General features: G+C 63.8%; 78 protein-coding genes and 1 pseudogene (2 of these 79 cut by a window edge). 33 read left to right on the top strand and 46 right to left on the bottom strand.

The genetic code is table 11. The features are described 5' to 3' along the window. From BLR26_RS17920 to BLR26_RS17905, 4 genes are all read right to left on the bottom strand, one after another. Positions 1-1,245: the start of an NfrA family protein gene (locus BLR26_RS17920; protein ID WP_093383420.1), read on the bottom strand. Its footprint begins 1,731 nt before the window's first position; the window shows 1,245 of its 2,976 coding nt (coding positions 1-1,245); it begins with the start codon at positions 1,243-1,245; its stop codon lies beyond the left edge, outside the window. After that, positions 1,242-3,416: a cyclic di-3',5'-guanylate-activated glycosyltransferase NfrB gene (gene nrfB / locus BLR26_RS17915; protein ID WP_093383415.1), complete on the bottom strand. Its 2,175-nt coding sequence runs from the start codon at positions 3,414-3,416 to the stop codon at positions 1,242-1,244. The genes BLR26_RS17920 and nrfB overlap by 4 nt, the downstream gene beginning before the upstream one ends. Further along, entirely contained in the window at positions 3,413-4,567 is a 1,155-nt protein-coding gene (gene wecB / locus BLR26_RS17910; protein WP_093383410.1) for a non-hydrolyzing UDP-N-acetylglucosamine 2-epimerase, read from the bottom strand. The genes nrfB and wecB overlap by 4 nt, the downstream gene beginning before the upstream one ends. Before the next feature lie 113 nt (positions 4,568-4,680). Further along, positions 4,681-5,565, bottom strand: a complete 885-nt coding sequence (locus tag BLR26_RS17905) for a LysR substrate-binding domain-containing protein (RefSeq protein WP_176794263.1) — start codon at positions 5,563-5,565, stop codon at positions 4,681-4,683. A gap of 98 nt (positions 5,566-5,663) precedes the next feature. Here BLR26_RS17905 and BLR26_RS17900 point away from each other — a divergent pair, with 98 nt between their 5' ends. From BLR26_RS17900 to yiaY, 3 genes are all read left to right on the top strand, one after another. Then, positions 5,664-6,092, top strand: a complete 429-nt coding sequence (locus BLR26_RS17900; RefSeq protein ID WP_045198705.1) for a PACE efflux transporter — start codon at positions 5,664-5,666, stop codon at positions 6,090-6,092. A 179-nt stretch (positions 6,093-6,271) separates the two neighbouring features. Next, on the top strand, positions 6,272-7,834 hold the full coding sequence (gene ilvA, locus BLR26_RS17895) for a threonine ammonia-lyase, biosynthetic (RefSeq protein WP_093383399.1): 1,563 nt from the start codon (positions 6,272-6,274) through the stop codon (positions 7,832-7,834). Between the two features lie 71 nt (positions 7,835-7,905). After that, on the top strand, positions 7,906-9,054 hold the full coding sequence (yiaY, locus tag BLR26_RS17890; RefSeq protein ID WP_093383396.1) for an L-threonine dehydrogenase: 1,149 nt from the start codon (positions 7,906-7,908) through the stop codon (positions 9,052-9,054). A gap of 62 nt (positions 9,055-9,116) precedes the next feature. Here the strand turns inward: yiaY and BLR26_RS17885 are convergent, their stop codons facing one another. Beyond that, positions 9,117-10,469: a GntP family permease gene (locus tag BLR26_RS17885; protein WP_045198708.1), complete on the bottom strand. Its 1,353-nt coding sequence runs from the start codon at positions 10,467-10,469 to the stop codon at positions 9,117-9,119. A 99-nt stretch (positions 10,470-10,568) separates the two neighbouring features. After that, the gene (locus tag BLR26_RS17880; protein WP_093383393.1) at positions 10,569-11,108 is read right to left on the bottom strand and encodes a gluconokinase; all 540 of its coding nucleotides are present in this window, start codon (positions 11,106-11,108) and stop codon (positions 10,569-10,571) included. A gap of 206 nt (positions 11,109-11,314) precedes the next feature. Here BLR26_RS17880 and BLR26_RS17875 point away from each other — a divergent pair, with 206 nt between their 5' ends. The 3 genes and pseudogenes from BLR26_RS17875 to BLR26_RS27765 all read left to right on the top strand — a co-directional run bounded on the left by BLR26_RS17875 (position 11,315) and on the right by BLR26_RS27765 (position 13,753). Further along, positions 11,315-12,334, top strand: a complete 1,020-nt coding sequence (locus BLR26_RS17875) for an HTH-type transcriptional regulator GntR (protein ID WP_093383390.1) — start codon at positions 11,315-11,317, stop codon at positions 12,332-12,334. A gap of 84 nt (positions 12,335-12,418) precedes the next feature. Further along, positions 12,419-13,216, top strand: a pseudogene (locus tag BLR26_RS27770) (PAS domain-containing protein); the annotation flags it as partial. A 42-nt stretch (positions 13,217-13,258) separates the two neighbouring features. After that, complete coding sequence (locus BLR26_RS27765; RefSeq protein WP_371128680.1) at positions 13,259-13,753, top strand: methyl-accepting chemotaxis protein; 495 nt, start codon at positions 13,259-13,261, stop codon at positions 13,751-13,753. Here BLR26_RS27765 and BLR26_RS17865 read toward each other — a convergent pair. The 10 genes from BLR26_RS17865 to BLR26_RS17820 all read right to left on the bottom strand — a co-directional run bounded on the left by BLR26_RS17865 (position 13,728) and on the right by BLR26_RS17820 (position 30,538). Beyond that, positions 13,728-17,039 (bottom strand): transporter substrate-binding domain-containing protein, encoded by a 3,312-nt coding sequence (locus BLR26_RS17865; protein ID WP_093383383.1) that lies wholly within the window; start codon positions 17,037-17,039, stop codon positions 13,728-13,730. The two genes, BLR26_RS27765 and BLR26_RS17865, sit on opposite strands and share 26 nt — an antisense overlap. A gap of 7 nt (positions 17,040-17,046) precedes the next feature. After that, a complete protein-coding gene (locus BLR26_RS17860; protein ID WP_093383378.1) occupies positions 17,047-17,661 on the bottom strand; it encodes a response regulator transcription factor in 615 nt (204 codons plus the stop codon). A gap of 244 nt (positions 17,662-17,905) precedes the next feature. Then, entirely contained in the window at positions 17,906-20,152 is a 2,247-nt protein-coding gene (locus BLR26_RS17855; protein ID WP_093383373.1) for a FepA family TonB-dependent siderophore receptor, read from the bottom strand. A 183-nt stretch (positions 20,153-20,335) separates the two neighbouring features. After that, a complete protein-coding gene (locus tag BLR26_RS17850; RefSeq protein WP_093383367.1) occupies positions 20,336-23,260 on the bottom strand; it encodes a TonB-dependent receptor in 2,925 nt (974 codons plus the stop codon). Positions 23,261-23,375: 115 nt separating this feature from the next. Next, positions 23,376-24,320, bottom strand: a complete 945-nt coding sequence (locus tag BLR26_RS17845) for a FecR domain-containing protein (protein WP_093383362.1) — start codon at positions 24,318-24,320, stop codon at positions 23,376-23,378. Beyond that, positions 24,317-24,829 carry a sigma-70 family RNA polymerase sigma factor gene (locus BLR26_RS17840; RefSeq protein ID WP_249744355.1) on the bottom strand — a complete coding sequence of 171 codons (513 nt, stop codon included), beginning with the start codon at positions 24,827-24,829 and terminating at the stop codon, positions 24,317-24,319. The genes BLR26_RS17845 and BLR26_RS17840 overlap by 4 nt, the downstream gene beginning before the upstream one ends. A 149-nt stretch (positions 24,830-24,978) precedes the next feature. Continuing rightward, positions 24,979-26,424: a curlin gene (locus tag BLR26_RS17835; protein WP_093383358.1), complete on the bottom strand. Its 1,446-nt coding sequence runs from the start codon at positions 26,422-26,424 to the stop codon at positions 24,979-24,981. Positions 26,425-26,440: 16 nt separating this feature from the next. Continuing rightward, positions 26,441-26,911, bottom strand: coding sequence for a curlin (locus BLR26_RS17830; protein WP_093383355.1), 471 nt, complete (start codon positions 26,909-26,911; stop codon positions 26,441-26,443). Between the two features lie 16 nt (positions 26,912-26,927). After that, positions 26,928-29,156: an Ig-like domain-containing protein gene (locus BLR26_RS17825; protein ID WP_093383352.1), complete on the bottom strand. Its 2,229-nt coding sequence runs from the start codon at positions 29,154-29,156 to the stop codon at positions 26,928-26,930. 35 nt (positions 29,157-29,191) lie between these two features. Then, on the bottom strand, positions 29,192-30,538 hold the full coding sequence (locus BLR26_RS17820; RefSeq protein ID WP_093383349.1) for a hypothetical protein: 1,347 nt from the start codon (positions 30,536-30,538) through the stop codon (positions 29,192-29,194). Positions 30,539-30,787: 249 nt separating this feature from the next. Between BLR26_RS17820 and BLR26_RS17815 the strand changes: the two genes are divergently transcribed. From BLR26_RS17815 to BLR26_RS17795, 5 genes are all read left to right on the top strand, one after another. Next, entirely contained in the window at positions 30,788-32,245 is a 1,458-nt protein-coding gene (locus BLR26_RS17815) for a sensor histidine kinase (RefSeq protein ID WP_093383346.1), read from the top strand. 235 nt (positions 32,246-32,480) lie between these two features. Next, positions 32,481-35,261: a multicopper oxidase domain-containing protein gene (locus tag BLR26_RS17810; RefSeq protein ID WP_256326741.1), complete on the top strand. Its 2,781-nt coding sequence runs from the start codon at positions 32,481-32,483 to the stop codon at positions 35,259-35,261. Between the two features lie 15 nt (positions 35,262-35,276). After that, positions 35,277-36,212, top strand: a complete 936-nt coding sequence (locus tag BLR26_RS17805; protein WP_093383339.1) for an SCO family protein — start codon at positions 35,277-35,279, stop codon at positions 36,210-36,212. Positions 36,213-36,324: 112 nt separating this feature from the next. Then, on the top strand, positions 36,325-37,812 hold the full coding sequence (locus BLR26_RS17800) for a sensor histidine kinase (RefSeq protein ID WP_093383336.1): 1,488 nt from the start codon (positions 36,325-36,327) through the stop codon (positions 37,810-37,812). Then, positions 37,787-39,214, top strand: coding sequence for a sigma-54-dependent transcriptional regulator (locus BLR26_RS17795; RefSeq protein WP_093383333.1), 1,428 nt, complete (start codon positions 37,787-37,789; stop codon positions 39,212-39,214). The genes BLR26_RS17800 and BLR26_RS17795 overlap by 26 nt, the downstream gene beginning before the upstream one ends. A gap of 232 nt (positions 39,215-39,446) precedes the next feature. Here BLR26_RS17795 and BLR26_RS17790 read toward each other — a convergent pair whose 3' ends face one another. The 4 genes from BLR26_RS17790 to BLR26_RS17775 form a co-directional block, all read right to left on the bottom strand. Continuing rightward, entirely contained in the window at positions 39,447-39,752 is a 306-nt protein-coding gene (locus BLR26_RS17790; RefSeq protein ID WP_045198739.1) for a hypothetical protein, read from the bottom strand. 80 nt (positions 39,753-39,832) lie between these two features. Next, complete coding sequence (locus tag BLR26_RS17785; RefSeq protein WP_093383330.1) at positions 39,833-41,026, bottom strand: hypothetical protein; 1,194 nt, start codon at positions 41,024-41,026, stop codon at positions 39,833-39,835. Between the two features lie 83 nt (positions 41,027-41,109). After that, the gene (locus BLR26_RS17780) at positions 41,110-41,577 is read right to left on the bottom strand and encodes a VOC family protein (protein ID WP_093383327.1); all 468 of its coding nucleotides are present in this window, start codon (positions 41,575-41,577) and stop codon (positions 41,110-41,112) included. Between the two features lie 109 nt (positions 41,578-41,686). Then, on the bottom strand, positions 41,687-43,306 hold the full coding sequence (locus BLR26_RS17775) for an NADP-dependent glyceraldehyde-3-phosphate dehydrogenase (RefSeq protein WP_093383323.1): 1,620 nt from the start codon (positions 43,304-43,306) through the stop codon (positions 41,687-41,689). Positions 43,307-43,445: 139 nt separating this feature from the next. Here BLR26_RS17775 and BLR26_RS17770 point away from each other — a divergent pair, with 139 nt between their 5' ends. Then, a complete protein-coding gene (locus tag BLR26_RS17770) occupies positions 43,446-45,701 on the top strand; it encodes a putative bifunctional diguanylate cyclase/phosphodiesterase (protein WP_093383320.1) in 2,256 nt (751 codons plus the stop codon). Here the strand turns inward: BLR26_RS17770 and BLR26_RS17765 are convergent. Together BLR26_RS17765 and BLR26_RS17760 are read right to left on the bottom strand one after the other, a co-directional pair. Next, the gene (locus tag BLR26_RS17765) at positions 45,677-50,008 is read right to left on the bottom strand and encodes a dermonecrotic toxin domain-containing protein (protein WP_093383317.1); all 4,332 of its coding nucleotides are present in this window, start codon (positions 50,006-50,008) and stop codon (positions 45,677-45,679) included. The two genes, BLR26_RS17770 and BLR26_RS17765, sit on opposite strands and share 25 nt — an antisense overlap. 66 nt (positions 50,009-50,074) lie before the next feature. Next, positions 50,075-54,253 (bottom strand): dermonecrotic toxin domain-containing protein, encoded by a 4,179-nt coding sequence (locus tag BLR26_RS17760; protein ID WP_093383313.1) that lies wholly within the window; start codon positions 54,251-54,253, stop codon positions 50,075-50,077. Positions 54,254-54,590: 337 nt separating this feature from the next. On the opposite strand from BLR26_RS17760, the gene BLR26_RS27190 reads away from it, so the two are divergent. The 3 genes from BLR26_RS27190 to BLR26_RS17755 all read left to right on the top strand — a co-directional run bounded on the left by BLR26_RS27190 (position 54,591) and on the right by BLR26_RS17755 (position 61,000). Then, complete coding sequence (locus tag BLR26_RS27190) at positions 54,591-54,788, top strand: hypothetical protein (RefSeq protein WP_143013290.1); 198 nt, start codon at positions 54,591-54,593, stop codon at positions 54,786-54,788. 286 nt (positions 54,789-55,074) lie between these two features. Continuing rightward, positions 55,075-55,428 carry a hypothetical protein gene (locus BLR26_RS27185; protein ID WP_143013289.1) on the top strand — a complete coding sequence of 118 codons (354 nt, stop codon included), beginning with the start codon at positions 55,075-55,077 and terminating at the stop codon, positions 55,426-55,428. Between the two features lie 175 nt (positions 55,429-55,603). Further along, the gene (locus tag BLR26_RS17755) at positions 55,604-61,000 is read left to right on the top strand and encodes an RHS repeat domain-containing protein (protein WP_093383311.1); all 5,397 of its coding nucleotides are present in this window, start codon (positions 55,604-55,606) and stop codon (positions 60,998-61,000) included. 215 nt (positions 61,001-61,215) lie between these two features. On the opposite strand, the gene BLR26_RS17750 is transcribed toward BLR26_RS17755, so the two are convergent. Genes BLR26_RS17750 through BLR26_RS17675 form a run of 16 tightly spaced genes read right to left on the bottom strand, consistent with a single transcriptional unit; the run spans position 61,216 to position 79,122 of the window. Beyond that, positions 61,216-62,004 (bottom strand): carbohydrate deacetylase, encoded by a 789-nt coding sequence (locus BLR26_RS17750; protein ID WP_093387564.1) that lies wholly within the window; start codon positions 62,002-62,004, stop codon positions 61,216-61,218. Further along, the gene (locus BLR26_RS17745; RefSeq protein WP_093383309.1) at positions 61,976-63,148 is read right to left on the bottom strand and encodes a GNAT family N-acetyltransferase; all 1,173 of its coding nucleotides are present in this window, start codon (positions 63,146-63,148) and stop codon (positions 61,976-61,978) included. The genes BLR26_RS17750 and BLR26_RS17745 overlap by 29 nt, the downstream gene beginning before the upstream one ends. Positions 63,149-63,152: 4 nt before the next feature. Next, positions 63,153-63,842: an N-acetyltransferase gene (locus tag BLR26_RS17740; protein WP_093383306.1), complete on the bottom strand. Its 690-nt coding sequence runs from the start codon at positions 63,840-63,842 to the stop codon at positions 63,153-63,155. Between the two features lie 34 nt (positions 63,843-63,876). Then, positions 63,877-65,796, bottom strand: a complete 1,920-nt coding sequence (locus tag BLR26_RS17735; protein ID WP_093383303.1) for a hypothetical protein — start codon at positions 65,794-65,796, stop codon at positions 63,877-63,879. After that, complete coding sequence (locus tag BLR26_RS17730; protein WP_045198756.1) at positions 65,793-67,097, bottom strand: oligosaccharide flippase family protein; 1,305 nt, start codon at positions 67,095-67,097, stop codon at positions 65,793-65,795. Before BLR26_RS17730 ends, BLR26_RS17735 begins: the two co-directional genes overlap by 4 nt. After that, positions 67,094-68,104 carry a polysaccharide deacetylase family protein gene (locus BLR26_RS17725; protein WP_093383300.1) on the bottom strand — a complete coding sequence of 337 codons (1,011 nt, stop codon included), beginning with the start codon at positions 68,102-68,104 and terminating at the stop codon, positions 67,094-67,096. Before BLR26_RS17725 ends, BLR26_RS17730 begins: the two co-directional genes overlap by 4 nt. A 9-nt stretch (positions 68,105-68,113) precedes the next feature. Beyond that, positions 68,114-69,250 carry a glycosyltransferase family 2 protein gene (locus BLR26_RS17720; RefSeq protein ID WP_093383297.1) on the bottom strand — a complete coding sequence of 379 codons (1,137 nt, stop codon included), beginning with the start codon at positions 69,248-69,250 and terminating at the stop codon, positions 68,114-68,116. Beyond that, positions 69,243-70,208, bottom strand: a complete 966-nt coding sequence (locus BLR26_RS17715; RefSeq protein WP_093383294.1) for a glycosyltransferase family 2 protein — start codon at positions 70,206-70,208, stop codon at positions 69,243-69,245. The genes BLR26_RS17720 and BLR26_RS17715 overlap by 8 nt, the downstream gene beginning before the upstream one ends. Beyond that, positions 70,205-71,575, bottom strand: a complete 1,371-nt coding sequence (locus BLR26_RS17710; RefSeq protein ID WP_093383291.1) for an O-antigen ligase family protein — start codon at positions 71,573-71,575, stop codon at positions 70,205-70,207. The genes BLR26_RS17715 and BLR26_RS17710 overlap by 4 nt, the downstream gene beginning before the upstream one ends. Next, the gene (locus BLR26_RS17705; RefSeq protein WP_176794262.1) at positions 71,572-72,660 is read right to left on the bottom strand and encodes a glycosyltransferase family 4 protein; all 1,089 of its coding nucleotides are present in this window, start codon (positions 72,658-72,660) and stop codon (positions 71,572-71,574) included. The genes BLR26_RS17710 and BLR26_RS17705 overlap by 4 nt, the downstream gene beginning before the upstream one ends. Beyond that, positions 72,657-74,246: a GumC family protein gene (locus tag BLR26_RS17700; protein ID WP_045198768.1), complete on the bottom strand. Its 1,590-nt coding sequence runs from the start codon at positions 74,244-74,246 to the stop codon at positions 72,657-72,659. The genes BLR26_RS17705 and BLR26_RS17700 overlap by 4 nt, the downstream gene beginning before the upstream one ends. Positions 74,247-74,266: 20 nt before the next feature. Next, on the bottom strand, positions 74,267-75,289 hold the full coding sequence (locus tag BLR26_RS17695) for a polysaccharide biosynthesis/export family protein (RefSeq protein WP_045198770.1): 1,023 nt from the start codon (positions 75,287-75,289) through the stop codon (positions 74,267-74,269). 22 nt (positions 75,290-75,311) lie between these two features. Further along, positions 75,312-75,959 (bottom strand): CpsD/CapB family tyrosine-protein kinase, encoded by a 648-nt coding sequence (locus tag BLR26_RS17690; protein WP_045198772.1) that lies wholly within the window; start codon positions 75,957-75,959, stop codon positions 75,312-75,314. Continuing rightward, entirely contained in the window at positions 75,960-76,706 is a 747-nt protein-coding gene (locus BLR26_RS17685) for a sugar transferase (RefSeq protein ID WP_045198774.1), read from the bottom strand. Continuing rightward, positions 76,703-77,773: an NAD-dependent epimerase gene (locus tag BLR26_RS17680; protein WP_093383288.1), complete on the bottom strand. Its 1,071-nt coding sequence runs from the start codon at positions 77,771-77,773 to the stop codon at positions 76,703-76,705. Before BLR26_RS17680 ends, BLR26_RS17685 begins: the two co-directional genes overlap by 4 nt. After that, on the bottom strand, positions 77,770-79,122 hold the full coding sequence (locus BLR26_RS17675; RefSeq protein ID WP_093383285.1) for a UDP-glucose dehydrogenase family protein: 1,353 nt from the start codon (positions 79,120-79,122) through the stop codon (positions 77,770-77,772). Before BLR26_RS17675 ends, BLR26_RS17680 begins: the two co-directional genes overlap by 4 nt. Positions 79,123-79,527: 405 nt before the next feature. On the opposite strand from BLR26_RS17675, the gene BLR26_RS17670 reads away from it, so the two are divergent. After that, positions 79,528-81,237 carry a sulfatase-like hydrolase/transferase gene (locus BLR26_RS17670; RefSeq protein WP_093383282.1) on the top strand — a complete coding sequence of 570 codons (1,710 nt, stop codon included), beginning with the start codon at positions 79,528-79,530 and terminating at the stop codon, positions 81,235-81,237. Between the two features lie 85 nt (positions 81,238-81,322). Then, the gene (locus BLR26_RS17665; RefSeq protein WP_093383279.1) at positions 81,323-86,413 is read left to right on the top strand and encodes a dermonecrotic toxin domain-containing protein; all 5,091 of its coding nucleotides are present in this window, start codon (positions 81,323-81,325) and stop codon (positions 86,411-86,413) included. A 33-nt stretch (positions 86,414-86,446) separates the two neighbouring features. Here the strand turns inward: BLR26_RS17665 and BLR26_RS17660 are convergent, their stop codons facing one another. After that, positions 86,447-87,406 carry a LysR substrate-binding domain-containing protein gene (locus BLR26_RS17660; RefSeq protein WP_093383275.1) on the bottom strand — a complete coding sequence of 320 codons (960 nt, stop codon included), beginning with the start codon at positions 87,404-87,406 and terminating at the stop codon, positions 86,447-86,449. A 146-nt stretch (positions 87,407-87,552) separates the two neighbouring features. Between BLR26_RS17660 and BLR26_RS17655 the strand changes: the two genes are divergently transcribed. Further along, positions 87,553-88,929, top strand: a complete 1,377-nt coding sequence (locus BLR26_RS17655) for an L-serine ammonia-lyase (protein WP_093383272.1) — start codon at positions 87,553-87,555, stop codon at positions 88,927-88,929. A gap of 114 nt (positions 88,930-89,043) precedes the next feature. Then, the gene (locus BLR26_RS17650; RefSeq protein WP_176794261.1) at positions 89,044-90,342 is read left to right on the top strand and encodes a serine/threonine transporter; all 1,299 of its coding nucleotides are present in this window, start codon (positions 89,044-89,046) and stop codon (positions 90,340-90,342) included. Here BLR26_RS17650 and BLR26_RS17645 read toward each other — a convergent pair. From BLR26_RS17645 to BLR26_RS17630, 4 genes are all read right to left on the bottom strand, one after another. Then, entirely contained in the window at positions 90,339-91,103 is a 765-nt protein-coding gene (locus BLR26_RS17645; RefSeq protein WP_143013288.1) for a hypothetical protein, read from the bottom strand. The two genes, BLR26_RS17650 and BLR26_RS17645, sit on opposite strands and share 4 nt — an antisense overlap. Before the next feature lie 76 nt (positions 91,104-91,179). Next, positions 91,180-92,268 (bottom strand): HNH endonuclease, encoded by a 1,089-nt coding sequence (locus BLR26_RS17640; RefSeq protein WP_093383266.1) that lies wholly within the window; start codon positions 92,266-92,268, stop codon positions 91,180-91,182. Between the two features lie 44 nt (positions 92,269-92,312). After that, complete coding sequence (locus BLR26_RS17635; protein WP_093383263.1) at positions 92,313-93,971, bottom strand: alkaline phosphatase D family protein; 1,659 nt, start codon at positions 93,969-93,971, stop codon at positions 92,313-92,315. Between the two features lie 91 nt (positions 93,972-94,062). Then, a complete protein-coding gene (locus BLR26_RS17630) occupies positions 94,063-94,740 on the bottom strand; it encodes a DUF3313 domain-containing protein (protein ID WP_093383260.1) in 678 nt (225 codons plus the stop codon). 165 nt (positions 94,741-94,905) lie between these two features. On the opposite strand from BLR26_RS17630, the gene BLR26_RS17625 reads away from it, so the two are divergent. Both BLR26_RS17625 and BLR26_RS17620 read left to right on the top strand, forming a co-directional pair. Continuing rightward, positions 94,906-95,979, top strand: coding sequence for an NAD(P)-dependent alcohol dehydrogenase (locus BLR26_RS17625; RefSeq protein ID WP_093383257.1), 1,074 nt, complete (start codon positions 94,906-94,908; stop codon positions 95,977-95,979). Between the two features lie 78 nt (positions 95,980-96,057). Continuing rightward, entirely contained in the window at positions 96,058-96,558 is a 501-nt protein-coding gene (locus tag BLR26_RS17620; RefSeq protein WP_093383254.1) for a GNAT family N-acetyltransferase, read from the top strand. 111 nt (positions 96,559-96,669) lie between these two features. Here the strand turns inward: BLR26_RS17620 and BLR26_RS17615 are convergent, their stop codons facing one another. The 3 genes from BLR26_RS17615 to BLR26_RS17605 are packed head-to-tail and all read right to left on the bottom strand — an operon-like array spanning position 96,670 to position 100,042. Continuing rightward, positions 96,670-97,416 (bottom strand): enoyl-CoA hydratase-related protein, encoded by a 747-nt coding sequence (locus tag BLR26_RS17615; protein ID WP_093383250.1) that lies wholly within the window; start codon positions 97,414-97,416, stop codon positions 96,670-96,672. Between the two features lie 24 nt (positions 97,417-97,440). Further along, a complete protein-coding gene (locus BLR26_RS17610; protein ID WP_045198793.1) occupies positions 97,441-98,046 on the bottom strand; it encodes a helix-turn-helix domain-containing protein in 606 nt (201 codons plus the stop codon). A gap of 46 nt (positions 98,047-98,092) precedes the next feature. Further along, a complete protein-coding gene (locus BLR26_RS17605; protein ID WP_093383245.1) occupies positions 98,093-100,042 on the bottom strand; it encodes an oxidoreductase in 1,950 nt (649 codons plus the stop codon). Between the two features lie 184 nt (positions 100,043-100,226). Here BLR26_RS17605 and BLR26_RS17600 point away from each other — a divergent pair, with 184 nt between their 5' ends. From BLR26_RS17600 to BLR26_RS17545, 12 genes are all read left to right on the top strand, one after another. Then, entirely contained in the window at positions 100,227-101,264 is a 1,038-nt protein-coding gene (locus tag BLR26_RS17600; protein ID WP_045198796.1) for an ABC transporter substrate-binding protein, read from the top strand. A gap of 71 nt (positions 101,265-101,335) precedes the next feature. After that, the gene (locus BLR26_RS17595; protein WP_045198799.1) at positions 101,336-102,091 is read left to right on the top strand and encodes a class II aldolase/adducin family protein; all 756 of its coding nucleotides are present in this window, start codon (positions 101,336-101,338) and stop codon (positions 102,089-102,091) included. Between the two features lie 206 nt (positions 102,092-102,297). Continuing rightward, positions 102,298-102,942: a TetR family transcriptional regulator C-terminal domain-containing protein gene (locus tag BLR26_RS17590; protein WP_093383240.1), complete on the top strand. Its 645-nt coding sequence runs from the start codon at positions 102,298-102,300 to the stop codon at positions 102,940-102,942. 69 nt (positions 102,943-103,011) lie between these two features. Continuing rightward, on the top strand, positions 103,012-103,728 hold the full coding sequence (locus BLR26_RS17585; protein WP_045198803.1) for a response regulator: 717 nt from the start codon (positions 103,012-103,014) through the stop codon (positions 103,726-103,728). A 4-nt stretch (positions 103,729-103,732) separates the two neighbouring features. After that, positions 103,733-104,506 carry a substrate-binding periplasmic protein gene (locus BLR26_RS17580; protein ID WP_093383237.1) on the top strand — a complete coding sequence of 258 codons (774 nt, stop codon included), beginning with the start codon at positions 103,733-103,735 and terminating at the stop codon, positions 104,504-104,506. Then, positions 104,503-106,758 (top strand): ATP-binding protein, encoded by a 2,256-nt coding sequence (locus BLR26_RS17575; protein ID WP_093383234.1) that lies wholly within the window; start codon positions 104,503-104,505, stop codon positions 106,756-106,758. The genes BLR26_RS17580 and BLR26_RS17575 overlap by 4 nt, the downstream gene beginning before the upstream one ends. Positions 106,759-106,960: 202 nt before the next feature. Then, a complete protein-coding gene (locus BLR26_RS17570) occupies positions 106,961-108,364 on the top strand; it encodes an amino acid permease (protein WP_045198808.1) in 1,404 nt (467 codons plus the stop codon). Positions 108,365-108,619: 255 nt separating this feature from the next. Further along, on the top strand, positions 108,620-109,411 hold the full coding sequence (locus tag BLR26_RS17565) for an enoyl-CoA hydratase/isomerase family protein (RefSeq protein WP_093383231.1): 792 nt from the start codon (positions 108,620-108,622) through the stop codon (positions 109,409-109,411). A gap of 31 nt (positions 109,412-109,442) precedes the next feature. Beyond that, entirely contained in the window at positions 109,443-110,603 is a 1,161-nt protein-coding gene (locus BLR26_RS17560; protein WP_093383228.1) for an acyl-CoA dehydrogenase family protein, read from the top strand. Positions 110,604-110,617: 14 nt separating this feature from the next. Beyond that, complete coding sequence (locus tag BLR26_RS17555) at positions 110,618-112,708, top strand: acetate--CoA ligase family protein (protein ID WP_093383225.1); 2,091 nt, start codon at positions 110,618-110,620, stop codon at positions 112,706-112,708. A 10-nt stretch (positions 112,709-112,718) separates the two neighbouring features. Next, entirely contained in the window at positions 112,719-114,326 is a 1,608-nt protein-coding gene (locus BLR26_RS17550) for a 5-guanidino-2-oxopentanoate decarboxylase (RefSeq protein WP_093383222.1), read from the top strand. 28 nt (positions 114,327-114,354) lie between these two features. Further along, positions 114,355-115,343 carry the 5' portion of a pyridoxal phosphate-dependent aminotransferase gene (locus tag BLR26_RS17545; RefSeq protein ID WP_093383219.1) on the top strand. It continues 202 nt past the right edge of the window, so only the first 989 of its 1,191 coding nucleotides appear in the window; its start codon is at positions 114,355-114,357; its stop codon lies off the right edge, out of view.

The following is a 115,343-nucleotide window of genomic DNA, read 5'->3' as shown; positions in this document are numbered from 1 at the left end:
TCGCCGGCTGTCGAGCGGCGCATCGTCGGCACTGTAAAGCCCGGCCAGGCGCTGCAGCAAGGGTTGTGGCAAGCGGCCCTGGCGGCGGTCGTAGGCCTGTTCGAGCAGTTGGCGCACATGCTCCTTGCGGCCCTCCTTGAGCTGCAGGAAGCTCGCTTGTTCGAGGGCCTGCAGGTCGCCGCTCTGGCGGTACAGGCGCTCCCACATCTGTGCGGAACGCGCCTCGCCACCCGGGCCCTGCAGGCGCTGGTTGAGTACCAGCCAGGCTTTGGGGTTGTCATCGGCGCGGCAGCCTTTGAGCTGCTCGCGGGCGGCCTGCGGATCGTGGCGCGACAGCCATTCGGTGGTTTCCAGGCATGGCCGGTTCAGCTCGTTGCTGAGCCGCCGTACCAGCGCGGCATCATCGCCCTGGCGCGCCAGTTCCCACAGCTGCCGACGATTGGCCGGGTCGTGCAGGTCTTGCTCGGGCAGCGACTGCAGCCAGCGCTGGGCCAGCTCGGTGTGGCCCATGGCAATTGCCCGGTTGGCCATGGCCAGGCGGGTCTGGCGGGCGATCTCGGGGGTGGGCGCCTGCTTGAGCAGTTGTTGCAGTGGCGCCTCGTCCAGGCGCTGTACGTAGGCGTTGGCCAGGCGTTGCCAGTCTTGCGCCGGCAGCTCGCCGCGCTCGGCCAGCGGCGCCAGGGCGGCGATGGTCTGGCTCCAGTTGCGCAGTTGCTCGGCCCAGTTGGCCCGGGCCAGGCGCAGGATGTTGTCGTCGCCATGGGCCGGCAGGTGGTTGAGCCACTCCAGGGCCTTGGCCGCGCCACCGAACTTGGCCAGGCTCAGGCTGTAGGCCTGCCACAGGCGGATACGCTGGTTGAGGCTGCTCGTGGCGATCCAGCCCTCGACCCGGCTTGCGGCGGGTGGGTCCTGCTCGATCCAGGTCAGGCGCAGCTCCAGCAGGGCGTCGGCGTCGCTGCTGCTGGCGGCTTCGGCCAGTTGCTCGGCTTCGCGGTAGCGGCGCTGATGGGCCAGGGCCTGGATCAGCAAGGCGCGGGCTTCGCTGTTGTTGGGTACCCGCTCGAGCAGGTGGCGGGTCAGGCGTTCGACTTCTTTCCAGTTGTCGGCCTTGGCCTCGCGGTAGCTGCGTTCAAGGAAGGGGTAGCTGCGAAAGCGTTCGAAGTCGCTAAGCGGCGCGGCCAGGCCGTGCACGGTGTAGAACGACAACAACAAACTGGCCAGCGTCAGCGGCGGGCGCACACTCATGCCACCTCCCGGGTCAGGTCATAAGCGGCTTGCTGTTCTTCGAGCTGCTCGGCGAGGGCGTCTTGCAGTACCGCTTCGCTGATGATGCCGCGGGCAATCAGGTGCTCGCCCAGGGACATGTGCTCCGGGTTGAAATCGATCAAGGCCTGGTTGAACAACGTGGGGGGGACCATGCCGCGCACCTGCAACAGGGTGCCGAGCATGATTTGGTGGTGACTGACCCGCTCAAGCAACGCGGCATCGTCCTGATGCTTTTCGAGAACCGCGAGCATGTGCCGGGTCTCCTCCTTCTGCCAGGGGCTGGGGTAGTGGTAACGCAGGCCGAGGGTGACCCGGCCCTGGGGCGCCAGGCGATATTGCACCGGGCGCTTGAGTTGACGGCTGATGACCCCGAGGGACACCTGGCTGACCGGGCCTTCGCTGGCCAGGATCAATGTATCGCCGTCTTGCGCTACCGGCAGCACCCCGTAGTGCACTGCCAGGCGGCGGGGCAGCAGGGTAATCAATTTGCGCTCAAGTTTGAATGGATTTAATGGCGCCCAGGGTAAATCCAGTTGTTCGGCCAGGGTTTGCACCAGTTGCTCGCTGGTCAACAGCCCGCGCAGCAGCAGTTCGCGGCCCAGGCGCCGGCGCACGGGACTGGTGATCAGCACTTGCAATTGCGCCTCGCTGATCAGCCCCTTGGCCACCAGGCGCTGACCCAGAGGCGTGCGTGCCGGCGCGCCGAGGGCCGGGAACTCGTGGGTGGTCTTGTCCCACGCCACCCGGCGCGAGTCGCCCATTTCCATGACCTGGCGCAGCGCCCGCAGGTTGGCGAAGAAGTTGACGAAGTTGCTCCACATCATCCGCGGCGCCGACAGCAGCCCCTCGAAGATGCCGTAGTAACGGGTGACGAAAAATCCGCGCTGGAACAGGCGGTTGATCAACAACAGGCCGTTGAGCCAGAGCAGGGTCATCAGCAGCGGGCTGTCGCTGAGAATTGACTGGAAGCGCCAGGCGTTGGGCGCCAGCATCGTCACCAGCCACATGGCGATCAGCACCAGGAACAGCAGGTTGACCAGAAAGCTCAGCAGGTAGGCGAACAAGCCGCGGCGGTCGCGCCAGAGAAAATAGTTGAGCGCGCCGGTGCGGCTCCAGCCCAGGTTGCTGGTGCCCTGGAAGACAATGCCGACAATCCACCGCGACTTTTGCCGGATCGCATGCTGCCAGTCGCGCGGGAAGTGCTCGCGCACGCAGATGACCTGGGCGAACTCTCGGCTCATGCCCCAGCGCCAGTCGCGCTTGAGGGCCAGTTGCGGGTCGCTCATCGAGTAGCGGGCGAAGATACACTTCATGCCCTTTTGCTTGAGGCGAAAACCGATGTCGTAGTCTTCGGTCAGGCTCTGCACGTCGAAGGCAATGCCGTCGCCGTCTTCGAGCAGGGCGCTGATCGCCTTGCGGCTGAAGCAGGTGCCGACCCCGGCGCTGGGCACCTGGCCGGTCAACGCTTCGCGCACGATCACGTCCTTGCCGTGGTTTTCGGCGAACTCGTCGACGTAGTGCCCGGCAGTAAAACCGCGCCACTCGGGGGCGAAGGGGTAGACCGGGATCTGGATCATGTCCTTGTTCGGCAGCAGGTAGTTGTACAGCCGCAGCTCCATGGGCGAGATGACGTCTTCGGCGTCGTGCAGGATGAAGCCGGCGAACTCGATGCGCGCGTCCTGCTCAAAACGCAGGATCGCATCGATGATGTTGTTCAGGCAGTCGGCCTTGCTGGTCGGCCCGGGCCGCGCGCACACCACCTTGTGCACGTTGGGGTAGTGCAGGCACACGGCGTCGACGTCGGCCTGGGTCTGCGGGTCGTTGGGGTAGGTGCCGACGAAGATCTGGTAGTTTTCGTAGTCGATGGTCGAGGCCGCCAGGCGCGCCATCTCGCCGACCACACCGACCTCGTTCCAGGCCGGGACCATGATTGCCAGGGGTTTTTCCGGCACTTCGAAAAGGCGTTTTTCGTCGGCCTTCTCGTACTTGTCGTAGATGCGAAAGCGGCGAATCAGCTTGCGGCCCCAATAGACGATGTCGATGAACAGGTCATCCAGGCCGAGCAGGAACATCAAACTGGCAAGGACGATGGCCAGCAGCTTGAGGCCGAACAATACATAGGTGAAGAAATCGACCCAGGCCAGGCTCATGCCTCGTCTCGCTCAGCGGCGTTTTCCTCGAGCCAGCGGCTCAGGCGTTCGGCGATGCGTTCGCTGGCATGGCCGTCGCCGTAAGGGCTGAACACCCGGCTCATGCGTTGGTAGGCCTCGCTGTCATCGAGCAGGCGGCTGGTTTCCTTGACGATGCGTTCGGTCTGGGTGCCCACCAGCATCACCGTGCCGCCTTCGAGCACTGACGGCCGCTCGGTGACCTTGCGCAGCACCAGCAGGGGCTTGCCGAGTGCCGGCGCTTCTTCCTGGACGCCGCCCGAATCGGTGAGGATCAGGTAGGCACGGTCCATCAGCCAGACGAAATGCTGATAGTCCTGGGGCGCCACCAGGAGGATGTTCGGCTGATGCGAGAGCAGCGCGTACACGGCTTTTTGCACCTGCGGGTTGAGGTGCACCGGGTAGACGAACTGCACGTGCGGGTAACGCAAGGCAAGTTCGGCCAGGGCCAGGCAGATGCGTTCGAAACCCTGGCCGAAGTTTTCCCGGCGATGGCCGGTAATCAGTACCAGGCGCTGGTCGTCGCGCAGTTGCGCCAGCGGCGACTCGGGCGCAGGTTTCCACTGGCTCTTGTTCAGGTGCTCGCGCATCCACAGCAGCGCGTCAATCACGGTGTTGCCGGTGACTTCGATGTGCTCGAGCACCACGCCTTCGCGCAGCAGGTTGTCGCGGGCCTTGGTGGTGGGCGGGAAATGCAGGTCGGCGATCACCCCGGTCAGGCGCCGGTTGGCTTCCTCGGGCCACGGCGCCTTGAGGTTGCCGGTGCGCAGCCCTGCCTCGACGTGGCCGATGGGGATCTGCCGGTTGAACGCCGCCAGCGCGGCGATGAAACTGGTGGTGGTGTCGCCGTGCACCAGGACGATGTCGGGCTGGATGCGTGCGTAGGTGTCGTCGAGCTGTTTGAGCAATTGCTGGGACAGGCCGTTGAGGGTCTGGTTCTGGGTCATCACCTTGAGGTCTTCATCGACGCTCAGGCCAAAATCGTGCAGCACTTGCTGGAGCATTTCCCGGTGCTGGCCGGTGGAGCAGATGTTCAGCTCGATATCCGGCCACTGGCGCAACACCTGGGCCAGCGGGGCCATTTTGATCGCTTCCGGGCGTGTGCCAAACACCATCATGACTGTGTACGCCATTATCCCGCTCCTCGTCCGTCCTTTTCTGAGAAGTTGTACGTTCTGCCGCTCTTGTAAGGTTTAGATACAAGCAGTAGAAGGCGGGGTTGTCCAATGGGCGGGTCAGCGATTGCTCAAGGCCCCAGGGAGAGTGCCAGCCAGTCGAGAAACGCCCGCAGCGCAGGTTCGCGCTCGCGCCCCGGCAACCACACGGCGCTGTACTGCGCGGCCGGCAAGCGCACCTCAGGGTGCCACGGCTGCAGCACACCCTGGCGCACACTGTCGGCCACCAGCACGTTGCTGGCCAGCACCAGCCCATAGCCGGCAGCGGCCGCCTGCAGGGCATGGTGCTCATCGTCATAGTGATGAAAACGCGCCCGTTGCAGCCAGTCTTCACACCCGGCCAGGGCGCACCAGCGGGCCCAGTCGATGACCACGCCACTGACCGAAGCCCACGGCACTTCAAGCATCGACAGCGGCAGATTGGCAGGCGGCGGCTGCCAACCGGGCGGGGTGTATACCGCGAAATGCTCGGCCAGCAATGGCAACCGCTGCAACGCCGGATCAGGATTGAATTCGGCACGCAAGGCCAGGTCGAAACGGTGCTCGCGCTGCAGGTCGACCACCTCGTTGCCGGTCAGCACCCGCACCTGGATGTCGGCATGGCGGCGATGGAAATCGCCCAGCCGCGGGATCAGCCATGCACTGGCGAAGGCCGCGGTGGTGGTCAGGGTCAGTTGCTGGCGATCACAGGGCGGTTGCAGGTCGTCAAGACTTTGCTGCAGGTTGGCCAGGCCCTGGTGCACCTGCAGGTACAGGCGCTCGCCGGCGTCGCTGAGCCTGACACCCTGGCGGCTGCGCTCGAACAGCAGCAGGCCCAGCTGCGATTCCAGGCGTTTGATCTGGTGCGAAACCGCCGCAGGCGTGACTGCCAGTTCGTCGCTGGCAGCCTTGAAGCCGCCCAGGCGGGCCGCCGATTCGAAGGTGCGCAGGGCAGTCAGGGGCAGTTTGCCGAACACGGTGCTCAAGCCAATTGAGGGAGGCTCAATTTAGCTCAATTGAAGCATCGCCTCAACGCCGCTAGGGTGGGGCTTCATTGACGTTCAGGGAGGCAGATATGCAAGGCAAGTCGCGCAAGGTCGTCCAGGCCATTCTCTACGAAACCATCGCCGTGCTGTGCGTGGCGCCGGCGCTGTCCTGGGCCTTCGATGCCGGCATGGCCCACTCCACGGTGCTGTCGCTGATTCTGTCGGCGGTGGCCCTGGCCTGGAACATGTTCTACAACTGGGCGTTCGAGCATTGGGAAGCCCGCCAGGCCCAGCGCCAGCGCACCCTGTGGCGGCGGTTTCTCCACGCCCTGGGCTTTGAAGGCGGGCTGGTGCTGATCCTCTTGCCGGTGGTCGCCGGCTGGCTGCAGATCAGCCTGTGGCAGGCGCTGCTGACCAACCTTGCGCTGTTCGCATTCTTCTTTGTCTATGCCTTCGTGTTCCAGTGGGCCTTCGACCGGGTGTTCGATGTGCCCGATTCTGCCCGCGAGCCTGCTTGACTTTGCCTGGGCGGCTGCGCTAGTTTCGCTGGCATGAACACATTCCTGCAGTCGCCTCAGTGCAGCATTATTACCGCCATTATCGTTTTGGCGGGCTAGCTGGCACTTGCACCGAACCCGCCCTGGAGGCGGGTTCTTTCTCTCTCTCCTGGGCACTTTAAAAAAACCAGGAGTCACCGATGACCAGCCTTGCCGTTAGCCCCCGCACACCTGCCGCGCCGCTGAACCTGCTGTCTGACTACGTGCGGCGCATTCTTGCGGCGCCGGTGTACGACCTGGCGATCGAAACGCCCCTGCAAGCGGCGCCGGCGCTGTCGCGCAGCCTTGGCAACCAGGTGTTGCTCAAGCGCGAAGACCTGCAGCCGACCTTTTCCTTCAAGATCCGCGGCGCCTACACCCGTCTCAGCCGCCTGAGCCCGGCCCAGCGCCAGCGCGGGGTGATCACCGCGTCCGCCGGCAACCACGCCCAGGGCGTGGCCTTGGCCGCCCGCGAACTGGGCATGCGCGCCACTATCGTGATGCCGACCACCACCCCGGAACTCAAGGTCGAAGGCGTGCGTTCGCGCGGCGGCCAGGTGGTGCTGCACGGCGAAAGCTTCCCCCACGCCCTGGCCCATGCGCTGAAATTGGCCGATAGCGAAGGCGCGACCTTCGTGCCGCCGTTCGACGACCCCGACGTGATCGCCGGTCAAGGCACGGTGGCCATGGAGATCCTCCGTCAGCAACCCGGCGCGCTGGATGCGATCTTCGTTCCGGTCGGTGGCGGCGGCCTGATCGCCGGCATCGCCGCCTACGTCAAGTACCTGCGCCCCGAGGTCAAGGTGATCGGCGTCGAGCCGCAGGACTCGAACTGCCTGCAAGCGGCCATGGCCGCCGGCGAGCGGGTGGTGCTGGCCCAGGTCGGCAGCTTTGCCGAAGGCGTGGCGGTGGCGCAGATCGGCGCCCATTGCTTCGAGTTGTGCCGCCACTATGTCGATGAGGTCATCACCGTCAGCAGCGACGAGCTGTGCGCGGCGATCAAGGACATCTACGACGACACCCGCTCGATCACCGAACCTTCCGGCGCCCTGGCTGTGGCCGGGATCAAGAAGTACGTGGCCCGCGAAGGCGCCCAGGGTCAGACCCTGGTGGCGATCGACTCCGGTGCCAACGTCAATTTCGACCGCCTGCGCCATGTTGCCGAGCGCGCCGAACTGGGCGAGCAGCGCGAAGCGATCATCGCCGTGACCATCCCCGAGCAGCCGGGCAGTTTCCGCGCCTTTTGCCAGGCCCTGGGCAAGCGCCAGATCACCGAGTTCAACTACCGCTACTACCCCGGCAAGGAGGCGCGACTGTTCGTTGGCGTGCAGACCCATCCGCAGACCGACCCGCGCGACCAGTTGCTGGCCAGCCTGCGCGATCAGGGTTACAGCGTGCTCGACCTGACCGACAACGAACTGGCCAAGGCCCACGTGCGCCACACCGTGGGCGGGCATGCCGGGCCTGGGGCGGACGAGCGCGTGCTGCGCTTTGAATTCCCCGAGCGTCCGGGGGCCTTGCTGGGCTTTCTCGAGCGCCTGGGCAAGCGCTGGAACATCAGCCTGTTCCACTACCGCAACCACGGCGCCGCCGAAGCGCGGGTGTTTGCCGCCCTGGAAGTGCCCCAGGATGAACAGCCCGGCCTGCCCGCAGCGCTGGACGCCATGGGCTACCGCTACTGGGACGAAAGCGACAACCCGGCCTACCGGCTGTTCCTCGGCTGACTCAGATCAACACGGGGCAGGGCAGACAGGCGGATCCTCATGGCAAAGGAACATTGCATGAGGATTTCGCCATGAGCAGCACGTTTTTCATCCCCGCCGTCAACATCATGGGCATCGATTGCCTCGAAGAGGCGATGGCTGCCATTGCCGGATACGGCCTGCGCAAGGCCCTGATCGTCACCGACGCGGGCCTGGCCAAGGCCGGGATCGCCGAGCGCATTGCCGAAATGCTGGCGATGCGCGACATCGACTCGGCGATCTTCGATGGCGCCAAGCCCAACCCGAGCATTGCCAACGTCGAGCAGGGCCTGGCGCTGTTGCAGCGCGAGCGTTGCGACTGCGTGATTTCCCTGGGCGGCGGCTCGCCCCATGACTGCGCCAAGGGCATTGCCCTGTGCGCCACCAACGGCGGGCATATCCGTGATTACGAAGGGGTGGACCAGTCGGCCAAGCCGCAACTGCCGCTGATTGCCATCAACACCACCGCCGGCACCGCCAGTGAGATGACCCGCTTCTGCATCATCACCGACGAAGCGCGCCACGTGAAAATGGCCATTGTCGACCGCAACGTCACGCCGCTGCTGTCGGTCAACGACCCGGCGCTGATGGTCGGCATGCCCAAGGGCTTGACCGCGGCCACCGGCATGGATGCCCTGACCCACGCCATCGAGGCCTACGTTTCCACTGCCGCCACGCCGATCACCGACGCCTGCGCGATCAAGGCCATCGAGCTGATCAGCGACAACCTGCGCCAGGCCGTGGCCGACGGCAGCGACCTCAAGGCCCGGGAAAACATGGCCTACGCCCAGTTCCTCGCTGGCATGGCGTTCAACAATGCCTCGCTGGGTTATGTGCATGCCATGGCCCACCAGCTCGGCGGTTTTTATGACTTGCCCCATGGCGTGTGCAACGCGGTGCTGCTGCCCCATGTGCAGCGCTTCAACGCCAGCGTCAGCGCCGCGCGCCTGCGCGATGTGGCCAAGGCCATGGGCGTGGATGTCAGCGCCATGAGTGCCGAGCAGGGCAGCGATGCCGCCCTGGCGGCGATCGAGCAGCTGTCGCGGGCCATTGATATTGCGCCGGGGCTGGCGGTGCTGGGGGCCAAGGAGGCCGATATTCCGACCCTGGCGGCCAATGCCCTGAAGGATGCCTGCGGTCTGACCAACCCGCGGGTGGCCAGCCAGGCAGAGATCGAGGCGATCTTTAAAGCAGCCTTTTAACAGCCTCGCGGGGCAAGCCCGCTCCTACAGTGTAGGAGCGGGCTTGCCCCGCGATGAGGCCCTCAAACCACCAACGACAGCAGCATGATAAAGATGATGCCGACCACCGAGAGGATGGTCTCCATCATGCTCCAGGTCTTGAAGGTCTCGGCCACGGTCATGTTGAAGTACTGTTTCACCAGCCAGAAGCCGGCATCGTTGACGTGCGACAAAATCAACGAGCCGGCGCCGGTCGCCAGTACCAGCAGTTCACGGTTGACCCCCGGCATCATGCCGATCACTGGCGCAACGATGCCCGCGCCGGTAATGGTCGCCACCGTCGCGGAACCGGTGGCGATACGAATCACCGCCGCCACCAGCCAGGCCAGCATGATCGGCGAAATCTGTGCCTGCACGGCCATCTGCCCGATCACATTACCCACCCCGGTATCGACCAGCATCTGCTTGAAGCCACCGCCGGCACCGACGATCAGGATGATCGCCGCCGTCGGCGCCAGGCTCTGGTCAAGCAGCTTCATGATCTGCTGGCGGGAGAACCCGCGCGCCGCGCCAAAGGTGTAGAACGCCAGCAGCAAGGCGGCAAGCAGGGCGCTGATCGGGTGGCCGATCAGGTCCATCCATTGGCGCACGATGTGCTCGGCCGGTAGCACCACGTCGGCGAAGGTTTTCAGCAGCATCAGGAACACCGGCAGCAGCACGGTGATCAGGGTGATGCTGAAGCTGGGCAGGTTCTGCTGGTCGGACTCGCGGGCGATCTGCTCCATCAGCTCCTTGTTGGGGTTGCCCGGGATGTATTTGGAGATGAAGTTGCCGTACAGGGGGCCGGCAATGATCGCCGTGGGCAGGGCGACGATCAGCCCGTAGAAAATGGTCTTGCCGATGTCGGCATTGAAGATGCCGATTGCCAGCAGCGGCCCCGGGTGCGGCGGCACCAGGCCGTGGACCACCGACAAGCCGGCCAGCAGCGGAATGCCGATCTTGATCAACGACACCCCGGAGCGCCGGGCGACGATGAACACCAGCGGGATCAACAGCACGAAGCCGATCTCGAAGAACAGCGGAATGCCCACCAGGAAAGCGGCGAACATCATCGCCCAGTGCACCTTCTGCTTGCCGAAGGCGCGGATCAGGGTCTGGGCGATCTGGTCGGCGCCGCCGGAGTCGGCCATCAGCTTGCCGAGCATGGTGCCCAGGGCCAGGACGATGCCGACAAAACCCAGCACGCCACCGAAGCCGTCCTGGAATGATTTCATCACCTTGGCCACCGGCATCCCCGAGGTCAGGCCGAGAAAACCGGCCGCCAGGGTCAGGGCGACAAAAGGGTGGACCTTGAAGTGGGTGATCAGCAGCACCAGGCCGATGATGGTGACCACCGCATCGAGCAGCAGGTAGGTATCAGTTGCCAAACCAAACATGGTTCAGTGCCTCGTATTGTCATTGTTGTGGGCGGAACTATTACAGCGTTTACGGGTCGAGACAGCGCTATCTTGGGTGAGCCGAAAAAACAGCCAGGGTCAGGCCGTTCGCGCCAGCAGCGGTTCACCGCAGGGCTTTAGCCACTGGTCTACCTCGATGGCCAGCTTGTCCACCGCCAGGGTGGCGTCCAGCGCCAGGGTCAGCGGCTCGCTGTTGGGCCGTTCGAGGGCGGCGAACTGGCTGTCGATCAGGCTGGCGGGCATGAAGTGGCCGGGGCGGGCGAGCACGCGGCGGCTGGCTTCAGCGGGGGTGAGATCGAGAAACACAAAGCCAAGGTCCGGCACGGCATGGCGCAGGGCATCGCGGTAGCGCTTCTTCAGCGCCGAGCAGGTGAGGATCGGACGCTCGCCGGCCTTCAGGCACGCTTGCAGTTCCTCGCCCAGGCGAATCAGCCAACCGGCACGGTCGTCGTCGTCCAGGGGGATGCCGGCACTCATTTTCTGGATATTGGCAGCGGGGTGGAAGTCGTCGCCTTCGATCAGGCGACCGCCGCTCAGGCCTGCAATGGCGGCACCGACGTAGCTCTTGCCACAGCCAGCGACGCCCATGACCACAATCGCGGAGAGGGGTGGGTTCATCGGTACCTCCTGCAGGGCAAGATAGCGCTATCTTGAAGCGAGACGGCTAACGTCTCGGGCGCTTCCCACCCAGATGTTATTGATTTTGTAAAAGCAGTCTGGATGCTCATTCCTGGCCTCATGCAGTTTTGCATTGCCTGTGGTCTGAGACAGCGCTACCTTAGTGCCCGTTCCCCATTCTTTGCAAGTCGAAAATAAAACCCCTCATGACCCGCATTGGCTCTCGTACTACCGGTCGTCCCACCCTGGCGGAAGTTGCCAGGCTTTCCGGGGTTTCCCCGATCACCGCTTCGCGGGCACTGCGCGGGGTCAGCACGGTTGCCCCTGAGCTCGTGGAAAAGGTCCAGGTCGCCGCCGCCAGCCTCGGCTATGTGGCCAACCCGGCTGCGCGGGCACTGGCCTCCAAGCAGAGCCAGTCGATCGTGGTGTTGATCCCGTCGCTGTCCAACCACCTGTTCATCGACACCCTCGAAGCCATTCACGAGGTCATGCGTCCCCGTGGCCTTGAAGTGCTGATCGGCAACTATCACTACGATATCGCCGAAGAAGAAAACCTGATCCGCAACTACCTGGCTTATCAGCCGCGCGGCATCCTGCTCACCGGTTTTGACCGCAGCGACGCCGCCAAGCAGATGCTCGCCGCCAGCGGCGTGCCGTGCGTACACATGATGGAGCTGGGCGGCGAAGGCCAGGCCATGTCGGTAGGGTTTTCCCAACAGGAAGCGGGAAGGGCGGCGGCGCGCCATCTGCTCGAGCGCGGTTGCAAGCGCCCGGGCTTTATTGCCGCGCAACTTGACCCACGGGTGATGCAGCGCGCCGAAGGCTTTCGCCTGGCCCTGGCCGAAGCCGGCCTGGATGCCCACGGCCGCGAGCTGCTGGCACCACAACCTTCATCGATCGGCCTGGGCGGCGAGCTGTTTGCCCAGCTGCTGCAGCGCCATGCCGATGTCGATGGCATTTTCTTCTGCAACGACGACCTGGCCCAGGGGGCGATTCTTGAAGCCTTGCGCCAGGGCATCAAGGTGCCGCAGCAGGTGGCCATGGTCGGTTTCAACGACCTGCCGGCTTCGGCGCACATGGTGCCGCGCCTGACCTCGATCCGCACCCCGCGCGCGGACATTGGCCGTTGCGCCGCGCAGGCGCTGTTGGGCCTGCTTGATGGCAAGCGCAGTCAGTTGCAGTGCCAGGATCTGGGCTTCGAACTGATGGTTCGCGAAAGCAGCTGAAACCGCCAGTCGGCGGGCGCTGCAAGGTGATGTCAGAGTGCTTGCACGGTGCCAATCGCCATCTATGCTCAGCAAATCCCGAGCATGGAGTGTTACAAAATGTTTGATTTGCATCGTAAGTCCGATCTGGCTGAAATCGAGCGTTGCACCCAGGCCCTGGGCCAGATGACTGCCAAGTTGGCGGCGGTCAGCCGCTCGATGGCGATGATCGAGTTCAGCCCCGACGGGATCATCCTCGACGCCAACGAAAACTTCTGCAAGACCATGGGCTACGGCGTTGAGGAGATCCGCGGCAAGCATCACCGCCTGTTCTGCGACGAAGCCTTCGGCAAAAGCGAGGAATACCGCCAGCTGTGGCGTGACCTGAACCGTGGCGAGCCGCGCAGCGGCACCTTCGCCCGGATCGACAAGCGCGGCCGCGAAGTCTGGCTCGAAGCCAGCTACATGCCGGTGCTTGGCGCCCAGCAGCAGGTCACCAGCGTCATCAAGGTCGCTTCCGATATCACCCAGCGGGTGCAGCACGAGCACGAGACCGAGAGCCTGATCAACGCCATCAGCCGCTCGATGGCAATGATCGAGTTCACCCCGGATGGCAAGGTCATCGACGCCAACCAGAACTTCCTCAATACCATGCACTACCGCCTCGACGAGGTGGTGGGCAAGCACCACAGCCTGTTCTGCCACAAAAGCGAAAGCGAGTCGGCGGCCTACAAAGCCTTCTGGGCCTCGCTCAACCGTGGCGAGTACCATTCCCACCGATTCGAGCGGGTCAACAAGCTCGGGCAGATGGTTTACCTCGAAGCCTCCTACAACCCGATCTTCGACACCCGCGGGCGCCTGTACAAGGTGGTCAAGTTCGCCAGCGACATCACCCGCCAGGTCAGCACCCAGCAGACCGCCGCCGAGTCGGCCCATGCCACTTCGGTGCAGAACGACGCCTGCGCGCGCAAAGGCTCGCAGGTGGTGCAGCAAACCGTGCAGGTGATCGAGGAAATCTCCCAGGACCTCAACGCCGCCGCGCGCAGTATCGATGCCGTGAGCAAACAGTCGGAACTGATCGGGCAGATCGTCCAGACCATCCGCAGCATCGCCGACCAGACCAACCTGCTGGCCCTCAACGCGGCCATCGAAGCGGCGCGCGCTGGCGAGCACGGACGCGGTTTTGCGGTGGTCGCCGATGAGGTGCGTAACCTGGCGGCGCGCACCAGCAAGGCGACCCTGGAGATCGTCGAAGTGGTGCGCCAGAACCACGACCTGTCGTTGACTGCCGTGGCCAGCATGCAGTCGAGCCTGAGCCGCACGGGCCTTGGCGTGGAGCTGGCCAACGAAGCCGGTGAGGTGATTCTGGAAATCCAGCAGGGCTCGCAGCATGTGGTCGATGCGATCAGCCAGATCAACTCGACCTTGCAGTTGCACTGACGCGCTGATTGAGCTCGGTCTCGAGGGTCTGCAGGCTCAGTTCCAGGGCCCTGGCCAGGGCCTGCAGGTGCTCGATACCGGCGTCGCCGACACAGGCTTGCTCAAGCGCTTCGCAGCGCTGCACCACGCCCCGGGCCTTGAGCATCTTGGCGCCGCCCTTGATCCGGTGAGCCAGGCTGCGCAAGGCATCGCGGCTGGGCGTCGGGCCGAGGGCGCGCAGGGCCTTGAGGTCGTCGCCGTTGCTCTGGGCCAGTTCCCGTAGCAGGCGTTCGACCAGTTGCGGGTCGCCCAGGGTCAGGTACCTGAGGTTGTCGACCTCGAAGCCGCTGGCATGTGCTTCAAGGTTATCGCTTGCCACTACCGGCGCAGCCGGGCTGTCGATGCCGGTCAGGTGACGGCGCAGTTCATTGAGGCCGATCGGCTTGAACAGGCAATCGTTCATGCCGCTGGCCAGGCAACGCTCGCGTTCTTCGGCCTGGGCGTTGGCGGTCAGGCCGAGGATCAGGCAGGGCTGGCGTTGCTGTTGCTGCTCCTCATTGCGCAGGCGCCGTGCCAGTTGATGGCCGTCCATGCCGGGCATATGGCAATCAGTGATGACCACCTCGAACTGCCCCTGCAGCCACAGCGCCAGCGCCGCCTGGCCATCGCCGGCCTGGCTGACCTGGTGACCGAGCACGCTCAACTGGCGTTCAAGCAGCATCAGGTTGGCCGGGTAGTCGTCCACCACCAGGATGTTCAAGGCCTGCGTGGCTGGCGCTTGCTCGATCGGCGCCACCGGGGCGTGCACCACCGTCGCCAGCGCCAGTTGCAACTCGATGTCGACGCGGGTGCCGCGACCCGGGCTGCTGCTCAGGCTCAGGCGGCCGCCCATCAGCTCGCACAGGGTGCGGCTGATCACCAGGCCCAGGCCGGTGCCCTGGCGCGCGGGTTGCTCGCCCACCTGGGCGAAGTTGTGGAACAAGCGCGCCTGGTCTGCAGCGCTGATGCCGATGCCGCTGTCTTGCACGCTCAGCAGCACCCGACGCAGTTGCCCGGGTTGCGCCGGGCCGTAGCGCAGGGTGACTTGCAGCTGGCCCTGCTCGGTGAACTTCAGGGCATTGCCCAGCAGGTTCGAGAGCACTTGCTTGAGCCGCAGCGGGTCGACCATGAGGCCTTCGTCGAGGGTCTGCAGGTCGGTGACCAAGGCCAGGCCCTTGAGCCGCGCATTGCCCTCGAACACGCGCACGGTGGCGGCGACCAGGGCAGTCAGGTCGGTCGCTTCGGCGTTCAGTTGCATGTGCCCGGACTCGATGCGGGCGATGTCGAGAATGTCGCCGATCAGCGCCAGCAGGCCGTTGGCCGAGTCGAAGGCGACCTGCAGCGACGCACGGTCGGCGCGGCCCTGTTCGGCGTCCTTGACCGCAAGCTCGAGCAGGCCGATCACCGCGTTCATCGGCGTGCGGATTTCATGGCTCATGGTCGCCAGGAAGGTGCTTTTGGCGCGGCTGGCATCGTCGGCCTGGTCCTTGGCCAGGCGCAGCTCTTCGAGCAGGCGTTTGCTGAAGCCCAGCTCATGCTGCAATGCCTGCTGGGCTTCGCTGCGCTGGCGGATAAGGCTGCGCAGGTAGCGGTTCCAGAACACCACGCAGGCGATCAGCAGGCTGGCGACGATGAGGATCTGTACGATCAGCGAGCGGTAGTTGTACCAGGGGCTGTCGCTGATCAAGGCGTTGGTGCGCCAGCGGTTGGTCAGCTTCGCCAGTTCGTCGGGCGGGATGCTGAGCAGGGCTTTGTCGATGATGGCGTGGAGTTCGGTGGCCGGCAAAGCCGTGGCAAACGAGGAGGTAATCGGTTGATCGCCGTACAGTGAGGCGATGCGCAGGCGATCCTTGAACAGCCGGCTGATGAAGTAGGCGGCGTTGATACGCGAGCTCAGCACCAGATCGACGCGCTTTTGCGCCAGCGCCTCCATCAATGCGAGCGGGTTATCGACCTCGATCAGCGTCAGCGACGGGTAGCGCTCCCGTAGTTGGGGCTTCAAGGGTGAATCGCGGATCACCGCCAGGCGTTTACCCTGCAACTGCTCCGGCGTTTGCCCGTCGTCGCTGTCAACCCGGCTGACCAGCACCCAGGGATCGACCAGATAGGGCCGGGTGAAGTTGACCTGCCTGGCGCGGTCGGGGCTATAGACCAGAGTCCCGGCCAGGTCGGCTTTGCCCTGTTGCAACAACGTGATCGCGGCGGCGCCGGCATCGGCTTCGACGAACTCGAATTTCAGCCCCGTGCGCAGGCTGATCTGCTCCAGCACATCGGCGGTAATGCCACGGACCTGCTGCTGGTCATCGTAGAAGTTCAAGGGTGCAAAGTACTTGTTGACCAGCACTCGCACAATCGGGTGCTGTGCGATCCAGCGGCGCTCCTCGGCGGTCAATACCAGCACATCGCGATCCAGCAGCATGCTGGTACTGCCGCTGCTCCAGCGGCGCAGGATGTTCAGCCGCTCGGTTTCGCTGGTGACCGCCAGTGACTGGTTGAGCAAGCGCAGCAATCGGTCGTTGCCACGAGCCAGGGCGAAGGCGAAGGTTTCGCGCTCGTGCCTGACGAAGTGCGAGATCTGCACACTTTCCTGAAAGCTCTTGCCGATCAGGTAGTCACTGCTGATGGCATCGCCAACAAAGGCGTCGGCCTGTCCCAGCGACACTGCCGACAAGCCGGCCATGGTCGAGGAGTACAGCTGCAGGTGGGCTTTGGGAAACAGGTGCTGGACTTCTTCATCCGGCAGGTAGTGATCGACCATGGCCAGGCGCAGCCCGTCCAGCTCGTCATCGACGGCGCGGGTTTTGCCCTGGGGCGTGACGATCACCGGCAGGTCGTCGGCATAGGGTTGGCTGAGCACCAGTTGCGCATCGGCGGCTTCAAAGCCATTGGAACTGCCGAGCAGGTCGATGGCCCCGGTGTGCAGGGCAGTGATTGCCTGTTGACGGCTGTTGTAGCGGCGAACCTCTACCCGGATGCCCAGCAGCTCGCTGATCAGCCCGGCGTAGTCGGCGGTCAGGCCTTCGTATTCGTTCTGGCTGACGTTGATATCAAAAGGCGGGTAGTCCGGGCGCGAGGTTCCCAGGCGCAGCACGGCTTTTTCCTTCAGCCAGCGCCGGTCATCTGCTGACAGGGCCACGCCTTCGCCGCCGACCACCGAACGCGCCAGTAATGTACGTGGCTCGCCGGGCTCATCGGCCAGGCTGCTGTCGAGCAGCAACAGCGGCAGGCAGCCCAGCACCAGGGCCAGCAGAGCGGGGCGGATGTTCATGGCCGGTTCAGATCACCTGGTTGCGAGTGGCCAGAGCCATTAACTCGACGAAAGATCCTACCTGGAGTTTCTCCATGATCCGGCTTTTGTAGGTGCTGATGGTCTTCGGACTCAGCAGCATGCGTTTGCCGATGTCGTTATTCGACAGCCCGGCCGCAAGCATGCGCAACACTTCCATCTCGCGGTGCGACAGGCTGCCCAGACGATCTTTTTCGCTACCCAGCGGGCCGCGGTTGGCCGACATGTCCGGGAAGGTCGAGTAACCCTTGATCATGGCTTTCAAAGCGAAGATCAGTGCCTCCAGGTCCTCGTCTTTGTGGACGAAGGCGGAGCTGCCTGCATCCAGGCAGCGCCGGGCGAACAAGGCGGCCGGCTGACCGGTCAGAACCATGATTTTAGGGGTGTTTTCCAGCAGGTGCAGGCGCTTGATCACGCTCAGGCCATCAAGGCCGGGCAGGCCGATATCGAGGATTACCACGTCCGGGCGCAGCTCGCGGGCCATTTGCACGGCGGCCACGCCGTCACCGGTTTCACCGACTATTTCGTAGCGGTCACGCTCGAGCAGCATACGCACCGCAAGACGAATCGTGGGGTGATCATCGACGATGAGTACCGAAGGCATTGGCACAACTCCTTGACGAAAAGGGTAAGCCGTTTCCTGAATCATTCAGGAAGACGAGTCGGGCCGGAGCCGGCGAGCCGCCAACGATACGTCGAATCAGGTTGCAAGAGTATGGGAAGTATAGAGGCGTTGAAAATAGTGGTAGGAATTGTCGAAAATTCCTACGCACTTGAGTTGTGGCTTGTCGGGGTGAATGACTCGGCCTGAGACCTGCGAGGCCAGCTTCCACCCCCCACTCACTCCATCAGAACGACGTGGTAAACGAGGCGAAGTACGCCCGGCCCGCTTCGTTATAGGTCAGTGCCCCGGCTTCATCGGAGTTGCCCTCGCGGTACAGGCGCTTGTCGAACAGGTTGTTGACGCCCACGCGCATGCTCAGGTTCTTGGTGAACTCGTAACCGCTGCTGATGCCGACAATGCCGTAGGGGTCGACGTCCTTCTGCACCTTCTTGTCCAGGGTTTCATTGGCCCGGGCGTTGTAGGTTGGCGCTTCCTGCTTGCCGTAGTAGGTGCCGTTGAGCTGGAACGACAGCTTGTCGGTGACATTCCAGTCCAGGGTCGAGTTGACCGTGTACTCGGGGATGATGCTCAGCGGCTCGCCGGTTTTCTTGTCCTTGGACTCGATCATGTAGGTGAAGTTGGTGTTCCAGTCCAGCGCCGGAGTCAGCTCGACGAACAGGTTGCCCTCAACCCCTTGCACCACGGCCTTGCCGGTGTTTTCCCAGCGCAGGATGCGCCGGCCGTTGGGCAGGCGGAACAAGGTCTGGTTGCCGGCTTCGATCTTGTTCTTGTAGTCGTTACGGAAGTAGGTGGCGCTGGTGCGCCAGGTGCCTTTGTCGTAGGCCAGGCCCAGTTCCTTGTTGACGCTGGTTTCCGGGTCGAGGTTGGCGTTGCCCAGCAGGTAGCAGCCGCCGTTGTTGACTTCACCGGAGTTGCAGCCCGTACCGCGGCTGTACAGCAGGTAGTTGGGGTTGGCCTGGTACAGGTTGGGGGTCTTGTAGGCGCGGGCGATGCCGCCCTTGATGCTCAGGGCCTCGGTGATCTGGTGCGAGGCGTTCAGGCTCGGGCTCCAGTTGTCGCCGTAGTCTTCGTGGTGGTCCAGGCGCAGGCCGGGGGTGACGATGGTGTTTTCACCGACTTCGATGTTGTCCTCGGCGTACAGGGCAAAGCTGCGCGCGGTGGATTTGGTCTGGGTGCGGTCAAAGCCCGGCAGCTCGGCACCCGGGTCATAGCTTTGCGGGCGCAGCGAACCCGGGTCGTTGAGCGACTCGTAGAGGTACTCGCCGCCCAGGGTCAGCACCTGCTCCAGGCCCATGCTCAGCGGCAGGTTGACCTCGCCGGTGGCGCGGGTGTTGCGCAGGCGCGACTCGAAGCGCCCGGCACCGCCCGATGGCGCGCCTTCGCCCCAGCCGGCCAGGCCTTCGTTGAGACGCTCGTTGCGGGTCAGGTCGTAGGACAGCGAGGCGGTGGAGGTGCCCCAGTCGTAGTCGCCACGGTGGGTCAGGGCAAAGCTTGAGCGCTGCATGACGTTGGTTTCCTTGCCCACCTGGCTCTCGACGAACTCGCCGCCGGCGTTGAGCATGGTGTCGCCGGCAAAGATGTTGCCCTGGCGGCTGTAGCTGGACTCCAGGTCGACGGTGTTGGCCGGGTCGATCTTCCAGCTCAGCAGGCCGTTGATGTCCTTGTTGCGCACACCTTCGCGGCCGGCCATCAGCGATTCTTCATAGGCCTGGTGCGCCGAGTTGATCTTCATGTCGTCGGCGTCGGTCTTGTTCAGGTTGCCGTAAACGCGAAAGATCAGGCTGTCGGTGAGCGGCCCGCTGAGGCTGAAGTTGACCCGCTTGCCGGTGCCTTCGGAGTCGTCCTCGGGGAGCATGGTGTAGAGGGTCATCGAGCCGCGCAGGTCCTGGGTCGGGCGCTTGGTGATGATGTTGACCACACCACCCATGGCACCCGAGCCGTAGCGTGCGGCGGCCGGGCCGCGGAGGATCTCGATGCGTTCGACTTCTTCGGCCGGCACCCAGTTGGTTTCGCCGCGGGTGTCGCGGTCGCCGCTCCAGCCGTAGCGCACGGCGTTGCGCGAGGTCGACGGCTTGCCATCGATGAGGATCAGGGTGTTTTCCGGGCCCATGCCGCGCAGGTCGATCTGGCGGTTGTTGCCACGCGCGCCGCTGCTGCTGTTGCCGGTGAGGTTGACCCCCGGTTCGCGGCGGATGATGTCGGAAAGATCGTTGACCGGCGGACGCTTCTTGATGTCTTCAGCGGTGATGATCGACACGCCTGGCGCTTGCTTGAGCTCCTCTTCGGCGGTGCCCAGCACCCGGGTGTTCTCCAGCTCGATCGCCTGCCGGCTGCCGTCCACTGGCAGGTCGGTGGGCTGCACCTGGACTTCATCCGGTTGCAGCTCCAGGGGCGCTGCGGCCAGTGCCGTGGAACCCAGGGTGGCCAGCAAGGCAATGCTCAAGCGGCTGAGGTTGAAGCGCGACACCATGTCAGATCTCTCCTGAAACAAAGGGTGAACGGCCTGGACGGAAGGGCCGGGCCGTTCGGGAAGTCGAGAATGATAAGAATTACCATTCGCGTGTAAACCCTTAAGGAGAAAAATAAAATATTAACGAAGCAGGGCGGTAAAACCCTGCTACGGCGATTCCGACAGATTAATGGCAAAAGGCCTTTAGAACTGTAGGGATGCTGCCAGGCTTGAGGTGCGGCCGGGTGCTGGCATCATGCTTTGCGACATGGGGTCGAGGTAGTACTGGTCGGTAAAGTTGTAAACATTGAAACTGACCTTGAGTTCATCGCTGACCTGGTAGTCGGCGAAAAAATCATAGATGCGCGCTTCCAGGTAGTGCTGCTGCGGTGTGGTGGTGCCTACGTGCCAGCTTTTGTCCAGCACGTACATCGGCCCGCTGGTGTAGCGCATGCGTATGCCACTGGCCAGTTTCTGCTCGAAGGCCTTGGCCCCCAGCACCAGGTTGACGCTGTAGCGCGGCGGGTTCTGGGTGTTGGTGTAGGAACCCTGGAAACCGCCGGTGGTGCAGTCCGGCGTTTCGCTCTTGCCGCCGTCGCGCAGGGCCTGGGCAAAGGCGCGGTCGCAGGTTTCGGCCTTGATGTTGTAGACGTACGAGGCGTCGGCGAACCACCAGGCGCTGTCGTAGTGGCTTTGCAGCTCGATGCCCTGGGTGGTGAAGCTGTCGACGTTGCGGATCTTCAGCTCGCCGTTGAAACCGGGGCGGCCCTTGGGGTTGTAGCGGTAGTTGCGGGTGACCATGTCATCGATGGTGTTGTGAAAGTAGGCCAGCTTGAACCCGGCCTGGTCGTTGTCCAGCAGCAGGTTGCTGCCCTTGAACGATGCGCCGACCTCGAAGGTTTTCATTCGCTCCGGGCGCAAGTCGTAGTTCGGTTCTGCCGACCAGCTGCCCAGGGTGGTCTCGAACAGCGACGGCATGCGCATGCCCTGGTTGTACAGGGCATACGCCATGACATTGGGGGTAAAGGCATAGCTGACGCTGTAGGCCGGGGCGAAGCCGTGGCCAGACAGTTCGGCGTTGTCGGCGAAGCCTGCAAATTCGGCGTTCCACCATGGCTCGTCGGGGCCGGCCCCGGCCGGCGCGGCATACAGCGCCTGGCGGTTGCGGTCGTAAATGCGGTAACCGCTGTAGCGCCCGCCAGCGGTGAACGTCAGCTGCGGGACCGGTTTGTATTCCAGGGCAGTGCTGAGGCTGTATTCGTGGCGATAGCCATTGCGTTCGATGCGGTTGTTTTCCAGGTCGTCCTGCCACGGCTTGCGGCTCGGGTCGATGCTTTCGTACTGGTACGAGGCGCCATAGGTCAGGGCGTAGTCGCCGCTGCCGGTCAGCAGGCGGCTGGTGTTGCTGATGTCGGTGCCGACCTTGAGGTTGCTCAGGTCGGACTTGAGCGATTGGCGGTAGTGCTCGCTTTGCTCGTCCTGATAGCCCTGGCCGCGTTGCGGCGCGGTAAAGCCGACGTTGTTGTACATGATGCTGCGCCCGAAGGTTGCCCAGGCATGACCGTTGAGGTCGATGTAGCGGGCCAGGCTGTCGTCCTCGGGGCGCCATTTGAACTCGCTGGTGAGGGTGTGCAGCTTCATGTTGCCGGGCTTGAACTGGATCATCTGGTTGGCGCCGCTGTAGTCGTAGACCGGGTCGAGGGTCTCGCGCACAAAGCAGCCGGTGCTGTCCCACATATTGTCGCCGTCCGGCACCGGGGCCGCGATGGCCGAGCATTGCTGGTAATACTCGGGGGCGGCGCTTATCCAGAAGGCTTCGTCGTAGCGGTCGATGTCTTTTTTGAAGTCGCCCAGTGGCTGGGTCATCGACGGGCCTGAGCGGCCAATCTGCGAGGGCATGATTTCGCCAAAGCTCGAATCCATGTAGCGGTAGCCCAGGCCCAGCTCCAGGCCGTTGTCGCGGTACAGGGTGCCCTTGAGCATGAAGGATTTGTTGTGGGTGCTGGAGTTGAGCACCTCTTCGCCGGGCCAGTAGTTGCGTGCCACGGTGTTGGCATCGACCAGGGCGCCGCCACTGATTACCGAGGTGTCGTAGCGCGAATAACCGTGCTTGCCGGCAAAGTAGTTGTTGTTACGTCGCTCGGCGTAGGCGGCGACCACATCGAAGGCTTCGTCCTTGTGGGCGAAGGCCAGGCTGCGCGACCAGTCGTGCGCGTGCAGCAGGTCATTGCGCTCGGTGCGTGGGCGCACCCGATAGTCGCTGGGGACGTCGGCGCTGCTGTTGTCCGCCAGCGAGCCGCGCAGGCGCCAGCCGGTGGTTTCGCCGGGTTTGAGGATGTCATCGACGGTCAGCGTCTGCATCTCGACCGAGCCGCCGATGGCGCCGGAAGCACCGGCGTCCAGGCTCGGGCCCTTGTTGACGGTGACGCTGCTGATCAGGTCCGGGTCGATGTAGGCGCGCTGTGCAGTGCCGGCGTAGCCGCGGTAAACATCCAGCGACTGCTGGCTGCCATCGACCTTGACCGGCACCCGGCCCTGGCCCTGGATGCCGCGGATGTTGACTTCGATGCCGCCGCCGTTGCGCCCGTCGGAGGTCTGCACGCCAGCGATGCCGGCGAGCAGGTCGGCATTGGAGCGACCGCGAAAACGCTCCAGTTGCTCCAGATTGCGGGTTTCCACCGAGCGCGGCACGCCGTAGTCCTTGAGCCCGTCGTCCTCGGCCTGGCCCTTGACCCGGGTGGCGCCGAGCTCCAGGGCATCACTGGCGTGCGCGGACTTTTCGATCAGCACCCGGCCGTCGTCACTGAAGTAGGCGCTCAGGCCGCTACCGGCCAGCAGTTTGCTCAAGGCCTGGGCCGGCGCGTAATGGCCCTGCAGGCCCAGCGACGGCTTGCCGGCGGTCAGGCGCGCATCCACCGACAGCAGCAGGCCGGCACTGGCGGCGAACTGGGTCAGGGCCTGGTCGAGGGTGCCAGCGGGAATCTGGTACAAGCGTAGTTCCTGGCGGGCAGCTTCGGCCTGGGCGGGCATGGCCAGGCTGCAGCAGGCGCTGCCGAGCAGGCCGGCGAGCAATCCGCTGCGGATTGCCGAGCTCAGGGGGGACGGGCAGGGGGGCGGCAGGTTCGGCATCCCGAAGACTCCTTTGAGAATGCGTATTGGTTAGCTTTGATGACTAACCCGAACGAGCGGCGCAAACCGACAACGGCTTGCGCAGTTATTTTTGCGAAAGTGCAAGCACGGGCGGTCAACGCGCGGTAACGGTCACCCAGTAGCGGCTCAGGTAGTGCACGCGGATCGGCAGGCTGTCTTGCAGGGCGGTGAGGGTGCGCTCGCTGTCGGCGAGGGCAAATACACCGGTGATTGGCAGTTCGGCGATGGCCGGCTCGCAGCGGATGACCCCGCGCCGATGGCGGCCCAGTTCCTCGAGAAAACGCCCCAGCGGCAGGCGCTCGGCAATCAGCCGGCCGTGCTCCCAGGCAATGCTGTTGCTGTCGGCCGGATGCTGTGGTCCGCAGCCCTGGCGGTTGAACCACAGGCCGTGGCCGGCCGTGAGCAACTGCTCGGTGCCCGCTCCGGGTCGAATCATCAAGGCGCCTTCGAACAGCTCGACGCGGCTGCCACCCCGCAGCTCGCGCACGGCAAAGCGGGTACCGAGGGCCTGTACTTCACCGGCCAGGGTCTGGACCTTGAGCGGCCTTGGGTCTTTGCCGCTGGTCAGCAGCAGCTCGCCTTCGAGCAGGTGGATGCGCCGCTCTTGTGCGCTGAACTGGATGTTGACGCTGCTGCGGCTGTTGAGCAGCAGCTGGCTGCCATCGGCCAGTTGCAGGCGGCGCACTTCGCCGGGGGCGCTGCGCTGGTCGGCCATCGCCTCGCGCCACGGCAGGTGCTGCTGGCCCAGATAGCCACTGCCGCCCACCAGCAGCAGGACGCACAGCTGCCTGAGCAGAGTACGCCGGCTCTGGCGCTCTTCGAGCACGCTGCGGGCAGTTTGCGCAGGCACGGCGGCGAGGGTCTGCTGCAGGGTTTGCAGGCGCTGCCAGGCGCGCCGGTGCTCGGCATCGGCCGCTTGCCAATCGGCAAACGCCAGGCGTTGCCCGGCATCCAGCGGGCCGTCCCAGTGCAGCATCAGCCAGTGGCTGGCCTGCTCGACAATCGCCGCGTCGATCGGTGCATCGTTTACCGCGCTCATTCGCTGTAGAGCACCTGGTAGCAGGCCTGGATGGCGCGGATCATGTACTTTTGCACCGAGCTTACGGTGACCCCCAGGCGCTCGGCGATCTCGGCATAGCCCAGGCCTTCGAAGCGCGACAGCAAAAAGGCGCTGCGCACCTTGGCCGGCATGCTGTCGAGCATCTGGTCGATCTGTTGCAGGGTCTGCAGGATCATCGCGCGGGTCTCCAGCGACGGCGTTTGCGGTTCGTCCAGGTGGGCGATGCTGGCCAGGTACGCCTGCTCGATGCGTTGCCGGCGCCACTGGTCGATGACCAGGTTGCGCGCCAGTTGCACCAGGTAGCTGCGGCCCTCGTCGTGGCCGGGCAAACGGCCGCTGACCAGCAGGCGCAGGAAGGTGTCGTGGGCGATGTCGGCAGCACGCTCACGGTCGCCCAGGCGCTTGCGCAGCCAGGCCTGCAGCCAGCCGTGGTGATCGCGATAGAGGCCATGGAGCTGTTGCTGGGGAGCGGGGGAGGTAGGGGACACCCGGAGATCCTGAAACATGAAAGATGCAGTTGCGAATTGTTCGCATTATAAGGGCAAAAAAAGAACCGTGACCAGCCTGTCGGCGAGTCACGGTCAAGGGGGGGAGAATCAGATTGCCGGCGATGGGGCGCGAAGCGGCCCCGAATTAATTACTGCTGCAACACCGTCGCCTGGTTACCCGCACCAAACTGCTGGATGGTCGCGGCCATGTTTGCGCCGCTCTGGTCGATCATCGCCTGGTTGGCCGAGCCGCCCTGGGTCACGTAGGCGACGTTGACGCCGTCGGTCTGCTTGATGTTGGCCTGGTTGTTGTCGCCGTACAGCTGCCAGGTGTAGCTCTGGTTGCCGCTGCCCGATTGCTCGACCTTGACGCTGTTGCCGGCGCCGCTGCTGACGCCGGTGGCGTAGTTGGCGGTGCCGCGCTGGTCGGCGATCAGCAGGTTGTCGCTGCCGTTCTGTTCAAAATACAGCTCGTTGTTGTTGTCGACCTGGGCAAGTTCGGCGCTGTTGCCGCTGCCGTTCTGGTTCAGGCGGGCGAGCTGGGTGCTGCCGTCCTGGGTGAAGTTGGCACTGTTGCCGCTGCCGTTCTGGTTGACCTCGGCGCGCTGGGCGCTGCCGAACTGGCCGCCGGACTTGTCGCCCTTCCAGTTACTGGCGAGGATCTTGTTGCCGGTGCCGGTGGAGCTCACCGTGAGCACGTGGTTGTCGCCATTCTGGTAGGTGTAGTGGACGTTGCCCTGGCCGTTCTGGAACACCGTGGTGGTCGACTGCTGCGATCCGAACTGGTCGGCATAGCTGGCGTTGAGGCTGCCGGCCTGGGTGATGCTGGCCACGTTGCCCTCGCCGAAGCTCTGGTCGAGCACGCTTTCGTTGGTTTGCCCGTACTGGGTCACCGTGGCCTGGCTGCCCAGTTGGGTGTCTTGCCAGACTTCGCTGGAGTTGGCGCTGCCGGTCTGGCTGATGGTGACGCTGCCATCCTGGCCTTCGCGCTGATCGCCATAGGCCCAGTTGTCATCGCCGGCCTGGTAGATGCCGATCTGGCCATTGTTGTAGTTCAGGTGCTCGGCGGCGCTGTAGTTGCCGCTACCGGCCTGGATGCTCAGGGCGTTGTTGCCGCCGCCTCCGTACTGCTGCTCGACAAAGGCGCGGTTGTTATCGCCAAACTGCAAGGTGGTGCCCTGGCTGCCGGCCTGGGTGTCCTGGTAGATGAACGAGAAGTTACCGGTGCCTTGCTGGGTCTGCTGGGCGCTGTTCTCGACCCCCAGCGACTGGCTGGCGTGGGTGTTGTTCAGGGCCCCGGCGTTTTGCTGGTTGATCTGGCTGCCGAACTCGTACAACTGCTCGGCGTAGCCGGCGTTGTAGTCGCCGGTGCCGCTTTGCTGGATCTGGCTGTTGCCGCCGTCCTGCTTGGCGGCGTGGTTGTTGCCCAGGCCCAGCTGGTTCTGGGTGGTGGTACTGAGCGGCGCGGCGGTCTGCTTGACCTCGGCGATGTTCTCGGTGCCGAACTGGCTCTGGGTCGACTGGCTGTCGTCAGCCATGGCCTGGCCGGCAACGGCCAGGACAATGGCGGCGCTTAAAGGAGCGAGCTTGAACATGGTGGTGCCTCCAGGTTTAACGGTATTGGTTGACCTGCACGCGCTGCCCGTTGCCGGCCTGGATCACCGAGCTGGAAAGCCCGCTGCCGGCCTGCTCGATGCTGGCGCTGTTGCTGTTGCCGTATTGCTCGATCTGCGCGCGGTTGTTGCTGCCGCTCTGGCTGATCGAGGCGCTGTTGCCGTAGCCCTGCTGGCTGATCGAGGCCATCAGGTCGTTGCCTTGTTGCAGGATGTACGCCTCCTGCGCGCCACCTTGCTGGACGATGCGCCCGAGCAGCGCCTGGCCGTCCTGGCCAATCGCTGCGCGGTTGCTCTGGCCGTTCTGCTCGACCAGCGCCTGCTGGCCGCTTGAAGGCGCCAGTGGCTGCATCGACAGCTCGCCCAGGTCGCTGCCCATGGCCAGGTCAGCGTTATCCATCAGGTCGTCGGCCAGGGCGCCCTGAGCGCTCAGGCTCAGGCACACCAGCAAGGTGGTCAGGCGCGCCATGGTCGTTCTCCTGTGGTTACTGCACGGTGACCGGCACAGTGCGCACGGTGCCCAGGCTGGTGGTGACGGTTGCCGTCGGTGCCGGTGTGCTCGGCGCGACGCTGTTGGTGACGCTCAGCCGCCAGCGTCCGGTCAGCGGTACCGGGGTGGTGCCCAGGCTGACCAGGCCGGTCGGGGTGCTGACCTGCACGGTGACGGCGTTGAGCAGGATCGCCGAGGTGGTGCCGGAGATGTCCCAGGTAAAGCGACCGCCAGCCCGTGCCGTGACCGTTGCGGCGGTGACGGTGAAGTTCTCTGCCGGTGGCCGTGGCGACACCTGCACCGTGACCGTGGCCGGTGCCGACAGGGCACCTGCGCTGTCGCGGGCGATGTAGGTGAAGGTGGTGCTGAACGCGGCCAGGATCACTGCCGGCGGGGTGTAGGTGACCTGGTTGCCGTCGCTGCTGACCGTGCCGCGGCCCAGCGCCGGCTGGGTAACGCTGGCGACCGTCAGCGGTACGTTGCCATCCGGATCGCTGTCGTTGCCCAGCACGTTGATCGGCAAGGCCACGCCGAGGGTGCTGGCGGTGTCATTGACAGCCAGCGGCGGCTGGTTGGCGGCGACATTGACAGTGACGTTAGTGACGGGTGATTTCAGCCCTTTGCTGTCCTGGGCACGGTAAGTGAAGGTGGCCACCAGCGGCGCATTGACCACTGCCGGTGGGGTGTAGGTGACGGCCGTGGTGCCGTTGAGCACCACCGTGCCCTGGCCGGTGGCCGGCTGGGTGAGGTCGCTGATGCTCAGCGGCACGTTTTCGTCAGGGTCGCTGTCGTTGGCCAGCAAGTTCAGGCTCAGCGGCACGCCAACGCGGGTGCTGCCGACGTCGGCCTGGGCCACTGGCGGCTGGTTGGCGGCGTCGACCGGGGCATTGCCGATTACCACCACCGGCTCGCTGTCGCTGCCGCCGGCGGCGGATTTCACCGTAACGATCGCAGGCGGCTGGCTCAGCTCGTTGACCGTCAGGGTCTGCAGGGTGCCGGACTTCGACAACCGCCCGTAACCCTGGGCGACCAGGTCGGGCACCTGCACTTCATCGCTGGAGCTGGCCTCGATGCGCAGGCGCTTGTTGGCCCAGTCATAGCGGGCGGTGGTGACCTTGACCACGTCGCTGAGCTTGCTCGACAGCGCGGTGGGGCGGGTGGCGCCGGTCGGGTCGCTGGCGGTGACGACGATGACTGGCGGTGGTGCGGCGCTGCTCAGGTGCTGGGCGAAGAACAGGCCATTGTTGTCGGCCAGCAGGTTGAACTGGCAGGGCGAGGGCGGGGTGCCCGGCACCAGCGCAAGGGTCTCGCGCATGCACAGCGTGGCGTTGTTCGGCGCCTTGGCGAACACCTCGACGCGGGTGCCGTCCGAGGTGCGCCGGTAGCTGGCCCGCTGCAGTTCGGCAGGGGTTTGCTTGCGTGGGTCAAGGACCTTGCCGGAGACCGTGAACAGGTTGGTCTGGATGGTCCCGGCCGGGCCCTGGATGCGCACGAAGTTGGTGTTGTTGGGGCTGCCGGTGACCGCTTCGGTGATGTTCGGGTCGCCGACGTAGGTTTCGCTGGCGCCGGTGTCCGGGTTGATCTCGGTGTAGGGGCCGCCGACGCCGCGCAGGAACGGCCCGATCGCGCCGTTGAGCACGCCGCTGAAGTTGCCCGGGGCGCCGATGCCGATGTCGCGGGTAATGTTGATGGCGCGGCGCCCGGCGGTGGTGACGTTGACCGTCTCGACCCCGTACGGGTGGGTGATCACGTAAGTGCCGGTGCGCGGCACCGAGGCGCGGATACGGATACGGGCGAAGCTTTGCTGGTCGCCGTCCACCGGGTTTTCGGCGGCAAACGCCGCCTCGATACCGGCGACATAGACTTCCAGCTCGTAACCGCTGTTGCCCACTTCAGGGATTTCGGTCTCGGCCAGAAACCAGAACATCTCCGGCGGCCAGTTGTCGGGGAACACCAGCGGCAGGGCGTCGTCGTACACCCCGGGCTCCGGCAGCAAGGTACACATGTAGGCCGGCGGCACTGAAACCGCTACCCGCGAGCTTGCCGCCCGCGACTGGCACAGCTCCAGCGACAGGTTGCCGTGGTCCTGGTACCACATCGGGTAACGCCCGGTGGCCAGGGTGTAGGGGCCGGGATCGACCGCCTTGAGGCCGGCCCAGGCAGTGCCGGCCAGCGAGAGGGAAAGCCCGGCTGCGCAGAGCGCCAGGCGTGGCCAGTTGTTCATGCTGCCTCCTGCTAGGGGACGTGGCGTAAGAGTGTTCATGGCACGAGCACCACTTCTTCGCTGTCGCTACCGCCGTTGGTGCTGGTCACCGTGACCTTGGCGGGCGGAATCGGCGACAGGCCGGTGGTGAGGGTCTTGACCGCGCCATTGCCGCTCAGGGTGCCGATCGTGGCGCCGTTGCCGGTGCGGGCGCTGAGCACTGGCGGGCTGGTTTCGTCGCTGGTGCTGGCAACCAGGGTCAGTTGCCCGGAGGCCAGGCTGTACTCGGCGCGCTCGATCACCACCAGGTCGGTCAGCGCCAGGGTCAGGGTGGTAGGGGTACTGGTGGAGATCGCCAGGCTGTTGTCGGCGGTCACCTGCAGGTTCAGCGGCAGCGACGGGTTGAGCACCGACTGGGCGTACCAGGCGCCAGTGGTGTTGGCCTCGCTGAGGTTGAGGTTGGGGGTCTGGCTGACCAGGGTGGCGGTCGCCGGTGGCGGCGGGGCTTGTACGAACAGGTCCTGCTGGGCGCGCAGGTCGCCGTTCTCGCTGTGCCGCGAATAGGTGCTGCGCTGGGCGATCACCGGGGTCGGGCGGGCGACGGTGGAGAGCTTGCCCGAGACCGAGAACAGTTCGGTACGCAAATCCAGGCCGTTGGGGCCCTCGATGCGCACGAAGTTGGTGTTGAACGGGCTGCCGGTCACCGCTTCCTGCAGGTTCGGGTCGCCGATGAAGCGTTCGCTGGCGCCAGTGGCCGGGTTGGTTTCGCTGTAGGGGCCACCGGCACCGCGCAGGAACGGGCCGACATCGCCCTTGAGCGCGCCGGTGTAGGTTTTCGGCGCGCCGATGCCGATGTCGCGGGTCATGTTGATTGCCCGCCGCCCGGCCGCCGGTACATCGAACACTTCGACGCCGTAGGGGTGGGTGACGATGTAGGTGCCTGGCGTGGGCACGTCGACGCGGATACGCACCCGGGCAAAGCTGACCTGGTCACCGTCGACCACGTCTTCGGCAGCGAAGGCGGCCTCGATGGCGGTGCCGTAGGTCAGGTCGATGCCGCTGGCGGCGTCGGTGATGGCGGCATCGGCGGTGAACCAGAAGGTTTCGTCGGGGTAGTTGCTCGGGAAGTTGATCGGCCGGGTGTCGTCGAACACCCCGGGGGCGGGGTTGAGCACGCACATGTACGACGGCGCCCCGGGTGCACCGGGCACCCGCGAACTGACCGCCTTGGACAGGCACAGGTCGAGCACCCGGCCATGGGTGTCCTGGTACCAGGCAGCAAAGCCGCCGGTAGCGGGCAGGTAAGGGCCGGGGTCTACTTCGAACAGGGCGGCCTGGGCCGGTGCCTGGATAATGCTCGCCAGGATCAGCAGAGCCAGTGGGTGGGGCGTTGGACGGTGCATGAGTCTTCCCTCTTGCATTCGGGCCCATGGACTTGGGTCGTCTGCACAGGCATCGGCAACATCCGTACCAATTTATTCTCAAGACCCTGCAGGCCTTGCTGCACAAGGCCTGGCGTGCGGTTACAGGGTGTCGGCAGAGCCACTCGACTCGGGGCGCTGGCCCCAGGGTTGGGGGCAAGTGGGGCAAGCGGGCGGGGGAATTGCGCGGGCTGGGCTATAACCTAAGGAGCGTTCATTCGGGAGTCAGTGATGAGCAGCCAGCCACGCCTCGATTCGTCGTCCCTGCAGCTCGCAAGCCCGGCCCCGGCCGCCGCGCGCAAGCCGTTCAACCTGCTGCGCTGGTACGCCTTCGTCAGCCTGGCGATCATCCTTTCAGTGGCCGTGGGCCTGGGCTTGATCTCCAGCCGCTTCGTGATCAACGAAAGTGTCGAGCGCGACGCCTTGCTCACCGCCCAGTTCATCCAGGCCATCGCCCTGGCCGAAGTGCGCCACGTGTCGATCCCCAACGTGCGGACCATGGGCGAATTGCTCGACCCGCGCCTGGACCAGGCCTTCCCGGATGTCGACCCCGAGGCCCGGCGCAGCGCCCGGGGCGAGTTCCTCGACCATATCGCCCACCTGCCCGACGTGTTGCTGGCCAATATCTACGCCCCGGACCGCATGGTCATCTGGTCGAGCAACCCGGCGCTGGTGGGCAAGATGATCGACGCCGATGACGACCTTGACCATGCCTTCGACCAGAAGATGCGCGTCTCGGCCAGCTACCACGACGTCGACCAGGCGCGCAGCGAGCAGAAGTTCATTACCCCGCCCGAGCAGTTGTTCATCGAGAACTACATCCCGCTGTTCGATGCCGAGGGCGGCAACGTCACTGCCATGGTCGAGATCTACAAGGAGCCCCGCGACCTGATTTTGCGTATCGAACGCGGCCTGTTGCTGATCTGGCTGGCCACGGCGATCGGCGCGGGGGTTGTGTACATCGGCCTGTACGGCATCATGCGCCGCGCCGCCCGGCAGTTGGCGGTGCAGCAAAAGCGCCTGATCAACAACGAAACCTATGTGGCCCTGGGCGAGATGTCGTCGGCGGTGGCCCACAGCCTGCGCAACCCCCTGGCGAGCATTCGCTCCAGCGCCGAACTTGCCCAGGAGATCGAAGAGGGGCCGGCGCAGAAGAACATCGGCGACATCATCAGCCAGGTCGACCGCATGTCCCACTGGGTGCGCGAGCTGTTGCAGTCGCTGCGGCCCTTGAACGATACCCCGGAGCCGGTAGACCTGCTGCGGGTGCTGCAGGACAGCCTGCAAGGCTTTGCCCCGCAACTACTGCGCCAGGGCGTGCGCCTGCAGATGGGCGAGTTGCCCCAGGTTCAGGTGCTGTGCCAGCCGGTACTGCTCGGGCAGATCTTCAACAGCCTGATCGCCAACGCCCTGGAGGCCATGCCCGAAGGCGGTGAGCTGCGTGTCGAGCGGCGCCGGCACACGCGCCAGGGCCTGACCCTGCAGTTGTGCGACAGCGGCAAGGGCATGACCGAGGAGCAGCAACGCATGGCCTTCAAGCCGTTCTTCAGCACCAAGCAAGGCGGACTGGGGGTTGGCCTGGTGCTGGTGCGGCGGATCATGGAGCGCTTTGGCGGAACGGTGAAGCTCAGTAGCGAGGAGGGGCAGGGTACGTGTGTGTTGCTGACGTTCAGGGTGGTGGGGAAGTAACGGATAAAGAACTTTAATAAATACTAATAACTATATGAATTTAAACACATTGCTGTTTTTTAGCTCCCGCAGGGTAAAGACCCAGAACTGGGGGTGGTTTTCCAGCATCACTCTTCGTAAATAATATTAGGTAGTAGGAATAACCTATTGATAATTAACGAATACACATCCTGATACAGATGTGGCCAGGTAATTGCAAAACGACATTACCGGTCCCTGAATCTGGGTGAAGATGATGAAAACCCCAACCCCCACGCCTCTTGTCCTGAGCATCGCCCTGGCCATTGCCTTAATGGCTGATGCCAACGCCAGCCGCCTGGATGATGTCGAGCCGCCAGAGCCTGGCGACCCCTCGGCCTTCAGCGATCCACCCGCCGACAGCGCCGCAGCGTTGAACAACCTGCTGTCGCTGCCCGAGGCCAATCTCGGCGCCTTCGACCTGCCCGAGGGCGAGGGCGACCGCACCACCCCGCGCCAGGAGAACGAGCGCCCGCCAGCGCTGCAAACCAGCTTCAACTACCCCACCAATGGCGCCCCCAGCCCGATGTTCGGCGCCCAGCCGTTCAGCCAGCAACTGCTGCTGTTCGAAGAATTCGGCCCGACCCGCCTCGACCCGACCACCCCCGCCGGGCTGCTGGTGTTCCCGGCGCCCAGCACCGGCCCGGCGCCGCAGCAAGACCCGCTCAACGTCGCGCGCAGTGCGCCGTCCGGGCCGTTGCTCGATGCCTTTCTCAAGCAGCCGGGCCTGACTCCGTTCCCCGGCCAGTTTGCCAACGTTGTCGACCGTAACCCCTGGCAGCAGCAGATCGAGCTGTTCCTCAACCGCCACATCGGCTCTGCCGCCGAAGGCCGGCCACCAGGAAAGGGCTGGTCGCACCAGCGCTGGAACGAGTTCTACCCCCAGGCCGTCTACAAAACCGCGCAAGCCGGGGCGCGGATCAACAGCGGCCTGCGTGACGCCATGCAGATGCACCACTACAGCGTCGGCGAGTTCGGCCCCGGCGGCCTTTACTACAACACCGCCGGCCAGGCCAACACCCTGGGCACCACCAAGGGCGTCGATACCCGCTTCCACCCCAACATGCCGCTGCAGGATCACAAGTCGCTATGGACCTTCGACGGCACCTTGCCGGCCAAGCTGTTGATGGTGCGATACGGCCAGCCGCTGCTGATGCGCCATTACAACGCCTTGCCGATCGACCCCGCCGCCAACCACGGCTTTGGCCTGCACACCATCAGCACCCATGAACACAACGGCCACGCCCCGGCCGAAAGCGACGGCTACGCCAACGCGTTCTTCTTCCCGGGCCAGTACTACGACTACCGCTGGCCGATCCAGCTGGCCGGCTACGACAGCATCAACACCCGCGCCGAAGACCCGCGCGCGGCGTTCCCCTGCACCCCGGGCGAAACCCTGTGGGTCAACGACGCCAACCCGGGGCTGAAAACCTGCGAGAACGGCAGTATCCGCATTCGCGGCGACTGGCGCGAAACCATGAGCACCCACTGGTTTCATGACCACATGCTCGATTTCACCGCGCAGAACGTCTACAAGGGCAACGCTGCGATGATGAACTACTACAGTGCCCTGGACCGCGGCAACGAGGCCTTCGACGATGGCGTCAACCTGCGCCTGCCCAGCGGCTCGGCGCTGTCGTGGGGCAATCGCGACTATGACCTCAACCTGCTGATCGCCGACAAGGCCTGGGGCCAGAACGGCCAGCTGTGGTTCAACCCGTTCAACACCGACGGCTTTCTCGGCGACCAGATCCTGGTCAACTGGCAATACAAGCCATACCTCAACGTGCGCGCCCGCAGCTACCGCCTGCGCATCCTTAACGGTTCGGTGTCGCGCTACCTGAAACTGGCGCTGGTGCGTGAAATCAAGGGCAGCGGCGGCGAGTTCGCCGGGCCCAAGGGTTCGGGGCTTTCTTATGCGCGAGTGCCATTCCACATGATTGCCAACGACGGCAACATCATGGAGCACGCGGTGCCGTTCGACGGCAGCATGGACCTGGACGCCAACGGCGACAAACAGGACCACAACGCCATCCTGCCGACCCAGGGCATCGCCGAGCGCTTCGACATTGTCGTCAACTTCGCCAAGAATGGGATCAAGCCCGGCGACAAGCTGTTCCTGCTCAACCTCCAGGCCCACGACACCGGCAAGGGCCCCAAAGAGGCCATCGCCCTGGCCGACGTGCTGTCGGAGAAGTACCAGGCGGTGATCAAGCAGACCAGCAAGGGCCCGCAATGGGATAAAGGCGACCCCACCGTCAACAAGATCCTGCAGTTCAACGTCAAGCCCTACAGCGGCCAGGACCTGGCCATGGACCCGGCCGCCTACGAGCCGGCCAAACCCGGCAAGGCCGAGGGCAAGGTGATGATCCCGCTCAAGCTGCACCGCGACAACCCGGCAGACATCGCCCGCCTGGCCCAGGCCCGCCATCGCACCTTCATCTTCGGCCGCTCCGATGGCACCGACCAGGCGCCGTGGACGGTCAAGACCGACGGCGGCTTTGGCTACCACATGGACCCGCGCCGGCTCAACGCCGCCCCGCAACTGGCCACCGGCCCCACCGACGCCGGCGCCAGCGGCTTCGGCACCCTGGAAATCTGGAAGATCCAGAACGGCGGCAACGGCTGGAGCCACCCGGTGCACGTGCACTTCGAGGAGGGCATCATCCTCAGCCGCGGCGGCAAGGCGCCGCCGGAATGGGAAAAGTGGGCGCGCAAGGACGTCTACCGGATCGGCAGCGAAGCCGACGGCCTGGACAACGTCGAGGTGGCGATCAACTTTCGCGAATTCGCCGGCACCTACATGGAGCACTGCCACAACACCCAGCACGAGGACAACTCGATGCTGCTGCGCTGGGACATCGAGCACCCCGGCCAGTTGCAGTTGATGCCAACGCCCTTGCCCAGCTGGGACGGGGTCAAGTACGTCAACTCGGCGGCGCTGCCGACCTGGCGCAACGGTGATGGCAAGGGCCCGCAGGTCAAGGTCGGCAAGTAGCCGGGGGAGGTTGCCATGGGCGTTATCGCACGTTGCCTGTTGCTCTGCTGGCTGTGCAGCAGCCTGCCGGGGCTGGCCGAGGAGGCCACGCCCTGGGGGGCGCAGTACTTCCCCAATACCGAGCTGATCGACCACAACGGTGAGCACCTGCGCTTTTTCGACGATCTGATCAAGGACAAGGTGGTGGTGATCAACTTCATCTTCACCGGTTGTGGCGATTCCTGCCCGCTGGAGACCGCGCGCCTGCGCCAGGTCCAGCAGCTGCTGGGCGAGCGGGTCGGGCGCGAGGTGTTCTTCTACTCGATCAGCATCGACCCGCTCAGCGATACCCCCGAGGTGCTCAAGGCCTACGCGGCAAAGTTCAAGGTGGCGCCCGGCTGGCGCTTTCTAACCGGCGACAAAGGCCAGATCGATGCCTTGCGCCGCAGCCTGGGCCTGTTTATCGAAGGCGTCGACAACGGCCGCAGTCGCGACCACAACCTCAGCCTGATCGTCGGCAACCAGGCCACCGGGCGCTGGATGAAGGCCTCACCCTTCGAAAACCCGTGGATTCTCGCCGACCAACTGGCCAACAGCCTGCAGAACTGGAAGCAACCCAGTAGCGAGCAGAGCTACGCCGATGCCCCGCAGATTCGCCCGCCGAGCAGCGGCGAAGAGCTGTTTCGCACCCGTTGCGCCGCTTGTCACAGCCTCGGCCCGGAAGATGGCCAGGCTACCGGCCTGCGCGCGGTCGGCCCGGACTTGCTCGGCGTTACCCGGCGCCGCGAGCAGCGCTGGCTGAGCCGCTGGATCCGCGAGCCGGATCGCATGCTCGCCGAGCAAGACCCGCAGGTCATGGCGCTGTACCGGCAATACAACGGCGTGGCCATGCCCAACCTGCGCCTGAACGAGGCCGATGCCCAGGCCTTGCTGGCGTTTCTCGAGCAGGAGGCCGAACGCCAACAGCCATAAAGGCAAAATACTATCACTGGCGCCGTGGCCATTAGTTTTGATGTGCCACGCCTGTGTGCACGCTGGGCTATAAGTTCTAAGAAAAGAAGCATCCACGGCAGGACCAGACCCGATGCAGATGCTCAACGGAAAACTGGCCGATGAGGGCCTCGACAGCCAGGCAGCCGACCGACCCTTGCGCCAGTTCAACCTGTTGCGCTGGTTCTCGTTGGTCAGCCTGTTGATCATCGCTTCGGTGGCGGGCGGGCTGGGCTATGTCTCGACCCGCTTTGTGGTCACCGACAGCGTCGAGCGCGATGCCATGCTCACCGCCCAGTTCATCCAGGCCATGGCCCAGGCCGAAGTGCGCCATTCGCGCATTCCGCCGGGCACCACCATGGGCGAGCTGCTCGACCCGCGCCTGGACCAGCACCACCCGGGGGTCAGCCCGACCCTGGCCGAGTCCACCCGGGTGGAGTTTCTCGACCATGTCGAACACCTGCCCGACACCTTGCTGGCCAACGTCTATGCCCTGGACCGGACCATCGTCTGGTCGACCAACCCGCAGCTGATCGGGGAGAAAATCGTCGGCGACGACGACCTGGATGAATCGTTCGCCTCGAAAGTGCCGGTCTCGGCCAGCTACCACAAGGCCAATGAAGACCGCGATGAACAAAAGTTCCAGCGCGCGCCGCAGTACCTGTTCATCGAGAACTACATCCCGATGTTCGACAGCGACGGGCAAAAGGTGCTGTCGATGGTCGAGGTGTACAAGGAACCCCAGGACCTGGTGCGGCGCATCCAGCGCGGCTACGTGCTGATCTGGGCCTCGACCCTGGTCGGTGGGGCGCTGATCTACTTCGGCCTGTTCTGGATCGTGCGCCGCGCCGCGAGCATGCTGCAGACCCAGCAAACCCAGCTGGTGGCCAGCGAAACCTTCGTCGCCCTTGGCGAAATGTCCTCGGCGGTGGCCCACAGCCTGCGCAACCCGCTGGCCAATATCCGCTCCAGCGCCGAACTTGCCCAGGACATCGCCAGTGCCCCGGCGCAGAAGAACATTGGCGACATCATCAGCCAGGTCGACCGCATGTCGCGCTGGGTGCGCGACTTGCTGGTGTCGCTGCGCCCGGTCAACGACGATGCCGAAGCGGTCGAGCTGGTGGCAGCGATCGACGACACCCGCCATGCCTACGCCCAGCAACTGGAGCGGCATAAGGTCCAGGTGCAGATCGACACGCCCGAGGCGGCCTGGGTGATCAGCCAGCCGGTGCTGCTGACGCAGATTCTCAACAGTCTGTTCGCTAATGCCCTCGAAGCCATGCCCACGGGCGGGCGCCTGAGCGTGGTGGTGCAGGCGCTGGAAGACGGCAAACAGCTGCAACTGGCCTTGAGCGACACCGGCAAGGGCATGACCCAGCAGCAGGAGCGGATGGTCTTCAAGCCGTTTTTTACGACCAAACAGGGCGGCCTCGGGGTCGGCCTGGTACTGGTCAAGCGGATCATGGAACGTTTTGGTGGCTCGGTGAGCCTGGCCAGCCGCGAAGAGGAAGGAACCCGCGTGTGCCTGATCTTCAATATTGCAGCGGGAGGGGACCATGGAGCAGAGCATCCTGGTGGTTGAGGACGATCAAATCCTCGCCGAGAACATCCAGACCTACCTTGAGCGCAAAGGCTTCGAGGTCACGGTTTGCCACAGCGCCGAAGAGGCCCTGGAGCAGCTGCCACGCTGCCAGCCCGATGCGGTGCTGACCGACAACTCGCTGCCGGGCATGAACGGCCACGAGTTGCTCAAGGCCCTGGCCCAGCGCGCGCCGGAGCTCAAGGTGATCATGATGACCGGCTACGGCAACGTCGAAGACGCCGTGCTGGCGATGAAGGAGGGCGCCTTCCACTACCTGACCAAACCGGTGGTGCTGGCCGAGCTCAAACTGATGCTGGAGAAGGCCCTGGCCACCGAGCGCATGGAGCGCACCCTGTCGTTCTATCAGGAACGCGAGGCGCAAAAATCAGGTGGCCAGGCGCTGATAGGCGAATCACCGGCCATGCTCGGCCTCAAGCACACCATCCGCCAGTTGCTCGATGCCGAGCAGCGCATGGCCAGCGGCGACCTGCCGCCGGTGCTGGTAGAAGGCGAGACCGGTACCGGCAAGGAGCTGGTAGCCCGCGCCCTGCATTTTGACGGAGTGCGCAGCAAGGGGCCGTTTATCGAGTTCAACTGCGCATCGATCCCGGCCAACCTGCTGGAGGCTGAACTGTTCGGCCATGAGAAGGGCGCGTTTACCGATGCCAAGGATCGCCGGGTGGGCCTGGTCGAGGCGGCCGACGGCGGCACCTTGTTCCTCGACGAGATTGGCGAAATGGACCTGCTGCTGCAGGCCAAGCTGCTCAAGCTACTGGAAGACCGCACCATTCGCCGGATAGGCGCGGTGAAGGAGCGCAAGGTTGACCTGCGCATCATCAGCGCCACCAACTGCAACCTGGAGCAGATGGTCCAGCAGGGCAAGTTTCGCCGTGACCTGTTCTTCCGCCTGCGTATTATCTCGATCAAGGTGCCCAGGCTGTATGCCCGGGGTGAAGACATCCTGCTGCTGGCCCGGCATTTTCTTGCCCTGCACGGCAAACGCTATGGCAAGCCCAACCTGCGCTTTTGCGACGAGGCCGAGGAGTTGATGCTCAACTACAGCTGGCCGGGCAACGTGCGCGAGTTGCGCAACATGCTTGAACAGACGGTATTGCTGGCGCCCCAGGACCTGATCGCCCCGCACCAGCTCAACGTGTGCATGAGCCTGGTCGACGAGCCGCTGGAAATGCCGGCGCCTGCCGTGCATGAAGCGTTCGGCAATGCTGAGGCCATGGCCTCGGCGAGCTTGCCGGAAGTGGAGCGCGACATGGTGCGCAAGATGCTCGACCGCACCGACTGGAACGTCACCAAATCGGCGCGGCTGCTGGGCCTGAGCCGGGACATGTTGCGCTACCGGATCGAAAAGCTCGGCCTGACCCGGCCGGACAAGCGCCAGTGGTAGGCGTACATAATGCCAAACCTGTGGGAGCGGGCTGGACCCGCGATCGAGCGCGCAGCGGTCGTAATCAGATCCACATTGGAGGTCAGCCCTAGGCTTTGTACGAAAAGTGCCTGCGCGACGATCATGCTGCGTTGAAAACAGGCTCGGAATGCTCATTTACTACTCGTAAACTCCGCTTCCTCGCCTGTTTTCGCCTTGCCTGATCGCCGCTCGGCGACTTCTCGTACAAACCCTAGTAGCTACCGGCACTGCCCCCGGCGTCGCCGCCATTCTCCGAGCCGCTGCCGTCTTTCTTCGGCTCGCGCCGGCTGCCATCGGTCTCGCTACCACCCTGGCGCCCGGCGTCATTGCCCTGGGTGCGCGGGTCGGTGCCGCTGGGCAGTGGGGTGTCGGTGGGGTTGGTGCCGGTGTTGATGCCCGGCAACGGCGTGGTCGGGGTGGTGTCCGGGTTGGGGTTAGTCGGGCCGGTGCCGGCGGCAACCGCCTGGGTGCCGAGCAATGCGGCAAACAATAAGGCAGCGAGGGCGCTACGGGTCATGGTCAAACTCCTTTTCAGGGCAGGTGCCAGAGGTTAGGCCCAGCCGCGAAGGGAAGGTGCGACGCACGCGACCAACGGCGCTACTCGCGCCCGCGCATGAAAAAACCTGCCACGTACTTGCGGAAGGTGTCCAGGCTCTTGAAGTCGGCATAGCGCTTGAAGGCCTCGCCCTCCGGCTCCGGCCCCAGTGGCTGCTCGGTCAGCGACACCGACAGCACCCGGTCCTGGTCGGAGCTGAGCACCAGCGCGTCCATGCCCTGGCCACCGAGCACCGGCCGGCGCATGATCACTTTGACGCCCTTGCTGGCCATCCAGTCGATCAGCGAGATGAGCATTTTCAGCGGCTCGCGCTCTTCATCGCGGTACACCGGAAACAGCTGCCCGCGCGACAGCACCGGCACGCTGGCGACATGGATCAGCTCATAGAAATGACTGCCGGCACTGGCCGGCGAGTAGATCGCCAGGGCCAGCAACGGCCCCGGGGTCTTGCTGCCGCCCCAGAGCAGGTGATGGCCCTGAAAGTCGAAGCCGTCCTCGCTGCGCTCGTTGAACACCTTGCGCGCCTTGATCTGGCTGACGCAGTCGAGCAGCAAGCCATGCCGGCGATGGGTGCCAAAGGCCGTGGACTCGCGCAGCCGCGCCTTGAGCATCATCATGTGCTTCATGTCCAGGCGGGTTTCCAGGTAGTTGCTGGCCGGCACCCGCTCGATCAGCGGATAACGGCTGGCCACGCCGCGCAACTCGGCAAACTGCCCGGTGAGGTCTTTTTTCAGGTGAGTGGCGTAGACGTTCAGGCCACTGGCCTCGATCAGGGTCAGCAGCAACGACAGCAATCGGTGCTGTTCGCGTTTGTCGCCAGTACCCGCGGATTCGCTGCTGGCTTCACTGGCGCGCTTGAAATCGCCAATCAGCCGCAGCGGCGCATCGGGCGCCAGCCACGCGGCCGGTGGTGCATCAGTGTCGCTGTCGCGGCTGGCGCTTTCACGCTCGTCCTTGATGAACGCACAGTCTGGCGCGTGCTCGGCGGTGCCCGGGTTGTTCTTGAGGAACAGGGTGCCGGTGTTGCCGTTGAGGTTGACGTTGAGCACCGGCATGGCCTTGGGCTGGCAATCACAGGCCAGCCAATGGCCGGCAGCGCGCACCTTGATCAGCAGCTGGTTGGCCTGCAGCAAGCGCGGGCCTTCGAGGTTGCCCTGGACAAACCCACGCAACAGCTCGTCTTCAGCAGGGGTGAGGGTGCGCACCAGCGCGGCGTTTTTTTCGATGATTCGCATGGACAATCCTGGCCTGCCTTCCTGTGCCTGCCACCTTAATGCAAAGCCCGGCTGGCGAACATGCCCGCCAGCCGAACCTGGCCCTACTGGCCGCCAAACAGCTTGGCGGCGCGCTCGCGGATCTCTTCCACGCTCAGGTCTTCCTTGTGGGTGGAGACGAACCAGAGGTTGCCGAACGGGTCTTTCAGGGTGCCGCTACGGTCGCCGTAGAACTGGTCTTTGACCTCGGTAACCTGGCTGGCACCGGCGGCGAGGGCCTGGGCATAGGTGGCATCGGCGTCCTCGACATACAGGTGCAGGCCAACGGCCGTGCCATTGAGCGACTGGCTGCTGACCAGCCCGCCAGACTGATCGCACGGGTCGGCAAGCATCAGCGAGGAATCGCCGATTTTCAGCTCGGCATGGCCGACGCGCCCGTCGGGGCCGTCGAGGCGGAACATCTCGAGCGCGCCGAAGGCCTTCTTGTAGAACTCGATGGCCTTGGCGGCATCCTTGATGCCCAGGTAGGGGGTAATGCTGTGCTGTCCTTCGGGGATTGGTTTGACTGCCATTTTATTGATCCTCCTTTAAGGCGCCGCAGGGTGAATGGCGCGAAACTGTATATTTATACAGTTTCGGCGATTGGGCAAATCAAAAATCGCGGCGCTGGACGAGCGGCAGTCAGAAAATGTAATCGGTGGTCAGGAAGCTCGACTCGCGGTTACGGATGATGTCGCTGATCAACTGCTTGTTGCTGTCCTGGAACTTGGTCGCCACCAGCGTACGGATCGAGAACACCCGCAGGGCGTCGTGAACCGAGAGGGTGCCCTCGGCCGAGTTCTTGCGCCCGTTGAACGGATAGGTGTCGGGGCCGCGCTGGCACTGGGCGTTGAGGTTGATGCGCCCGACCTGGTTGGCGAAGGTATCGACCAGCCTGCCGACCTCGGCCGAATGAGTGCCAAAGATGCTCAGTTGCTGGCCGAAATCGGAATCGAGCACGTAGTCGATCACTGTCTGCAGGTCGCGATAAGGCACCACTGGCACCACCGGGCCGAATTGCTCCTCCTGATACACGCGCATCTGCGCGTTCACCGGGTATAGCAGGGCGGGGTAGAAGAACGAGCCACGGCTGACGCCACCGCCTTCGTTGATGACCCTGGCGCCTTTGTCGATGGCATCGGCCACCAGGCCATTGAGGTAATCGATCTTGCCGGCCTCGGGCAGCGGCGTCAGGGCCACGCCCGGCTCCCAGGGCATGCCTGGCTTGAGCGCGGCCAGCTTGCGCTGGAATTTATCGAGGAATTCATCGACCACGTCTTCATGGACGAAGAGGATTTTCAGCGCCGTGCAGCGCTGGCCGTTGAACGACAGCGCGCCGGTGACCGCCTCGTTCACCGCGTTGTCCAGGTCAACCTCGGGCAGCACGATGCCCGGGTTCTTGGCATCCAGGCCCAGGGCTGCGCGCAGCCGATGCGGGCGCGGGTGGAGTTTTTTCAGGTCGCTGGCGGCCTTGTTGGTGCCGATGAAGGCGAACACGTCGATCTTGCCGCTGGCCATCAGCGCGCTGACGGTCTCGCGGCCACGGCCGTAGATAACGTTGATGACCCCGGCCGGGAAACTGTCGCGGAAGGCCTCAAGCAGCGGACGGATCAACAGCACGCCGAACTTGGCCGGCTTGAACACCACGGTGTTGCCCATGATCAGCGCCGGGATCAGGGTGGTGAAGGTCTCGTTCAGCGGGTAGTTGTAGGGGCCCATGCACAAGGCCACGCCCAGCGGCGCGCGGCGGATCTGGCCGAGGGTGTCCTGCTCCAGCTCGAAGCGGCTGGAGCGGCGGTCCAGCTCTTTGAGGGCGCCGATGGTGTCGACGATGTAGTCGCAGGTGCGGTCGAACTCTTTTTCCGAGTCCTTGAGGTTCTTGCCGATTTCCCACATCAGCAGCTTGACCACCGCCGCGCGCTGTTCGCGCATCTTGGCCAGGAAGGTTTCGACATGCTGGATACGCTCGGCCACGCGCATGTTGGGCCAGGCGCCGCGGCCCTTGTCGTAGGCCTGCACGGCGGCGTCCAGGGCGGTGAGGGCGGTGTCGGCGTCCAGCAGCGGCGTGTTGCCGAGGATCACCTGGCGTTCTTCATTGCCCTCCTTGAGCCACACCGGGCTGCGCACCGTGGCCAGCGGCCCGTCCCATTGCTGCAACTGGCCGTTGACCAGGTACTCGCGTTGCACCAGCGGCTCACCCAGGCGGTACGCCTCAGGGATCTCGTTGGCGGTGGGAAACAGCGAATCGAGCAGACGGTCCATGGGCGCAGCACCTCTTTTTCTGTAATGGGTGAAACGTTTCAGTTTGAGCATAACGCCAGCGCGCTAAAAAAAGCCAGCCTGGCTAAACAATGCGCCGCCGGCGCCGATAAAGCAGTAATGCGATGCGAACTACGGACCTATGAGCACAAGAATCCTCGCCCTTGATGACAATCCGGTCCTGTCGAAGAACCTGCGCACCACCCTCAATCGCCTGCTGCCCGTAGGTTTTGCCCTGATCGGCATCGGCCTGTCGGTGGTGCTCGGGCGCCTGGACGTGCAGCGCCAGGAAGCCGAGGTGATCGCCAATGCCAGCGCGCGCCTGTCGGGCGTGCGCGCCAGCATCGAGGCGCAGTTGCGCTCGGCGTTCGGCGAGACCGAGGGCATTGCCCAACTGCTGAGTGCCGATGGCGAAATCAGCCCCGAGCATTTTCACGACATGGCCCGCCAGGCCATCGCCTCGGTGCCGCACATCCGCCATGTTTCCCTGGCGCCCAACGATGTGATCGCCGACGTCTACCCGCTCAATGGCAATCAGGGCGTGCTGGGCATGGACTACCGCCGGCTGCCCGACCAGTACCCGCTGCTGCAGCGTGCCCGCGACAACTACAGCCCGGTGCTGGCTGGCCCGGTGCAGTTGCTGCAGGGCGGGCGCGGGCTGATCTACCGGCGCCCGGTGTTCCTCAAGGGCCACAAGGGCGTCAACCTGTACTGGGGCAATGTCTCGATTGTTGCCGATATCGACCGCTTGCTCAGCACCGCCGGGCTTGATCTGGACCCGGGCTTCGAGCTGGCCCTGCGCGGCGCCGATGGCCAGGGCCCGGCGGGCGCGGTGATCTGGGGTGACCCGCAGTTGTTCGAACAGCACCCGGTGACGGTCAATGTCGATGTGCCCGGCGGGCTCTGGCAACTGGCGGCCAGCCCCCTGGGCGGCTGGCCGTCGATGAGCCTGTTCGCCTCGCCGCTGTTTTTGTTTGCCCTGACCTGCACCGGGCTGTTCAGCGTGTTCGTCGCCCAGCTCAACCGCAGCAACCACCTGATCAACCTGCGCAACCTGGAACTCAAGCAGTCCCAGGCGCAACTGGAGCGCCTGGCGCATTTCGATGCCATTACCGGGCTGCCCAACCGCCTGCGCTTTCAGCAGCAGTTGCTCGAAGCCATCAGCCAGGGCCAGCGCCTGGCCGTGCTGGTGCTCGACATCGACGGCTTCAAGCAGATCAACGACAGCCTCGGCCACGCCATGGGCGACCTGTTGCTGCAGCAGGCCACGGCGCGCTTCATGCAGATCATCGAGCCTGAGGATTGCCTGTGCCGCCTGGGTGGCGACGAATTTGCCTTTGTTCTCAAAGGGCCGGATGACCGTTGCATCGAGCGTATCCAGGCCCTGCTGCAAACCCTGCAATTGCCGTTTGACCTCAAGGGCAACGCCGCGCTGGTGACCGGCAGCATCGGCCTGGCCTGGTGCCCGGAACACGGGCAGAGCGCCGACCGCCTGCTGCGCCACGCCGACACCGCGATGTACGCGGCCAAGGAGAGCGGGCGCAATGCCTACCGCCTGTACCAGCCGGAAATGACCCAGCGCCTGCAGCAGCGCCTGGACCTGGAGCACAACCTGCGCCGGGCGCTCAAGCACAATGAATTCGAGCTCTGGTACCAGCCCAAGATCGACCTGTTCAGCGGCCGCGTCGAAGGCGCCGAGGCGCTGCTGCGCTGGCGTGACCCCGAGCACGGGCTGGTGTCGCCGGCGCAGTTCATCCCGCTGGCCGAGCGCACCGGGCTGATCATCCCCCTGGGCGAGAAAGTGCTGGATCTTGCCTGCGCGCAGATCGCCGCCTGGCGCGCCGCCGACTGCCTGCCGGGGCCGGTGGCAATCAACGTCGCGGCCCTGCAGATCGAGCGCAGCGACTATGTCGCCAGCCTCAGGCGCAGCCTCAAACGCTATGACCTGGGGCCGACCCTGCTGGAAGTCGAGATCACCGAAAGCCTGCTGATGGAAAGCCAGCAGCACGCCTGCGCAGTCCTGGCGCAGTTGCAGGAACTGGGCGTGACCACCGCAGTGGACGACTTCGGCACCGGATATTCGTCGCTGGCGTACCTGAAGATGCTGCCGATCGATCACCTGAAGATCGACCGCGCCTTTATCAAGGACCTGCCCGAAGACGACGACGGCGCCGCCATTACCCGGGCGATCATCGACCTGGGCCACGCCCTGGGCTTCAAGATCACCGCCGAAGGCATCGAAACCGCCGAGCAGTACGCGTTTTTGCGCAATGCCGGGTGTGATCAGGGCCAGGGCTTCTGGATGGGCCGGCCGATGCCGGTGGCCGAGTTTGATAGCTGGCTGGCCGCGCGTACGGCCAACCAGCATGGCAGTTACTCCACGTTGAGCAATTCGTGATAAACGAGCTGTGTCAATTCCCTGAGCAACTGGTGTTCCTCGGCTTGATGGTTTTGCCGTACCAGTTGTTCGGTCACTGAGCGCTCATCGGGGTTGGCGATTTCTTGCTGGACGGCCTGCAAGCGTTGATTCAATTCGTCGTCCAACTCATCAAAGCGCTCGTCAAAGCGCAATCGCAAGTAGGTAACCCAGTCCCGGTTAAGGTACTGGTGCTGTTCATTACGGCGCAACACCGCCTCGACTCCGTCGTCGCTGTCGGGGGTGAGTGTCAGCAATTGTTGGTGCAACTGCTCGACCCAGTCGGCGGGCAGTTGTTGCAAGGTCATCTGGATCGAGTCGGTCACCAGTGCCTCCGCCGGCAGTGGCGTTTGCGCAAGGATCATCGCCGGGTCTTCGGCCAGTTGCCGCAAGGTCCAGTAATACAGCGCCTCGAGACGCTGGGCGCGCGGCGCGAATTGTGCGTCCTCCAGCGGTGTTTGTCGCTCGACATGCGCCTGGATGGCTTGGCGCCAGGAACGCCGCTGCATGACCTGCAGCAGGTTGCGGCCGAGTTGCCGAGCGTCGTTGCCGTTGAAGGCGAGGACGCCATCGACCATGTCTTCCAACAGCAGAATGCGCGCGCCACCGGCATACTGGGCGAGCCACTCATCGACAGGCGGCTGTGTTTCGACCACCTCCAGAATCCGCCACAGGCGCCTGCGCGTGGTGGCCGGCGCCAGCAGGTAGCTGAAGCTGTCATAGAGCTCGCGCAGGCGCCGGACGAAACTCAGGCGTTGCGGTACCTGCAGGCGCTCCCACAGTAGCAGTTGATCGTCCGACGCCTGAAAAAGCAGATCGCTGTAGGCATCTTGAGACACCAGTAGATCGACCCGGTTATCGGCGAAGTAGCGTTGGATTTGCAACGCTGTCTCTTGCGTAAAAGGGTTGCGCTCCAGCTGCAACGCATGGCCGACCGCCCGGGGTGGGTCGAAGTGCTCTGGCAGGTGCGTCAATAGGTTATCCGACAGGTCGATCAGAGTCGGGACCTGCAGGTTTTCCAGGCCGCGCGGCAGCTGCGTCAGGCCACAGCTGGTCAGCGAGAGGTGACGCAAATAGAGCTGACCGCTGAAGTCAGGAGCGGTGGTTATCGGGTTGCCTTCCAGAAACAGGTGCTGCAGGCGCGGATAGGTTGCCAGCCGGGCCTGGTTGCTGGCTGTCCAGGTCAACTGGTTATCACCCAGGTCGAGCGATACCAGCTGTTCACCCAGGCCTTGGGGGATTTCGCTGAATAGGCTACTGCGCAATGACAGGTTGCGCAGCTGTGGAAAGTGATTGGCGAACCCTGCGGGCAGTTGGCCCAGCGGGTTGAAGTTGAGTGACAGCAGTTGAACGTGAGCGAAGATACCCGGCTCGAGTTGCGCCAAGCCGTCAAGGTCTTCGCCAGTCAGGTCCAGCTCGTTCAGGTACAGGGCAAACAGCGGTTGCCCCTGGGCCGTGGGTGATAAGTGCATGCGCTGCCAGGCTTCGATCAGGTTGGGTATCGCATCCTGGCGCCGCGGGTTGTCGATGGCCCACCTCTGCAGATCGATGCGCAGGCGTTGCAACTGCATTTCAAGCTGTTGCAACGCGGCGATGGGTTCGACGTTGGCGGCGCGCCAGCCATCGATTGCTGCCCGTATCTGCGCTAGGCTGCTTCGCGGATACAGCGCCCGATAGCGTGCCAGCAGCGAGGTGCTCGGCGACGTTGGCCCGTAACTCATCGGCGCCCCGCTGCGCAAACCGATAGAGTCCGACCAGCCTGGCTCGTAGGACCACAACCATTGAGAAAGCTGGTCGCGGTTGGCCTGTGTCAGGTCCAGGATACGCCTGCCAAGCTGGTCGCCGTCGCCGGCCTGTAGTGCCAGGGCCTGGCGATCGGCGTCGGGCAGGGCATCGAGGATCGCCTGGTAGCGATTAATACTTGATTCCGCCAGCGGCAGGCCGGCCCGGTAGGCGCGCCAGCCGTGGCCACCCCAGCGCCCGGCTATGACCAGCACCCGGCGCTCGCTGGCCTGCTTGGGGCCGACCTGTGCAAGCAGCGGGCCGTCCGGGTTGCCCCGTCGCAGTTCCAGGCGCAGCGCCTCGGGCCAGCCTGGCAAGCGCTTGAGGCAGGCGAACACCAGGCGCTCGCAGTCGTCGTTGGCCAGGCGGGGCTGGTACAGGCCTTCAAGGGCCCGCGGCAAGGCCAGTTGTAAGGTGCTGACCCCGGCCGGTGGGCCGGCGTAGTGCCCGGCGAAGGTTTCATCGAACCTGATGTCGCCAAGGCGATCGACCTCTGCTTCGCTGGTGTTTGCCGCCTGCAAGCGCTCAAGGCAGTCGAGGAGCAACTCAGGGGGCTGCTCGTGTTGCACATGCGCACGGCGCAGGGTGTCTTCGCTGACGCCGCTGATCCACGCCGCCTGGCTCAGTTGCTGGTCGCTGTAGGCCTCGACCGGGTGCCCCAGGCGCCGCAGCAAGGTCGCCCGCGACCATTGCAGCGGCTGTTCGTACATATGCCGCCAGGCGCCCTGATTGTTGTGCAGCAGCGGCGGCTGGTAGGCCCCGGGGTCTTGGGGGTGGACGATCCGCCATTGCCGCGAAGCGGGGTCCAGCTGCTGCTCAAACAGTTCACCCTCCAGGCGGATGTAGTGTTTGCCGTCGGCTACATACTGGCCCATGGCATTGGCCCGTAGCCCCTCAGGCAGGCGTATGTCGCTGCGATAGCTGGCCAACGAGGGCTGCCACAGGCGCTGGCTGCCATCGGCACGTTGCACGCTGATCAACGACTCCATCAACTCGCCATTGACCAGCTTGCCGGCCACACCACCCGCTGCCGCCAGGCCTCCGGCGACTGCCACGTTAAGAGCGATTGACTGCAGGTGTGCCAGGGCGGTGTCGACGTCACCCTCTTGCCAGGCCTCGACACCCTCGAAGGCGCTGTACAGCATCTGCGCGGCGAACACGCCCATCATCACCTGGCTCAGGCCCGGGACAAAGAACGCTGCCAGATTGAGAAAGTTCAGCCCCAGGTCTTCCAGACCCTGCAGCAGCGCCTGGCGGGCCTGTTCGTCGACATCGGCGGTAGGCACCGCCAGGGTCCGGGCTTCGTTGCGCAGGCGGCGCAGCTGGGCGCTTTGTAGGTAATTGAACAGTTCGCCTTCGATCGGTTGGCGCTTGAGGTGCAGCTTGGCAAAACCGGGCAGCGGCCAGTCGGCATCGGCCGCCGCCTTGGCGGCCAGGTTGTGCCTGAGCACGCTGGCAAAGTGCGCACGTTGTTCAAGGGGTACGAAGTGCATGAACAGCGCACGAAACTGCGCCTGGCACAGCTTGCCCTTGAGGTCATGGAGCAGCGCCTGCAACGAGGGATACTGCTGCACGGCGGGCGTGGTTCCCGGCAGGTACAGCAACACCGGGCCGACAGACTTCAGCCGGTTGCGGTCGAGCACGCCCTGGCGCGGCGAAAAGACCGACAGCGGGTTGAACAGCGCCAGCGGCGTGGACAGTTGCTCCGACACCCGGGCGATACGTTCAGCCTCGGATTCGGCGGGGGCAAGCATCCAGGCATCGTGCAGATCGATGCCGAACAGGCTCAGCGACCAGCAGCGCACGGGCCGGCTACCGATTTTCACGGGCGTTTTGCTGGCGAGCAGGTCGTTGAGGGCGCTCATGCCGTTGTCACCCAGGCGTTTTTGTTCATGGGCAAGGTGCAGGTCCAGGCGCAGCTGGTCCTTGTGTACCTGCTCGAAGGCGTCGCGCACCTGCCTGGCTTGGTCGCCATACACCAGCAGCCCGTCGAGGTGATCCTGGTAGCGCCGGCCCAGGTCGAGCCTGCGGCACTCAGCGGCAAACGCCGTGACACTGATTGCCAGGGCCTGGCCTTGGGCGTCGCGGATGGCGCTGGGTGGGTCGAAGTAAATGCCGCTGAAGTTGTGCAGCGCGTATTGCAGCAGGCTGGCAGTAGGCCCGCTGACGTCACGGCCGGTCAGCAGGCCGCCGACGTTGCTGCGCACCGGTGTCAGGGTGCAGCGGGTAACGTCCAGGGCAAGGCCGAAGGCGTCTTTCAGGCGCGCCGCGAGCAAGGGCTGGGTGAAGGCCATGACGCCTTGCAAAGGCTTGAGCAAGGCGTGCAGGGCGTTGCGCGAGCGGCGTAACTGCAGTTGATACTGCCTTGCCCGGGTACTGGATAGCGCGTCGGCGTCTGTTGTAAGCAGGCTCTGGCGCAGCTGCTGCCAGTTGTGCTGGCTGGCATGCAAGGCCCAGCCGGGTAGTTGCTGGCTGAGGAAGGCGTGGTGCGGGTTGCTGGAAGGCATGCGGGAGGCTCCTGTGGCATGAAGCCGTCAGCAAGCTCCCGCACGCCTGTCAGCGGGTGGTAGTTATTACTCTTCGTGGGGTTCGACCTCGATATTGCGGGTCAGGCGCCGCACCAGGGCATCGAGGCGCTGCAAAAACTGCTGCTCGAGGTCCTGGCGATACACCTGCAGGTGCTGCGGATCTTCAATCATTCCCTCGGCCAGTTCCAGGGTGCGTGCGTACTGGCTTTCCAGCTCGATGAACTGCGCGGCAAAGCGTTGGCGCAGCAGGGCGACCCAATCGGCATGAACGAAAAGTCGCGTGCCCTGGTAGCGTTGCAAAATCGCGTTCAGGCCCGCCTCGGTACCCGGGTTGAGCTGTTCGATGTGCTCGCGCAACGGTTCCAGCCAGGTGCCTGGTTGGTGCTGCAGATAGGGTTCGATCAACTCGGTGGACAGCGGCTCGCCAGCCAGGGGCGTAGGTGCCATGACCAGGGTCAGGTCTTCGCCCAGTTGTTGCAAGAACCAAAAGAAAAACGCTTGCTGAATCGGCTCGCGGTTCACCGCTGCTGCGGCATCACCCAGAATCAACGCCGCACTGGTTTGTTCGGCGGCGCTCTGCACCGCCTGCAAACGCACGCGCTCAAGCACCTGGCGCAGCAGCCGTTCGGCCCGTAAGGCCGGGCTCGGCGCCGCCAGGGCGAAGGTGCTTTGCGCCTGGGGCTCGAGAACCAGCAGGTTGCGGGCGACCTCAGGCACCATCAATGTCTGATTGGCCGGGGCGTGTTCGAGCCAGCTTAGTACCCGCCACCAGCGGCGCAAGGTGGCGTGGGGGGCGGACTGGTAATCCAGGCGCGTGTATAGCCCGCGCAGGTGGCGCAGGAACGGGCGCGGGGCATGCACCTGCAGGCGCTGCCACAGCGCCAGTTGCTCGTCGCTGGCGGTGAACAACAGGCCGTCGTAGTTGACATCGGCGACCATCAGGTCGACGTGATGGGTAGTAAAGTACTGCTCGATACGCTCCAGGGTCACCGCGTCGAAGGGGTTGTTCTCCAGGCGCAGGGCCCGCGCGATGGGCTCGGGCAGCACGAAACCGACCGGCAGGCGCTGCAGCAGGTTATCGCTGAGGTCGATCAGCTGCGCCTGTTGCAAGCCTGGCAGGCCGGGTGGCAGCGCGCTGATTTGCGTGTGCGACAAGTCAAGCATGCGCAGCCGCGTCAGGCCACTGAGGTCCGGCGGTGTCTCCAGGGGGGTGGCCGACAGTTGCAACTCTTCCAGGTTGCGGTATTGCTGCAGGGCGGCCTGATCATCGGGGGTCCACACCAGCGCGCTGTCCGACAGGTCCATGACCCGCAGTTGCGGGCCCAGGCCACTGGGTACGCTGCTCAGCTGGGTACTGCTCAATGACAGGCGCTGCAGGTTGGGGAAGTGCCGGCTGAAGGCCCTTGGCAGCGCGTCCAGCGGGTTGTCGTCCAGCGACAGTTCGCGCACATGGGCGAACGACGCCTGGATGGCCGGGAAACTGCGCAGGTCGTCGGTGTTCAGCCCGGTTTCGTCCATGTTCAGCTGGAACACCCGCGAGCCATCGGGCAATTGCCGATAGCGTTCCTGCTGCCAGACGCTGATCAGCTCGTCGCGCAGGGTCTGGCGCGCCTCGTTGGCGGCGGACCAGTGCGCCAGGTCGCGCTGCAGGCCGGCGAACTGTTGCTCCAGGTGGCCGAGCTGCTCGGCGGCATTGAGGTTGACCCCGGCCCAGCTGTCCAGCGCCCTTTGCGCCTGGGCGTCGGTCAGTGCCGGATACAGCCTGCGGTAGCGCGCCACCAGCGAGGCCAGGGCATGGCTGCCCTGCGGGTAGCCACGGCCACTGCCGCCGCGCAAGCCACCGGTTTCAGGCCAGGCAAAGCGCCGGTACGACCACAGCCACTGGCTGAGCTGGTCGCGGTGCTGCAAGGCCAGGCTGCGCACCTTGTTCTTTAATGCAGTGCTGTCGGGCACGGCCAGCACCTCACGGGCGTCGCTGTCCAGGCTGTTGAACGCTGCCTCGAACAGGTCGTCGACCGATGGCCCGGGCTGCGCCTGGTAACCGTCCAGGGTCTTTACCACCACCGTGCGCCGGGGCGCCGAGCGCAGGCCAATCCGTTCCAGCAGCGGGCCATCGGCACTGCCGGCGTGCAGCTCCAGGGACAGGTCCACAGGCCAGTTGGGCAGGCGCTGCACACAGGCCAGCAGCAGGCGATCACTGTCGGCACTGGCCAGCACCGGGCTGTACAAGCCTTGCAGGGCGCGAACCAGCGGCAGCTCGGCGCTCGCCGCTGCAGGCGGCTGCGCCTTGTAGCTCTGCTCGAACTGCGCGCGGCTGCCGGCCCGGCGCGCGGCCTGCAGGCGAGCCAGGGTGTCGGCGAGCAGCGGCGGCGGTGGCGCGTTGCTCACCAGCGCCTGGCGCAGTTGCGCCTCGGCCGTGCCGCTGAGCTCCAGCGCCGCCAGCAGCTCGGCATCGCCCAAGCCCTCGCTGAGCGGCCCGAGGCGGCGCAGCAGTTGCCCGGCCGACCAGTTCAGCGGCCGTTCGTGAACCGAGCGCCAGGCGCCATGACTGTTATACTCCAGCTCGGGTTCATAGGCGCCGGGATCGCTGGGGTGAACAAGGCGCCACCGCTTCACCGCCGGATCGAAGCGTTGCTCGTGCAGGTGGCCGTCGATCCGCACGTAGGTCTTGTCGCCTTGCAGGTACTGGCCCAGGTCATTGGCGCTCAGTTCAGCGGGCAGCTCGACGGCGCTACGGTAAGGGGCCAGGTCTGGCTGCCACAAACGCACCCGGCCATCGGCCAGGCGCACCTCGGCCAGCTTCGACAATTGCGCCGCCGCCTTGCCGGCCACGGCCAGGCCGCCGATAAAGGCCACGTTCAACGCTACCGATTCCATATGCTCCATGGCCGCATCGATATCGCCGACCTGCCAGGCCTGCACGCCTTCAACCACTTCCTCGACCAGTTGATAGGCGACCACGGCCATCATCACCTCGCCCAGGCCGGGGACGAAAAACGCCGCGGCATTGAGAAAGTTCAGCGCGCTGCTTTCCCAGAACGCCTTGATTTGCGCATGCCGCGCGGCATCGGCATCGGCGCTCGGCACTGCCAGCAAACGGGCATCGTCCAGGGCCTGTTGCAGGTGCTGCTCGAACAGCAGGCGAAAGGGCGGGCTGGGCAGCTTGGCGGTGCTCAGGTGCAGGTCGGCGCCAGTTTGCAGCAGCCAGTCTTGGTCCGCCTTGGCGTCGCCGCCATCGAGGTTGCGCTTGAGCACGCTGAAAAAGTGCGCTTGTTGCGCGATGCTGACAAAGCGGGCGAAGAACTGCCGGAAGTCAGCCTTGCACAAGCGCGTTAGCAAGGCCGCCGTGCACTCGGCCAGCGATGCATATTCAACCAGCTCGCCGTCCGCCGCTGCGGGTAGCCACAGCACTACGGGTTGATCATCACCCAGGCCTTGCGGATAGAACAGCAACACTTCACGCAAGGCGATGGCGAACAGGCTCACCTGCTGCACCGGCATCGACTGGGCGTTGCCGTCCAACAGGTCCAGCAAGCGGTCCTGGGTTATGCCGCGAACATGCCGGCGCAGGCGTGCCAACTGCACGGCGGCACGCAAGCGGTCCTGGGTGGCACTGATCCACAGCTGGGCGACCAAGGGCGCGCTGTACTGGCTGAGTAAATGCGCCTGATAGCGCTGGCCCAGGTCCAGGGCACGGCAGGAGGCGGCGAAGGCTTGTACTGAAATCGCCAGCGTGCTCCCGGCGTCGGTGCGCAAGTAGCTCGGCGAAAGAAAGCCCTGATCGGCATAAAAATTATGCAGGGCGGCCTGGAGCAGGCTGATCGGCGCCTTGGCCACGGCCTTGGGTGGCTGGCGGGGTGAAAACAGCACCTCTTCGTAATCCACCCATTGCGCCTTGCTGACCTCAAGCAGTACGCCGAAGTCGGCCTGCAGGCGCTCGGCGAGCAGCGGCTCGGCAAAGCGCGTCAGGCCTTGCAGGCCACGCAGTTTATTGGCCAGTGCCGCTGTCGAGGCCCGGCTGCGCGCTTGGGCGGCCAGCACCGCCTCGCGCAGGTCGGGGGCGGCATTGGCGAACCAGTCGGCCTCAAGGCCGGCGTGGCCCTGGGCTGGTTGCTGGGCTTGGCGCAGGCGTTGCCAGTGGTCGGCGGTGGTGTGCTGGGTCCAGGTGGGGAGGTTTTGCTGGATGAAGGTGTGGTGGGGGATGGGTGGGTTGGGTGGGGTCATGGTGGTGGTCCTGTGGGGGTAAAGGCCGACAGGAGACGATGGGGGAGGGGGGGGGGCGGGTGGTAGTTATTGCAGGGCATCAAGTCCTAGGAGCATTCCTGCAACGCCTATCGCTTGTGGCCGATTGCCTGGGCAAGGCTTGCCCACTAGGCTCGATCAACTGCCGGAGGCTCGGTGGTCGGGTTTGGCGATCCGAACAACACTCATGGTGCCGGTAAGGAACTCACCATGGATAACCGCAATTCAAGCACTTCAAAAATGCAGTACGTTGAGACCGTCGAGAAGCCGGTCAAAAGCTGCCCTGAACACCCCCCCTCTGTTTTGCGTACGCGCCGGCGTGAGTGCCGAAGATGCGCTGGTGCATGCGTTGCTGTATTTGCGCTGTGCCAGCTCGACCATTGCTGAAGCGGTGCAGTACAGCAGTGAGGCGGGGAAGGGCCTTGTGTGGTCGACGCAGCATTCGGTGGAGATGGCGGTGGCGTTGATTGATGCGGTGTTGGATGGAGTTGAATCCACAGCGATGAATAAATGTTGAGGCTTCTCCTATGGCACCCAACTGCCGGCTAAATCAGGAGTTTCGTAGCCTTTAACCATGATGGTCTCTTTCTGCAACGGACAGGGACTCCACCGCCTATCAGTACTCCGGTGCTGTGATGGCGGTTGTCTAGATTCTTGTACAACGCTTATTTGCTTGAAAATACTGTACGTATGAACACTGTTATTTTTGCTAGTTGTTCGGAGTGGAAAAAAACTTTAGATTTTTTGCGTGGCATAAAGTGAAATGGCGGCGCTGGGTGTTTAATTAAATTTGAGGTGTCATTATGGCTATTGAAACTGTGATTGGTCGGTATAAAAATGCCATCGAAGATGTAGTAATTGAGATAAGCAAGGTAGAGGATTTGAATGGAGTATCCGGGTCGGACGTCTCAGGGGAGGTAACTTTTAAAGGGGAAACCCTTGGCTGTAAAGGGAATGTGCGGATGGATTACGGGGAGCCAGCTAGTCTGGCTTTGTTTGTGCAGGATTATTTTGGGTCTGACCAAAAACTTGGCTGTGCTGGTGCATTCAATATTTCAGGTGGGGCTCTTACAGGGGCTTTGGTAATGGCGAATCTACACGCCCAAGAATCATTTCTTGTTGGCTATGAATGGGGCGGCATCTGGCAGAAAGAATAGCGTACGGCAAATAATTCCCATGGACTCCGTTAACGGCGACACGGGCTGGAGTCCTGGGCGTTTCCAGGCGAGGTCTCTTACTATGCTTGGGGTGATCGTGGATCACCCGCCTACTATTTCTCCGTAGCCACTGATTCTGTCTCTTCAGCGTTATTGCCAATTGTGGAGCACTACCATGAGCGAACAACTGCAAAAATATATCCAGGTAGATGAAAATTCCGGTGGCTATGGCGCCACCATTCCAATTGCCACGCTGGTGGGCAATGCCGGGTGTGGGCCGGAAGTGGAGGTGTGTTATCGGTATTCGGCGGCGGAGGGGACATGGGGGCCGGGGGTTTCGTGGGCGCATTATATTTATAGATTCGACGGAACAATTGATTCTATAGCATACGGAGCGGTGTGGCTGTACTTAAGTACAGGGGAGCGGATTAGCTTAAATTACGGAGAGAGTGTTGTTTTACCTAATTATAGAATTATTTCAAAAGATAACGAGATTTGGGTGTTCTCCAAGGACGGGCGTATTGAGGTGCTTGGTAGCATTGGGTCTGTTGGAGTTATGGGTGCAGGATCCCTGAAAGTTGTGTACTGCGCTGCAAAAAAAATCACTACAGTAGAAGGGCGTTCTGTCTCCATTAATTGGGCTGGGGACTCAGCGGCAGGTTGGATTATTAAAAGCATAGAGGATGACGGGGAGTGTTTACTGTTTGAGCAAGAAGTGGCTGAGGAAGCTATTAAGTGTAAAATTTATACGGGGAAAGACGTGAGTAGGTCGGTGGTGATGAAAACCACCGCGCTCGATACCCGCGATACCCTCTATCCCTATGCCGCTAACCGCTTGCGGAAATTTAAATTTACGGGTGTGGTGTATGATGCGACAGAGGTAGAAGACGCCAGCACGAAAAAAAAGACGTACAACGGAAGAAAAGTAACGATAAAAAGTGCTTACCCCTTAAGGTCTCTAAGTATCAGCGCTGACACACACACTGAAAGTGTTGAAGCGATTGCAGACGGTAGCAAGAGCAAGGTATCAAAGTACTCATGTTCGTTTGCTGGCGACTTAATAGCGAACCAAGTGACTTCTTACAGTTACGGCTCCATGCCCTTGCTACCCAACTACAAAACAATTACCGCTGAGTTCGTGGCTGGCGATAAAGAAAGCACGACGGTTAAGTGTTTTAATTTGGAAGGTCGAGTCTTCAAGGAAACGATAACCGAAGGGGGTGAAGTAACGGAGATTGTGCAAGATGTCATTCCGGTAAAAGAGTGGGATTGTTTTCTGGGATACACCAAAATATCCAAGCCAAATGCACCTGCCAATGAACAGAATACCACCTGCTGGATTATGGACCTTGAAGGTAATATTACTTACAAATCAAACAATGGCATCGCCATGCAGTGGACTTACTACAAAACCCGTGCGCTGTCAGTGGAGGCAAAGAACCAGATCAAGATCACCGACCAGTCGCTCTTTGCCTGGATGACCTATCTGATGCCTCCGTTGCACTACACTAACTGGATGACAGAACGCACCTCCCAAGATAAGAAAGGTGTGTGGCACGGTACGCGAGTCGATCGCGTCGTCGCCACAACCCCTTACCCTGCACCCAGTGCCTCGAAGCGCTTCAATTTGCCATCAGCCGCCAACTTGAGCTGCCCACTTGACCCCAACTACCATAACTCACACCTTGAGTCCGAGCGGGTGTACAAGTGGGTAGGGGGTAAGGTTGTGGACCTGAGCCTTACATTCTATGGATACACCAAACTAAAGCTGAAAGGGCCAAAATACAATGTTGCCGATGTCGATTGGGCAATAAAGCCTTCACAAAAGTTGGTGGTCTACAATGCCGACTGTGGGCAAGATGATTACTCGGAAATAGCGAAAAAAATCACCCATGCAGAAATTCTCGAAGCGACCGGCGTCGATGGTAAAAAACTGCTTGAACAACTCAGTGCCGCGCAAAAAGCAGCGGGATTCAAAGAGGAAATTGTCAAGCAAACCATTGAGGGTTTCTTGCCGGCGTTTAAGCAAACACTGGAAGCCAAGCTCAAGAGCTATAAAGCCAATTCGATGACGTTGGAGGAGACCCGTTATGTTAATGATATCAATGACCCCTTTCATGGTCAGGTAAAGTCGACGATGTCGGCGATCTTGGACAATAAAGGTAAGGTGGTGGCCGACTCTGCACAGCACCTGAATTTTTCTTACAAAGTAGTAGGTGACAATGTTGAGCGGAGCACGAGTTATCCTGGCAAGGATGCTTCGACATCGGCAAATAGTAAAATATGCACATCAATTTATACCGGTCAGTTAATTTCAAGTGCGGGGCCGGACGGGTATACTGCCTATGCTTATGATGCACAGCGCCGGTTGATTTCTGTTGCTTACAAGGCAACGGATAAAAGCGAGGAAAAGACGACGACCTATGAGTACCCTACCGCCGGTGATAGCTTCTATTACATTACCCCCGCTGAAGGTCGCAGGATGGCGATTGGTGTCGACGCGCTGGGCCGCGAAGTAAACACCTTCATTATGGGTGGCAAAGGGGAGTGGCTGAAATCGTCAGATAGTGAATACGCCAAGGATGGACGGCTGGCGAAGTCGACGAGTGAGGATTACAGCTTCGATGATAAGCCCATTTCTACAGTGATTGTCAGCTACAGCAGCGAGGGTGATACGCAGATCGTAGAATATGCTATGCAAAACTTTGACGGAGTTCCGGTCAAGGAACGCAAACACTACCGTTATGACAAAGACACCCGTCAGTTGCAAGAGTGGACAGAGATAAAACGCAGTTCCAGCACTACCAATCCGCCGGTAGATGAAACGCTGAAGTACGCGAAAACAATTACCCAGTATAACCTCGACGGTGCGGTTGCCAGTGTGCAACTGCAGGGCAGTGATGGTACGGTGTTACATACCAATACCTACAGCTACGATGCATGGGGCAGGGTCAGCACCGCCAGTAGCACGGGCCAGCCCGAGATCAGCTACCAATATGATGATTTTGGCCGGGTGACGCAGACGACCTGTGATGGGGTCAACACGATTACCGAACGTCCCGCGCATGTGCTGGCGGACATTGTCAGCAAGACGAAAATTCAGAAGGTAGGCGAATCAAACGTTTATGAAGTTGGGCGCCTGTCCCTGGATCGGCTGGGGCGGATCATCAGTACCAACATTGGTGGGCGCGAGGTGAAATACCGCTATCAAAAAGGTGATCGCTGGGGCGTCGGGGCGTTTACCACACCCACAGAATTGGGGACCAGGCTCAGTGATTTTGGCAGTTGGTCATTCAACGAAAAATTTAACCTAGGGGTTATTGAGACGACCCAGTCTGGCGAAGAGCATAGTTGGAGCTCGAAGGTGAAACACACACTGGGCGGCCTGGTGCATGAAGAGACTGACGCCGCAGGTGGTGAAACCCGGTATTCCTACAGCGGCGGGCGCTGCACGCAGTCGCTGCGATTGGCAGATAACAAGGCCCTTGGTGCGAAAACCCATTACTATCATCGAGGCGATGTACTGGTAGGTGAAGAGGTAACCCGTTCCAGCACCGATACCTGCCTTAGCACCACGTTTGCCCACGATAAAATGGGGCGGGAAATAGAACGTACCTTTACCTGTGCTGGTTTTCCCACTATCAGCCTCACGCGCGAATATGATGAAGGTGGTCGGGTAACGGCATCGGAGCTGAAACAGAATAACAGTTCCTTGCGCAAGGAAAGCTTTAGCTACACAACAAAAGGCCAGTTGTTGAAATACACCTGCTCGGGTCAGGAGCGACCTGTAACGCCTTGGGGGGCGTTGCTCAAGCAACAGGACTTTACCTACGATACCTTGGGTAACATGCTCACGTGTGTCAGCAATACAGATGCAGGGAGCAACACCAGCACGTATACCTATGACACTAACGATAAAACTCGCCTGCTCTCCGTGGCCAATAGCGACGAGAACATTGACGAAATCAAGCTTGAATACGATAGTGAAGGACGCTTGAACAGTCGCAACGGCCACAGTTACGATTACGATGTGGCCGGCAGGGTTAACAGTATTGCGCATGAGGGTGGCAAAGATTGCTTTGTGTACGCAACCGACGGCCGCTTACTGGGGAAAAAAGACCAGCGCACCATCAAGTATGAATACTGTGGTGAACGTATTACCGGGCGAGTTTACTTGACCGGGGATGCCAACACTCAGCGGACCACGCGCCTGCTCACGCTCGGCAAGGGCGCGGTGTTGCAATCGACCCAGGTTGGCAATGCGGACGCGGCCTTCAGTTTCGAACTGTGCGACGCTAATGGCAGCTTGATCGCCACACTTGATCATGCAAGTAAGTCCCCGACGTTCTTTTCTTATACTCCCTTTGGCTATCGCGCCAGTGCTGACGACGACGACCACTGGCTGGGCTTTAATGGCGAGGTGCTAGACACCGGCAATCAGGTGTATCACCTGGGGCACAGTTACCGGGTTTATGATCCAGAGTTTCAGCAGTTTACCAAGCCTGACAGTGAAAGCCCGTTTGGTATCGGCGGCACCAACCCATACAGTTACTGCTCGAATGACCCGGTCAACCGCCATGACCCCAGTGGACACGTCACCGTCACCCACCAGTCCAGCTCCTATACCCATATGCCGCTAACGTACAACCCAGTCTTCAGGACCGCATTGTTTGCCGGTATTGGTGTTGCCTTGGCGCCGTTCACGGGCGGCGCATCGATAGGCTGGACGCTGGCTGTAGTAGGGCTGGCGGCGGTGTCGGCCGCCTTTGATATCGCCTCGGCAGCGACAGCGGAAAGTGATCCGGAACTGTCTGCGTGGCTGGGCCGGGCCGGGATGGCGTCGGGGATCTTGAGCGGGGCAGTGGCCATGACCGGGGCAAAAGTGGCGGCGTTGTCTTCAAAAAAATGGATAAGCGTGGTGATGGGGGAAAAAGCAACATTGGAGGCTTCAGGCTCTAAAGTGCAAAACTATATTCATAGATTTAGCGATGATTTACATTACTTGGAGGATATTCATAAGGGCGGTAAACGCCTGACCATTCAGGCTCACGGAGTGATGCGGCCTGGGGATACCTCAGCCACTATGAAAGTTGGGGATGACTATTGGGGTGCCTATAGTCTGATCAGTAATGTGAAGCACCATGGTATAGATTTACAAAAATATAAGAGTATCCGTTTGCTCGTGTGCAACTCAGCCAACGCGGAGTTAGGCTTTCCTTCGCTTGCAGAACAAATTCATAAGATGACGGGCAAGCCCGTTAAAGGCTTTCTCGGCACCGTGCGCGCTAACTTTGAGATGAATGAGGTGGTTGCTGCACTCAAGGCTGCGGGAAGTAGAGAAGGGAAGGATGCTTATATTCTTAAAATAAAAACTGAGGGCATGGGTGTGGTAAAGTTTAGTGAGTTTGAAGGTTCTAAAAGTCGATATTTTGGCTACCGTCCAGTAAAGTTTCCGGAACAGGCTTCTGCTAGCGCAGTGGAACGTGCAAGCTGGGTCCCGGCTGCCCCGGTGGAACGCGTAGAAGTTACTATTGATGAGGCGGTAGATTTCGGTGGCGGTTTGTTGACGTAACTGCTGCATGTGTAGTCGGCGGCCTAGGCTCTGTACGAAACCCCAGAAAATCCTACTGTAGTCTCTCGGGAACCAAGGTTTTGTAGAGTCCCAACTCATCGAAGGAAAGGAATCCTTTGATGACAGAGCGTTATCAGTGCTAAATTCTTAAAGGTAAATATTTTTATAGACAAGACTGATCACTCATCATAACTCTGACGGGTGATCAGCCTTCACTATTGCAAGTCGGTAACTTTGTCATTGGAACACAATACTTGGTATCCAACTTTTGGTATGCCAACCAACCTTAACTCCACCAACGCCTTCAACGACTCCCCACTCTCCAAATACGCATCGCCAAAATCATGCCCCCCCAACGCACTCGGGTGCGCCACCACCTCCAGCAACCCACTCGCCGGCGCCAACCCCGCGCGCAAATCCGCCGGCGTACATACATAATCCGCCGTCGCCCCCGCCAACTGCTTCAAGCGCCGATTAAGCAACGTTTTGAACACCCGCTTCAGCGGCCCGATGTTGTGCCCGAGGTTGCGCGCCAGCCGCACCGCAACGCCTTCACGTGCCGCAAAGCGGGCGACAATCACGCCGATCGGCCAGATGTTGTGCACATGCTGGTGCGAGTCCAGGTGGCTGGGCATCAGGCCCTGGTTCAGGCAGTGTTGCCACTGCGCCTGCAGTTCCTGCTCGACTGCCTCGCGCTCGGCGCGGCTCAGGCGCAGGGTGCGTTGTTTCAGGCGCAGGTCGAATTCGCCGTTGGGCGCGCAGAAGCGTGGCTGCTGGCGAATGGCTTGGCTCAGCGGCCGGCCGTAGGTGAGGTTGAAGTGCAGGCCGATACGCCCGCGCAAGGCCGGCAGTTGCGCCAGGCTGCAGGCGGCGCTGAAGGCCGGCATATTGGCCATGGCCGTGGCCGAGCTGATCAGCCCGGCCTGGAAGGCATGCAGGATGACCGCGTTGGTGTGGGCGCTGAGGCCGAAGTCATCAGCGTTGACTATGACCTGTGAGGGCATCCGGGTTCTCCTGTGGCGAGTCGGGCTCGGCGGCTGTGGCCGAGGTTTTTTGGCGCAGGCGTTGCAACTGTGGCTTGAAGCGTTGCCACAGGCGCAAGGCCAGGCCCAGGGCCAGGCCGCTGGGGCGCCAGCTGTAGAAGCTTTGCCGCTGGTGTTCAACGGCGCCGCTCATGCGTTCGTGCAGTTGGTGGCTGGAGTTGTGCAGGCTCACCCGCGAGGCGTCGACCCACTCCCAGCCGTCGTCCAGGCCCCAGTGAATCCATTCTTCGAGCAGCACCCGGCCGCTGCCAAGCTCGGCATAGGCGGGCACGAAGGCCAGGTTGTAGTCGTACACCCGGCCGCGCTCGAACACCCCCAGGCGGTAGCTGATGCAGCGGCCATCGAGCTCCAGCAGTACCATGCGCACCAGGCCCTGGGCCGCCAGGGCGCTGAAGGCCTGGTACATCCATTGGCGGCGCAGGCGGCCAGAGAAGATGCCGACCTCGTCGTCGCCTTTCCAGCTGAGCTCTTCGACGGCGCTGATGGCATCGAGCAGTGGCGTAATGGTGTTTGCATCCGGGATCAACCGGCGTACCTGGGCGCCGCAGGCGGCAATGCGCTTACGCGCGCGGCGCAGTTTGTAGCGCGGGTCGCCGCTGATTTCCTGACGGTCTTCGGGCACGATGCGGTGCACCGGCACTCGGCAGCTCAGGCGCTGCTCATGGGTAGAGCTGCGCCTTGCCCAGCGGCTGAGCAGGCTGTGGGCCGCCGCGCCGTCGGGCACTTCGTCCAGTTGCAGCAGGGCATGGGGCAGTTGCTTGCGGATCGCCCGTAACACCTGCGCGGCCGCTTTGGCCGGCAGGTCGCAGAGCAGGGCGATGCGGTCGCTGAGCGGGTAGCCCAGGTGCCGCACCACCTGCACCGTCAATGGGCCAAAGCGCTCAGTGCCGCGTACCAGCGGCAGGCACAGGCACAACCGGCCCTGGTCGCGGCCCACCAGCACCTGCAGTTGTTGCCCGGCCGTCAGTGCCGCTTCGGCCGCCAGCAGCCAGCCCAGGTGGTTGAACGGCGTGCTGTCGGCCAGTTGCTGGCGCAGTTGCTCGTAGTCGGCGGCGGGGAAGTCCGCCGCCGCCAGCGACGGGTACCACTGCAGTTCAAGGCTCATGGGTTCAGGTCACCGTGGCCGGGGCGGGGCTTGCTTCAGGTTTGCGCAGGGGCTCCAGGCGCGATTCGCTGTAGCGGGTTTCGCGGTAGAACTTCCAGCGGCCGAACAGGCAGTACACATTCATCACCCGTCCTTGTTCCTTATAGCCCATGCGCAGGTGCAGCTTGAGCGCCGGGATGTTGTGGCTTTCGCACACGTCCACCACGGTGTCGCAGCCCTGGGCGGCCATGGCCTTCCACAGCTCCAGCTGCAGGTCGACCGAAAGCTCGGTGCCCCAGTACTTGCGCGCCAGCTCGCCGCCAAATTCAAAGAACTGCCCGGGCTCGACCGGGAACCAGCAGCCGTAGAAGTGGCGGTCGTGGTAGTGGCGCAGGCTGCCCCAGATGAATGCCACCACGTCACCCGCGTCATCGAGGAACATCAGCCCGGTGTGGCCCTCGGCGGCCAGCTCGCGCATGGTCTCGATGCGGTCGCCAAAGTGTTTGGCGAAAGCCCGCACGTTGTGCACGGTGATCGGCTCGACCCGCAGCGGCGGGTAGGGTTTGAGTTTGTGCGGCGGCACGGGGCTGACCAGGTCGCGCTCCATCCACAGCAGCTGCCAATGGTAGAACAGGTAGCGCTTGACCCCAGCGTTGATGGTATTACGCAGTCCTTTGCGCTGGATGCGATCCTGGATCTTGCTCAAAGCACTCATGGTGCCTCCTGTTTCTGGCAGGTGAGGTGCGCGCTCATGACGCGCTCCAGGTCAGGGCGAACAAGGTTTGCCCTGGCAATTGAAAATGGATACGGCCTTGCTCGCAGACAAACTGCGCGCGGCGTGTGCTGTTGTCGGGGCCGAAAAAGCTCAGGACGCCTGCAGCGCAGCGTTGTTCGGTGGCAAGGGTCACCTGTTGCAGGCGCTCGCCCTTGTTCACCCCCAACAGGCTGCGCTGCTTGCCACGGGCCATGGCCAGGGCGTCGACTTCGAAGGCGTCGTTGTCCAGAGCCAGCACCTGGTCGAGCCAGTGCTGCTGGATGAACTGCTGGGCCAGGCCCACGGGCTTTAGTTCAAAACGGTTTTCGCCCAGCACCCGGACCATGCCCTTGGGCCATTCGGGCTCGTCGGCGACGTGGAACCAGTTGAGCATGTCGAGCAGGCCGTCCTGGGAGGCGTTGATCACCACCGAGGCCCACCACAGGGCGGTGAAGTGGGTTTCCTGGTCGTAGGGGCTCAGGCTCGAGCCGCTGGAGAGGTTGGTCTGGTCCAGCAGCAGCGCCTTGTTCGGCCGCCCCTGGGCATCGAGGCCGACCAGCCTGGCGGCCTGGCGCACCGAGTCGCGGTAGCTGCGGGTGGCCAGCAGGTCGCGGACCATCCATTCGTGCCAGGCCAGGGCGTCGATCTGCGCACCGTGCTCCTTGAGCAGGCGCTGTGCCCAGTCAAGGCCGATGCGCTTTTCGCTGTCGCTGTGCAGCGGGCCGTTGACCAGTCGCGAGCTTGCCGGCATGGCGATGCGCACCCCGGCTTCGCGGGCGCCGGGGCTGCGTTGTACGCGCTCGGCCATGGCCTGGAAGTAGCGGCTGAAGGTGGGGTAGTCGCTGTAGTTGAGGTTCGGTTCGTCGGCGAAGGCCAGGTAGTGCAGGCTGTTGCCGCCCAGCGTGCGGGTGGTGTTCAGCCAGTCGTCGAGGCCGTCGTTGCGGATGCGGTCGGCGGCCAGTACCGATTCGCGGCCGGTGCCGGCCAGCAGGGTGATGTCCTGTTTGATGTTGTAGCGTTGCTGATAAAAGCTGCGAAAGGCAGTTTCATAGCCAGGCTTGCGTGCCAGCAGGTCGGCGAAGCTGTAGTAGCCGGCTGCTTGCGGTTGCAGGGCATCGAGCACGGCGTAGCTTGATGGCGGCGGCAGTACATAGGGCAGGTTGACGCCCAGGTCCGGGGTGCGGCCCAGTACGGTGTGGCCAAGGCTGAGCGCGACCTTGCCGTCGCTGTTGTGTAGCGGGCGTAATTGCCCGGGCTGCTGGGCGAACAGGTTGGCGCTGCCGTCGAGCCAGAACGCCACCTTGCCACGGCCTTGCAGTTGCAGGCGGAAGGTCTGCTCTTTACTCGACTGCGGCAGCGCCAGGCGATCGAACTGCCAATAGGCGGGGTAGGGCTTGAGCGCCAGGCTCAGTTGCTGGCTGTCGCCCAGGCGCTGCACCTGCAGGCTGTGTACGCCGCCATGATATTTGCCGGCCAGGGTGGCTTTCTCGCCCGCGGGCACTTTGAAGTACAGCTCGACATTGGGCCCGACTTCGGCGCTGAAGTGCACCTTGGCCGGGGCGAACAGCGCCCGGGTGCTGTCGGCATGCTCGATGCGGTAACGGCGAAAGCTGTAGCCGGGGATTTCCACCTGGTAGTCGCTGGCGCTCGCCGCCAGCGGCCATTGCACCCGGCCTCGGCTTTCATTGGCCTCGATCGCGCGCTCGGCCTGCAAGTGGCCCTGGCCGTCGAGCAAAAAGATGCGCTCGGGGTTGGCCTCGGCCTGCCAGGCCGGTTGCCAGCTGACCGTGACGGTGTCGGCCTTGCTCGCTTGCAGGTACAGGCTGCCATCGCGCAAGTCGCCCCATTGCAGGGGCGCAGCCTGTAGCGTGGCGCTCACCAGCACGCCGCTCACCACCAGGGCCAGGGCTTTCATGCCGGCCGCCGTTGCAGCATCTGCCGAAGCGGCGCGAGGTCGCTGGGCAGTACCAGCAGGGTTTGCCAGAACGGCACGCCGCTGAGTTTGCAGTACAACAGCAGCATCGCCAGGGTCACCGCCAGGTAAGCGATGGATGAGGCCGCCGCAGCGCCGACGATGCCATAGGTGGGGATCAACAGCACGTTGAGCAGCAGGTTCAGCGCTGCGCCCAGGCCCATCATCAGCGATACCGTGCCGGGGCGGTTCTTGCCTAGCAGGTCGAGGCGCAGGATGCTCGCATAGCACAGGCCGAACAGCCCCGGCAGCAAGGCCAGCAGCGCCGGATAGGCCGGCTGGTATTCGGCGCCGAACAGGGTGACGATCAGCCACTCGCCAATCAGCGCCATGCTCAGGCAGGCGCCGAGCATCACCGTGGCGGTCAGGCGCAGGGCCAGCGGGGTGAGCTTGTCCATGCCGGCGTCCTGCTGCAGCAGGCGTTTCATCAGCGGTGTGGTCACCGCCTCAGGGACGATCAGCAGCAGTTCGGCGGCGGCGCTGGCCATGGCGTAATGGCCCAGCGCGGCGCTGCCGAGCATGGCGCTGATGAACAGGTAGTCGGAGCGCAGAATCACCTGCTGGAACAATAAGTCCGGGTGGCTCTTGGCGCTATAGGAGAGCAGCTCGCGCTGGCCGCTGCGGTCCCAGCACAGGCGGATCGAGTGCTGCCGGCCGAGCCAGTACAAACCGAGCATGACCACCAGGCTCAGGCCCAGCAGCCAGCTGATCAGCGCCGCTTCCAGGGCCGCGTGCTGCCACATCCAGAACAGGCCGACAAACAGCAGCAGCGGCACCAGCGACTCGGTCAGGCGCAGGGCGTTGAAGGCGCCGACGCCGCCGGTGGCGTTGTGCAGGGTCAGCAGGCCGCTTTTAAGCACCGTCAGCGGCACCGCCAGCAGCAACAGCCAGGCCAGCAGGCCCAGCTGGGTGGTCACTTCCAGTTCTGTGCCGAACTCCCGGGCCAGGGCCACGCAGACCAGGGTCAGGGCGCCGGCCACCAGGCAGCCGTAGATCAGCACCTGGCTGAGCAGCAGGCCCATGCTGCGCTGCTTGGCCGCCTGGTAACCGACGGCGGTGTTGAGCCCGCCGCTGGTGGCGGCGCTGATCAGGTCGGGCAGGGTGCTGAGCAGGGCGAACAGGCCGCGCTCGCTGGGGCCAAGAATGCGCGCCAGCAACACGTTGCGCATCAGCCGCAGGGCGATCATCGCCAGGCGCGTGCCCATGCTCAGCAGCAGGTGGCGCACGTAGTGGCTGCGGCTCATGGGCGGCCTCCGCGGCTGATGCGCCAGGCCAACAGCGAAGGGCGGCTGGCGCTGCGCTGGCTGACACTGATACGCGGCAGGGCCAAGGGGTCGTCATGGCCCTGGCAGATCCCGGCGCGGGTGCTCAGGGCAAAGGGGTAGCGGTGCGCGGCCAGGCGCTCGCGCACCCGCGCGTCGTGGTCGCCGTTGGGGTAGCAGTACACCGGCAGCGGCTGTTTGCAGCCCTGTTGCAGGGCGTAGTGGCTGCGGCTCAGTTCTTCTTCCAGGCGCTGGTCGTCCAGGCCCGGCAGCAGCGCGTGGCTGGCGCCGTGGGGGCCGAAGCTGATCAGCCCGGAGTTTTCCAGGTGGCGTACCTGGTTCCAGTCCAGGGCCTGGGGCAGGGATTCAGCCGGGCAGGCGTCGGTGAGGTGATGCAGGGCCATCGGGCTGAGGCTTTTCAGGCTTTGCAGGTATTTGCCCAGGGCCTGGCTGCGCGCGTGTGGGCGCTCGTTCATGAAGTAGGCCGCCGGCAGCGGCCGGCCGATCTTGCGCAGTTGCTCGATCAGCGCCCGGCGGGAGATTTCGCCGTGGGTGCCCCACAGGGTTTCGCCGAGGCTTTCCCACCAGAAGCGCTGGCGGCTGCCGATGTAGTCGGTGGACAAAAAGATGCTCGCCGGCACCTGGTATTGCTGCAGCAGCGGGAAGGCATTGAGGGCGTTGTCGCGCCAGCCGTCGTCGAAGGTCAGGGCCACTTTCGGCCGGTTGCCGCTGCGCGGGTGTTCGTGGGCCTTGAGCAGGTCCATCAAGTGTACGCAGTCAAAGTGGCGTTGCAACCAGCGCAGCAGGCGTTCGAAGGCCTGGGGGCCGACGCACAGTTCATTGCGGTGCGGCAGGGCGGCACTGTCGTCGTCGGCCAGCACCCGGTGCAGCATGAGGATCACCCCGGCGCCGCGCAACTGGCTGCGGCCCTTGGGGGAGTTGAGGTACAGCCAACCGCTGGCACGCTTGATACTGGTTTTTATCGGCATGTCAGGTGCTCATCGAGTCTGGTCGGGGTTCCATTGGTTGTAGCTGTGCCCGCGTAAAAACTGCCACAGGCCGACGCTCATGCCGGCCAGGGTCACCAGCACGAAGGCCGCCAGGCGAAACGGTTTGGGCAGGCGCTGGCGCACGTCCAGCAGGCCGGCGATGGCGATGGCATAGCCGAGCAGTTGCGCGGCCAGGGTCAGTTGGTAAAAGCCGTGGCCGTCGAGCAACCACAGGTTGGCCAGCAGCAGGGGCAACAGCAGCACCGGCGCCAGGCGGCGGATCAGTTTGTGGCTGATCAGGGCAATGGCGTACAGGCCGTGGCGCAGCGGGTTGAGCAGTTCGCGGCGAGCGGCCAGGCTGATCAGGCCGCCGACGGTGACGCGCTGGCGGCGGCTGAACTGGCGGTCGGCCTCGTCCACGCCCTGGTCGAGCACCTGGGCTTCGTCAACGTAGACCACCCGTTTGCCGGCCACCGGTGCGCAGGTGTTGATGTAGAAGTCGTCGTTGACCCGCGCCGGAATCGGCTGGTACAGCTCGCGGCGCAGTGCCTGCAGGGCGCCATCGGCCGACACCGTGCAGCCGGTGCGGCTCTCCACCCGGCGCAGCCAGGCTTCGTAGTGGCGGTACAGGCTTTCGCCCAGGCTCAGACCCTTGCCGGCCTCGGGGATGATCATCTTGCCCACCGTGCCGCCCACTTCAGGGTCGGCAAAGGGTGCCAGCAAGGCGGCGAGGGTGCCGTCAATCCAGTGCACATCGGCGTCGGTGAACACCACGATGTCGCCCGTACACTGGGTGACGGCGACGTTGAGCACGCTGTTCTTGCCCATGCGCGGCAGGTCGAGGACCTGGATGCGCGGGTCGTCAAAGCTGCGCGCCAGGGCCACGGTGCTATCCGTGGAGCCATCGCTGGCGACGACGATCTGCAGGCTCTGGGCCTGGTAATCCTGGGCCAGCAGGTTGCGCAGCTTGTTGTCGATATTGCGCGCTTCGTTGTGCGCGGCCACCACCACGCTGACCCGCTGCGGCGCCAGCGGCGCGGGGCGGTGACGGGGGAACAGCGGCCCCACCAGGGTCAGCAGCAGCGGGTAGCCCAGCCAGGCATAAAACGGTAGCAACAGGCACAACCAAAAGATGAACTCAGCCACGGGCGGGCCTCCTTGCGTTCCAGTTGAACAGGCTGAGCACGAAGGCCGCGCCGGCCAGGTGCAGGCGAATCCAGTGCAGGCCCCAAAGCTGCAGGGCGAACAGCAGGTCGCGGTGTTTCAGGCTCTGGCGCAGGCTCAGGGCCAGCGCGGGCAAGCTGGTGACCAGCAGCAGCAACAGCGCCAGGTGCGGGTAACCGTCGAGCAGCGCCGACAAAGCCATGAAGTCGAGCAGCCAGGCGCCCAGCGACAGCAGCGGAAAGCGCAGCAGGCGCAGGCTCGGGCCGTTGCTGCGCAGCAGTTGCAGGTTGCTGCCCTGGCGCCACAGCTCCTTGCCCAGCCACTCGCGCCAGCTGCCCTCAAAACCCCAATGCAGCACCACCGGCTCGCGCAGGGCCAAAAGCCGCGCGCCGGCCTTGTTCAGGTGCCAGGTAAAGTCCTTGTCTTCGCCGGTGCGCAGGGTTTCGTTGAAGCCGCCCACCTGATCGAACCAGTGGCGCTGCATCAGCAGGTTGGGGGTCGGCAGCCACTGCATCGGGTGCAGTGCCGGCAAGCCTGCACGCAGGGTCCGGCGTTGCCAGGCGCGGGCGAACCAGGGCGCCTGGCGCGGGGTGTCGCAGTCCAGGGCGAAGACGTCGCCACGGCCTTCGCCATGCAGCTTGAGCAGCAGGCTCAGCCAGTGCTCGGGCACTTCGATGTCGGCATCGAGAAACGCCAGCCACTCACCGCTGCTGGCCTGTACGCCACGGTTGCGCAAGGCGCCGATGGTCAGCCCCGGTAGGCTCAGCACCTGGGCACCGAGGCTGCGGGCGATCTGCGGGCCGTCGTCGCTGGAGCCGTTGTCGACCACCACCAGCTCGCAGTCAAGGCCGGCATCGGCGGCGGCGTTCAACGCTGATTGCAGGGTCCGGGCGATGTGCCGGGCTTCGTTGAACATCGGCACCACGACACTGACCTTCATGCCTTCACCTGCGCCGGTTGCGCCTGTTCGGCCTTGAGCCGCAGCACGCTGGACAGCGCCAGCATGATCCACAAGTACTTGTGGTTGGGCGCGCTGAGGAACATCAGGAACAGGCTGATGGCGAGCATGCTCATGCACAGGTGGGTGAGCAGGTCGGCCTGGCCCTGCTCACCCTGGCGCAGCCACAGGCGCCGGGCGTACCAGACGTTGTACAGGGCCAGCAAGACCATGCTGACAAAGAGGATGCCGGCCGGTATGCCGACCTCGCTGAAGATCTCCAGGTAGGTGTTGTGCGCGCGGCGGTACAGGTCGCCGACCTTGCGGTTGGCTGAAAACGCCTTGGCGTAGCCGGTGGTGGCGTAGTGCAGGGGGAAGGTGCCGGGGCCGGTGCCGAGCACCGGGTGTTCGCGGATCATCTTGCTGCCGACCACGATGTACGACGAGCGCCGGCCCAGGGAATCGTCCTGGAAGGCATTGACCCCGGACTTGAGCAGCGCCAGCGACTGGATGCGCGCCACGTAACTGGCCGGCATCAGCGCCACCATGGTCGGCAGCAGAATGGCCAGGCCAAGCATGGCAAAGCCCAGGTGCCGCGGGCGCAGGTGGGCGACCTGGGTGCGGTAGTGCACCAGCACGATGCCCAGGCTGATCAACAGCACCACCAGGCCCGAGCGCGAGTTGGTCTTGGTCATTCCCGCCAGCAGCAGGATGCAGCAGGCGATCCAGAACAGCTTGTGCAGCCGCCGCGGGCTGTTAAACACCAGCCACAAGGCCATGGGCACGGCGATGGCGATGAGCATGGCGAACACGTTGGGGTCTTCCAGCAGGCCGGCGGCGCGGCCTTCGTCCTGGTACTTGGCCGAGGCCATGGCCATGATGCAGGTCAGGCTGACACTGAGGGTCACCAGCCGGTACATCATCGGCAGGTCGAGGTCGCGGCCAACCAGCAGGGTGATGCCGAACAACAGCAGGCCCACGGCCAGCTCGCGAAAGTGCCCCAGGGACATCTCGCTGCTGTCGCTGGCCCAGAAACTCAGCAGGTACAGCGCCATAAACCCCAGCAGCAGCCGCCACATGCTGCTGCGCAGACGCTCGGCGGGCAGTTGCTTGACCGCCAGTTGCAGCACCAGCACCAGGGCCAGGGCCGCGCCGATCATTTTCGAGGCGGTCAGCTCGCTGTCCTTGAACAGGCCTTCCAGCGGCACCAGGGTGATAATTGCCAGCAGTCCCCAGGCCGGGCGTTTGTACAGCGCCAGCAGGCCGGCCAGGCCGATTACCGCGCCGGGGGCGAGAAACGGGTAGGGGCTGGCCAGCAATGCCACGCAGGCGATGGCCAGCAGGCCGATCAGGGACAGGGGAATGATCATGCGCAGGTCTCCGTGGCCGCGCCCAGGTAAACCCGGGCCCAGCGTTGCGCCAGCGTCGGCAGGTGATAACGTTCGCGTTGGGTGCGCCGCGCCTGGGCGATCAGCTCGCCGGCCTGGGCCGGGTCGAGCATCAGCGCCTCAAGCTGGGCGGCCAGCTCTTGCACCGCCAGGGGCCGGGCCAGCAGGCCGCTGCGCCCGTGCTCGATCACATCGGGGATACCGCCGACCGCAAAGGCCACCACCGGCACGCCATCCTGCATGGCTTCGAGCAGGATCATTGGCGTGCCTTCGGTGCGCGAGCTGATCACCAGGGCATCCAGGCGCCCCATCCACTGGCGCATGTCGGCCTGAAAGCCGGGCAGGCGGATGCGCTGGGTCAGGCCGGCGGCGTCGATGCGCGCTTGCAGCGCCTCTTGCTCCGGGCCATCGCCGAGCATCACCGCATCGAGCTGCGGGTGGCGCTGGCACAGCGGGATCAGCGTATCGAGAAACAGGTCCGGGCCTTTTTCGCTGCTCAAACGACCAACATAGCCGGCCAGCCAGCGGCCAGCGCCAGGGTGGCGTGCGGGCAGGGCGTCAGCCTCGGGCAAGCCGTTGGGGATCACCTGCAGCTTGTGCTCGGCGACCCCGGCCTGGCGATGGATGCGCTTGATGCTCTCGGCCACGCAGACCACCCGCTCGATGGTGGCGGTGCGGCACAGCTGCAGGCTGATCCAGGTGTACAGGCGCTGCTTGCGGCTGCTGGGGGTAAAGCCGTGCTGGGTGGCGACCATCGGCAGGCGCCACAACTGCGCGCCCAGCCAGCCGAACAGCAGGCCCTTGAAGTTGTGGCTGTTGATCAGCGGCTGCTGGTCGTGGCGCCGGCGCAGTTCAGCCAGCAGCTCGCCGACTCCGTCGCAGGTCTGGCAGGCCACGCCGGCGGCGCGAAAACGCGCCACCAGTTGCTCCGGGGCCCCGAGAAACAGCACCTGGTGCTGCCCCGGGGTGGCCTGGCAGTGGTCCAGCAGCATCCGCTCGGCGCCGTAGAAGCCGCCACTGCTGAGCAGGTGCAGGATCGGCCGTGGCGGGTTCAGGGCTGCGTTCAATTGCGCACCCAGTGCACCAGCCGCGGCAGCGACCAGCCCTTGTAGGGGTTGGGGGTTTCCGGGGTCTGGTCGTTGATCACCAGCAGTACCGGCAGGTCCAGTTGATGGCTGATTTGCGCCGGGTGTTTGAAGCGCCGGTCAAAGAACTCTTTGACGTACACCAGGGCAATCGCCAGCAGCAGGCCGGTGAGCATGCCGAACGGCACGATCAGCAGCGGCTTGGGAAACGCCGGCTCCGCAGGCTCGTACGGGGCGCTGAGGATGCGCGCGTTGGACAGGCCGTTGAGCAGGTCGGCGCCGCGCGATTCTTCGTAGCGCTGGGTGTAGGTGAAGTAGGCCTTGTGCAGGGCGTCGATCTCGGTGTCGAGCTGGCGCGCCTTGCTCTGGGTTTCTTGCAACTGGTGCACGCGGCCTTTGAAGTCGGCGATGCGCGCGGTCTTCTGGGCGATCACGTCCTGGACCACGGCCAGGTCTTTCTCGCGCTCCTTGATGCGGTTGGCGACGATCTTCAAGAACTGCTGGCGGGTCTTGGCGATCTGTTCGCGTTGCAGCAGCATTTGCTCGCTGCCGGGCTGGAACACCGCCAGGTCGCTGACGTAGGTCAGCACCAGGGTGGTCAGCTGTTCACCGAGCTGCTTGATCTCGCGGTCTTCAAAGGCCACGTTGTCGACCGTGGTGGTGAAGGTGTAGGGGAAGGCGAAATCGCGCATGTTGGCGTTGCTGGCCGCGGCCAGGCTGGTTTTCAGGTAGTCCAGCCACTGCTGGCTTTGCAGCAGGCGGTCGCGGTACTGGTTCAGCGCCTGTTCTTCGGTGTTGATGGCGTTGAGGCGGAAGGTGATCTCTTCTTTGGGGTCCGAGGAGCCGATGCTTTCGAGCATGCCCAGGCGCTTGCCTTCGAGGTCATCCATGCGCACCTGGTACTGCAGTTTCTTCTGCTCGTAGAACTGCTCGGGCAGCTCGTTGGACTGCAGGTTCTGGCGGTTGCGCAGGTAGTTGTCGAGCAGGCGGCTGACGAACAGCGTGCCCAGTTTCGGGTCGGGAAAGCTATACGTCACCGAGACCACGTTGGAGCCGGGCAGGGTTTCGACCTTGAGGTCCTTGATGGCGTCGTCGGTGAGGGTGTCGAGCTGGGTGTCGCGCACCGGGTCGACCTCGAGGCCGAACAGCGAGCGCACCGGGTTGACCACGTACTCGCGCAACGGGTTGATGATGCCGCTGCGGATCGGCCCGAACACCACCCGCTGCATGAAGCTGGGCGGGATCTCGTACTTGCCCTCGGCGCGCAGCTGGCTGATGGTTTCGCGGATCAGGGTCGGCGAACGCAGGATATTGCTCTCGGTCTCCATGTCGGCCAGCGACGGCGGGATGAACTTGTCGGTCTCCTGGGCGAGGGTGGTGTTGGTGTCGCTCTGGGACAGTTTTTTCGACTGCACGATCACTTCGGCGGTAATGTCGAAGCTCTGCTTGAGCACCAGCGGCAACAGCAAGGCGATCACTGCGAAGACCAGGAACACCCGTTTGACCAACTGGCGGTTGGCAAAGAAGATCCTGAAGAATTCATGCAGGTAGTTTTCTTTTGTATTCATGCTCGGATACCCGCCTGGAATTAGTTGTTGTCGCTGTCTTTGTTGTCAACGCGATAACCGAAGCTGAAGCCGACCCCCTGGAACAGCACCACGTCAGCCAGTTGCCGGGCCAGGTCGCCGGCGCTGGCGAGCTTGGTCTTGGGCACGTAGAGCATGTCGTCCGGCTGCAGGTAGGCGACTTGCGCGGCGCTGGCATCCAGGGCCTTGTCGACGTTGTAGGGCACGGCCTGCACCTGGTTGCCGTTGCGGCGCATGATCACCACCGAGTCGAGCCGCGCCTTGACGTTCGGGCCACGGGCCAGGGTCAGGGCTTCAAGCACCGACACCGGGCGGCGGATCGGGTAGGCGCCGGGCTGGCCGACTTCACCCAGTACGTAGATCTCGTTGACGGCGGTGGACTTGAGCATCACGTCTACGGTCATGCGCCCCGGCAGGTCGGCGTAGCGCTTGTTCAGGTAGGTCTGCAGCTGGGTGACGGTCATGCCCTGCAGCGGCACCGAACCGATTTCCGGGAAGCTCGCCTGGCCGTCGCTGCCGACGGTGATCTCGCGGCTCATGCCGGTGGCCGGGTGGTTGAGCGCGCTCTTGAGGTTCTGCTCGTTGGTCAGCGGGCTGATCACCTGCACGGTGACGTTGTCGCGCCCGGGCTGGAACAGACGCTTGTTGCGGTAGGCCTGCTGGATGGTGCGGCGGGCTTGGTCCGGGGTTTGCCCGGCAACGTTGACCGAGGTGTTGGCCCGCGGCAGTTCGATGGTGCCGTCGGGCAGCACCAGCTGGTTGCCGTTGAGCGAGCTGGCTGCCGGGAAGGCCAGGCCGACGGTGTCGCCGGACTGGATACGGTACGACGCCGAGCCGCTGGTGCTGATGTGGAAGATCACATCGAGCACGTCCTGCGGGCGCAGCACCTGTTCGCTGCGCGGCAGTTCGGCGTCCTGGGCGTTGGCGGCATTGGCGGTCATGATCTGTACCGGCATCTGCCGGGTGTCCTGATTGGCGCAGCCGGCCAGGGTCAGCAGGCACAGCGCGAACGTCGTGTATTTCATGTGAGGCTCCTGGTCTGCTGGCCTAAAGGTTGTTGTACAGCCACTTGGGCATGTAGTACTTGCGCCGGTTGAAGACGCTGCCGATCAGCCTGGCGCCGGCCTGGGTCAGGCGCTGGGCGGCGGCCTGGGCCACTTCCCAGCGGGTTTCCTCGGCGCACACGACGAGAATCACGCCATCGACCAGGGTGCCGATGATCAGGCTGTCGGCGCTGGCGTACACCGCCTCGCCGTCGATCACCACGAAGCGGTAGTGCTCGCCCATGTGCTTGAGCAGCACCCGCAGCAGGTCGGGGTTCAGGCGCTCCTTGCCGCGCTTGTAGGTGCCGGCCGGCAGCACGTCGAACGGCTGGTCGGACAGGCGCACGATGCAGTCCTGCATCAACGGCGGGGTGTCCTGGTCGAACATCAGGTCGTTGAAGCCGCGCAGCTTGTGCAGGCTCAACTGCTGGCTGAGGTTGTTGCCGCTGGGGCTGCTGTCGACCAGCAAGACCGGGCCGCCGCTCATCAACGCCAACTGGCTGGCAAAGGCCAGGGCGCTGGTACTGGTGCCGCTGCCGGTGTTGGCAGCGGTCAGCAGCAGGATGCGCTGGTCTTCATCGAGCACCGTGGAGGTCAGGTTGGTTTCGCTCGGGGTGGCGATCGTCAGACTTCTTGAAGTAGAACCGTCCATTCAACTTGCTCCGTGGCCGCTGAAGACTTTGAAGGGAGTCTTGAAGAGGATCTTCAGATCCAGCATCAAGCTCTGTTCGTTGATGTAGCTCAGGTCCAGTTCGACTCGCTGGTCGAAGTCTATGTCGCTGCGTCCGGAGATCTGCCACAGGCCGGTCATGCCGGGGTAGATGCTCAGGCGGGCGAGGTGGTTGTCTTTGTAGCGATAGGCGTTGAACGAGGTGGGGCGCGGGCCGACCAGGCGCATGTCACCGAGCACCACGTTGAACAGGTTGGGCAACTCGTCCAGGCTGCTGCGCCGCAGCCACTGGCCGATCGGGGTGACGCGCGGGTCTTTGTCGATCTTGAAATCGATGGCATCGGCGCCGTGCTTGTTGAGGTGGCGCACCGAGTCCTTCAAGGCCTCGGCGTTGGCGACCATGGTGCGGAACTTGTACATGCCGAAGGCGCGGCCGCGATAACCGGTGCGTTTTTGCACGAAGAACACCGGGCCGGGGCTGCTGAACTTGACCAGCACGGCCAGGCCCAGCAGCAGTGGCGAAATGATCGCCAGAATGCACAAGGCACCAAAGCAGGCGACCACCCGGTTGGTGCGCGACAGGGTCCAGGGGCGCCCGCCGGCACGGCCGGTCAGCCAGCCACGGCCTTGCATGTGAATCGCCGCGTCGATGCGCTGGCGGTGCGCGGGGTCCATGCGCTTGTCTTGATACAGTGCCTGCAGTTGCGCACTTTTAGGTTGTCCTGTCATACCGTTCTCCGTTGCTGCGCGGGCAAGTGCCCGTTGACCCGCACCGCGTCCCGGTCAAGTTGCGGGTAGTACTGATGAAACCAGGCAATAAAACGCCCGAGCCCTTCATCCAGCGAAACCTGGGGGGTGAAGCCGGTGACCTGTTCCAGGGCGCTGGCATCGGCACATGTGGCCAGCACATCACCCGGTTGCAAGGGCAGCAGCTCGATGCTGGCGCTGCGTTGCAAGTGTTTTTCCAGCAAGGCCACGTAGTCGGTGAGTTCCACCGGGCGCTGGCCGCCGATGTTGAACAGGCGCCACGGCGCGTGGCTGCTGGCCGGGTCCGGATGCTCGCGGTCCCAGGCCGGGTTGGCGGTTGGCGCCAGCGGGATCAGGCGTACCAGGCTTTCGACGATGTCATCGATGTAGGTGAAGTCGCGCTGGTGCTGGCCGTAGTTGAACAGCTGGATCGGCCGGCCTTCGGCAATCGCCCGGGCGAACTGGATCGGCGACATGTCCGGGCGGCCCCAGGGGCCGTACACGGTAAAAAAGCGCAGGCCGCTGGTGGGGATGCCGAACAGGTGGCTGTAGCTGTGGGCCATGGCCTCGTTGGCTTTTTTGGTCGCCGCGTACAGCGACAGCGGGTGGTCGACGGCATCCTCGACCCGGTACGGGGTGTGCTGGTTGGCGCCGTACACCGAGCTCGACGAGGCATACAGCAGGTGCTGCACCGGATGGCGGCGGCAGCCTTCGAGAATGTTCAGAAAGCCGCTGAGGTTGCTGTCGATGTAGGCCCGCGGGTTTTCCAGCGAGTAGCGCACCCCGGCTTGCGCCGCCAGGTGAATCACTACCTCGGGTTGCTCGCTGGCAAACAGCTCGGCGATGCCGGCGGCATCGTTGAGGTCGAGGCGGTAGAGGGTAAAGGCTCTGGCCTCAGCTTCGACCCAGCGCACCCGCGCATGCTTGAGCGCCGGGTCGTAGTAGTCGTTGAAGTTGTCCAGGCCGATCACCTGGTGGCCGTCGCGCAACAGCCGCAGGCTGCAATGGGCACCAATGAAACCGGCGGCGCCGGTGACCAGGATCTTCATGGCGCCGGTACCTCCGGCTGCACCTGGCGCAGGCCGATGCCACTGTAGCTCAGGCCGAAAGTGGCGACCTGCTCGGGGTTGTACAGGTTGCGCCCGTCAATGATCAGGCGGCTGCGCAGCTTTTTCGCCAGCAGGGCGAAGTCGACCACGCGAAAGTTTTTCCACTCGGTGCAGATCACCAGGGCGTCGGCGTCTTCCAGGGTGTCGTCGCGGGTGGCGCACAACTGCAGGTCTTTGCGGTAGCCGTAGATGCGCCGGCATTCGGACATCGCCTCGGGGTCAAAGGCGCACACGGTAGCGCCTTCGGCCCACAGCGCTTCCATCAGGTAGCGGCTGGGGGCTTCGCGCATGTCGTCGGTGTTGGGCTTGAAGGCCAGGCCCCAGACCGCAATCGACTTGCCGGCCAGGCTGCCAGGAAAGCGCTGCTTGAGCTTGGCGAAGAGGATCTGACGCTGGCTGTCGTTGACTTCACTGACGCTTTGCAGCAGGCGCAGCGGCATGCCGCTGCGTTCGGCGGTGTGCAGCAGGGCGCGCAGGTCCTTGGGAAAGCACGAGCCGCCAAAGCCGCAGCCGGGGTAGATGAAGTGGTAGCCGATGCGCGGGTCGGAGCCGATGCCTTTGCGCACCGCTTCGATGTCGGCGCCCAGGTGCTCGGTGAGGTTGGCCAGCTCGTTCATGAAACTGATGCGCGTGGCGAGCATGGCGTTGGCCGCGTACTTGGTCAGCTCGGCGCTGCGGTTGTCCATGAACATGAGCTTTTCATGGTTGCGGCAGAAGGGCGCGTAGAGCTCGGCGAGCTGGTCGTGGGCCTGGTCATCGGCGGTGCCGACGATGATCCGGTCCGGGCGCATGCAGTCGGCCAGGGCGCTGCCTTCTTTAAGGAACTCGGGGTTGGACACCACCCGCACCTTGAGCGCGCCCTTGCCCAGGCGCTGCAGTTCTTCGCCGGCCAGGGCGGCGACCTTGTCGGCGGTGCCGACCGGGACGGTGGACTTGATGATCAGGGTGCGATCGGCTTCCATCAGCCCGGCGATCTGCCGGGTCACCCCCAGGACATGGGAGAGGTCGGCCGAGCCGTCTTCATCCGGCGGCGTACCGACGGCGATGAAGATCAGTTCGGCGTGACTGACCGCATCACTGGCCTGGGTGCTGAACAGCAGGCGGCCTTCCTTGATGTTTTCTTCGAGCATGGCCGAAAGCCCCGGCTCGCTGATCGGCGGTACGCCCTGACGCAGTTGACTGATCTTGTGCGCATCGACATCGACGCACAAAACCCGGTGTCCTACGTCTGCGAGGGCCGCAGCTTGCACAAGACCGACATAGCCGGTGCCAAATACGCTCACGTCCATGTCGGCGTGCCTCGTATGGAGTAATGAGGATGAAACAGTGGTGTGATTTCGGTATAGCCCACCCGTGGGAAGTCGTGTCAATCAAATGGCATGTTTCGTCGGATTTACACTCGCTGTGATTTGGGCTTTTTGCTATCAAGCCGTTCTAAATCCGGGGGTTAGCATTGGTGAGCACTGGCCAATTGCCGCATCGCAAAACGATGAACGGTCGAAGCCCGCGATAAACAAGGCGTTTATGGATGTGGATGTTTCACGAATGCAACGCTTTCGCGTTTTTGAACTGTCAGAATTGGCGCCGCCAAGTTGGGTCAAAAAACTGACGCTGTTCCGGTTTGCGCTTTGGGTGGCGACTGCTAACGTGTCAATGTCCGGGTGCTTGCAAGGTCAAAATTGGGCGAGGGGAAGATGTTCAAATACGTCAAGGAACTGCTGCTGGCGCTGTACCTGCTGAGCAATTACCCCTATTACCTGGAGCGCTTGCAGGCCATCGGCCTGAGCCCGGCGTTGCTGTTGTACCTCGGCGTCCTGGTGCTGCTGGTGCTGGCCTTGCTGCTGTGCGCCAACATCCGCCAGGCCTGGCTGCGCTGGGGCTTTGCCCTGGTGTTCAGCGCCAGCGCGGTGTTCTTCGATGCCTACACGCGTATTACCGCCGACTACCTGACCTACAGCGGCTTTATCTCGATGGTGTATTCCGGTGGTTTTATCGGCGAGGCCATCGAGCAGTACCACAGCGTGATCCTCCGGGTACTGGGCAGTTCGCTGCTGTTGCTGCTGGGCCTGGGGCTCAAGCCACGCCACCCTGTGCCCGGGCCCAGGGCGCTGCCGTGGGCGGCGCCGCTGCTGGGCATTGCCTTGCTCACGGCGATTCTGTTCGTGCGCGCCGGCGAAGGCGCGCGCGGCCTGCCGATCATGTACACGCCGCTGGCCTATGCCAACCTGATGCTCTACGAGTCGCTGCACGACAGCGTCGGCCCCCGTGAGCCGGTGACCCTAGCACGCAGCGGCCCGGCCCTGGCCCGCGACATCGTGCTGATCATCGACGAAAGCGTCTCGGGCAATTACCTGGACCTGAACACCGCCCATGGCGTGCGCAGCCAGCTCAACCAGGCCCGGCCCGGGGTGAGCATTTTCAATTATGGCTACGCCGCCTCGATCGCCAACTGCAGCTCCGACACCAACGTCACCCTGCGTTATGGCGGCACCCGCGACGACTACCTGCGCATCAACTCGACCCTGCCGTCGATCTGGCAGTACGCCAAGGCCGCCGGCCTGGGCACCGTGTACATCGACGCCCAGCGCACCGGCGGCAACCTGCAGAACCTGATGAACGCGGCGGAAAAACGCGACATCGACCAGTTCATCCAGTTCGACGGCACCCCGGTGCGTGATCGCGACATGGCCGCTGTGGCCAAGCTCACCGAGCTGCTGGCCGACGGCAAAGCGCAACTGATCGTGATCAACAAGGTCGGCGTGCATTTCCCGGTGCACGACAAATACCCCGACGACTTCATGACCTACCGCCCGGCCTTGCCGCGCGGGCAGTACACCGACATCACCGACACCGGCCGGCGCGACGGATTCAATGGCCAGCCCGAAGACTGGGTGCTGTACCGCAATTCGTACATGAACAGCCTGCTGTGGAACGTCGGCGAGTTCTTCAACCGCCTGTTCGCCAAGGCCGACCTCAGCCAGGCGGTGCTCATCTACACCTCCGACCACGGCCAGGACCTGCACGAGCGCGGCAACCCGGGGCTCAACACCCACTGCGACAGCAACCCGGTGGAAGAGGAGGGCCTGGTGCCGCTGGTGGTGATCCAGGGCCAGGGCCTGCAAACCCTTGACTGGCAGGCGCAACTGGCAACCAACAAGGACCGCTCCAGCCACTACAACATCTTCCCCACCTTGCTGCAGCTGCTCGGCTACGACCCGGCCGGCATCGCCGCGGTGTACGGGCGCTCGCTGGTGGTGCCGAGCGACGACCCGTTCAGCTTCAATACCCGCTTCAATGCGCGGCTGGGGGCCAAGCCGGTGTTCAAGCATATTGACCTGAGCGAAGTGGTGACCCCGGGGGCGGCCTTGCCGAATGCGCAGATGCCGGTGGGCCAGGCGGATTGAGCGGGTGAAGGCACTATTTATCTAGCTCCGCCGTCAACGGCGGTGCTGCTCTCCTGACAGCCCCTCACTGTCAGGAACTTTTCCAATGACACCTGCAAAGCCAAACCCTGCGTTGATTTTCCACCGCACCTTGATCGGCGCGGCGATTCCTGCCTGGGTCAGCCATCTGGCGGCCAAAGACTTTCAAACCCTGCTGCAGAGCCAGCAACTGCCGTCGACGATAGAGCCGCAGCTACAGGCTGCGCTCAAGGCTTCGAGGGCTGCACGCCAGGCGCTGGCAGTGCAGCTTGCCGTGCTCAAGGGCATCAGCCAGTTCTGTGCACCACTGTTGGCCCGTTCATTACGTGAGGCCCATGGGGTGGAAGTGGATGTGCTCAAGGCGCAACTGCACCAGGTCGGTTTTGAAACCCTTGGCGGGCGTACCTTGCCCAAGGGCGCGACCCACAGCAGCAGCCTGCTTGAGGCGGCGCTGCAGAATTTCAGCGCCAACGAAGACCTGGGCCCTTTCAGCTACCTGGCTGACGCGCAAGGTCAAACCGTGAGCCTGAGCTGTGAGCGTTTCGTCGCCCTGTGCCGCGAACTCGACCTGGGTCGGCAGTATCAGCAGCACCTGGCCGAGGTGCTGCAGGACCCCGTCAGGGCCGCCAGCATGACGGCAGCGACCCGGGCCGACTTCGTCGCGCAAGTGCAGCGGGCGCGAAGCTACGGTGAAATCACCGACGCAGTACAGGCCGCGTTATTGCTGCTGGCCAATGGCGCTGCGCCCCGGCTCGATGGCAAAGCCGTGGTCTGTCGGCAGATCAGCGTGCTGGGCAGCGTGCTGGACGGAGCGCTGTTGATCGGCCCGGATCCGGCGGCGAGCAATGTCACTGAACGCTGTGTGGCCTGGATCGCCGGCGCGCCGCTGTACCCGATCAAGGAGTATTCCTCGACCAGCGCCTTTGCCCACGACCTGGCTACCAGCCTGCAAGCTGACGATTACCGCCAGGCAATACTCAAATGTGTGCCCCAGGCCGAGCGCCCGGCATTTGTGCGCGCCTTGAATCAGGCGCTGTACGTCGAACGCTTTGAGGGCGAGGAAAAGATCCGCCAACCGATCCGCAATCCGCGCCTGCAGGTCGAGGAACATGCGCTCGACGGCGAGCTGTGGAGCCGCTTGCAGCGCCTGCAGGTGCGCAGGCTCAAGGCCAATGCCCGGGTACTGGCGGTGCCGACCGCCGATGAAGACCGCGCCGCGCGCCTGGCGCGTTTGCAGCATTGGCTGGATATCGGCCTGAATGTGCTCAACGCTGCGGCGTTTTTAGTCCCGGCGCTCAATCCGCTGATGCTGGCGGTGACCGGCGCGCAACTGATGGCCAACGTGTTCCATGGCGTCGAGGCCTGGGAAGCCGGGGAAACCGCCGAAGCCCTGGCGCAGGTCGAGTCGCTGGTGGTCAACCTGGGTTTGATCGTAGGGCTGGGGGTAGCCGGCAGCGCCGCCGAACCGTCGCTGTTTGTCGATGGTCTGGAGCGTGTCGAATTGGCCAATGGCCAAGTGCGCTTGTGGAAGCCCGACCTGAGCGGTTATGCAAGCCCGGTGCAACTACCCGAGGGCCTGGCGCCCAATGCCCTGGGGCAGTACGCGCTGAACGATCAGTTGTACATCCGCCTGGATGGCAAGCTGTACCAGCAACGCTATGATGCCGGTCTTCAACAATGGCGAATCAGGCACCCGGACAACAACGACGCCTTCGAGCCGCCGCTCAAACACTACGGTAACGGCGCCTGGCAGTTCCAGGGTGAACAGCCGCTGCATTGGGAGCGTGGCCAGTTGCTGCGGCGCATCGGCGTTCTGGCCGAGGGCCTGGACGATGCCAGCCTGGCACAGGCTGCCGACATCAGCGGGGTCGACGACGACGTGCTGCGCCACATGCATGTCGAGCAGGGGCCGCTTGCACCGCTGCTGGCCGATACCTTGCAGCGCCTGCAACTGGACCGGCGCATTACCCGGATGGTCGCCGATATCCGCAGTGGTGCGGCGCTGGAGGCGGGCATGACCTATCCGCTGGCGTTGCTGGTCGAGTTGCCCAAATGGCCGGCCAACCGGGTACTGCAGGTGTTCAGGGGGCCGGAGCTGTGGGGTGAATCGCAGACCTATGGCCTGGATCGCTGGCCCCAGGGTCACGCCTTCAAGGTGCTGGCCGCCGATGTGCGCAGCGGCAAGCTCGCCCAGGTGCTGTTGCAGGCCTTGAGTGAGGCGCAACGCAGCGAGCTGCTGGGTGAGCATTTGCCCGAGCAGGCACGCTTGCCGGCCTTGCGCGAGCAATTGGCCGATCTGGCAGAGCGCAAGCGCAGCGCGGTGTTCGACAGTCTGTACGCCAGTATCGAAAGCGCCCCCGGCCTGGGCGCCAAGACCTTGCAGCGTGACTTCGCCTCGCTGCCTGATTCGCTTGCCGAGGAAATTGTGCGGCACGCCACTGCCCAGGAGCGTGGGCAACTGATTGGCGAGCAAGCGCGCGTACCTGGACGCTTGGCCGAAGAAGCCCGGGCCTATCAGCGCCAGTTGCGCCTCAATCGTGCCCTTGAAGGGTTGGTGTTCCCTGCAAGAATGGCCCTGGACAGCGAGCGCCTGGCACTGCAATTGCTCGCCGATTTGCCCGGCTGGAACAGTGGTATTCGCCTTGAGCTACACCAGCAGACGCTGGCCAGCGCGGTGCTGGCCAGCGTCGGTGACACCGAGGCAGAGCTGCGCTCGATACTCAAGTACGAGGGTGGCTATCGCGTTTTCGATGCCCGCGGTAATGAACTGGGGCTGAGCGATGACTTTTTTGCTGCGCTGTTACGCGCACTGCCCGACACCCTGCGCCAGTCACTTGGGGTAGAGATCTACGAGCCCGCGCAACTGCGCCAGCGTCTGACCCAGCAAGCCCTGGGCAATCGCGCCCGCTGTTCGACCCTGATCGGCCAGCAACCCTCGCGGCCCTGGTTGCAATCGCCGTTGCGCCTGGCCGACGGGCGCCGTGGCTACCCGCTGGGCGGCGCGGTGGGGACCTTGCGTTCCAGCGAATATCGCCGTTTGAGTGCCTTGTACCCCGAGTTGCGTGCCAATGAAATTTCCGAGATCAAGAACCAGCTGAGACTCGCCAATGAAGACCTTGGTGTTGCGATCCAGGGCCTGGAAGATGAGTATCGCCAGCTCGGGCAGACCCTCGACAACTGGGTGGCGCAGCGACCCAGCGCTGGCGAGCGGGTGGACCGGGAAATGCTTCGTGACCGGCTAAAAGCCGCCTGGCGCCGTGTGGGTGGCGATCATAAACATGAACTGGACCTGTCCTCCTGGAGGCCTGGCGGATTGCCAGCGATCAATGTGCGCTTTCGCCATGTCACCCGCTTGTTCCTGCATCGGATGGAACTGAGCGCAGTGCCGGAGCAATTCCTTTCGTCGTTTACCGAACTCAGGGAACTGAACCTGGACCACAACCGCCTGACCGAGATACCCGCTGCGCTTGGCACCCGGACCAAGCTGCGGTTGCTCAGCCTCGAGGGCAACCAGATCGCGGTCAATGCGCGCATGTTCGACCCGCTGCAAAGCTTGCGGGCCTTGCGTGGGCTGGGCCTCACCGGTAACCAGATGGCCACGCTGCCGGTTGAAGCGATCAATGCCCTGGGCAAGCTCGATAGCCTGACCACGCTGGGCTTTCGGGCCAATGGCGCGACCCTCGATGCCGAGCAGTTGCAAGCCCTGGCGGCAATCCCGTTGCAGGAGCTGGACCTTGCCCGCAATAACATCCAGCTGGACGAAGACGGGGCCACAGCCTTTGCGGGCCTTGTGCGGTTGCGCAAGCTCAACCTGGCCGACAACCCCCTGGGCCGGGCGCCGCAGCTGGCCGGCCTGCGGATGCTTGAGCACCTGAGCCTGCGTGGCTGCCAGCTCGAAGACTGGCCTGATGGGTTGCTGGAGCTGATGCAGCCGCCAGAGCATCGGCTGCGCACGGTGGACCTGAGCAGCAACGAGCTGAGCGAGCTTCCCGACCTTGCGGCCACGGCCTTTGGCGGTGCGTTGCGTGCCGACGGCCAGCGCAGCCGCTGGCTGCTGCTCAACCAGAACCCGCTCAGCGAGGCCGCTGCCACTCACTTGCGCGGCCTGGGGATGCCGTTCAGTCACCGTGCCAGCGGCCTGGCCGCCGGCTGGTTACGTGAGGCGAGCGCCGAACAGCAGCAACTGTGGGACACCTTGTTCCCCGATGAAGACACCCATCGCCCGCTGTTGCTGGTGCTCGACCGGGCGCTGGAGTCCAGCGAGGCCCGGTTCGATTTCAACAACATGTCCGCCAGGGTCTGGGAGCTGCTGCGCGCCGCACAAGGTTGCGACCAGCTGTTCAGTGATTTGCAGGCGGTTGCCGACGCTTACCCACCAACCTGTGGCGACGCCGGGGCCGACGGCTTCAGTGCCCTGGAAGTCGAGTTTCTCGCCTATCGCCAAAGCCAGGAGGCGCTTGACCCGCTGCAGCGCACGGCGGCAGTGGTCGGCTTGTACAAACAGCTCTATCGCCGCGAGCTGGTCAACTCCCTGGCCCAGCGTATCGGCCTTGCCCGCGATCTGCGCCGCGATGCCATGCGTGCCGGCAGCCGCCCGTTGCCGGCCTTCGACCCGCTGGATAACCTTACCGACCAGGACCTGGAGCATGAGTCCGACCCGGTGGAAATTCGCCTGAAGTTGCGTCAGGAACTGGCCACCCGGCTCGACTTCCCCGAGCCGTCCAGCGGCATGCTCTATGCGCACAGGGCCGGTGTTGACGCGCGTGTGGTCAAGAATGTCGAGCGCGAAGTCCAGCGCCTGAGCAGCCAGGTGGAGGCCAGGCAGCAATGGATGGTGCTGCAACATGGCTGGAAGCGCTACTTGCGCAAACTGCACGGGCAGCGCTTTGCGACCTTCGAACAGCAATGGCGCGATGCCGCCGACTACCTGTTGAGCTGCCTGTACGACTGGCATGAGTTCGACGGGCCGCTGGCGCCCGAGGTGCGCAGTGCGCTGCAGCAGATCCTGCCCGATGCACCCGTGGACGGGCAGGGGCACCTGCAGCGTCTGGCACTGTCGGAAGGGCGCTACTTCACCGCTGAGCAGCAGTTGAAAGAAGTCAGCACTGCGGCCGAGCACGGCCTCATCCTCGAGCTGACCCGCAGCAGCGAAAGCTAAGCGGCCTGAACGGCCTTGCCTTGCGTCGCTGCACTAACGGCGCAAGGCAAGCGCACTGGCGTCCTGGGCATGCAACACGCGAAAGCCTTCGGCTTCTTCCACCAGCCAGTCATGCACCGCCCGCGCCCCCGGATGCGCCAGGCCACCGGGCGGGTATAGCAACACATAACGCTTGTGGTTGGCGATCGGCAGGCCGAACGGCACGATCAGCGCGCCGCGTTCCAGCTCGTCATTGAGCAGGGTACGCCGGGCAATGGCCACGCCGATGCCGGCAATCGCCGCCTCGATGGTCAGGTGGTTGCGGTTGAAGGTGTGCCCACGGCGCACGTCCAGGCCACTGGCGCCAATCCCCTCGAGGTAAAACTCCCATTCGGCGTATTCCGAACTGCCGCGCCAGGCGGTGATGTCGTGCAGCAGCGGGTAATGCGCCAGGTCCGCCGGGCCATGCAGCGGCGGGCGGCCGCGCAGCAGTGAAGGGGCGCAGACCGGGAAGATCTGTTCGTCGAGCAGCGGTGTGGAATGCATGCCCGGGTAGCTGCCGTCGTTGAGGTCGATGGCCAGGTCGAAGTCGCCTTCGTGCAAGGCCTGGCTGCTGTCTTCGGCCACCAGGCGCAGCTGGATGTCCGGGTAGCGTTGCTGCAGGCGCGGCAGGCGCGGGGTCAGCCACTTGGCCAGAAACGACGGGATCGAGCGCAGGCGCAGGGTGCCGCGGATTTCGCCAGCGTCCAGGCGGCGCAACTCGGCATCGATGCTGCCATAGGCTTCGCCGACGGTCTGCGCCAGGCGCTGGCCTTCGGCGGTCAGCTCGACGCCGCGGGCGCGGCGCAGGAACAGGCGAAAGCCCAGGCGCTCTTCCAGTTGGCGGATCTGCTGGCTGACTGCGCCGGGGGTGATGTGCAGTTCTTCGGCGCAGCGGGTGAACGACAGGTGCCGCGCCGCACAGGCAAACACATGCAGCCAGACGTACATCTGGCCATTCATTTGTCGCTTCATCGTTTAGCTCTGCTAAAGGCTTGCTTAGAAAGTTTCGTTGGTCAACACGCAAGTGACCGGGCAGTATCGCGCAACTTCGCGACACCCATCAATTTTTTAACAGTGCCGTTGCGTGACATGGATTGTTGCCTCGGTCAGGCATTAGCATGGCTATCAGTGTTTTCGACCTTTTCAAGATTGGCATCGGCCCCTCCAGCTCCCACACCGTAGGCCCCATGCGTGCGGCGGCAACCTTTGCCCAGACCCTGCGTGAGCAAGGCCTGCTGGAGCAGGTCAGCCGGGTCGAAGTGCGCCTGTACGGCTCGTTGTCGGCCACCGGCGTCGGCCACGCCACCGACCGCGCCTGCCTGCTCGGGCTGATGGGCGAATGGCCGGACCAGATCGACCCGCAAAGCATCGAGCCGCTGATCGCGCAACTGCAGCAAAGCCAGGTACTGATGCTCGACGGCACGCAGGCGATTGCATTCGACTGCGCCAGCGACTTGCTGCTGCTCGATGAAAGCCTGCCGTATCACCCCAACGCCATGACCCTGGAAGCCAGCAGCGCATCGGGCTCGTTGCTGCAGCAAACCTACTATTCGGTCGGTGGCGGTTTTATCGTCGAGGCCGCGCAAGTGGGCACGGCCGGCAACAGCGCCGAGCAGGTGCAACTGCCCTATGACTTCGACAGCGCCGCCCAGTTGCTGGCGCTGTGCAAGCAGCACAAGCTGCGGGTCAGCCAGGTGATGATGGCCAACGAGCTGGCCTGGCGCGAGGAAGCCCAGGTGCGCAGCGGCCTGCTGAAACTCTGGGCGGCGATGCGCGAGTGCGTCGACAACGGCCTGCGCAACGAGGGCATCTTGCCGGGCGGGCTCAAGGTCAAGCGCCGCGCCGCCAAGCTGCACCGCAGCCTGCAGGAGCTGGGCAAGCCCAACGTCATCGGTTCGACCCTGAGCGCCATGGAGTGGGTCAACCTGTTCGCCCTGGCGGTCAACGAAGAAAACGCCGCCGGCGGGCGCATGGTCACCGCACCGACAAATGGCGCCGCCGGCATCATCCCGGCGGTGCTGCACTACTACATGAAATTCAACCCCGAGGCCTGCGACAACGACGTCGTCGACTTCCTCCTCAGCGCCGCTGCGGTGGGCATCCTGTGCAAGAAGAACGCCTCGATCTCCGGCGCCGAAGTCGGCTGCCAGGGCGAGGTCGGTTCGGCCTGCGCCATGGCCGCGGCCGGCCTTGCCGACGTGCTGGGGGCAACGCCCATGCAAGTGGAAAACGCCGCCGAAATCGCCCTTGAGCACAACCTCGGGCTGACCTGCGACCCGGTCGGCGGCCTGGTCCAGGTGCCGTGCATCGAGCGCAACGCGATTGCTGCAGTCAAGGCCATCAACGCCGTGCAGATGGCCTTGCGTGGCGATGGCGAGCACTTCATCTCCCTCGACCGGGTGATCCGCACCATGCGCGACACCGGCGCCGACATGCATGCCAACTACAAGGAGACGTCACGCGGCGGCCTGGCGGTCGCCTTCGTCGAGTGTTGATCCCATCGCGGGTCAAGCCCGCTCCTACATGTGGGAGCGGGCTTGACCCGCGATAGCTGCACCGCTGTTCCAAAGTTATTCATACGCAACAAAAACAACTACAAGGCAATATCGATGACTGATGTAAATAGCACCACGACCGTTCGTGTGGATTCGGCCGCGCCTGCGCAAAGCCGTGCCTGGAGCCGTCACGACACCACCTGGGTCCTGGGCCTGTACGGCACCGCCATCGGCGCCGGTACCCTGTTCTTGCCGATCAACGCCGGGGTAGGGGGCTTCTGGCCGCTGCTGGTCCTGGCGGTACTGGCCTTCCCGATGACCTTCTACGCCCACCGCGGCCTGACCCGCTTCGTGCTTTCGGGCAAGCGCGGCGCCAGCGAAGACATCACCGAAGTGGTCGAAGAGCACTTCGGCGTCGGCGCCGGCAAGCTCATCACCTTGCTGTACTTCTTTGCCATCTTCCCGATCCTGCTGGTGTACAGCGTCGCCCTGACCAACACCCTGGGCAATTTCATGGAGCACCAGCTGCACATGACCCCGCCGCCGCGGGCGCTGCTGGCCTTGCTGCTGATTTGCGGGCTGATGATCGTGGTGCGCAGCGGCCAGGGCATTATCGTCAAGGTCATGAGCCTGCTGGTCTACCCGTTCGTGGCCGCGCTGTTGCTGCTGGCGGTGAGCCTGATCCCCAACTGGAACGGCGCCTTCTTCGCCCAGGCCAGCGAGGGCATGCCCCTGGAGCTGTTCTTCAAGACCCTGTGGCTGGCCATCCCGGTAATGGTGTTCTCGTTCAACCACTCGCCGATCATCTCCGCCTTTGCCGTTGACCAGAAGCACCGCTACGGCGAGCAGGCCGACGCCAGGAGCGGCAAGATCCTCGCCAGCGCCCATGTGATGATGGTGCTGACGGTGATGTTCTTCTGCTTCAGTTGCGTGCTGGCCCTGAGCCCGGCGGACCTGGCCGCTGCCAAACAGCAGAACATCTCGATCCTGTCGTACCTGGCCAACCACTTCCAGACCCCGGTGATCGCCTTTGTCGCGCCGCTGATCGCCTTGGTGGCAATCACCAAGTCGTTCCTTGGCCACTACATCGGTGCCAGCGAAGGCTTCCAGGGCATGATCGTGAAAAGCCTGCGCAGCCGCGGCAAACAGGTCTCAAGCAAGCGCCTGGAACAGATGACTGCGCTGTTCATGGTCATCACCTGCTGGGCCGTGGCGACCCTCAACCCGAGCATCCTCGGCATGATCGAGAACCTCGGCGGGCCGATCATCGCCTGCCTGCTGTTCCTGATGCCGATGTACGCCATCCACAAGGTGCCGGCGCTGCGCAAATACTCGGGCAAGGCCTCGAACGTGTTTGTGGTGCTGATTGGCCTGATTACCCTGTCGGCGATTCTGTTTTCGTTTTTTGCCTAGATCCGAGCTGTACCAGGGAAGGGCTGGTGCGGGCCGTTGCCGAGAAAGCCTGCGTGGTGTTCCAGGGGCTGGACGGTAATGGCCAGCTGGCCCAAGGGGATCGGATCAAACACCTGTTGCAACTGTTCATAGGGCAGGATGGTTCCTGCGGCTGTCCGGCAGGTGGACCAGAAGCCCACTGTGCCGACAAGCAGCCGCAACTGCTGAAGCCCAGCTTCTCTGACCGCTTGCGTCTGGCTTTCATTGATCCTCATGGCTGCTTCCTGGGTAAAATTCCAGGCATCGGTACGTTGATCCAGGCGCCGGTCAAGCAACGACAGATAGTCCAGGCCAGGGATCCTCAACTCGTTGGCATCTGCATTGATGTATGACGTATTGAGCGCGAAGTAACGCACGGTGGCTTGGGCCCGGTAGTGGGTTGTAGAGATCAGCACAGCGCCGATTGGCTCGCGTTCATACTCGCTGTTGTCTTCGTCAAGCAAAACCCTCTGAATCGACTGGAATGAGTAGCTCAACGGATAGTTGGCGCCATGAGGGTAAGACACGAGCGATTCGGTCGGCAGCATCAGCAACGGCAGCTCCTGTTGATCGGCCTGTTGTTGCGCTTGGTGGCAATCATGATCAAGCAGATAGAGGTGCTCCCAGTCCTGGGCACTGCAGTTGTCCCCTTCAACGCATGCGCCTGTCCGGGCATTCCACACCCAAACGTCATCGAGCAGCGGGCGCTCGCAGAATGAACAGAAGTTGCCGAAAGCGCTCAACAACAGTCGTGCTGCGGGAGCCTGGCGTAGCCGATTCGGCAGCAATGGGCGTACTAAGGGTCTCATGGCGCCTCACTCAGCAGGGGAGCTGGCTGATGTTGGTGCTGGGGTAATACAACTTGCTGGCGGAGTCATTGACGAAAGCTTTTGCATAGTGGGTGCCGTGCGAGTTGTCGAACGCCTGCATGACCGTCAGCCAGACTGAATAGAATCCGGAACTTGCTGCGCGTCGCAGAGTGATCGGCCACAGCCAGTTGTGTTTGGGGTCGGGGTCGACGCGGCTGAGCAATCGGCACTCCTCCAAGGCATCGAACCAGGCCCTGGTGCGATTCATCAGCCGTCGATCGAAGACGCTGGAAGAGTCGGCATTCAAGCCCAGCAAGTCGATCATCTCTGTCGCCCGGCCGTTGGCGTCACTGACAACCACGGCAACCTCCACGTCGCCGAAGGGGCCGCCGCCGATACTGGCATCGAGGTTGGCCAGGACCTTGTGCTGTATCACGTCATAAGCAGTGAGCCTGATTCCCGCACTGACCGATTCTGCTGCATTCAACACAGTCCATGTCTGCACTTTAGGGTCCAGGTACTGCAGTTGGTTGGGCAATGCCTGCCAGCAGCCAGCGTTCAGGTCCGGCCAGATGTAGTGTTGCTGACGGATACTGTTATGCAATTGTTGTTCGGTCGGGGAAAAAGCCTGTGCCCAGCTTGTTGCGGTTTTTCGATCCGGGTCATCTGCTTTGCACGTGTTGCATGGGCTGCAGGCCAGAAGGAAATTCTTCCACTCCACGGCGTAGTAAGGGAAATGGCTCTTGGGTAGGGCGTGTTCGACTTCGATCAGACCAGGCAAGGCAGTACCGCAATAAGAGCAGAAGGCGCCCAGTTCGTCAGTCAGAGGCAATGCAGCCGTTTTGTAGATTTTACTGATCCGTTGCATCAGCCCACTTGCCAGCACGGTTTGCTCGGCAGGCGTAATGCGCCGGATACGCAGGCCTGTAACGTGGTCCAACAGTACTTGCAAGGCCAGAGTCAGGGGTATCTGGTAGGTTGGCGTCGCAGACGTGACACCGGCGATTTTCTGAAAAAGGGCCGCCACGGTGCCGCCTAGCAAGAGCTTCTGCGGCGGCGAGTATTTCGCATGGCGTGGCTGCTTGGTGACCGGACGCATGACTCAGCCCTCATGGGCAACGGTGACACCCAATCAGTGTAGCGCTACTTGAGCAACACCCGGCGCTTGGTCAGTTCGCCGTCCTCGCCACTGGGCCAATGCAGTTCCACCAGCACTTCAGTCTGCTGGCCGTCCAGCGACGGGCGCACGCTGAGCATGGCGAAGTTCTTCGAACCGGCCATGGCGTACCAGCGCTCGCAGACCATGTTGGCAATGCCCGGCATCTCGCCGCCGCCGCTGATGGCCAGCTTGAGCATGCCTGGCGCTGGTACGCGCGAGATGGCACTGGAGGTGACCTGGAACACCTTGGCCGCCGGGTATTGCTTGTGCAACAGGCGAAACACCGCCGCGCAGTGCACGTCGCCACTGAGAAACACCACCGGCCTGGCACTCTTGCCCAACGCCGCGTAGACCTGATCGAGCAGCACCTTGCGTTCGGCCTGGTTGCTCTTGTGGTCCCACTCATCCATGCAGTCATCCTTCAGCGAGCCGAAATCGGCGCCGTTGGTGACCACGTTCTTCCAGTGCATGACCGGCACCGGCGAGACGATGAACACCGCCTTGGCGCTTTGCACCACGGCACTGTTCAACCAGTCCTTGAAGCGCTTCATCTGTGCGCTGCCAAGAATCTTGTGCGGGTCCTTGGCCTCGACATCGTGGTGGCCACGCATGTCCAGCACGTAAAAGGCCGAGCCGCCTTGCTCGAAGGCGTAGTCCCAATGACAGTCGTCGGGCTTGTCGAGGTTGATCGAGGTAACCGGGTTGTGGCTGTGCTCATACTCGTAGTAGGCACGGCAGGCGGCACGCCACATCAGGTCGACGAGCATTTGATTGGTGGCGCCGTTGCTTGAGCTTTCGAACAACAGCGAGATACGCTTTTGCCGCTCCTTGTTGGTCAGCGAGCCCCAGCCGTCCATGATTTCGTGATCGTCCCAGATCATGTACTGGGGGAACTGCTCGTACACCTCGCGCAGGGTCGGGATGTTCCAGTACACCCGGTAGTACCAGCGGTAGATGTTCAGCAGGTACTTCTCGATGCCGGCCTTGTCGTAGCTGCTGCCTTGCTTGAACTGGGCCAGCAGCGCCTGCTTGTTGTCCTTGAGCCATTCCCAGATATCCAGGAAGCCGTTTTTCTTGTTGGTGTCGACATACATCTGGTCACCACCGCCGATGACGAATTGCGCGCGCTGGTCGACCAGTTGCTGGTGCAGCAGCGGCCAGGCGCCGGCACTGCCGTCGGCGCTGATCGGGTCGTGGCAGCTGTAGAAGCCGAAGGTCAGGGTCTGCGGGTTGGCCGCCGGGGTAATCAGGCTTTTCGGTCTGTCGCCACCGATTTCGGTACGCCGGCGAATGATGTCGCGGTCGCTGATGTTGCTGATCAGGGCGTAGTAGTAGGTGCTTTGCGCCTTCAGGCCAGTCACCGCAAAGACACCGGTGAGGTCGCTGTCGAAGCTGAAGGTTTGCGCCTGGGTGAACACCGGCTTGATCTTGTACTTTTTCAGGAAATCGGCCACCGGCAGCTCATCGAGTCGCTGCAGGTCGCCGCTCAGCGGCGCCGTAGTGACCACCAGCACCCAATCGCCGGGCAGGTACACGCGAAACCACAGGCGCACGCTGGTGGGGGTGATCGCGCCGATGATCGCGGTGCTGGCGAGCTTGGCGTACTTGCTTTCGTTGGAGGTGGGGTCCAGGAGCTGGGACATGGTCGATTTCCCTATCAGTTCGCACGCCGAAAAGCCCTGCAGCGCACACCGGGATCAACGCAGTGAACCCGGTGCGCTCCAGTGTCAGTAGCTAGCGCGACTCGCTCTTGAGCTTGGCGAAGCTTTTGCGCAGGTCACTGGCCCAACCGTCCAGCACCGGCTTGACGTTCTCCAGGGCCAGCTTGGAGGTGTCGTTTTCCAGCGCTTCGCCGGTGCCTTTGCGCACCACCTGAGCAATCACCTTGTTATTGCCGCCGTCGAGGAAGGCCGCCTCGGTGGCGATGTCGACTTCCTGGTCGCGGCCGCCGGCGGCGGTATTGACCGCAGCGGCCACCAGGGCGATGGGGATCACTTCGTAGGGTTTCAGGCCTTCGGTCTTGGTCGATACCGCGGTGATCGCCGGGCGCACCACCAGCACGCCGGGGCCCGGGCCCTGAGCCAAGGGCAATTCGGCGCCCAGTTCACGCTTGAGCGCGGTGTTGTAGTACTGGGTGATCTGGCTGAGGATTTGCGGCGAAATCGCCGCGGTAGGCTGGGGCTTGGGGTAGAACTGGCTGGGCTCGATAAACACCTGGGTAAAGCGCGCGGCCTTCACTTGTGGGTCGATCCAGCGCATCACCGGCTTGCCGGAGCTGCTTTCGGCGGGCTTGAGGCGGCTATAGTCCTTGAGAAACCCGGAGTACTGGCTGGGGTCGACCTGGCTGCTGGAGCAACCGGCAAGGACGATAAGGGCAGAGCAGAGCAGGGTGGAGCGCAAGGTGGGTTTCATCGACGTTCGTATCCTTGGCAATGACCGCACGGGACGGGGAATTGATCGCCTGAACAACGCTAGCAGCTCTTGGCCTGGCCGCCAGTTCATTGACCCCGGTCAAGCGCACCCGGGCCTGTCGGGCGCAGGGTGGACAATCACTACCGCCCCGTCGAGGACACCGCCATGGCCAAGATGAAAGCTGCGATTTTCGTTGAAAAGAACCGCATCGTGCTGGACGAAAAGCCGATCCCCGAAGTGGGCCCGCTGGATGCGCTGATCCGCATCACCACCACAACCTTGTGCGGCACCGACGTGCACATCCTGCGCGGTGAGTACCCGGTGGCCAAGGGCTTGACCATCGGCCACGAGCCGGTGGGGGTGATCGAAAAGCTCGGCTCCCAGGTGCAGGGTTTTGTCGAAGGCCAGCGGGTGATCGCCGGCGCCATCACCCCAAGCGGCCATAGCTTTGCCTGCCTGTGCGGCTGCGGCGCCCAGGACGGCCCGGATACCCGCCACGGCTTTCGTGCGGCGGGCGGCTGGAAATTCGGCAACAGCATCGACGGCAGCCAGGCCGAGTACCTGCTGGTGCCCGATGCCACCGCCAACCTCTGCGCCATTCCCGATCACCTGAGCGACGAGCAGGTGCTGATGTGCCCGGACATCATGTCTACCGGGTTTTCTGGCGCCGAGCGTGGCGAGGTGCAGATAGGCGACACGGTCGTGGTCTTTGCCCTCGGCCCGATTGGCCTGTGTGCCGTCGCCGGCGCGCGGCTCAAGGGCGCGACCACGATCATTGGCGTCGATACCGTCGCGGCGCGGATTGCAGTGGCGCACAAGCTCGGTGCAACCCATGTAGTGGATTTCAACCAGGGCGATGTGGTCCAGCAGATCATGCAGCTCACCGATGGCCGTGGGGTTGACGTCGCCATCGAGGCGCTGGGCACGCAATCGACCTTCGAATCAGCGTTGCGGGTGCTGCGCCCCGGCGGCACCTTGTCGAGCCTGGGCGTGTACTCAAGCGACTTGCGCTTGCCGCTGGACGCCTTTGCCGCAGGGCTTGGCGACTACCGCATCGTCAGCACCCTGTGCCCCGGCGGCAAGGAGCGCATGCGCCGGCTGATGGAAGTGGTAGGCAGCGGCCAGGTGGACCTCAAGCCGTTGGTGACCCATCACTTCAAGCTCGATGACATTGAGGCGGCGTATGAGTTGTTTGCCCATCAGCGGGATGGGGTGATGAAGGTGGCGATTACCCCTTGAGTGTGTCGAGCGCAAAGCGCTCGCAATGATTTTGACTATGCAATACTGGTCAATCCTTACCCACCCCTGGACCCCGCAATGGACCTGCCCCGCCGCTTGCGCAGCAAACAGCTGAAACTCCACGCCCCGGAACTGACCTTCGCTGCGCAACAGCAGGCGGCGCTCAACGCCAACTACGACTTTCACCGTGAGTTTCTGCCCTGGGCCCGTGACGACTGGACCCTGGAGCAGGCGCGTCAAAGCCTGCTCCAGGCCCGGCAGAACTGGGCGGCGCCCCAGGGTGAAAAACGCTACTACCTGTTCCTCGCCAGTGGTGAGCTGATCGGTTGCCTCGGTGTGCGCCCGGATGCCCAGGGCAAGGTCGGCCTGGGTTACTGGATCGCCGAGGCCCATGCCCGGCAGGGCTTGATGACCGAGGCGCTGGAAACCCTGCTACCACTGCTCGAAGGTTCGCTGTTGTGGCTGACCACGTCGCCGGCCAATGTTGCGTGCCAGCGCCTGGTGGAGGGATTGGGGTTCAAGCGGGTGGCGTCGGCGGCTGGGGCGAATGCGCGGTTGCGCTATGAGTTGAGGCGTTGATTCAAACTCGGTGCTCAATCGCGGGTCAAGCCCGCTCCCACAGGATCGATGGTGCCTCTGTGGGAGCGGCGGTGCGACGCCTCGACTTGACCCGCGATGAGGCCGCCAGCGTCAATCCTTGACCAACGCCCGCAACGCCGCCTTCGCCTGTGGTGTTTGCAACCGTTCGATAAACAGCAAGCCTTCACGCTGAACGGTGTCGGCCAATTCCTGGCGGTGGGCATCCTTGAGCAGGCGCTTGCTGATGCGCAGCGCATCCTGGGGCAGGGCCTGTAGCCGTGCCGCCAGCTTGCGCGCCGCCGCCAGGCACTGTTCGCCATCTTCATGCAGCTCATTGGCCAGGCCCCATTCGACGGCCTGTTCGCCTGTGAGCAGTTCATTGCACAGCAACAATCGCGCGGCCCGGGCATGACCGAGCAGGCGTGGCAATAGCAGGCTGGAGCCAAACTCCGGGCACACCCCCAGCGGCACGAACGGCATGCGCAGTTTAGTGCACCGGCTGACCAGTATCTGGTCGCAGTGCAGCAGCAAGGTGGCGCCGATGCCGATGGCGGCGCCGGCAACCGCTGCGATCAGCGGCTTGTCCAGCGCCAGCACTACGCGCATCAGGCGAAACACCGGGCTGTCCATGTCGCCGGGCGGGTTGTCGAGGAAGTCCTTGAGGTCGTTGCCGGCGCTGAAGCACTGCGCGCCGCCGGTCAGGAGGATGACCTCGACCTGGGCGTCCTCCTGGGCCGCCAGCAATAGCTCGCCCAGCTGGCTGTACATGGCGTTGTTCAGCGCATTGAGCTTGTCCGGGCGGTTGAAGGACAGGGTCAGCAGGCCCTGGTGCAGTTCGCGGGTGATCAGTTCGTTCATGGCGTGCCTGTGTTGTTGTAGGTATCAGAACGTCGGCGGGGTGATCACCCAGATCACCACCGCATCCACTTCGCCGGGGTTGCCGTAACGGTGCGGCTCCTGGCTGGAAAAACTGAAGCTGTCGCCTTCGCCGAGCTGAAAATAGCGCTCGCCAACCCACAGCTCGAAACTGCCGGACAGCAGGTAGCCGGCTTCTTCGCCGTCATGGCTGTAGCTTTGCTGGCTGTAGGTGCCCGGCGGGAAGCGCGAGTGGAGGATTTCCAGCTGGCGGTTGGGTTGCGGGGTCAGCAACTGGTCGACGATGCCGTCTTCGTAGTGCACGCTCAGGCGGCTGTGCTTGCGCACCACGTAGCCGTTGTCTTCCGGGGCAGTACTGGCTTCGCTGGCGAAAAACCACTGGATGGTCACGCCCAGGCTGCGGGCGATGTTGAACAGCGCCGGGATCGACGGGTAGGAGAGGTTGCGCTCCAGCTGGCTGATGTAGCCGGCGGTCAGCTCGCTCTGCTCGGCAAGCTCGGCCAGGGTCATGCCGCGGCGCTTGCGCAGGCCGCGGATGCGTGTGCCGAGAAAATGCGCGGTGCTGGTGCCTTCCTGGCTGGCGGCGGGCGGCGTCTTGCTGCTGTTGCTCATGGCGTGCTCCGAACCGCACTGTCAAAGCCCCGGAGTATAAACAGGCTTACAGGCTCCAGGCGACCTTCAAACCGTCGTAGACGGCTTCTTCCACCGTGCGCGGGGCCAGGCAGTCGCCGATGCGTTTTACCTCGACCAGGCCGTGCAGTTCAGCGGCCAGGGTATCGACCGGCTGATGGCCCTGGCACAGCACCAGGGTGTCGATGTCTTCGAAGATCATCGGCTCGCCGCTGGCGGTGTGTTGCAGGTACACGGTGGTGTCGTCGCAGCCGTACAGGCGCGCATAGGGGGTGATCGGGATACCCAGCTTGTGCAGTTCGCCGGCCATCTGGTCGCGCACGTACAGCGGCAGGCTTTCGCCGCAGTGGGTGCCATTGACCGCCAGTTGCACCTGGTGGCCTTCACGCACCAGGCGCTCGGCGATGCCCGGGCCGATCCAGTCGCAGCGCCAGTCGACCACCAGCACCGAGCGCCCGGGCCGGGCCTCGCCACGCAGGACCTGCCAGGCATCGAGCACCTGCAGTTCGCCACCGCGCTCGAAGGCCGGCCAGTAGGGTTCGGCGCCGGTGGCGACGATCACCAGGTCTGGCTGTTCGCGCTCGACCAGGGCGCGATCCACCCGGGTATTACGCACCACCTTGACCCCGGCCAACTGCATCTCCCGTTGCAGGTTGGTGCTGGCGCCGCCGAATTCGGCCCGGCGCGGCAGCAATTGCGCGAGCAGCACCTGGCCGCCCAGCTGTGTGCTGGCTTCGTACAAAGTCACGTCGTGGCCGCGCGCTGCCGCCACTGCCGCCGCCTTCATGCCGGCCGGGCCGCCACCGGCGATCATGATGCGCTTGCGCACAACTGCCGGCTGCAGGCTGCCGAACTGCTGCTCGCGCCCGGTTTCCGGATGCTGGATGCACGAGATCGGCAGGCCCTTGTGAAAGTGGCCGATGCAGGCCTGGTTGCAGGCGATGCAGGCGCGTACATCTTCAACGCGCTCAGTGCGGGTCTTGTTGGGCATTTGCGGGTCGCAGATCAGCGCGCGGGTCATGCCGCAGACATCGGCCTGGCCACGGGCGAGGATCAGTTCGGCTTCCTGGGGCTGGTTGATGCGCCCGGTGACGAACAGCGGAATGCTCAGTTGCGCCTTGAAGGTCCCGGCCTCGCGCGCCAGGTACGCCGCCTCGATAGCCATGGGCGGGACGATGTGCACGGCGCCGCCGAGCGAGGCCGAGGTGCCGGCGACGATATGCACGTAGTCCAGCTCTGCTTGAAGCAGCTTCACCGCCGCCAGCGACTCATCCTCGGTCAGGCCCTCGGCGTCGCGCTCATCGGCGCTGATGCGCAGGCCGATGATGAAGTCGTCTGCCGTCGCCGCCCGCACTGCGGCGATTACTTCACGGACAAAGCGCAGGCGTTGCTGCAGCTCACCGTTGTAGCCATCGCTGCGGCGGTTGACCCGTGGGTTGATGAACTGCGCCGGCAGGTAGCCGTGGCTGGCCACCACCTCGACGCCATCGATGCCGGCCTGCTGCAGGCGCCGGGCAGCAGCGGCATAGCCAGCAATGATCTCGTCGATCATGGCCTGGTCCAGCGCCCGTGGCATCACCCGAAAACGCTCGTTGGGCACCGCCGAGGCCGAGTAGGCCACGGCCAGCAAGCCGTCGCTGGACTCCATGATTTCCCGCCCGGGGTGGAAGATCTGCGACAGCACCACGGTGCCGTGGGCATGGCAGGTCTCGGCCAGTTGGCGGTAGCCGTCGATGCAGGCATCGTCGGTGGCCATCAACACGTGCGAGGTGTAGCGCGCACTGTCGTGCACCCCGGCCACCTGCAGCACGATCAGGCCGACGCCGCCGGCGGCACGGGCCTGGTGGTAGGCAATCAGGCGCTCGTTGACCAGGTTGTCGGTGGGCATCGAGGTGTCGTGGCCGCTGGACATGATGCGGTTCTTCAGGCGTTTGCCACGGATGTGCAGCGGTTCGAACAGGTGCGCGAAGGTCGACATGAGGGTCAGGCTCCAGCGGGGTGTTGTTATTATTTTTCTATAGAAGTGTACCGCCAGTAAAAAATCAACTTGTTTTTTTACTGGCCTTTGACTAGTTTGCAAATCACCCCGGGTCCTGGGGCACACCTCACAACAACAAGAAAACGGGCCACGCATCACGTGGTACCGGCAAGAGGAAGCATTGATGAAATCGAACCTGCTCAAGCTCTCTCCCTGGTTGCTTGCCCTTGCGGTCGGCGGCGCCCAGGCAGCACCGGACATGGTCGTGGTCGCCTATGGCGGCGCCGGCCAGAAAGCCCAGGATGCGGCGATCTTCAAGCCTTTCAGTGCCCAGGACGGCAGCACGTTGATCCAGAGTGAATACAACGGCGAAATGGCCCGGATCAAGGTCATGGTCGATACCGGCAACGTCGATTGGGACCTGGTGCAGATCGAAGGCCCGGACCTGATGCGCGGCTGCGACGAGGGCATGTACGAGCGCCTCGACTGGACCCAGCTCGGGCGTGCCGAGCAACTGATACCCGACGCCGCCCAGGAGTGCGGCTCGGCGGTGCTGGTGTGGAGCGTGGCGATTGCCTACGACCGCAACAAGCTGGCCCAGGCACCGGCCTCGTGGGCGGATTTCTGGGACGTCAAGAAAATCCCCGGCAAGCGCGGCCTGCGCAAGCGTGCGGTGTACAACCTGGAGTTCGCGCTGATGGCCGACGGGGTCAAGGTCGAGGACGTCTACAAGGTCCTGGCCACCCCCGAGGGTGTCGACCGCGCCTTCAACAAGCTCAGCGAGCTCAAGCCCTATATCCAGTGGTGGGAAGCCGGCGCGCAACCGGCGCAGTGGCTGAGCGCCGGCGACGTGGTCATGACCTCGACCTACAGCGGCCGGGTCGCCGTCGCCGCCCAGGAGGGCAGCCCGCTGGCCCTGGTGTGGCCGGGCAGCCTGTACGGCATGGACTACTGGGCAATCATCAAGGGCTCCAGGCATGTCGACCAGGCCAAGCGCCTGATCGCCTTCGCCAACCAGCCCGACACCCAGGTGCGCTACGTCAAGCAAATCCCCTACGGGCCGACCAACACCCAGGCTGCCGCCGAGCTTGATCCGAAGCTGGCGAGCTGGGTGCCGACGTCCAGGCAGAACCTTGAGGGCGCACTGTCGATGAACGTCGAGTTCTGGGTCGATCACGGCGATGAGCTGGAAGAGCGCTTCAACGCTTGGGCCAGTCGCTAACCCCTGTGGCTGGACATCGTACGGTGTCCAGCCCTATTGTCTGGCCAGTTTTTCGCCTGAGGACAACAATAATGACCGAGACCGAAATCCGCCTGCGCCAGGAACTGGCCGCCTGCTATCGATTGATCGCGCACTTTCGCATGACCGATCTGATCTTCACCCATATCTCGGTGCGCATTCCCGGCCCCGAGCATCATTTTCTGATCAACCCCTATGGTTTGATGTTCGATGAAATCAGCGCCTCTAACCTGGTCAAGATCGACCTGGCGGGCAGGGCGGTGGAGGCTTCGCCGTACCCGGTGAACCCGGCCGGTTTTGTCATTCACAGTGCCATCCACGGTGCCCGCGAAGACGCCCAGTGCGTGCTGCACACGCACACCAAGGCCGGCTGCGCGCTGGCGGCGCTCAAGTGCGGGTTGCTGGCGGTCAACCAGATTTCCATGGAATTCCACGGCAAGGTCGCCTACCACGACTACGAAGGCATCGCCCTGGACATGGCCGAACAAGCGCGCCTGGTCGATGACCTGGGTGACAAGGCGGTGCTGATTTTGCGCAACCATGGCTTGCTCAGTGTCGGGCGCAGTGTCAGCGAGGCGTTCCTGCGCATGTACTACCTGGAAAAAGCCTGCGAGATCCAGCTCACGGCGATGGCGGCCGGCGAGCTGGTGCTGCCATCGGAAGAAGTCTGTGCCCACACCGAACGCCAGTTCAACGAACCGGCGCGGCCGCTGAAGGAAGGTGAGCTGAGCGATCCGGACGGCATGCAACTGGCCTGGTCGGCGTTGCTGCGTCTGCTCGATCGGGTGGCGCCGGGCTATCGCGACTGATCAGCAGTTGTTGTACAGTCGTTCAATACGCAATCCTGTGGGAGCGGGCCTTGCCCCGCGATCTGCTGCGAAGCAGCAGTAAAACCTGTCGACACGGTGCAAGCAGACACACCGCATTGGCCGCTTTTACGACCGCTTCGCGCTCGATCGCGGGGCAAGGCCCGCTCCCACCGGGTTCCTGCAACTCACTCTGTTCGAGAAACCCTATGTCTCAGGAAGCCCGTTACAGCCGTATGGTCCCGGAGTTGCGCAAGGCCAACCTGGTCGAAGCGACCCTGGTGTGCCTGAAACGCCACGGCTTCCAGGGCGCCTCGATCCGCAAGATCTCCGCCGAGGCCGGCGTCTCGGTGGGGTTGATCAGCCATCACTATTCGGGCAAGGACGAACTGGTCGCCGAGGCCTACATGGCGGTCACCGGCCGGGTCATGGGGCTGATCCGCGAAGCCATGGCCCAGGCCGCACCCAATGCCCGCGAACGGCTGTCGGCGTTCTTTCGCGCCTCGTTCTGCGCCGAATTGCTCGACCCGCAACTGCTCGATGCCTGGCTGGCGTTCTGGGGCGCGGTGAAAACCGCCGAGGCGATCAACCAGGTGCACGATCATTCCTACGGCGAGTACCGCAACGAACTGGGCCGGCTGCTGGCGGACCTGGCCACAGAGGAGGGCTGGCAGGCATTCAACGCCGACCTTGCGGCCATCAGCCTGAGTGCCTTGCTTGACGGCCTGTGGCTGGAATCGGGGCTCAACCCCGGGACCTTCACCCCCGAGCAGGGCGTGCAGATCTGCGAGGCCTGGGTCGATGGTTTGCAAGCCGGTGGGCGCCGGCGCTTCACCCTGATCGAGGGCTGTTGATCGGTCGTTCAGTAATGGGTACGCTGCTGTCGTGAGTCATACAACAATTTTTATAAGAGACAACACGCAATGACGCCTCGGGTACTGGTCGTCGATGACGATCCGCTGATTCGCGACTTGCTGCACGCCTACCTGTCCCAGGAAGGCTACGACGTGCACTGCGCCGCCACGGCGGAGCAGGCCGAGCATTTTCTTGGCGAGCAGGCCGTCGACCTGGTCATGCTCGACATCCGTCTGCCGGGCAAGGATGGCCTGACCCTGACCCGCGAACTGCGGGTGCGCTCGGAAGTCGGCATCATCCTCATCACTGGCCGCAACGACGACATCGACCGCATCGTTGGCCTGGAATGCGGCGCCGACGACTACGTGATCAAACCGCTGAACCCGCGCGAGCTGGTGTCGCGGGCCAAGAACCTGGTGCGCCGGGTGCGCCATGCCCAGGCCGGCAAGCCGCCCAGTGGCGCCAATCATCCGCTCAAGCAGTTTGCCGACTGGGCCCTGGACACCGACCGCCGGCGCCTGATCGACCCCCAGGGCGGCGAAACCCTGCTGACCCATGGCGAGTTCCAGCTGCTCAGCGTGTTCCTGCGCAACAGCGGCCATACCCTCAGCCGCGACCAGTTGATGGACCAGATCCGCAACCGCGAATGGGTGCCCAACGACCGCTCCATCGATGTGCTGGTCGGCCGCTTGCGGCGCAAGCTGCACGATGACCCGGCCGAACCGCAGTTGATCATCACCATTCACGGCGCCGGTTACCTGTTTACCGCCAGCGTGGCGGCCTGAGCGCATGTGGCGGTGGTTATGGCTGGCCCTGCTGGTGCTCGGCGCCCAGGCCCAGGGCGGCGAGCGCATCCGCTATTGCGACTACCCGGTGTACCCGCCGGTCTCCTGGAGTGACGGCAAGCAGGTGCGCGGCCTGGCGCCGACCGTGGTACGCCAGTTGTTCGCGCGCCTGGGCTATGAGGTGGAGATCGTCGTGCTCGGCAACTGGAAGCGCTGCCTGCTCGATGCCGCCGAAGGCCGGGTCGACGTGGTGTTGGCCTACAACAGCGACCAGCGCGACCAGGGCATGCGTTTTTCCACGGTGCCAGTGCTGCGCGAAGAGGTGGCGGTGTTTTTCAACCGCCAGCGGCCGGTGAAATTCGAGCGCCTTGAAGACCTTGCCAGCTACCGCGGCGGGCTGTTGTTCGGCGAAAGCTACGGCCCTGACTTCGACCGCTTCGTCGCCCGCCACCAGAACATCGAGTGGGTCTCCGACAGCCAGCAGAATTTCGGCAAGCTGATTCGCGGGCGCATCGATTTCGTCATCCAGGAGCGGCGCACCGGCCAATTGTTTGTCGAACACCTGCCTGGCGCCCAGGACATCCAGGCCTTGCCCACCGCGCTGAGCGTCGACTACCTGCGGGTGGCGGTGTCGCGTCATTCACCCTTGAGCCAGCACATGGCGCAAATCGACGAGCAGTTGCAGCGCATGACCGACAACGGTGAGATCCAGCGCTGGCTGGAACAAAGCGAAGTCACCTACCGCGACATGGTCAACCTGCCGGCGGACGCCCGTTGATGCGCCTGCAACCCGGTGGCCTGCTGCAGCGCCTGCTGCTGTTCATCCTGTTGTTCAGCCTGTGCTTTACCGTGCTGGCCAGCACCGTGCAGTTGTATTTCGAGTACCGCCGCGAGATGCGCGACATCGATTCGCGCATGGCGCTGATTCGCGCCGGCTACCTGGCAAGCCTTGAGCGCAGCCTCTGGGACCTCAACCAGGAGCAACTGAACGTGCAATTGCGCGGCCTGGTGGACTTCTCCGATGTGGCGCGGGTGCGCCTGAGCAGCGCCGATTTCGACTTGCTGCAGGGCGAGGCCGCGCCGCAAGGGCCGCTGCGCATCGAGCGTTTCGCCCTCGACTACCAGCCGCCGTCAGGGCCGCCACGCCATTTGGGCGAGCTGGAAGTCAGCATCGACCTGGGCGCGGTGCACCGACGCCTGTTCGCCACCGGGCTGACCAGCCTGTTGTGGATGAGCGTGTTCCTCTGCGGCCTGGCCGTGGCCCTGTCGGGGTTGTTCTACCGCCTGGTCACCCGCCACCTGCAGGTGATGGCCGAGTTTGCCCGCCGTATAGGCGCCGGCGATTTGCAGGAGCCGCTGCGCCTGGACAAGCGCCGCTCCAGCCGCGAAGACGAAATCGATACCGTGGCCCACGCCCTGGACGACATGCGGCGCAATATTCTCAGCGATATCGATCGCCGTGAAATCGACCGCCTGGCCCTGCAGGACAAACGCGACGAACTGCAGAAGATGGTCGAGCGCCGCACCGCCAGCCTGATGCATGCCAAGGAGGAGGCCGAGGCGGCGAACCTGGCCAAGTCGCGCTTCCTGGCAACCATGAGCCATGAACTGCGCACCCCGCTCAACGGCATCCTCGGCATGGCCGAACTGCTGCGCGAAGCGCACCTCGACGCCCGTGACCGCAAGCGCCTGGATGCCCTGTACAAAGCCGGCGAAGGTTTGCTGACCATCCTTAACGAAGTGCTGTATTTCGCCCGCCTGGAAGAGGGCGAAAGCCACCCGGAGCCGGTGGACTTCTCCCTGCGCCAATTATGCGACGAGGTCATGACCCTGCTCGAGCCGCGAGCGCTGAACAACGATACGGTGCTGCGCTGTCGCATCGATAGCCAGTTGGCGCCTCGCCAGCACGGCGCCGAGCAGTTTTTGCGTCAGGTGCTTAGCAACTTGCTGGCCAACGCCATCAAGTTCACCGAGGCCGGCGAGGTGAGTGTCGATGTCCAGGTGCTGGACCAGGCGCAAGGCCGCCAACAGTTGCGGGTCAGCGTGCGCGACAACGGCATCGGCATCGCTGCGCCGGTGCAGGGGCGGATTTTCGATCGCTTCGTCCAGGCCAGCGACGCCGTGGCCCGGCGTTACGGCGGCACCGGCCTGGGCCTGGCGATCTGCAAGCACCTGGTCGAGCTGCTCGGTGGGCGCATCGGTCTTGAAAGCGTTGAGGGCCAGGGCAGTTGTTTCTGGTTCGAGCTGCAGCTGCAAGCGGCGGCCGCCGAGGCCCCGGCGCTGCTGCCGGCGGCAGCGGTGCAGGCCCTGGATATTCTTGTGGTCGAAGACGTCGAGCTCAACCGCGAGGTGGTGCGCGGCCTGCTGCAGCGTGACGGCCACCGCCTGTGGATGGCCGAAGACGGTGAACAGGCGCTGGAGCTCTGCGCCCAGCGGCGCTTCGAGCTGATCCTGCTCGATGTGCACCTGCCGGGTATCAGTGGCGTCGAGCTGTGCCGGCAGATCCGCCGCATTCCCGGGCCGAACCGCGCTTGCCGGATCCTGGCGCTGACCGCCAGCGTGCAACCGGCGCTGGTGCGCGGATTTCTTGCGGCGGGCATGCAGGGCATCCTCGCCAAGCCGCTGAAGCTCGACAGCCTGCGCCAGGCGCTGGCGCAACAGGGGGTGGTGGTCGAGGCGGCGACGGCCGGGCAGGGCATGGACTGGGCGCTGCTCGACACCCATCGCAGCCTGCTCGGCGAACAGAAAGTCCAGGGTTTGCTGACGGTGCTGCGCGATGCCCTCGAACAGCACCAAGGCGCGCTGGCCGAGGCGCTCAAGGCCGGTGACTGTACCGAGGTCGCACACCTGGCCCATCGCCTCGCCGGCAGCAGCGACTCTCTGGGTTTTAGCGGCCTGGCGACGGTACTGCGCGGGCTCGAGGCAGCAGCGCTGGGTAAGCACCAGGCGGCCCTGAATGCATTGCAAGCACCCCTGACCGAGCAGTTGCGCCTGGCCGCACAGACCCTCAAACAGTTGATCCAGAGCTGACGTACAAAAACCTTACGACTTTTTACATCTTCGATCTTCAGGTACAACGCCAGCTTACATCGCTTTCCAATAATCGACGGCAACCGCTGCACGCGGTCTTCGAAGCTTATTGGAGATAATAATAATGAACTGCCGTAAAGCTCAGCCGTCCTCGCACCATCGCCTGTCCCTCCCGCGCTTCAACCACTGTTGAGGTGCCGACATGACTGACTCTACTGACCGTAAAGGCATCCACCTGACCCGTGCGCTGAAAAGCCGGCACATCTTCATGCTGTCGCTGGGCGGGGTGATCGGTACCGGGCTGTTCATGGGCTCGGGGGTGACCATCAACCAGGGCGGGCCCATGGGCGCGATCCTCGCCTACCTGGTGGCCGGTTTTCTGATGTACCTGGTGATGGTCTGCCTGGGCGAGCTGTCGGTGCAGATGCCGGTGTCCGGCTCGTTCCAGACCCACGCGACCAAATTCATCGGCCCGGCCACCGGCTTCATGATCGGCTGGGTGTACTGGATGAGCTGGGCCACCACCGTCGGCCTTGAGTTCACCGCCGCCGGCATGCTGATGGTGCGCTGGTTCCCCGAGGTGCCGATCTGGTACTGGTCGGCGCTGTTCGTGGTGGTGCTGTTTGGCCTCAATGCCCTGGCCACCCGCGCCTTTGGCGAAGCCGAGTACTGGTTCTCGGGGATCAAGGTGGCGGCGATCCTCGGGTTTATCATCGTCGGCGTGCTGGTGATCTTCGGCGCGATCCCACTGACCAGTGGCGAGCCGGCGCCGATGATGAACAACCTGATCGGCGACTCGATGTTCCCCAACGGCCTGTCGGCGGTGTTCGCGGTGATGATGACCGTGGTCTATGCCTTCCAGGGCTGCGAGATCATGGGCGTGGCCGCCGGTGAAACCGACCAGCCGGAGAAGAGCATCCCGCGTGCGGTGCGCAACGTGGTGTTCCGCGTGCTGATCTTCTACGTGCTGGCCATCGTTGTGCTTTCGGCCATCGTGCCGTGGCAGCAGGCCGGGCTGATGGAGAGCCCGTTCGTGCAGGTGTTCGACATGGTCGGCATCCCTTACGCCGCCGACCTGATGAACTTCGTCATCCTTACCGCGATCCTGTCGGTGGGCAACTCCGGCCTGTATGCCTCGACGCGCATCCTCTGGGCCATGTCCAAGACCGGCATGGCGCCCAAGAGCCTGTCGCCCTTGAGCAAGCGCGGCGTGCCGCTGCGGGCCCTGAGCATCACCCTGTGCTTTGCCCTGGTGTCGCTGATGACCAGCTTCGTTGCCGCCGACACCTTGTTCATGGTGCTGATGGCGGTGAGCGGCATGTCCGGCACCGTGACCTGGATCGTCATTGCCCTGGCCCAGTACAAATTCCGCCGTGCCTACCTGCGCGATGGCGGCAAGCTGGCCGACCTCAAGTACCGCGCGCCGCTGTTCCCGCTGGTGCCGCTGCTGTGCATCACCCTGTGCAGTTCGCTGTTCGTGTTCCTGGCCCTGGACGAAACCCAGCGGCCGTCGCTGTACTGGGGTTTTGGTTTCATCGCCGTGTGTTACGCGGCGTACTTCATCATCCACCGCAAGCGCCAGGCGGTGTTGGCGCCGTCGGTGTAAACCCATCGCGGGGCAAGCCGCTCCTACCTGTAAATGTAGGAGCGGGCTTGCCCCGCGATAGGTTGTACAAAGTTGTAACAGGCGCGGCCATTACTTCTTCATGTAAATATTTAAATCTTTTAAAAACAAAAAGATAGCTGTGTTACTTCACCTGTTACAGCAAGTAGTGCAACCGATTGTCTCCTTGTTGAACACTCGTTTAGTATGGCCTCACGTCATACCTCTAACGCCAACCACAATAATTCGAGGCCACCCATGACCCCTCCTGCGTCGCTGCTCAGCCAGGTCGAAGCCGGCATTGCCTGGATCACCCTCAACCGTCCGGATCAGCGCAACGCGCTGGACATCCCCAGCCTGAAAAACCTGCATGCCTTGCTCGACGCCCATAACGCCGACCCGGCCGTGCGTGTGGTGGTGCTGACCGGCACGGGCCGCAGCTTCTGCGCCGGCGCCGACCTTGCCGAATGGGCCGAGGCCGAATCCCGCGGCGCGCTGGAAAGCTACGGCTGGACCGAAACCGCCCATGCCCTGATGCAGCGCCTGCACAGCCTCGACAAGCCAACCATTGCCGCCATCAACGGCACCGCCGTCGGCGCCGGCATGGACCTGACCCTGTGCTGCGACCTGCGCGTAGCGGCGGCCTCGGCGCGGTTCAAGGCTGGCTACACCAGCATGGCCTACAGCCCGGATGCCGGCGCGAGCTGGCACCTGCCACGGCTGATCGGCAGCGAACAGGCCAAGCGCCTGCTGTTTCTCGATGAGCTGTGGGGCGCCGAGCGGGCCCTGGCGGCCGGGCTGGTCGGCGAGGTGTGCGCCGATGAGCAGTTGCTGGCGGTGACCGCAGACCTTGCCGGGCGCCTGGCCAAGGGCCCGACCTTCGCCTTCGCCCAGACCAAGCAGCTGATCCGCGACGGCGCCCAGCGCACCCTGGGCGAGCAGCTACAGGCTGAGCTTGCCGCCGGGCTGCTGTGCGGGCGCAGCGCAGACGGCGCCGAAGCGTTGCGCGCCGCCGTCGAGAAGCGCACTGCTAATTTCGTTGGCAAATAAACACTTACAAGCACTTCTTCAGGATCGACTCATGAATTTCCAACTGACCCAAGAACAACAAATGTTGGTGGAAGCGGTACGCAGTTTTGTCGCCAAGGAGTTACTGCCCCATGAAGAGGCCGTCGACCGCGCCGACGAGGTCTCGCCAGAGCTTGCCGCGCAGATTCGCGGCAAGGCCATCGCCGCCGGCTTCTATGCCTTCAACATGCCCGAGGAAGTCGGCGGTGGCGGCCTCGACTACCTGTCCCAGGCGCTGATCGAACGCGAGCTGTCGAAGGTGTCGTGGGCCCTGCACGTGTTTGTCGCGCGGCCGTCGAAGATCCTCATGGCTTGCAAGGACGAACAGATCAACGATTACCTGCTGCCGTGCATCCAGGGCGAGAAGACCGACTGCTTTGCCCTCACCGAGCCTGGCGCCGGCTCCGATGCCAACGCGATCAAGACCCGCGCCGTGCGCGAGGGCGACAACTTTGTGCTCAACGGCAGCAAGCACTTTATCAGCCATGCCGGGCATGCCGATTTCGCCATTGTCTTTGCCGTCACCGACACCTACCAGCACAACGGCAAGACGCGCAATGCGGTGACCGCCTTCCTGGTCGACCGCGGCACCCCGGGCATGACCATCCGCCGCGGGCCTAAATGCGTGAGCAATCGCGGCTATCACACCTTCGAGCTGTTCTTCGATGACTGCAAGGTGCCGGCCAGCAAGGTGCTCGGTGAGGTCGGCAAGGGCTGGGAAGTGGCCAACGCCTGGCTGACCGCCGGGCGGGTGATGGTTGCCGCCAACTGTGTTGGCCAGGCCCAGCGTGCCCTGGATGTGTCGCTGCAATGGGCGGCCGACCGCAAGCAGTTCGGCCAGCCGATCGGCACCTACCAGGGCATTTCGTTCAAGCTCGCCGACATGGCCACGCAAATCCGCGCCGCTGAGCTATTGACCCTGCACACTGCCTGGAAAATGGACCAGGACACGATGACCGACGGCGAGGCGGGCATGGCCAAGCTGTTTGCCAGTGAAGTGCTCGGCAAGGTCGCCGATGAGGCGGTGCAGATCTATGGCGGCATGGGCCTGATGGACGAAGGGCCGGTCGAGCGGATCTGGCGCAATGCGCGCATCGAGCGGGTCTGGGAGGGCACCTCGGAGATCCAGCGGCACATCATTTCCCGTGAACTGCTGCGCCCGCTGCTGCGCTGACCAGGAGCCTGCTCATGTTACGAGACAACCTCAAACGCCTGCTCGCTCCGCGCCACCTGGCCTTCGTCGGCGGGCGCAGCATGGCCCGGGCCTTCAAGCGCTGCGCCGAAGGCGGCTACCCAGGGCAGATGTGGCTGGTCAACCCGCAGCACGACAGCCTCGATGGCGTGCCGTGCGTGCGCAGCGTCGCCGAGTTGCCCTGTGCGCCGGATGCGGTGTTCATCGCCACCAACCGCGAACTGACCCTGACCTGCGTGGCCGAGCTGGCCGCCAAGGGCGCCGGCGGGGCGATTTGCTACGCCTCGGGCTTTGCCGAAACCGGCGCCGAAGGCCTGGCCCTGCAACAGCAACTGCTCAAGGCCGCCGGCGACATGGCGCTGCTGGGCCCCAACTGCTATGGCCTGCTCGACTACCTGCACAGCTCGGCGCTGTGGCCGGTGGCCCATGGCGGCAAGGCGGTGGAGAAGGGCGTGGCGGTGCTGACCCAGAGCGGCAACTTTGCCTACAACCTGTCGATGAGCGACCGCTCGCTGCCGGTGGCCTACATGGCCTCGGTGGGCAACCAGGCGCAGATCGGTATCGCCGAACTGATGGACGCGCTGCTCGATGAGCCGCGGGTGACCGCCATCGGCCTGCACCTGGAAGGCCTGAAGAACGTGCCGGGCTTTGCCCGCGCCGCGCACAAGGCGCTGGAAAAGGGCATCCCGATCATCGCCCTGAAAACCGGGGTGTCGCAGATCGGCGCGCAACTGGCGCTGAGCCACACCAGCTCGCTGTCCGGCTCCGATGCCTTGTACGACAGCCTGTTCGAGCGCCTCGGGGTGATCCGCGTCAGCGGCCCGGTGAGCTTTGTCGAAACCCTCAAGGCCGCCGCCTGCGGCCAGCTGCCCAAGGGCGGCAGGCTGATTGCCCTGGCCTGCTCCGGTGGCGACGCCGGGCTGATCGCCGACTATGCCGAGCGCAACGCGCTGAGCCTGCCGAAGCTGGATGACGGCCAGGTCGGCGAGCTGACCCAGGTGTTGCCAAGCTATGCCAACCTGGTCAACCCGCTGGACTTCACCACGGCGATCTGGGGCGACGCCTGCGCGCTTGAGCGCATGCTCGACAGCGCCCTGCGCACCGAGGCCGATGCCGCCATGCTGGTGCTCGACTACCCGGCCGAGTTCACCGGCGAGCGCAAGGAGTGCGACCTGCTGCTGGAGCTGTACTGCGCGGCGCTCAAACGCCACGGCAAGAGCGGTTTTGTCACCTCGGCCTTGCCCGAGCTGCTGCCGGCCGTTGCCCGCGAGCGCCTGCATGGCCACGGCATTGCCGCGCTGCAGGGCGTCGAGGATGGCCTGGCGGCCTGGGGGCGGATTGCCGCGTACCAGGCCAGGCGTCAGGCGCTGCTTGATCTGGGCGAGTCGGCATTGGCGCCGTTGTGCCCGCAGGCACTGCATGGCGAGGGCGAGCTGCTCACCGAGTGGCAGTCCAAGCAAGCCTTGCAGGCGTTCGGCCTGGCGGTGCCCAAGGGCGTGTTGAGCAGCCCTGAGCAAGCCCTCAAGGATGCTGAAACGGTTGGCTATCCTTTGGTGCTCAAAGCGGTCAGCGCGCAACTGCCGCACAAGACCGAAGCCGGCGCCGTCGCCCTCAACCTGCGTGACCCCCAGGCCCTGGGCGCGGCCCTGGAACAGATGCGTACGCGGATCGCGGCCTATGCACCGGGTGTAGTGTTCGACCAGGTGCTGCTCGAACCCATGGCCAGCGCGCCGCTGGCCGAGCTGATCGTCGGCATCAAGCGCGAGAACGACTTCGGCCTGGCGCTGGTGATAGGCGCGGGCGGCATCCTCGTCGAGTTGCTCAAGGACAGCACCAGCCTGCTGCTGCCGACCACCGACGGCGCCATCCGCAAGGCCGTGCTCGGCCTGCGCAGCGCCGCCTTGCTCCAGGGCTTTCGCGGCCGTGAAGCGGCCGACCTCGAGGCGCTGGTGGCGGCGATTCGTGCGGTGGCCGACTACGCCTGCGAAAACGCTGCGCAATTGCTCGAACTGGATGTCAACCCATTAATGGTCGGTGCCCAGGGCACCACCGCGGTCGATGCGTTGATTCGCCTCGGCCAGGTGTAAGGAGATGAACATGCACAACAGCCCATTGACCGGTGGCCAGGCCCTGGTGCGCCTGTTGGCCAACTACGGCGTCGATACCGTGTTCGGCATTCCCGGGGTGCACACCCTGGAGCTCTACCGCGGCCTGCCCGGCAGCGGTATCCGCCACGTGCTGACCCGCCATGAGCAGGGCGCGGGTTTCATGGCCGACGGTTATGCGCGAGTCAGCGGCAAGCCGGGGGTGTGTTTCGTCATCACCGGCCCCGGGGTTACCAACTCCGCCACCGCCATCGGCCAGGCCTACGCCGATTCGATTCCGATGCTGGTGATTTCCAGCGTCAACCATACCGCGAGCCTCGGCAAAGGCTGGGGCTGCCTGCACGAAACCCAGGACCAGCGCGCCATGACCGCGCCGATCACAGCGTTTTCCGCCGTGGCCCTGAGCGCCGAGGACCTGCCCGAGCTGATCGCCCGTGCTTACGCGGTGTTCGACAGCGAACGCCCACGCCCGGTGCATATTTCGGTGCCGCTGGATGTGCTGGCCGCACCGGTCGCCCGCGACTGGAGCAATGAAGTGGTGCGCCGCCCGGGCCGGGGCGTGCCGGCCAGCAGCGCGCTGGATCAGGCCGCAGGCAAATTGGCCGGCGGCAAACGGCCGATGATCATCGCCGGTGGCGGTGCCCTGGCCGCGGCCCAGGAGCTGCAACAACTGAGCACCCGCCTGGCCGCGCCGCTGTTCACCAGCGTTGCCGGCAAAGGCCTGCTGCCACCCGATGCGCCGCTCAATGCCGGCTCAGCGTTGTGCGTGGAGCCAGGCTGGCAACTGATCGCCGAGGCCGATGTGATCCTTGCGGTCGGCACCGAAATGGCCGACACCGACTTCTGGCGTGAACGGTTGCAACTCAATGGTGAATTGCTGCGGGTGGATATCGATCCGCGCAAGTTCAACGACTTCTACCCCTGTGCGGTGGCCTTGCAGGGCGATGCCCGGCAGACCGTCGCGGCGTTGCTCGAACGTTTGCCGCCAGCACCGCGCGATGCCGCTGTCGCCAGTGCTGCGGTCGCCAGCCTGCGCCAGGCGGTCAAGGCCAGCCATGGCCCGCTGCAGGCAATCCACCAGGCAATCCTGGACCGGGTTGCCGCCGAGCTTCCGGCCAACGCCTTTATCAGCACCGACATGACCCAGCTGGCCTACACCGGCAACTATGTCTATGCCAGCCGCGCGCCCCGTAGCTGGCTGCACCCCACCGGCTACGGCACCCTCGGTTACGGCTTGCCTGCCGGTATCGGCGCCATGTTCGCCACGGATGACCGCCCGGGCCTGGTGCTGGTCGGTGATGGCGGGTTCCTCTACACCGCCCAGGAACTGGCCACTGCGGTCGAAGAACTGGAGCGCCCGCTGGTGGTCCTGCTGTGGAACAACGATGCCCTGGGGCAGATTCGCGACGACATGCTCGGCCTGGATATCGAGCCGATCGGCGTGCTGCCGCGCAACCCGGACTTCATCGGCCTGGCCCGGGCCTTTGGCTGCAACGTGGCGCAGCCACACAGCCTGGATGACCTGCAACGGGAACTGCGCAGCGGCTTTGCCCGCAATGGCGTGACCCTGATCGAGCTCAAGCACGCCTGCGCGCGCTGAGCCTACACCGTATTTTTGGGAGACTGCCATGCGTTTTTCCGCTCTGACCCAACGTATCGCCGGTGACGGCGCCGCTGCCTGGGAGATTCACTACCGCGCCCTTGAGCTGCTGGAAAAAGGCCAGGACGTGTTGCTGCTGTCGGTCGGCGACCCGGATTTCGACACCCCGGCGCCGATCGTTGAGGCCGCCATCGACAGCCTGCGCAGCGGCCACACCCATTACTCCGATGTGCGCGGCAAACTGGCCCTGCGCCAGGCCATTGCCCGCCGCCATCAGCAACGCAGCGGCCAGCAGACCGGCGCCGATCAGGTAACCGTGCTGGCCGGCGCTCAGTGCGCGCTGTTCTGCGTGGCCCAGTGCCTGCTCAACCCCGGTGATGAGGTGATCGTCGCCGAGCCGATGTACGTTACTTACGAAGCGGTGTTCGGCGCCTGTGGCGCCACGGTGATCCCGGTGCCGGTGCGCCCGGAGAACGGTTTTCGGGTCCAGGCTGAAGATGTCGCCGCGCGCATCACCCCCAAGACCCGCGCCCTGGCTCTCAACAGCCCGCACAACCCCTCCGGCGCCAGCCTGCCGCGCAGCACCTGCGAGGCCCTGGCCGAATTGTGCATTGCCCATGACCTGTGGCTGATTTCCGATGAGGTCTACAGCGAGCTGCTGTACGACGGCGAGCACATCAGCCCCGGCAGCCTGCCGGGCATGGCCGAGCGCACCGCAACCTTGAACAGCTTGTCCAAGTCCCATGCCATGACCGGCTGGCGGGTGGGCTGGGTGGTCGGCTCGCAGGCTTTGGCCACGCACCTGGAAAACCTCGCACTGTGCATGCTCTACGGCTCGCCGGACTTCATCCAGGACGCCGCCGTGGTGGCCCTGGAGCAACAACTGCCGGAGCTTGCGGCCATGCGCGAAGCCTACCGCCAGCGCCGTGACCTGGTCTGCGAGTGCCTGGCCGATTGCCCGGGCTTGCGTGCGCTCAAGCCCGATGGCGGCATGTTCGTGATGGTCGATATCCGCGA

Source organism: Pseudomonas sp. UC 17F4, assembly GCF_900101695.1.
Classification (GTDB): Bacteria; Pseudomonadota; Gammaproteobacteria; order Pseudomonadales; family Pseudomonadaceae; genus Aquipseudomonas.
The sequence above is the reverse complement of the archived record's forward strand: the minus strand, read 5'-3'. Positions and strand labels throughout refer to the sequence as shown.

Coding starts and splice junctions, on each gene's coding strand:
- nrfB (WP_093383415.1), bottom strand. CDS start 3,416: ATGAGCCTGGCCTGGGTCGATTTCTTCACCTATGTATTGTTCGGCCTC.
- wecB (WP_093383410.1), bottom strand. CDS start 4,567: ATGGCGTACACAGTCATGATGGTGTTTGGCACACGCCCGGAAGCGATC.
- BLR26_RS17900 (WP_045198705.1), top strand. CDS start 5,664: ATGCAAGGCAAGTCGCGCAAGGTCGTCCAGGCCATTCTCTACGAAACC.
- ilvA (WP_093383399.1), top strand. CDS start 6,272: ATGACCAGCCTTGCCGTTAGCCCCCGCACACCTGCCGCGCCGCTGAAC.
- yiaY (WP_093383396.1), top strand. CDS start 7,906: ATGAGCAGCACGTTTTTCATCCCCGCCGTCAACATCATGGGCATCGAT.
- BLR26_RS17885 (WP_045198708.1), bottom strand. CDS start 10,469: ATGTTTGGTTTGGCAACTGATACCTACCTGCTGCTCGATGCGGTGGTC.
- BLR26_RS17880 (WP_093383393.1), bottom strand. CDS start 11,108: ATGAACCCACCCCTCTCCGCGATTGTGGTCATGGGCGTCGCTGGCTGT.
- BLR26_RS17875 (WP_093383390.1), top strand. CDS start 11,315: ATGACCCGCATTGGCTCTCGTACTACCGGTCGTCCCACCCTGGCGGAA.
- BLR26_RS17865 (WP_093383383.1), bottom strand. CDS start 17,039: ATGAACATCCGCCCCGCTCTGCTGGCCCTGGTGCTGGGCTGCCTGCCG.
- BLR26_RS17860 (WP_093383378.1), bottom strand. CDS start 17,661: ATGCCTTCGGTACTCATCGTCGATGATCACCCCACGATTCGTCTTGCG.
- BLR26_RS17855 (WP_093383373.1), bottom strand. CDS start 20,152: ATGGTGTCGCGCTTCAACCTCAGCCGCTTGAGCATTGCCTTGCTGGCC.
- BLR26_RS17850 (WP_093383367.1), bottom strand. CDS start 23,260: ATGCCGAACCTGCCGCCCCCCTGCCCGTCCCCCCTGAGCTCGGCAATC.
- BLR26_RS17845 (WP_093383362.1), bottom strand. CDS start 24,320: ATGAGCGCGGTAAACGATGCACCGATCGACGCGGCGATTGTCGAGCAG.
- BLR26_RS17835 (WP_093383358.1), bottom strand. CDS start 26,424: ATGTTCAAGCTCGCTCCTTTAAGCGCCGCCATTGTCCTGGCCGTTGCC.
- BLR26_RS17830 (WP_093383355.1), bottom strand. CDS start 26,911: ATGGCGCGCCTGACCACCTTGCTGGTGTGCCTGAGCCTGAGCGCTCAG.
- BLR26_RS17825 (WP_093383352.1), bottom strand. CDS start 29,156: ATGAACAACTGGCCACGCCTGGCGCTCTGCGCAGCCGGGCTTTCCCTC.
- BLR26_RS17820 (WP_093383349.1), bottom strand. CDS start 30,538: ATGCACCGTCCAACGCCCCACCCACTGGCTCTGCTGATCCTGGCGAGC.
- BLR26_RS17815 (WP_093383346.1), top strand. CDS start 30,788: ATGAGCAGCCAGCCACGCCTCGATTCGTCGTCCCTGCAGCTCGCAAGC.
- BLR26_RS17810 (WP_256326741.1), top strand. CDS start 32,481: ATGAAAACCCCAACCCCCACGCCTCTTGTCCTGAGCATCGCCCTGGCC.
- BLR26_RS17805 (WP_093383339.1), top strand. CDS start 35,277: ATGGGCGTTATCGCACGTTGCCTGTTGCTCTGCTGGCTGTGCAGCAGC.
- BLR26_RS17800 (WP_093383336.1), top strand. CDS start 36,325: ATGCAGATGCTCAACGGAAAACTGGCCGATGAGGGCCTCGACAGCCAG.
- BLR26_RS17795 (WP_093383333.1), top strand. CDS start 37,787: ATGGAGCAGAGCATCCTGGTGGTTGAGGACGATCAAATCCTCGCCGAG.
- BLR26_RS17790 (WP_045198739.1), bottom strand. CDS start 39,752: ATGACCCGTAGCGCCCTCGCTGCCTTATTGTTTGCCGCATTGCTCGGC.
- BLR26_RS17785 (WP_093383330.1), bottom strand. CDS start 41,026: ATGCGAATCATCGAAAAAAACGCCGCGCTGGTGCGCACCCTCACCCCT.
- BLR26_RS17780 (WP_093383327.1), bottom strand. CDS start 41,577: ATGGCAGTCAAACCAATCCCCGAAGGACAGCACAGCATTACCCCCTAC.
- BLR26_RS17775 (WP_093383323.1), bottom strand. CDS start 43,306: ATGGACCGTCTGCTCGATTCGCTGTTTCCCACCGCCAACGAGATCCCT.
- BLR26_RS17770 (WP_093383320.1), top strand. CDS start 43,446: ATGAGCACAAGAATCCTCGCCCTTGATGACAATCCGGTCCTGTCGAAG.
- BLR26_RS17765 (WP_093383317.1), bottom strand. CDS start 50,008: ATGCCTTCCAGCAACCCGCACCACGCCTTCCTCAGCCAGCAACTACCC.
- BLR26_RS17760 (WP_093383313.1), bottom strand. CDS start 54,253: ATGACCCCACCCAACCCACCCATCCCCCACCACACCTTCATCCAGCAA.
- BLR26_RS27185 (WP_143013289.1), top strand. CDS start 55,075: ATGGCTATTGAAACTGTGATTGGTCGGTATAAAAATGCCATCGAAGAT.
- BLR26_RS17755 (WP_093383311.1), top strand. CDS start 55,604: ATGAGCGAACAACTGCAAAAATATATCCAGGTAGATGAAAATTCCGGT.
- BLR26_RS17750 (WP_093387564.1), bottom strand. CDS start 62,004: ATGCCCTCACAGGTCATAGTCAACGCTGATGACTTCGGCCTCAGCGCC.
- BLR26_RS17745 (WP_093383309.1), bottom strand. CDS start 63,148: ATGAGCCTTGAACTGCAGTGGTACCCGTCGCTGGCGGCGGCGGACTTC.
- BLR26_RS17740 (WP_093383306.1), bottom strand. CDS start 63,842: ATGAGTGCTTTGAGCAAGATCCAGGATCGCATCCAGCGCAAAGGACTG.
- BLR26_RS17735 (WP_093383303.1), bottom strand. CDS start 65,796: ATGAAAGCCCTGGCCCTGGTGGTGAGCGGCGTGCTGGTGAGCGCCACG.
- BLR26_RS17730 (WP_045198756.1), bottom strand. CDS start 67,097: ATGAGCCGCAGCCACTACGTGCGCCACCTGCTGCTGAGCATGGGCACG.
- BLR26_RS17725 (WP_093383300.1), bottom strand. CDS start 68,104: ATGCCGATAAAAACCAGTATCAAGCGTGCCAGCGGTTGGCTGTACCTC.
- BLR26_RS17715 (WP_093383294.1), bottom strand. CDS start 70,208: ATGAAGGTCAGTGTCGTGGTGCCGATGTTCAACGAAGCCCGGCACATC.
- BLR26_RS17710 (WP_093383291.1), bottom strand. CDS start 71,575: ATGATCATTCCCCTGTCCCTGATCGGCCTGCTGGCCATCGCCTGCGTG.
- BLR26_RS17700 (WP_045198768.1), bottom strand. CDS start 74,246: ATGAATACAAAAGAAAACTACCTGCATGAATTCTTCAGGATCTTCTTT.
- BLR26_RS17695 (WP_045198770.1), bottom strand. CDS start 75,289: ATGAAATACACGACGTTCGCGCTGTGCCTGCTGACCCTGGCCGGCTGC.
- BLR26_RS17690 (WP_045198772.1), bottom strand. CDS start 75,959: ATGGACGGTTCTACTTCAAGAAGTCTGACGATCGCCACCCCGAGCGAA.
- BLR26_RS17685 (WP_045198774.1), bottom strand. CDS start 76,706: ATGACAGGACAACCTAAAAGTGCGCAACTGCAGGCACTGTATCAAGAC.
- BLR26_RS17680 (WP_093383288.1), bottom strand. CDS start 77,773: ATGAAGATCCTGGTCACCGGCGCCGCCGGTTTCATTGGTGCCCATTGC.
- BLR26_RS17675 (WP_093383285.1), bottom strand. CDS start 79,122: ATGGACGTGAGCGTATTTGGCACCGGCTATGTCGGTCTTGTGCAAGCT.
- BLR26_RS17670 (WP_093383282.1), top strand. CDS start 79,528: ATGTTCAAATACGTCAAGGAACTGCTGCTGGCGCTGTACCTGCTGAGC.
- BLR26_RS17665 (WP_093383279.1), top strand. CDS start 81,323: ATGACACCTGCAAAGCCAAACCCTGCGTTGATTTTCCACCGCACCTTG.
- BLR26_RS17660 (WP_093383275.1), bottom strand. CDS start 87,406: ATGAAGCGACAAATGAATGGCCAGATGTACGTCTGGCTGCATGTGTTT.
- BLR26_RS17655 (WP_093383272.1), top strand. CDS start 87,553: ATGGCTATCAGTGTTTTCGACCTTTTCAAGATTGGCATCGGCCCCTCC.
- BLR26_RS17650 (WP_176794261.1), top strand. CDS start 89,044: ATGACTGATGTAAATAGCACCACGACCGTTCGTGTGGATTCGGCCGCG.
- BLR26_RS17640 (WP_093383266.1), bottom strand. CDS start 92,268: ATGCGTCCGGTCACCAAGCAGCCACGCCATGCGAAATACTCGCCGCCG.
- BLR26_RS17635 (WP_093383263.1), bottom strand. CDS start 93,971: ATGTCCCAGCTCCTGGACCCCACCTCCAACGAAAGCAAGTACGCCAAG.
- BLR26_RS17630 (WP_093383260.1), bottom strand. CDS start 94,740: ATGAAACCCACCTTGCGCTCCACCCTGCTCTGCTCTGCCCTTATCGTC.
- BLR26_RS17625 (WP_093383257.1), top strand. CDS start 94,906: ATGGCCAAGATGAAAGCTGCGATTTTCGTTGAAAAGAACCGCATCGTG.
- BLR26_RS17620 (WP_093383254.1), top strand. CDS start 96,058: ATGGACCTGCCCCGCCGCTTGCGCAGCAAACAGCTGAAACTCCACGCC.
- BLR26_RS17615 (WP_093383250.1), bottom strand. CDS start 97,416: ATGAACGAACTGATCACCCGCGAACTGCACCAGGGCCTGCTGACCCTG.
- BLR26_RS17610 (WP_045198793.1), bottom strand. CDS start 98,046: ATGAGCAACAGCAGCAAGACGCCGCCCGCCGCCAGCCAGGAAGGCACC.
- BLR26_RS17605 (WP_093383245.1), bottom strand. CDS start 100,042: ATGTCGACCTTCGCGCACCTGTTCGAACCGCTGCACATCCGTGGCAAA.
- BLR26_RS17600 (WP_045198796.1), top strand. CDS start 100,227: ATGAAATCGAACCTGCTCAAGCTCTCTCCCTGGTTGCTTGCCCTTGCG.
- BLR26_RS17595 (WP_045198799.1), top strand. CDS start 101,336: ATGACCGAGACCGAAATCCGCCTGCGCCAGGAACTGGCCGCCTGCTAT.
- BLR26_RS17590 (WP_093383240.1), top strand. CDS start 102,298: ATGTCTCAGGAAGCCCGTTACAGCCGTATGGTCCCGGAGTTGCGCAAG.
- BLR26_RS17585 (WP_045198803.1), top strand. CDS start 103,012: ATGACGCCTCGGGTACTGGTCGTCGATGACGATCCGCTGATTCGCGAC.
- BLR26_RS17580 (WP_093383237.1), top strand. CDS start 103,733: ATGTGGCGGTGGTTATGGCTGGCCCTGCTGGTGCTCGGCGCCCAGGCC.
- BLR26_RS17570 (WP_045198808.1), top strand. CDS start 106,961: ATGACTGACTCTACTGACCGTAAAGGCATCCACCTGACCCGTGCGCTG.
- BLR26_RS17565 (WP_093383231.1), top strand. CDS start 108,620: ATGACCCCTCCTGCGTCGCTGCTCAGCCAGGTCGAAGCCGGCATTGCC.
- BLR26_RS17560 (WP_093383228.1), top strand. CDS start 109,443: ATGAATTTCCAACTGACCCAAGAACAACAAATGTTGGTGGAAGCGGTA.
- BLR26_RS17555 (WP_093383225.1), top strand. CDS start 110,618: ATGTTACGAGACAACCTCAAACGCCTGCTCGCTCCGCGCCACCTGGCC.
- BLR26_RS17550 (WP_093383222.1), top strand. CDS start 112,719: ATGCACAACAGCCCATTGACCGGTGGCCAGGCCCTGGTGCGCCTGTTG.